Origin of the sequence: Paraburkholderia sp. MM5477-R1 (assembly GCF_050436385.1) — a bacterium.
Taxonomy (GTDB): Bacteria; Pseudomonadota; Gammaproteobacteria; order Burkholderiales; family Burkholderiaceae; genus Paraburkholderia; species Paraburkholderia tuberum.
This window is the reverse complement of sequence record NZ_JBNDMC010000007.1, coordinates 682,563-795,971: the sequence shown is the minus strand read 5'-3', so window position 1 is coordinate 795,971 and position 113,409 is coordinate 682,563. Positions and strand designations below refer to the sequence as shown.

At 65.0% G+C, this 113,409-nt stretch carries 106 protein-coding genes, 5 tRNA genes and 3 pseudogenes (1 of these 114 cut by a window edge); 51 read left to right on the top strand and 63 right to left on the bottom strand.

Translation table 11 applies throughout. From position 1 onward, the window contains the following. Positions 1 to 530: 530 nt before the first annotated feature. Positions 531 to 2,405, top strand: a complete 1,875-nt coding sequence (locus OKW35_RS32595; RefSeq protein WP_429554222.1) for an ABC transporter ATP-binding protein — start codon at positions 531 to 533, stop codon at positions 2,403 to 2,405. Positions 2,406 to 2,489: 84 nt separating this feature from the next. Here the strand turns inward: OKW35_RS32595 and OKW35_RS32590 are convergent, their stop codons facing one another. From OKW35_RS32590 to OKW35_RS32580, 3 genes are all read right to left on the bottom strand, one after another. After that, the gene (locus tag OKW35_RS32590; protein ID WP_184006244.1) at positions 2,490 to 2,954 is read right to left on the bottom strand and encodes a DUF2214 family protein; all 465 of its coding nucleotides are present in this window, start codon (positions 2,952 to 2,954) and stop codon (positions 2,490 to 2,492) included. Positions 2,955 to 3,093: 139 nt separating this feature from the next. Then, the gene (locus OKW35_RS32585) at positions 3,094 to 3,942 is read right to left on the bottom strand and encodes a hypothetical protein (protein WP_429554221.1); all 849 of its coding nucleotides are present in this window, start codon (positions 3,940 to 3,942) and stop codon (positions 3,094 to 3,096) included. Positions 3,943 to 4,202: 260 nt separating this feature from the next. Further along, a complete protein-coding gene (locus OKW35_RS32580) occupies positions 4,203 to 5,267 on the bottom strand; it encodes a glycosyltransferase family 4 protein (RefSeq protein WP_429554220.1) in 1,065 nt (354 codons plus the stop codon). A gap of 695 nt (positions 5,268 to 5,962) precedes the next feature. On the opposite strand from OKW35_RS32580, the gene OKW35_RS32575 reads away from it, so the two are divergent. Further along, positions 5,963 to 7,798: an ABC transporter ATP-binding protein gene (locus tag OKW35_RS32575; protein WP_429554219.1), complete on the top strand. Its 1,836-nt coding sequence runs from the start codon at positions 5,963 to 5,965 to the stop codon at positions 7,796 to 7,798. An 89-nt stretch (positions 7,799 to 7,887) separates the two neighbouring features. Here the strand turns inward: OKW35_RS32575 and otsA are convergent, their stop codons facing one another. After that, positions 7,888 to 9,366 carry an alpha,alpha-trehalose-phosphate synthase (UDP-forming) gene (gene otsA / locus OKW35_RS32570; protein WP_429554218.1) on the bottom strand — a complete coding sequence of 493 codons (1,479 nt, stop codon included), beginning with the start codon at positions 9,364 to 9,366 and terminating at the stop codon, positions 7,888 to 7,890. Positions 9,367 to 9,419: 53 nt separating this feature from the next. Continuing rightward, on the bottom strand, positions 9,420 to 10,169 hold the full coding sequence (otsB, locus tag OKW35_RS32565; protein ID WP_429554217.1) for a trehalose-phosphatase: 750 nt from the start codon (positions 10,167 to 10,169) through the stop codon (positions 9,420 to 9,422). Between the two features lie 485 nt (positions 10,170 to 10,654). Between otsB and OKW35_RS32560 the strand changes: the two genes are divergently transcribed. From OKW35_RS32560 to OKW35_RS32550, 3 genes are read left to right on the top strand one after another with little or no spacing between them, the layout of a single operon-like run. Then, positions 10,655 to 11,269: an SCO family protein gene (locus OKW35_RS32560; RefSeq protein WP_429404940.1), complete on the top strand. Its 615-nt coding sequence runs from the start codon at positions 10,655 to 10,657 to the stop codon at positions 11,267 to 11,269. A 28-nt stretch (positions 11,270 to 11,297) separates the two neighbouring features. Then, on the top strand, positions 11,298 to 11,759 hold the full coding sequence (locus OKW35_RS32555; RefSeq protein ID WP_184061427.1) for a copper chaperone PCu(A)C: 462 nt from the start codon (positions 11,298 to 11,300) through the stop codon (positions 11,757 to 11,759). A gap of 39 nt (positions 11,760 to 11,798) precedes the next feature. Further along, positions 11,799 to 12,683: a cytochrome c oxidase assembly protein gene (locus tag OKW35_RS32550; RefSeq protein ID WP_187610821.1), complete on the top strand. Its 885-nt coding sequence runs from the start codon at positions 11,799 to 11,801 to the stop codon at positions 12,681 to 12,683. 11 nt (positions 12,684 to 12,694) lie between these two features. On the opposite strand, the gene OKW35_RS32545 is transcribed toward OKW35_RS32550, so the two are convergent. Further along, positions 12,695 to 13,195, bottom strand: coding sequence for a GNAT family N-acetyltransferase (locus OKW35_RS32545; protein ID WP_429489683.1), 501 nt, complete (start codon positions 13,193 to 13,195; stop codon positions 12,695 to 12,697). Between the two features lie 139 nt (positions 13,196 to 13,334). Continuing rightward, positions 13,335 to 13,862, bottom strand: a pseudogene (locus OKW35_RS32540) (TraB/GumN family protein); the annotation flags it as partial. A 237-nt stretch (positions 13,863 to 14,099) separates the two neighbouring features. Between OKW35_RS32540 and OKW35_RS32535 the strand changes: the two are divergent. Beyond that, positions 14,100 to 14,300 (top strand): hypothetical protein, encoded by a 201-nt coding sequence (locus tag OKW35_RS32535; RefSeq protein WP_429355904.1) that lies wholly within the window; start codon positions 14,100 to 14,102, stop codon positions 14,298 to 14,300. 142 nt (positions 14,301 to 14,442) lie between these two features. Here the strand turns inward: OKW35_RS32535 and OKW35_RS32530 are convergent. The 5 genes from OKW35_RS32530 to uvrC all read right to left on the bottom strand — a co-directional run bounded on the left by OKW35_RS32530 (position 14,443) and on the right by uvrC (position 18,067). Then, a tRNA-Cys gene (locus tag OKW35_RS32530) sits at positions 14,443 to 14,516 on the bottom strand. Positions 14,517 to 14,644: 128 nt separating this feature from the next. Then, positions 14,645 to 14,720: transfer RNA gene (locus OKW35_RS32525), tRNA-Gly, on the bottom strand. A gap of 61 nt (positions 14,721 to 14,781) precedes the next feature. After that, a tRNA-Gly gene (locus tag OKW35_RS32520) sits at positions 14,782 to 14,857 on the bottom strand. 181 nt (positions 14,858 to 15,038) lie between these two features. Continuing rightward, a complete protein-coding gene (gene pgsA, locus OKW35_RS32515) occupies positions 15,039 to 15,632 on the bottom strand; it encodes a CDP-diacylglycerol--glycerol-3-phosphate 3-phosphatidyltransferase (protein WP_184061423.1) in 594 nt (197 codons plus the stop codon). A gap of 203 nt (positions 15,633 to 15,835) precedes the next feature. Continuing rightward, positions 15,836 to 18,067 (bottom strand): excinuclease ABC subunit UvrC, encoded by a 2,232-nt coding sequence (gene uvrC, locus OKW35_RS32510; protein WP_429554216.1) that lies wholly within the window; start codon positions 18,065 to 18,067, stop codon positions 15,836 to 15,838. Positions 18,068 to 18,337: 270 nt separating this feature from the next. Here uvrC and earP point away from each other — a divergent pair, with 270 nt between their 5' ends. From earP to OKW35_RS32490, 4 genes are all read left to right on the top strand, one after another. Beyond that, positions 18,338 to 19,531: an elongation factor P maturation arginine rhamnosyltransferase EarP gene (gene earP, locus OKW35_RS32505; RefSeq protein WP_429554215.1), complete on the top strand. Its 1,194-nt coding sequence runs from the start codon at positions 18,338 to 18,340 to the stop codon at positions 19,529 to 19,531. A 395-nt stretch (positions 19,532 to 19,926) separates the two neighbouring features. Continuing rightward, a complete protein-coding gene (gene efp, locus OKW35_RS32500; RefSeq protein ID WP_094783325.1) occupies positions 19,927 to 20,484 on the top strand; it encodes an elongation factor P in 558 nt (185 codons plus the stop codon). Positions 20,485 to 20,758: 274 nt separating this feature from the next. Further along, the gene (locus OKW35_RS32495; RefSeq protein WP_090801149.1) at positions 20,759 to 20,965 is read left to right on the top strand and encodes a CsbD family protein; all 207 of its coding nucleotides are present in this window, start codon (positions 20,759 to 20,761) and stop codon (positions 20,963 to 20,965) included. A gap of 188 nt (positions 20,966 to 21,153) precedes the next feature. Then, a complete protein-coding gene (locus OKW35_RS32490; RefSeq protein WP_429404926.1) occupies positions 21,154 to 22,536 on the top strand; it encodes a sigma-54-dependent transcriptional regulator in 1,383 nt (460 codons plus the stop codon). 110 nt (positions 22,537 to 22,646) lie between these two features. On the opposite strand, the gene nagZ is transcribed toward OKW35_RS32490, so the two are convergent. From nagZ to OKW35_RS32380, 22 genes are all read right to left on the bottom strand, one after another. Further along, positions 22,647 to 23,675 (bottom strand): beta-N-acetylhexosaminidase, encoded by a 1,029-nt coding sequence (nagZ, locus tag OKW35_RS32485; protein WP_429554214.1) that lies wholly within the window; start codon positions 23,673 to 23,675, stop codon positions 22,647 to 22,649. Between the two features lie 64 nt (positions 23,676 to 23,739). Further along, complete coding sequence (acpS, locus tag OKW35_RS32480) at positions 23,740 to 24,207, bottom strand: holo-ACP synthase (RefSeq protein WP_187612368.1); 468 nt, start codon at positions 24,205 to 24,207, stop codon at positions 23,740 to 23,742. Between the two features lie 24 nt (positions 24,208 to 24,231). Next, positions 24,232 to 24,996: a pyridoxine 5'-phosphate synthase gene (pdxJ, locus tag OKW35_RS32475; RefSeq protein WP_429335072.1), complete on the bottom strand. Its 765-nt coding sequence runs from the start codon at positions 24,994 to 24,996 to the stop codon at positions 24,232 to 24,234. After that, on the bottom strand, positions 24,993 to 25,907 hold the full coding sequence (gene recO, locus OKW35_RS32470) for a DNA repair protein RecO (RefSeq protein WP_429489694.1): 915 nt from the start codon (positions 25,905 to 25,907) through the stop codon (positions 24,993 to 24,995). Before recO ends, pdxJ begins: the two co-directional genes overlap by 4 nt. Continuing rightward, positions 25,894 to 26,793 (bottom strand): GTPase Era, encoded by a 900-nt coding sequence (gene era, locus OKW35_RS32465; protein ID WP_026225953.1) that lies wholly within the window; start codon positions 26,791 to 26,793, stop codon positions 25,894 to 25,896. The genes recO and era overlap by 14 nt, the downstream gene beginning before the upstream one ends. Positions 26,794 to 26,847: 54 nt before the next feature. Beyond that, a complete protein-coding gene (gene rnc, locus OKW35_RS32460) occupies positions 26,848 to 28,128 on the bottom strand; it encodes a ribonuclease III (protein WP_429554213.1) in 1,281 nt (426 codons plus the stop codon). Positions 28,129 to 28,313: 185 nt separating this feature from the next. Continuing rightward, the gene (gene lepB / locus OKW35_RS32455; protein WP_184061413.1) at positions 28,314 to 29,207 is read right to left on the bottom strand and encodes a signal peptidase I; all 894 of its coding nucleotides are present in this window, start codon (positions 29,205 to 29,207) and stop codon (positions 28,314 to 28,316) included. 18 nt (positions 29,208 to 29,225) lie between these two features. After that, complete coding sequence (gene lepA / locus OKW35_RS32450) at positions 29,226 to 31,019, bottom strand: translation elongation factor 4 (RefSeq protein ID WP_429355912.1); 1,794 nt, start codon at positions 31,017 to 31,019, stop codon at positions 29,226 to 29,228. A gap of 229 nt (positions 31,020 to 31,248) precedes the next feature. Continuing rightward, positions 31,249 to 31,521, bottom strand: coding sequence for a glutaredoxin family protein (locus tag OKW35_RS32445; RefSeq protein ID WP_184061411.1), 273 nt, complete (start codon positions 31,519 to 31,521; stop codon positions 31,249 to 31,251). After that, the gene (locus OKW35_RS32440; RefSeq protein WP_184061410.1) at positions 31,518 to 33,029 is read right to left on the bottom strand and encodes a DegQ family serine endoprotease; all 1,512 of its coding nucleotides are present in this window, start codon (positions 33,027 to 33,029) and stop codon (positions 31,518 to 31,520) included. Before OKW35_RS32440 ends, OKW35_RS32445 begins: the two co-directional genes overlap by 4 nt. A 37-nt stretch (positions 33,030 to 33,066) precedes the next feature. After that, positions 33,067 to 34,107 (bottom strand): MucB/RseB C-terminal domain-containing protein, encoded by a 1,041-nt coding sequence (locus OKW35_RS32435; RefSeq protein WP_429554212.1) that lies wholly within the window; start codon positions 34,105 to 34,107, stop codon positions 33,067 to 33,069. Positions 34,108 to 34,111: 4 nt separating this feature from the next. Beyond that, positions 34,112 to 34,726 (bottom strand): sigma-E factor negative regulatory protein, encoded by a 615-nt coding sequence (locus OKW35_RS32430; RefSeq protein WP_184061408.1) that lies wholly within the window; start codon positions 34,724 to 34,726, stop codon positions 34,112 to 34,114. Between the two features lie 93 nt (positions 34,727 to 34,819). Next, complete coding sequence (gene rpoE / locus OKW35_RS32425) at positions 34,820 to 35,419, bottom strand: RNA polymerase sigma factor RpoE (protein ID WP_006051939.1); 600 nt, start codon at positions 35,417 to 35,419, stop codon at positions 34,820 to 34,822. A gap of 106 nt (positions 35,420 to 35,525) precedes the next feature. Continuing rightward, positions 35,526 to 35,918, bottom strand: a complete 393-nt coding sequence (locus OKW35_RS32420; protein ID WP_409259406.1) for a hypothetical protein — start codon at positions 35,916 to 35,918, stop codon at positions 35,526 to 35,528. A gap of 122 nt (positions 35,919 to 36,040) precedes the next feature. After that, entirely contained in the window at positions 36,041 to 37,297 is a 1,257-nt protein-coding gene (fabF, locus tag OKW35_RS32415) for a beta-ketoacyl-ACP synthase II (protein ID WP_184061406.1), read from the bottom strand. 256 nt (positions 37,298 to 37,553) lie between these two features. Continuing rightward, positions 37,554 to 37,793, bottom strand: coding sequence for an acyl carrier protein (acpP, locus tag OKW35_RS32410; protein WP_004197638.1), 240 nt, complete (start codon positions 37,791 to 37,793; stop codon positions 37,554 to 37,556). 152 nt (positions 37,794 to 37,945) lie between these two features. Beyond that, the gene (gene fabG, locus OKW35_RS32405) at positions 37,946 to 38,695 is read right to left on the bottom strand and encodes a 3-oxoacyl-ACP reductase FabG (protein WP_090801174.1); all 750 of its coding nucleotides are present in this window, start codon (positions 38,693 to 38,695) and stop codon (positions 37,946 to 37,948) included. A gap of 114 nt (positions 38,696 to 38,809) precedes the next feature. Next, entirely contained in the window at positions 38,810 to 39,745 is a 936-nt protein-coding gene (gene fabD, locus OKW35_RS32400; RefSeq protein WP_429554211.1) for an ACP S-malonyltransferase, read from the bottom strand. A gap of 118 nt (positions 39,746 to 39,863) precedes the next feature. Continuing rightward, positions 39,864 to 40,853, bottom strand: a complete 990-nt coding sequence (locus OKW35_RS32395; protein ID WP_184028002.1) for a beta-ketoacyl-ACP synthase III — start codon at positions 40,851 to 40,853, stop codon at positions 39,864 to 39,866. After that, positions 40,853 to 41,959 carry a phosphate acyltransferase PlsX gene (gene plsX / locus OKW35_RS32390; protein WP_429554210.1) on the bottom strand — a complete coding sequence of 369 codons (1,107 nt, stop codon included), beginning with the start codon at positions 41,957 to 41,959 and terminating at the stop codon, positions 40,853 to 40,855. The genes OKW35_RS32395 and plsX overlap by 1 nt, the downstream gene beginning before the upstream one ends. 123 nt (positions 41,960 to 42,082) lie before the next feature. Beyond that, positions 42,083 to 42,262 carry a 50S ribosomal protein L32 gene (rpmF, locus tag OKW35_RS32385; protein ID WP_027198353.1) on the bottom strand — a complete coding sequence of 60 codons (180 nt, stop codon included), beginning with the start codon at positions 42,260 to 42,262 and terminating at the stop codon, positions 42,083 to 42,085. A 102-nt stretch (positions 42,263 to 42,364) separates the two neighbouring features. Continuing rightward, the gene (locus tag OKW35_RS32380) at positions 42,365 to 43,021 is read right to left on the bottom strand and encodes a DUF177 domain-containing protein (protein ID WP_187612377.1); all 657 of its coding nucleotides are present in this window, start codon (positions 43,019 to 43,021) and stop codon (positions 42,365 to 42,367) included. A gap of 308 nt (positions 43,022 to 43,329) precedes the next feature. Between OKW35_RS32380 and OKW35_RS32375 the strand changes: the two genes are divergently transcribed. Both OKW35_RS32375 and OKW35_RS32370 read left to right on the top strand, forming a co-directional pair. Beyond that, positions 43,330 to 43,947: a Maf-like protein gene (locus OKW35_RS32375; protein ID WP_184061403.1), complete on the top strand. Its 618-nt coding sequence runs from the start codon at positions 43,330 to 43,332 to the stop codon at positions 43,945 to 43,947. Beyond that, positions 43,944 to 44,663 carry an SAM-dependent methyltransferase gene (locus OKW35_RS32370; RefSeq protein WP_429554209.1) on the top strand — a complete coding sequence of 240 codons (720 nt, stop codon included), beginning with the start codon at positions 43,944 to 43,946 and terminating at the stop codon, positions 44,661 to 44,663. Before OKW35_RS32375 ends, OKW35_RS32370 begins: the two co-directional genes overlap by 4 nt. A 111-nt stretch (positions 44,664 to 44,774) precedes the next feature. Here OKW35_RS32370 and OKW35_RS32365 read toward each other — a convergent pair whose 3' ends face one another. From OKW35_RS32365 to OKW35_RS32350, 4 genes are read right to left on the bottom strand one after another with little or no spacing between them, the layout of a single operon-like run. Next, positions 44,775 to 45,776: a S49 family peptidase gene (locus tag OKW35_RS32365; RefSeq protein ID WP_429554208.1), complete on the bottom strand. Its 1,002-nt coding sequence runs from the start codon at positions 45,774 to 45,776 to the stop codon at positions 44,775 to 44,777. A 28-nt stretch (positions 45,777 to 45,804) separates the two neighbouring features. After that, positions 45,805 to 46,221 carry a Rieske (2Fe-2S) protein gene (locus tag OKW35_RS32360; protein WP_429554207.1) on the bottom strand — a complete coding sequence of 139 codons (417 nt, stop codon included), beginning with the start codon at positions 46,219 to 46,221 and terminating at the stop codon, positions 45,805 to 45,807. Then, positions 46,218 to 46,877, bottom strand: coding sequence for an HAD-IA family hydrolase (locus tag OKW35_RS32355; protein ID WP_184027976.1), 660 nt, complete (start codon positions 46,875 to 46,877; stop codon positions 46,218 to 46,220). The genes OKW35_RS32360 and OKW35_RS32355 overlap by 4 nt, the downstream gene beginning before the upstream one ends. After that, entirely contained in the window at positions 46,870 to 47,919 is a 1,050-nt protein-coding gene (locus tag OKW35_RS32350) for an RluA family pseudouridine synthase (protein WP_429489705.1), read from the bottom strand. Before OKW35_RS32350 ends, OKW35_RS32355 begins: the two co-directional genes overlap by 8 nt. A gap of 725 nt (positions 47,920 to 48,644) precedes the next feature. Here OKW35_RS32350 and OKW35_RS32345 point away from each other — a divergent pair. The 6 genes from OKW35_RS32345 (at position 48,645) to OKW35_RS32320 (ending at position 56,043) form a co-directional block, all read left to right on the top strand. Further along, positions 48,645 to 51,872, top strand: a complete 3,228-nt coding sequence (locus OKW35_RS32345) for an Rne/Rng family ribonuclease (protein WP_429554206.1) — start codon at positions 48,645 to 48,647, stop codon at positions 51,870 to 51,872. A gap of 187 nt (positions 51,873 to 52,059) precedes the next feature. Beyond that, positions 52,060 to 53,169 carry a GTP 3',8-cyclase MoaA gene (gene moaA / locus OKW35_RS32340; protein WP_429554205.1) on the top strand — a complete coding sequence of 370 codons (1,110 nt, stop codon included), beginning with the start codon at positions 52,060 to 52,062 and terminating at the stop codon, positions 53,167 to 53,169. 11 nt (positions 53,170 to 53,180) lie between these two features. Next, entirely contained in the window at positions 53,181 to 53,807 is a 627-nt protein-coding gene (gene mobA, locus OKW35_RS32335; protein ID WP_429554204.1) for a molybdenum cofactor guanylyltransferase MobA, read from the top strand. 61 nt (positions 53,808 to 53,868) lie between these two features. Beyond that, on the top strand, positions 53,869 to 55,185 hold the full coding sequence (moeA, locus tag OKW35_RS32330; protein WP_429554203.1) for a molybdopterin molybdotransferase MoeA: 1,317 nt from the start codon (positions 53,869 to 53,871) through the stop codon (positions 55,183 to 55,185). Between the two features lie 100 nt (positions 55,186 to 55,285). Further along, the gene (locus tag OKW35_RS32325) at positions 55,286 to 55,561 is read left to right on the top strand and encodes a hypothetical protein (RefSeq protein WP_008923126.1); all 276 of its coding nucleotides are present in this window, start codon (positions 55,286 to 55,288) and stop codon (positions 55,559 to 55,561) included. Then, on the top strand, positions 55,561 to 56,043 hold the full coding sequence (locus tag OKW35_RS32320; protein ID WP_429554202.1) for an N-acetyltransferase family protein: 483 nt from the start codon (positions 55,561 to 55,563) through the stop codon (positions 56,041 to 56,043). Before OKW35_RS32325 ends, OKW35_RS32320 begins: the two co-directional genes overlap by 1 nt. Positions 56,044 to 56,061: 18 nt before the next feature. On the opposite strand, the gene OKW35_RS32315 is transcribed toward OKW35_RS32320, so the two are convergent. The 5 genes from OKW35_RS32315 to pncB all read right to left on the bottom strand — a co-directional run bounded on the left by OKW35_RS32315 (position 56,062) and on the right by pncB (position 62,121). Then, a complete protein-coding gene (locus OKW35_RS32315) occupies positions 56,062 to 57,510 on the bottom strand; it encodes a DNA recombination protein RmuC (RefSeq protein WP_429554201.1) in 1,449 nt (482 codons plus the stop codon). Beyond that, positions 57,507 to 58,496: a 2-hydroxyacid dehydrogenase gene (locus OKW35_RS32310; RefSeq protein WP_090801203.1), complete on the bottom strand. Its 990-nt coding sequence runs from the start codon at positions 58,494 to 58,496 to the stop codon at positions 57,507 to 57,509. Before OKW35_RS32310 ends, OKW35_RS32315 begins: the two co-directional genes overlap by 4 nt. A gap of 48 nt (positions 58,497 to 58,544) precedes the next feature. Further along, complete coding sequence (locus tag OKW35_RS32305; protein ID WP_429554200.1) at positions 58,545 to 59,984, bottom strand: sodium:proton antiporter; 1,440 nt, start codon at positions 59,982 to 59,984, stop codon at positions 58,545 to 58,547. A 91-nt stretch (positions 59,985 to 60,075) separates the two neighbouring features. Next, positions 60,076 to 60,738 (bottom strand): LutC/YkgG family protein, encoded by a 663-nt coding sequence (locus tag OKW35_RS32300; protein ID WP_018421304.1) that lies wholly within the window; start codon positions 60,736 to 60,738, stop codon positions 60,076 to 60,078. Positions 60,739 to 60,924: 186 nt separating this feature from the next. Continuing rightward, positions 60,925 to 62,121, bottom strand: a complete 1,197-nt coding sequence (gene pncB, locus OKW35_RS32295; RefSeq protein WP_184061391.1) for a nicotinate phosphoribosyltransferase — start codon at positions 62,119 to 62,121, stop codon at positions 60,925 to 60,927. Between the two features lie 290 nt (positions 62,122 to 62,411). Here pncB and fdxA point away from each other — a divergent pair, with 290 nt between their 5' ends. The 8 genes from fdxA to OKW35_RS32255 all read left to right on the top strand — a co-directional run bounded on the left by fdxA (position 62,412) and on the right by OKW35_RS32255 (position 67,029). Continuing rightward, on the top strand, positions 62,412 to 62,735 hold the full coding sequence (fdxA, locus tag OKW35_RS32290) for a ferredoxin FdxA (protein ID WP_429554199.1): 324 nt from the start codon (positions 62,412 to 62,414) through the stop codon (positions 62,733 to 62,735). Between the two features lie 119 nt (positions 62,736 to 62,854). Continuing rightward, a tRNA-Asn gene (locus tag OKW35_RS32285) sits at positions 62,855 to 62,930 on the top strand. Positions 62,931 to 62,992: 62 nt separating this feature from the next. Next, positions 62,993 to 63,068 (top strand) — tRNA-Asn (locus tag OKW35_RS32280). Positions 63,069 to 63,227: 159 nt separating this feature from the next. Continuing rightward, on the top strand, positions 63,228 to 63,704 hold the full coding sequence (locus OKW35_RS32275) for a CreA family protein (protein ID WP_184061390.1): 477 nt from the start codon (positions 63,228 to 63,230) through the stop codon (positions 63,702 to 63,704). A gap of 120 nt (positions 63,705 to 63,824) precedes the next feature. Beyond that, positions 63,825 to 64,667, top strand: coding sequence for an AraC family transcriptional regulator (locus OKW35_RS32270; RefSeq protein ID WP_429554198.1), 843 nt, complete (start codon positions 63,825 to 63,827; stop codon positions 64,665 to 64,667). Between the two features lie 177 nt (positions 64,668 to 64,844). Next, entirely contained in the window at positions 64,845 to 65,606 is a 762-nt protein-coding gene (locus tag OKW35_RS32265; RefSeq protein WP_429554197.1) for an AzlC family ABC transporter permease, read from the top strand. Beyond that, the gene (locus tag OKW35_RS32260; RefSeq protein WP_184061387.1) at positions 65,603 to 65,926 is read left to right on the top strand and encodes an AzlD domain-containing protein; all 324 of its coding nucleotides are present in this window, start codon (positions 65,603 to 65,605) and stop codon (positions 65,924 to 65,926) included. Before OKW35_RS32265 ends, OKW35_RS32260 begins: the two co-directional genes overlap by 4 nt. Positions 65,927 to 66,261: 335 nt before the next feature. After that, positions 66,262 to 67,029, top strand: a complete 768-nt coding sequence (locus tag OKW35_RS32255) for a DUF4088 family protein (RefSeq protein ID WP_184061386.1) — start codon at positions 66,262 to 66,264, stop codon at positions 67,027 to 67,029. A gap of 89 nt (positions 67,030 to 67,118) precedes the next feature. On the opposite strand, the gene OKW35_RS32250 is transcribed toward OKW35_RS32255, so the two are convergent. Next, a complete protein-coding gene (locus OKW35_RS32250) occupies positions 67,119 to 69,314 on the bottom strand; it encodes an ATP-dependent helicase (RefSeq protein ID WP_429554196.1) in 2,196 nt (731 codons plus the stop codon). On the opposite strand from OKW35_RS32250, the gene OKW35_RS32245 reads away from it, so the two are divergent. Continuing rightward, entirely contained in the window at positions 69,278 to 69,502 is a 225-nt protein-coding gene (locus OKW35_RS32245; protein ID WP_167368583.1) for a hypothetical protein, read from the top strand. The genes OKW35_RS32250 and OKW35_RS32245 overlap by 37 nt on opposite strands. Positions 69,503 to 69,555: 53 nt before the next feature. On the opposite strand, the gene OKW35_RS32240 is transcribed toward OKW35_RS32245, so the two are convergent. After that, entirely contained in the window at positions 69,556 to 70,074 is a 519-nt protein-coding gene (locus OKW35_RS32240) for a hypothetical protein (RefSeq protein WP_429554195.1), read from the bottom strand. Positions 70,075 to 70,413: 339 nt separating this feature from the next. Between OKW35_RS32240 and OKW35_RS32235 the strand changes: the two genes are divergently transcribed. The 5 genes from OKW35_RS32235 to fumC all read left to right on the top strand — a co-directional run bounded on the left by OKW35_RS32235 (position 70,414) and on the right by fumC (position 76,922). Next, positions 70,414 to 70,632: an RNA-binding S4 domain-containing protein gene (locus OKW35_RS32235; RefSeq protein ID WP_187627958.1), complete on the top strand. Its 219-nt coding sequence runs from the start codon at positions 70,414 to 70,416 to the stop codon at positions 70,630 to 70,632. A gap of 306 nt (positions 70,633 to 70,938) precedes the next feature. Further along, positions 70,939 to 72,354, top strand: a complete 1,416-nt coding sequence (locus OKW35_RS32230) for an MATE family efflux transporter (protein ID WP_184061383.1) — start codon at positions 70,939 to 70,941, stop codon at positions 72,352 to 72,354. 342 nt (positions 72,355 to 72,696) lie between these two features. Then, a complete protein-coding gene (gene panS, locus OKW35_RS32225) occupies positions 72,697 to 73,656 on the top strand; it encodes a ketopantoate/pantoate/pantothenate transporter PanS (RefSeq protein WP_429554194.1) in 960 nt (319 codons plus the stop codon). Positions 73,657 to 73,784: 128 nt separating this feature from the next. Next, a complete protein-coding gene (locus tag OKW35_RS32220) occupies positions 73,785 to 75,509 on the top strand; it encodes a phospholipase D family protein (protein WP_429554193.1) in 1,725 nt (574 codons plus the stop codon). A gap of 15 nt (positions 75,510 to 75,524) precedes the next feature. Further along, positions 75,525 to 76,922, top strand: a complete 1,398-nt coding sequence (gene fumC / locus OKW35_RS32215; protein WP_429554192.1) for a class II fumarate hydratase — start codon at positions 75,525 to 75,527, stop codon at positions 76,920 to 76,922. Between the two features lie 10 nt (positions 76,923 to 76,932). Here the strand turns inward: fumC and OKW35_RS32210 are convergent, their stop codons facing one another. Together OKW35_RS32210 and OKW35_RS32205 are read right to left on the bottom strand one after the other, a co-directional pair. Beyond that, positions 76,933 to 77,439 (bottom strand): acyl-CoA thioesterase, encoded by a 507-nt coding sequence (locus OKW35_RS32210; protein ID WP_176105428.1) that lies wholly within the window; start codon positions 77,437 to 77,439, stop codon positions 76,933 to 76,935. Positions 77,440 to 77,565: 126 nt separating this feature from the next. Beyond that, on the bottom strand, positions 77,566 to 77,706 hold the full coding sequence (locus tag OKW35_RS32205) for a hypothetical protein (protein WP_167368602.1): 141 nt from the start codon (positions 77,704 to 77,706) through the stop codon (positions 77,566 to 77,568). A 210-nt stretch (positions 77,707 to 77,916) separates the two neighbouring features. Between OKW35_RS32205 and OKW35_RS32200 the strand changes: the two genes are divergently transcribed. Both OKW35_RS32200 and OKW35_RS32195 read left to right on the top strand, forming a co-directional pair. Further along, a complete protein-coding gene (locus OKW35_RS32200; RefSeq protein ID WP_184061380.1) occupies positions 77,917 to 78,630 on the top strand; it encodes an ArsR/SmtB family transcription factor in 714 nt (237 codons plus the stop codon). 149 nt (positions 78,631 to 78,779) lie between these two features. Further along, the gene (locus tag OKW35_RS32195; protein WP_429554191.1) at positions 78,780 to 81,320 is read left to right on the top strand and encodes a DUF6600 domain-containing protein; all 2,541 of its coding nucleotides are present in this window, start codon (positions 78,780 to 78,782) and stop codon (positions 81,318 to 81,320) included. A 112-nt stretch (positions 81,321 to 81,432) separates the two neighbouring features. Here OKW35_RS32195 and OKW35_RS32190 read toward each other — a convergent pair whose 3' ends face one another. Continuing rightward, entirely contained in the window at positions 81,433 to 82,404 is a 972-nt protein-coding gene (locus OKW35_RS32190; RefSeq protein WP_429335097.1) for a thymidylate synthase, read from the bottom strand. A 335-nt stretch (positions 82,405 to 82,739) separates the two neighbouring features. Continuing rightward, entirely contained in the window at positions 82,740 to 84,134 is a 1,395-nt protein-coding gene (locus OKW35_RS32185; protein WP_184061377.1) for a sigma-54 dependent transcriptional regulator, read from the bottom strand. 538 nt (positions 84,135 to 84,672) lie between these two features. On the opposite strand from OKW35_RS32185, the gene OKW35_RS32180 reads away from it, so the two are divergent. From OKW35_RS32180 to OKW35_RS32140, 9 genes are all read left to right on the top strand, one after another. Next, entirely contained in the window at positions 84,673 to 85,149 is a 477-nt protein-coding gene (locus OKW35_RS32180) for a hypothetical protein (RefSeq protein ID WP_429491956.1), read from the top strand. Between the two features lie 119 nt (positions 85,150 to 85,268). Beyond that, positions 85,269 to 85,820 carry a hypothetical protein gene (locus tag OKW35_RS32175; RefSeq protein WP_184061375.1) on the top strand — a complete coding sequence of 184 codons (552 nt, stop codon included), beginning with the start codon at positions 85,269 to 85,271 and terminating at the stop codon, positions 85,818 to 85,820. Next, complete coding sequence (locus OKW35_RS32170) at positions 85,817 to 86,485, top strand: hypothetical protein (RefSeq protein ID WP_429554190.1); 669 nt, start codon at positions 85,817 to 85,819, stop codon at positions 86,483 to 86,485. The genes OKW35_RS32175 and OKW35_RS32170 overlap by 4 nt, the downstream gene beginning before the upstream one ends. Positions 86,486 to 86,510: 25 nt before the next feature. Beyond that, on the top strand, positions 86,511 to 87,902 hold the full coding sequence (locus tag OKW35_RS32165; protein WP_184061373.1) for a hypothetical protein: 1,392 nt from the start codon (positions 86,511 to 86,513) through the stop codon (positions 87,900 to 87,902). Between the two features lie 105 nt (positions 87,903 to 88,007). Further along, entirely contained in the window at positions 88,008 to 88,721 is a 714-nt protein-coding gene (locus OKW35_RS32160; protein WP_429404872.1) for a C39 family peptidase, read from the top strand. Between the two features lie 7 nt (positions 88,722 to 88,728). Beyond that, positions 88,729 to 89,538, top strand: coding sequence for a peptidase C39 (locus tag OKW35_RS32155; RefSeq protein ID WP_429404870.1), 810 nt, complete (start codon positions 88,729 to 88,731; stop codon positions 89,536 to 89,538). 92 nt (positions 89,539 to 89,630) lie between these two features. Next, positions 89,631 to 91,082, top strand: coding sequence for a hypothetical protein (locus OKW35_RS32150; protein WP_429489729.1), 1,452 nt, complete (start codon positions 89,631 to 89,633; stop codon positions 91,080 to 91,082). Positions 91,083 to 91,106: 24 nt separating this feature from the next. Continuing rightward, the gene (locus tag OKW35_RS32145) at positions 91,107 to 92,666 is read left to right on the top strand and encodes a sigma 54-interacting transcriptional regulator (RefSeq protein WP_429554189.1); all 1,560 of its coding nucleotides are present in this window, start codon (positions 91,107 to 91,109) and stop codon (positions 92,664 to 92,666) included. A 71-nt stretch (positions 92,667 to 92,737) separates the two neighbouring features. Continuing rightward, positions 92,738 to 93,238 (top strand): dihydrofolate reductase, encoded by a 501-nt coding sequence (locus OKW35_RS32140; RefSeq protein WP_429363300.1) that lies wholly within the window; start codon positions 92,738 to 92,740, stop codon positions 93,236 to 93,238. Between the two features lie 97 nt (positions 93,239 to 93,335). Here OKW35_RS32140 and pmbA read toward each other — a convergent pair. After that, positions 93,336 to 94,707 (bottom strand): annotated as a pseudogene (gene pmbA / locus OKW35_RS32135) (metalloprotease PmbA). A 150-nt stretch (positions 94,708 to 94,857) separates the two neighbouring features. Here pmbA and yjgA point away from each other — a divergent pair. Both yjgA and mog read left to right on the top strand, forming a co-directional pair. After that, a complete protein-coding gene (yjgA, locus tag OKW35_RS32130; RefSeq protein WP_184061367.1) occupies positions 94,858 to 95,475 on the top strand; it encodes a ribosome biogenesis factor YjgA in 618 nt (205 codons plus the stop codon). Further along, entirely contained in the window at positions 95,456 to 96,097 is a 642-nt protein-coding gene (gene mog / locus OKW35_RS32125; RefSeq protein ID WP_090801264.1) for a molybdopterin adenylyltransferase, read from the top strand. Before yjgA ends, mog begins: the two co-directional genes overlap by 20 nt. Positions 96,098 to 96,135: 38 nt before the next feature. On the opposite strand, the gene orn is transcribed toward mog, so the two are convergent. Then, positions 96,136 to 96,747 carry an oligoribonuclease gene (gene orn, locus OKW35_RS32120; protein WP_090801266.1) on the bottom strand — a complete coding sequence of 204 codons (612 nt, stop codon included), beginning with the start codon at positions 96,745 to 96,747 and terminating at the stop codon, positions 96,136 to 96,138. A 227-nt stretch (positions 96,748 to 96,974) separates the two neighbouring features. Here orn and OKW35_RS32115 point away from each other — a divergent pair, with 227 nt between their 5' ends. From OKW35_RS32115 to OKW35_RS32105, 3 genes are read left to right on the top strand one after another with little or no spacing between them, the layout of a single operon-like run. Next, positions 96,975 to 98,234 carry a M48 family metallopeptidase gene (locus OKW35_RS32115; RefSeq protein ID WP_090801268.1) on the top strand — a complete coding sequence of 420 codons (1,260 nt, stop codon included), beginning with the start codon at positions 96,975 to 96,977 and terminating at the stop codon, positions 98,232 to 98,234. Continuing rightward, entirely contained in the window at positions 98,231 to 99,229 is a 999-nt protein-coding gene (rsgA, locus tag OKW35_RS32110; protein WP_184061365.1) for a ribosome small subunit-dependent GTPase A, read from the top strand. The genes OKW35_RS32115 and rsgA overlap by 4 nt, the downstream gene beginning before the upstream one ends. Before the next feature lies 1 nt (position 99,230). Next, positions 99,231 to 99,551 carry a DUF2007 domain-containing protein gene (locus OKW35_RS32105; RefSeq protein WP_184006321.1) on the top strand — a complete coding sequence of 107 codons (321 nt, stop codon included), beginning with the start codon at positions 99,231 to 99,233 and terminating at the stop codon, positions 99,549 to 99,551. Positions 99,552 to 99,623: 72 nt separating this feature from the next. Here OKW35_RS32105 and OKW35_RS32100 read toward each other — a convergent pair whose 3' ends face one another. The 6 genes from OKW35_RS32100 to rpsP form a co-directional block, all read right to left on the bottom strand. After that, positions 99,624 to 100,562 (bottom strand): CobD/CbiB family protein, encoded by a 939-nt coding sequence (locus OKW35_RS32100; protein WP_090801273.1) that lies wholly within the window; start codon positions 100,560 to 100,562, stop codon positions 99,624 to 99,626. Between the two features lie 151 nt (positions 100,563 to 100,713). Further along, complete coding sequence (locus tag OKW35_RS32095; protein ID WP_429554188.1) at positions 100,714 to 101,472, bottom strand: NUDIX hydrolase; 759 nt, start codon at positions 101,470 to 101,472, stop codon at positions 100,714 to 100,716. A gap of 87 nt (positions 101,473 to 101,559) precedes the next feature. Beyond that, the gene (gene rplS, locus OKW35_RS32090) at positions 101,560 to 101,946 is read right to left on the bottom strand and encodes a 50S ribosomal protein L19 (RefSeq protein ID WP_013090115.1); all 387 of its coding nucleotides are present in this window, start codon (positions 101,944 to 101,946) and stop codon (positions 101,560 to 101,562) included. A 149-nt stretch (positions 101,947 to 102,095) separates the two neighbouring features. After that, a complete protein-coding gene (trmD, locus tag OKW35_RS32085) occupies positions 102,096 to 102,863 on the bottom strand; it encodes a tRNA (guanosine(37)-N1)-methyltransferase TrmD (RefSeq protein ID WP_184027806.1) in 768 nt (255 codons plus the stop codon). Between the two features lie 25 nt (positions 102,864 to 102,888). Beyond that, positions 102,889 to 103,623: a ribosome maturation factor RimM gene (rimM, locus tag OKW35_RS32080; RefSeq protein ID WP_429554187.1), complete on the bottom strand. Its 735-nt coding sequence runs from the start codon at positions 103,621 to 103,623 to the stop codon at positions 102,889 to 102,891. A 134-nt stretch (positions 103,624 to 103,757) separates the two neighbouring features. Beyond that, positions 103,758 to 104,012, bottom strand: a complete 255-nt coding sequence (gene rpsP, locus OKW35_RS32075; protein ID WP_013090118.1) for a 30S ribosomal protein S16 — start codon at positions 104,010 to 104,012, stop codon at positions 103,758 to 103,760. 261 nt (positions 104,013 to 104,273) lie between these two features. On the opposite strand from rpsP, the gene OKW35_RS32070 reads away from it, so the two are divergent. Together OKW35_RS32070 and OKW35_RS32065 are read left to right on the top strand one after the other, a co-directional pair. Next, on the top strand, positions 104,274 to 105,368 hold the full coding sequence (locus OKW35_RS32070; protein ID WP_429357139.1) for a PQQ-dependent sugar dehydrogenase: 1,095 nt from the start codon (positions 104,274 to 104,276) through the stop codon (positions 105,366 to 105,368). A 190-nt stretch (positions 105,369 to 105,558) separates the two neighbouring features. Further along, positions 105,559 to 106,026 carry an NINE protein gene (locus OKW35_RS32065; protein WP_090801282.1) on the top strand — a complete coding sequence of 156 codons (468 nt, stop codon included), beginning with the start codon at positions 105,559 to 105,561 and terminating at the stop codon, positions 106,024 to 106,026. Between the two features lie 35 nt (positions 106,027 to 106,061). On the opposite strand, the gene OKW35_RS32060 is transcribed toward OKW35_RS32065, so the two are convergent. Both OKW35_RS32060 and OKW35_RS32055 read right to left on the bottom strand, forming a co-directional pair. After that, a complete protein-coding gene (locus OKW35_RS32060; RefSeq protein WP_429554186.1) occupies positions 106,062 to 107,213 on the bottom strand; it encodes a PA0069 family radical SAM protein in 1,152 nt (383 codons plus the stop codon). Positions 107,214 to 107,358: 145 nt separating this feature from the next. Beyond that, the gene (locus OKW35_RS32055) at positions 107,359 to 107,847 is read right to left on the bottom strand and encodes an Lrp/AsnC ligand binding domain-containing protein (RefSeq protein WP_090801287.1); all 489 of its coding nucleotides are present in this window, start codon (positions 107,845 to 107,847) and stop codon (positions 107,359 to 107,361) included. Between the two features lie 56 nt (positions 107,848 to 107,903). Here OKW35_RS32055 and OKW35_RS32050 point away from each other — a divergent pair. Then, positions 107,904 to 109,313: pseudogene (locus OKW35_RS32050) on the top strand (D-amino acid dehydrogenase); the annotation flags it as partial. Between the two features lie 139 nt (positions 109,314 to 109,452). Here the strand turns inward: OKW35_RS32050 and OKW35_RS32045 are convergent. From OKW35_RS32045 to OKW35_RS32030, 4 genes are all read right to left on the bottom strand, one after another. Continuing rightward, entirely contained in the window at positions 109,453 to 111,243 is a 1,791-nt protein-coding gene (locus OKW35_RS32045; protein ID WP_429554185.1) for an acyl-CoA dehydrogenase, read from the bottom strand. Between the two features lie 98 nt (positions 111,244 to 111,341). After that, complete coding sequence (locus OKW35_RS32040) at positions 111,342 to 112,289, bottom strand: electron transfer flavoprotein subunit alpha/FixB family protein (RefSeq protein ID WP_429554184.1); 948 nt, start codon at positions 112,287 to 112,289, stop codon at positions 111,342 to 111,344. A gap of 13 nt (positions 112,290 to 112,302) precedes the next feature. Continuing rightward, positions 112,303 to 113,052, bottom strand: coding sequence for an electron transfer flavoprotein subunit beta/FixA family protein (locus tag OKW35_RS32035; protein WP_429554183.1), 750 nt, complete (start codon positions 113,050 to 113,052; stop codon positions 112,303 to 112,305). 235 nt (positions 113,053 to 113,287) lie between these two features. After that, positions 113,288 to 113,409: the 3' end of a MetQ/NlpA family ABC transporter substrate-binding protein gene (locus OKW35_RS32030; RefSeq protein ID WP_429554182.1), read on the bottom strand. The gene runs 676 nt beyond the window's last position; the window shows 122 of its 798 coding nt (coding positions 677–798); its start codon lies beyond the right edge, outside the window; its stop codon occupies positions 113,288 to 113,290.

Here is a 113,409-nt window from a genome sequence, read left to right as displayed (position 1 = left end):
TACTACCCACCAGATTCTTGGTGTGTCGATCACCGAAGACAAAAGGGCTTACGCAGCAATGCGTAAGCCCTTTTTCTATTTGCCGGCAAATACGTCGCATGCGCCATACGAGATATCGTTGGCTATAGAACCACGTCGTTCCGTAGGTTGGCGAGCGCCCCGCACTATTGCTATATTCGGCAAACGGGCATTCGCCCGGTCCGGCTCCGTCCGGTTTCTCCATCTTGAACCATCTCAGGGAGGCGCCCCATGTTTGCAGTGCATCGCGCGCTCCCCCGCATGGTTCCACGACCGCCGGCCCGTCCGCCGCGACCGATACGACCTTGAAGCCGCAGCGTTGTCGCTGATGCGCCGCCGCCTCGGCAGGCGCACCGCGTTCATTCCAGACAGTCCGTTGTTCCGTTGCCGTTGTTTGCCGTCATATTTTTTCGCGCGTTCCCGCGCGGATTCCGGCATCCGCTGGCTGTCTACCCCTTTTTCGCTTCTGACTGGAATCTCGGCGCGCTCGTGCTTCCCCGGGCCCAAAGCAAATGGCTAACAGAAAACTCGACTTTCGCGGACAAGCCTTCAAGGATGTCCTCGGCTTCACCTTCCGTCACTGGGCGCAACAGCCGGGGCGCATCGTCGTGATCGCGGCGCTCGCGCTGTTCACGGCGGGCGCGGACATCCTGACGCCGGTCTTCGCCGGACGTCTCGTCGACGCGATCGCGGCCGGTCCGGCGTCGTCGGCGCCCGTCTGGCATCACGCGCTTGCGGCCTTCGGCGCGCTCGCCGCGCTCGGCCTCACCGCGACGCTGCTGCGCCAGGGCGTGTACTTCAACATCATCCGCTTCACGCTGAAGATGATGAGCGAGATCGCCGCGCGCGCGTTTCATCGCGTGCAGCGCTTTTCGACCGACTGGCACGCGAACAGCTTCGCCGGCTCGACCGTGCGCAAGATCACGCGCGGCATGTGGGCGCTCGACCTGCTGAATGACACGCTGCTGATCGCGCTGCTGCCATCGCTGGTGATGCTGATCGGCGCGACCCTGCTGCTCGGCTCGCGCTGGCCCATGATGGGCAACGTCGTCGGCATCGGCTCGCTGCTGTACATCGGCGTGACCGTGACGGTGTCGCTGGGCTTCGTCGCGCCGTCCGCGCGTCTCGCGAACGCGTGGGACACACGCATGGGCGGCGCGCTCGCCGATGCGGTCAGCTGCAACGGCGTCGTCAAGGCATTCGGCGCGGAAGCGCGCGAGGAAGCGCGCCTCGCGCACGTGATCGGCAAATGGCGGCAACGCACACGCCGCACGTGGGTGCGCGGCACGCTCAACGGCGGCCTCCAGGGCGGCATGCTGGCCGCGATCCAGGCGGCGATTCTCGGCGTGGCGCTACTGCTGTGGGCACGCGGCGAAGCGAGCGTCGGCGACATCACGTTCGCGCTGACGATGTTCTTCATGCTGCAAGGCTATCTGCGTGACATCGGCATGCACATCCGTAACCTGCAGCGCTCGGTCAACGACATGGAGGAACTGGTGTCGCTCGAGAGTCAGCCGCTCGGCGTCGAGGATCGTCCCGGCGCCGGCGCCATCGCGATCCGCGACGGCGAGATCCGCTTCGAGCAGGTGTCGTTTCACTATGGCGCGCACAGCCGGCCGCTCTACGACGACTTTTCCATCCGCATCGCGCCGGGCGAGCGCGTCGGGCTGGTCGGTCATTCCGGCTCGGGCAAGACGACCTTCATCAAGCTGATCCAGCGCCTTCACGACATTTCGGGCGGGCGGATCACGATCGACGGCCAGGACATCGCGCAGGTCCAGCAAGCGTCGCTGCGAAGCCAGATCGCGATCGTCCAGCAGGAGCCGGTACTGTTTCACCGCTCGCTTGCCGAGAACATCGCGTATGGACGGCCCGGCGCGACCCGCGCCGACATCGAGCGGGCCGCGCGGCTCGCGAGCGCGCACGACTTCATCGCCGCGCTGCCGAACGGCTACGACACGCTGGTCGGCGAACGCGGCATCAAGCTATCAGGCGGCGAGCGTCAACGCGTCGCGATCGCGCGGGCTTTTCTCGCCGACGCGCCGATCCTGATTCTCGACGAAGCCACGTCGAGCCTCGACAGCGAAAGCGAAGTGCTGATCCAGCGCGCGATGGAGCGGCTGATGCAGGGGCGCACGACGCTGGTGGTCGCGCATCGGCTGTCGACGGTGCGCGCGCTCGACCGGCTCCTCGTGCTCGACAAGGGCAAGGTGATCGAGGAAGGCAGCCACGACGCGCTGATCAAACGCGACAACGGCTTGTACCGTCGCTTGTTCGAGCGTCAGGCGCTGGAGCTGATCAAGGGTCTCGGCGAGCCGGAGCTCGTGCGCGAGTCGGCAAAGGTCAAAGCCGACCGGGTCGACGATTCTGGCTTGTTGGTCGGCTAGCGCGACGCAGGCATGCACCAGGCTTCGCGGCAAACGATGCCACGCCTGGCGCCACCAGCCCCTGGCAATAGAAGGCCCGCCGCGCTACACCGCGCCGGCGGGCAACCCGATGCCGCGCGCCATTCCGGTCGCGGCAAACACCATCAGAACCAGCAGCACGGTCTGGATCACGCTGAAATGCGCGTAAGATCGCGCCTTCTTCAGATTCGGCGCCGCGCCGCTGCGGATCGACGCGCGCCAGCGCATCAGGCCGAGCATCGTGGGCACTTCGAGGATCAGGATCAGCACCAGCAACGTCATCTTCACGTGAAAGAGCGGCTGGTGCAGGTAGTAGTCGGCGCCCTTCTCATAGCTACCGAACATGCGCATCAGGCCGGTCACGATCAGCACCAGCGCGGCGATGCCCCAGCGTGAATCGGCGCGGAACACCGAACGCAACGCGGCGGGCACCGACGCGCGACGCAGCGACCACGTGCGTCTGAGAATCGACGCGAGCGCAAAACCATAAGCGAGCAGATGAAGGGCGGCAAGCAACCAGCGAACCAGCATGGCGACTCCTGCGAAGATCGATGAGTGTCCCACTCGCCCGCCTGCAGGCCGGGCGCCTTGATTGCATTATCGACGAAGCGTCGCTTCGGGATGCGTGCATCGGCCACGCGATGTGACCGATAGCACAAAACATGCAGCGTCAGACCTGGCGCAGCGTGGTGTCGAGCGCGCGAGCGGCGACGCGATCGCCTTCGGTCGTCAGCGCGGCGCGGAAAACGGTCTGCCGGTTATGACCCGCGGCGGCCGGCGAATCCCACAGCAACTCGACCTTCGGACGTACGCCGAACGCGCTGCGCGCAAGCGAGGGCGCCGCGACCGACCCTATCGGCGCCGCTGACGCGCCGGCCTTGCCCGGCGCGCCGAACGCGACCGCGGGCGCCGGCGTCGCGCGCGCATTGGAACCGCTCGCCCAGCGCACCGACAATTCGCGCGCATCGTATTGCCCGACCTTGCGCCGCTCGGCCCACACGACGACGGTGCGGGTCAGCGGATCGAGCGACACCGCATAGCGGCCGATCGCAAAGCGCCGCGCCGCCACATTGGTGCGCCACAACGGCAGCGGCCGGCAGATCCACAAGACGACCGCATATAGCACCGGCGCCGCGACGAGCCAACCGTTGCTGGCCGCGACCGCCTGCATCGCGCGACGCCAGCCTGCGCTCGCGACGAACGCGCCGACCGACCACAGCGCAAACAGAAACCCGAGGAACGCGAACAGGCGCAGCGCCTGACGCAGCCATTGCGGCAACGGATGGAACGGACGCTCGGCGACGGCGCGCGCGCCCGGCAGGAAGATCAGCAGGAACAGAAAAACGAGGTTGATACATGCCCACGGTGAAGACGCCATCGCGGTCAGCGCGGTGGTCAGCTTCATCTCGGACATCGAGAAAAACCAGCGGGCGGCGAGCACGAGACCGATGGCGCGCAACGTAAAAATCGTTCCGGCGCCGGGCGCGGCGTTCGCGCGCGTCTCTTTCGTTCTCGCCAAGGCATCCTCCTGTCGTCGGCGGCACCGCAGCCCAATTTGCGGCACGGCAATTATAGGGATATTACCGAGACTGGCTCGTTCGCGCCGCGCGGAAACCCGTATTTTCAGTGGTGCACCGACGAAAAACGCAGCGCGCATGCAACAACGCCCCGCCGGCGACGTGCCGGTGGGGCGTTCAGAGCAACGAAGGAAGCGTGCAACGAGTTGCTGCCGACAGCGTTTTATCTACCGCGAAACAACTGCGGCGAAACAATCGCCAATCAGCCCGCGTTGACTTCGCGCAGCACCGTGCGATGTTTGCGGCGCAGCAGCTCTTCATAGGTGGCGACGTAGTTCTGCGCCATCACCTTCGACGAGAAGCGCGCCTCGAACGCCTTGCGCACGCCAGCGCGGGGCAGCGTGTGCAGACGTTTGACGGCGGCGACCGCGCTGATTTCGTCCTCGACGACGAAACCCGACACGCCGTTTTCGATCACTTCCGGCACCGAACCGCGATTGAACGCGATCACCGGCGTGCCGCAAGCCATCGCCTCGATCATCACGAGACCGAAGGGCTCCGGCCAGTCGATCGGGAACACCAGTGCGTGCGCATTGCCGAGAAACTCGCGCTTTTCAGCTTCGCCGATTTCGCCGATGTACTCGACGTGCGACAACGACATCAGCGGCTTGATGACTTCTTCGTAGTAGGCACGGTCGGCCTTGTCGATCTTGGCGGCGACCTTGAGCTTCATGCCTGCCTGCCCGGCGATGCGAATCGCCCTGTCAAGCCCCTTCTCCGGCGAGACGCGACCCAGGAATGCGAGGTAGCCGGGCTCGACGTTGGGAATCGGCTTGAGCACGTCTTCCGGCAAACCGTGATAGACGGTTTGCAGCCAGTGCGCCTGCGGCAGCGGAATGCGCTGGTTGTCCGAGATCGACACGACCGGCACGTCATTGAACGTGTTGAAGATCGGCTGCAGTTCAGGCAGATCGAGACGGCCGTGCAGCGTCGTGACGAACGGCACAGGCTGACGCGCGAACAGAGAGAACGGGTAGTAGTCGATGTGGAAATGCAGCACGTCGAATTCGTCCGCGCGGCGGCGCGCTTCTTCGAGCAGCAGCATGTGCGGCGCCATCACATCGCGGATCGTCGGGTCGAGGCGCAGGGCCTGCGGCCAGAAAGCTTCGAGCTTCGCCGAGGTTTGCGAATCACCGCTTGCAAACAGCGTGACGTCGTGGCCCTGCTCGACCAGCGCCTCGGTCAGATAGGACACCACGCGTTCCGTACCACCGTACAGCTTGGGAGGAACCGCCTCGTGCAGCGGAGCGATTTGAGCGATTCGCATATTGACGAACTCCTAGTAAAAAATCAGGCAAAAGTACTGCATTTGGAAAAAGCGACCCGCTTGCTCGCCAGGGCAGTCTGGCCGGAAATGCCGGCGCGGGCCTGATTCTTTTGAGAAATCCTGCGATGGATCGCTTGGTAACGAGCCCGGACAAGTGGATCAGCGACTGGGCATGTGCGAGTAAACGCGCCCGTTGCACCGACGTTGACAAACTGTCAGAAAAATTGCCGGGCTAACGAGCACGCATTATCGATGCCTGGATTATTGCAGCACCACAGCATTTCAAAGTCTTTACGTTGTTACAAACGCGAAACACTTTGCAAACCCTTGTTTTCAAAGACAGTTCTACAGTATGCACGAGGTTTCGGGAGGCGCGGCGGTACCGTGTCTGTTAGCTCTCGCCCATCAGCGTTGCCGGTAGGAATTGCAAAATTGCCGCAGCGCGGTCGAATGCAATCTGTAATCATATCTCGAAATTTTCCGCAATCTGCCTGAATGGCCCGTCGGCTGGTGTGTCGGGACGACGCAGATCGCGGAGGTCCATCGCGAAATCAATCGCGTCAAAGCCCGGATACACAGGGCGCAATCGCCTTTGCATGTTTACAATGCGAAGCATCGGCTTCACGCAGAGCCATGCTTGTCCGTGTGGTCCGCGCATTGCATGCACAACCCGCAACACATCGATCTCAGCTCAATTGGAACACTTGACCATCGCCCAGCGTAACGCCCAGAACGCCAAGCTCGCGAGCTATGCGCACCGGCCACTTGCGTTTCTCTTCCGCTTTATCCGCCGCCATCCGCTCGCGCATGCGATCGTGTTGTGCAGCGTGTTTGCGGCCGTGGGCTGTGCACTCGCTTCGCAGTACGCGATCAAACATCTGATCGACGTGCTCGGCGGCGGCAGGCATCATCCGGGACCGCTGTGGGGCGCGTTCGCGATCCTCGTCGGCCTGATCGCTGCCGACAACCTGTTGTGGCGGATCGGCGGCTGGTTCGCCGCGCACACGTTCGTCGCCGTGACGGGCGATTTGCGGCGCGACCTGTTTCAGTACCTGAGCGGCCACTCGCCGACCTACTACGCCGAAAAGCAGCCCGGCATGCTGGCAAGCCGGATCACCGCGACCTCGAACGCCGTCTACACCGCCGAAAACACCACCGCGTGGAACGTGCTGCCGCCGTGCATCGCGGTGCTCGGCGCGATCGTGATGATCATCGCGGTGAACCCGCTGATGGCCGCCGGCCTGATGCTGTGCTCGGCGATCCTGTCGGTCGTGCTGTACAAGCTCGCGGGCCGCGGTTCCGCGCGTCACCATAATTTCGCGACCAAGGCGGCATCGGTCGACGGCGAGCTTGTCGACGTGATCAGCAATATGGGGCTCGTGCGCGCGTTCGGCATGACGTTCCGCGAACAGCACCGCTTTGCTTCGACGGTCAAGTCGGAAATGGACGCGCGCCAGCAAAGCCTGCTGTACCTGGAAAAGCTGCGTCTGCTGCACGCCGTGGTCACCGCGCTGCTGTCGGCCGGCCTGCTAGGCTGGGCGCTATGGCTGTGGGACCAGGGCCGCGCGACCTCGGGCGACATCGTGCTCGTCAGCTCGCTCGGCTTCACGATCCTGCACGGCACGCGCGACCTCGCCGTCGCGCTCGTCGACGTCACGCAGCACGTCGCGCGACTCGCAGAGGCCGTCCGCACGCTGCTCGAACCGCACGGCATGCCCGATCGCGACGACGCGACCGAACTCGTGCCGCAGGGCGGCCGCGTCACGTTCGACGGCGTCACGTTCGCCTATCCGCGCCGCCGGCCGATTCTCGATCACTTCGACCTCGATATCGAACCGGGTCAGCGCGTCGGGCTGATCGGCAAGTCGGGCGCCGGCAAATCGACCGTGCTCGCGCTGTTGCAGCGCTTCTACGAGACCCAGGGTGGCGCGATCAAGATCGACGGCCAGGACATCGCGTCGATTACCCAGGACAGCCTGCGCCACGCGATCGCGCTGGTGCCCCAGGACATCTCGCTGTTCCATCGCACGGTGTACGAGAACATCGCGTACGGCCGCCCGGACGCGAGCCGCGAGGAAGTGCTCGCCGCCGCGCGCGAGGCGCGTTGCGTGGACTTTATCGAAGCGATGCCGGAAGGCTACGACACGATCGTGGGCGACCGCGGCGTGAAGCTGTCGGGCGGTCAGCGCCAGCGCATCGCAATCGCGCGCGCGATTCTGAAAAACGCGCCGATCCTGCTGCTCGACGAAGCCACGTCCGCGCTCGACAGCGCGTCCGAGGAAGCGATCCAGAAGGCGCTCGACCGCCTGATGGTCGGCCGCACCGTGATCGCGATCGCGCACCGTCTGTCGACGCTGAACAACTTCGACCGGATCATCGTGATGAGCACCGGCAAGGTCATCGACGACGGCACGCCGGAAGAACTGCGCCAGCGTCCGGGCCTCTATCGCGACCTGCTCTCGAAGCAGTATGGCAAGGGCCAGACGCTGCATATCGGCGGCAAGAAGGTCGACGAACAGCACGTAGCCTGACGCACGCCTGGTCCACGCGCTGCGCATCGCTTGAAAAAAGCCGCTCCCTGGAGCGGCTTTTTGCTGTCTGGCTCGCGGCCCGGCTTGGCTTAGCCGGTCACGCTCTCGCGCGCCGCCCTCTTGCGCGCGGCGCCCGCCGCACCCGTGGCCGCGTGCGCTTTCCCGCTTCTGGCGCGCTTCGCGCCCTCGACGCTCTGCAGATCGCGCATGAAGTTATCGCGCCACACCGACACGTTGTTCTCGCGCAGTTGCGCCATCATGTCGCGATAGCGCCCCTGGCGCTCGGCGAGCGGCATGTCGAGCGCCCGCGCGAGCGCTTCGGCCATGCCGTCGATATCGACCGGATTGACGATCAGCGCGCCGTCGAGCTCCTGCGCCGCGCCCGCGAAGCGCGACAGCACCAGCACGCCGGGATGCTCCGGATCCTGCGCCGACACGTATTCCTTCGCAACGAGGTTCATGCCGTCGCGCAACGGCGTCACATAGCCGACGTGCGCGGTACGGAACAGCGCCGCCAGCACCGAGCGCTCGTACTGCTTGTGGATGTATAGGATCGGCGTCCAGTCCAGCTCGGCGAAACGTCCGTTGATCCGTCCCGACTCGCCTTCGAGCTGTAGCCGGATGTCTTGATACGCGTGCAGGTCGGCGCGCGTCGGCGGGGCGATCTGCAGGAACGACACCTTGTTGCGCTGCGCGGCCGTATGCTCGAGCAGGCGCTCGAACGCGCGGAATCGCTCGACCAGCCCCTTCGAATAATCGAGCCGGTCGACACTCATGATCAGCTTGCGCGAATGCAGCGTCGCCTTCATCGTGCGCACCGGCTTGCCGCGTTCGCCCGCCTTCGCGAGCTCGGCGATCTCGTCCGGATAGACGCCGATCGGATACGCAGAGGCGCGCAACGTGCGGCCGAACGCATGCACACTCAGCGGTCCTTTCGCCGACGCGTCGATCGAGCCGCCCGCCTCGTTGATCACGTAGTCGCAGAACGCGCGCAGATCGGGACCGGTCTGGAAGCCGAGCAGGTCGAACGAACACAGCGCCTCGACGAGCTCGCGATGCGGCGGCACCGTCAGCAGCACCTGCGCGGCCGGAAACGGAATGTGCAGAAAAAAACCGATGCGGTTCTTCACGCCTGCCGAGCGCAGCGCCTGAGCGAACGGAATCAGGTGATAGTCGTGCACCCAGATCACGTCGTCCTCGCGCAGGAGCGGCACGAGTTGCTGCGCGAGCCACGCGTTGACGCGGCAGTAGCCTTCGAAGTCGTGCCGGTCGTAATGCAGCAGGTCGGATCGATAGTGGAACGCGGGCCACAGCGTCGCGTTCGAGAAACCACGGTAGTACTGGTCGTAATCGCGGCGCATCAGCGGGACGGTCGCGAAGGTCACCGGACCGCGCTCCTCGAGCTTGATCTGCGGCTGGCCGGAGCTCAGCACGTCGCCGCTCCAGCCGAACCACATGCCGCCGGTCTCCTTCAGCGCGTCGTACACGCCGACCGCCAGACCGCCTGCCGCCGGACCGCCCTCCGAAATAGGCGCCACCCGGTTCGAAACAATGATCAGTCGGCTCATGAAGCGCGATTCCCGATGCAGTATGTTGTTTTCGTTGAACGGGGCCGCCGGCGTCATGCGCCGCGCGCCGCCGCGACGATGATTTCGAGCCAGTCGAGCAGTGACGACACCGATTCGACGCGCGTGTGCGCCATCGTTTCGCCCGCGCCGACCTTGATCGACAGACCGCCGCGCTCGTTGACGACCGCGAAGCCCTTCTCGTCGGTCAGATCGTCGCCGGCGAATATCGGCGTGCGGCCGGTGAACGGCAGCTCGTCGAGGAACGCGCGCGTCGCGCGGCCCTTGTCGACGTCCTTCGGCTTGATCTCGTAGACCATCTTGCCGGGCTGCAGCACGTAAGAAGCGGGGTAATCGGCGACGAGCCGCTCGGTCGCCTCGCGCGCGACCGGCTCGCGGTCCGGCGCGTTGCGGTAGTGCAGCGCGAGCGCCGCGCCCTTGATCTCGAGCAGCATGCCCGGATGTTCGTTGACGACCTGCGCGAGCACCTGCTCCATGCGCAACAGGCGCTCGTCGTGAAAGCCGATGCGCTGCGTGTCGCCATTCGCATCGCGCCGCTCGGCGCCGTGCAGACCCGCGACCGGCAGATCGGGCATGCCGAGAAAACTGTCGATGCTGTCGATGCCGCGCCCCGACACCACCGCGACCGCGCCATTCGTCAGACTGCGCAGTTCGCGCAGCAGGTCGATCACGCGCGGCTGCACCAGCACGCCGTCCGGTGTGGGGGCGAGTTCGACGAGCGTGCCATCGAAGTCGAAGAAAAATGCCGTCTCGCTCGGAGACAGAACAGCCGGAAGTGCTTGCATCGCCTGGGTTCGCCTTTCAGCCATCTATGGCCGGAAAAGTGTGCGCATCTTACCGCGCATCCGTCAATTTTTCGAGAAAGTAAGCTGGGACTCAAGCCCGATGGGCGCTCTATCCATCCGCTTCTGTCGATTGCGTTCAAAAGCGCAACGATCGGGCTTCAACCGGCTTTCAGCAAGCTGCGTCAATTGACCCGCAAATCGTGCGCCCGGCGCGCCGCGCGACGCTGGCGCCAATTTTGCGCTACAGTCGCTGCCACGCGGACCGTCGGCGTGATGGACATCATTGCACGCTCTCGCTCAATCGCGTGCCGCGCGCGAATCTTGCGCGGCATGATCGGGCGACGGTGCGGCCCCCTGCTCCATCGATTCGTGTTGCCTGCTCTTCAATCGAGTCATTGAACCCTGCTTTGTTCCCGATCCTGCCACCCCAGCGCCCGCGGCCGAACCTGTCCCGCTCACGACCCAAGCGACTCACGCACCGCTTGATGCACGGGTTGGCACGCCGGTTTGCGGCGGCAACTGCGCTGGGCACGCTGGTCGCGCTCGCCGCGCTGACCGGTTGCACACAGCGCGCCGAGCCGTGGCAGTTGACCAACGTGACCGGCCACCTGCCGGATCTGGACTTCACCTTGACCGACGACACCGGCCGTCCCGTCAACGCCGCGTCGTTCAGGGGCCGCACGTCGCTGGTCTACTTCGGCTACACGCATTGCCCGGACGTCTGTCCCGAAACGATGGGTCGTCTGATGCAGGTGCTCGGCAAGCTCGGTCCCGATGCGCAGAAAGTGCGCATTCTGTTCATCACCGTCGATCCCGCGCGCGACACGCCGCGGGCCTTGCACGACTATGTCGGCGCGTTCGACGCACAGCACGCCGAAGGGCTGAGCGGCACCGACTGGCAGATCGAGTCGCTGGCCAAGCGCTATCGTGTCGCTTATCAGATGGAAAAGCGCGACTCGAACGGCAACTACGAGGTCACGCACAGCTCCGCCGTCTATGTGTTCGACAGCCGGGGCCGCGCGCGCCTGCTCGCCACCGATCACGACACGCCCGATGCGATCGCGCAGGACCTGCGCCGCATCATCGATGACCAATCCTGATTCTTCTTTGATCCCACTCCATTCCATCATGACGATCAAGCTCAAACCAATCGCTTCCCTCGCCTGCGCGCTCGCGCTGTCACTCGGCGCCGCGTCGGCCGCGCAAGCGGCCGATGCTCACGCGATCAGCATCAAGGACGCGTGGGTGCGCTGGCTGCCGAACAACCTGCCCGCGGCCGGCTATGCGACGCTCGTCAACGCGAGCGACAAGCCGATCGACCTCGTCGATGTATCGAGCGACGACTACGGCGATGCGATGCTGCATCAAACCGTATCGAACGGTTCGACGCAGAAGATGGTGATGGTCGACAAGCTGTCGGTGCCCGCGCATGGCCAGGTCGCGATCGCGCCGGGCGGCTATCACGTGATGCTCGAGGACGCGAAGCACAAGGTCGCGCCGGGCGACACCGTGCGTCTGACGCTGAAGTTCTCCGACGGCGAAACAGTGAGCGCGCCGTTCGCGGTCAAGTCGCCGGGCCAGACCAGGTAAGCGGCACGACGGGCCGCCGCCACCGCACGCGCCATCGCCATGAACCTGCTCTACTGGCTCGATCCCTGGGAGTTTTCGCCGACCGTCGTGATCGCGTTGCTGATCCCCGCGATCCTGTTCGTGCGCGGCGCACGCAAGGCGCGGCTGTCGTTCGCGCGGCGTCTGTCATTCTGGTTCGGGCTGGTCGCGCTGTATGTCGTGCTGCATACGCGGCTCGATTATTTCTTCGAGCATGAATTCTTCATGCATCGCTTGCAGCATCTGGTGCTGCATCATCTCGGGCCGTTCTTCATTGCGCTGTCGTATCCGGGCGCGGCGTTGCGCGCGGGAATTCCGTTGCGCTGGCGACAGCGCTTCGTGCGGCCCGCGCTGCAAACACCGCTCGTGCGCACGGCGCTCGACGTCGTCATGCACCCGGTCGTCGCGGTCACGCTATTCGTCGGGCTGATCTATTTCTGGCTGCTGTCGCCGATCCATTTCGTCGCGATGCTCGACTGGCGGCTCTATCGCGTCATGAACTGGAGCATGGCGATCGACGGCCTGCTGTTCTGGTGGCTCGTACTCGATCCGCGTCCGGCGCCGCCCGCGCGTCTGTCTCCGGGCAAACGCGTGCTCGTCGTGATCGCGGCGATTCCGCCGCAGATCGTTCTCGGCGCATTCATCTTTTTTACGACGCACGAGCTGTATCCGATCTACTCGATCTGTGGCCGCGCGTTCACGTGGCTGAGCCCGATGCGCGATCAGCAGATCGGCGGGCTCCTGCTATGGATTCCGGGTTCGATGATGAGCGTGGTCGGCGCGCTGATCGCGCTGCGTCACTGGATGCGGCTGTCGTCTCGCGGACGCCTGCGCGCCGAGCGGCATGCAAAAGCGGCGCGCGGGCTCACGCATGCGGCGTCGACGACCACGAACGTGCCCCGCTGACCCGTTCGCGTTCACAGCGCGCGCATCCACACATGCGGGATGCCGTCTTCGTCGTGAATTTCCGAGATCGGCATGAAGCCGAACGCACCGTAAAAACCTTGCAGATGCGCCTGCGCGTGCAGACGGATCGGCGTATCGGGCCACTGCGCACGGATTTGCGCGAGCGAGCGTTCGAGCATCGCATTGCCGAGACCGATGCCGCGAAACGGCGCGGTCGTCAACACCCGGCCGATGCGCACATCGGCATCCGCCGCATCGGGCAACAACACGCGCAGATAGCCGGCCAACGGCGGCAGCGCCGCACCGCCGCCGGTGCCATACGCAAGCAGATGCCAGGCTTCGACGTCGAGCCCATCGATATCGCCATACACGCAGTTCTGTTCGACGACGAACACCGCGCTGCGGGCGGCCAGCATCTCATAGACTTCGACGCTCGTGAGGTTCCCGAACGGCTTCCAGCGCCATTCGAGCTGGGCGAGCCGCGCGGCGGCGGTGTGTTGCGGTTCAGTCATCGGTAGCTTTCAGGGTCAATGCGCGACAGCGCGGGCAACGATCCGCAATTATGCCGCGCGCCTCGTCATCGAGCATGCGCAGGCCTGGCATCCGGGCGGTCGACACGGCTGTCTTCAGTCGCGAAAGCCGCGCACGCGTTCAGAACACCGCTTGCACGGGTCGCGCGAGACAGTCGAGGAGATTGCCGGGGCCGCATAGATGCAGCGCGCCGACGACCACCAGCGTGCGCTCGCGAACGTCCAGCAACTCGCTCAGCCGCGCGGCCCACGCGCGATTGCGCACGTCGAGAATCGCCAGACGGATGCCGGCCAGATTGAACATCGGCGCTTCGACGGCGATTTGCTGTATCGCGTGCAGATCGCCCTCCAGCCACGCCGCGTGCATCCGCTCGAGCGTGCGCTGCGGTTCGCCGCGGTCGGCCATCAGCATGTCGAGCGCCGCGGCAATGGCTTCGAGCGGAATCGATTCGAGCGCGACTGCGACGTCCCGCGCGGACTCGAGATAGCGATACGGCTTCGCCTGCGCGAGCGCCGAGCGCAACATGCGCGGCTCGACACCCTCGACGACCTGCTGCAGCAGCGTCGGCGCGACGATCAGCGCGGCCCACGGACGCAGTGTTTCAAGCGGCGCGAGCAGGCCATCGGTCGGCCACAGCGCCTGCAGTTGCCTCTAGGCGACGCCGTCCGAACTCTTCACGAATAGCGCGTTGGGCCTGATCACGAATACGATCAACGGGCAATCGCTGTATAGCCCGCAGGCAAACTGGCAAGCAGGCGCTGCCTACATCAAGGTGGTGCGGCAAATGGTCGGAGACGAGTTGTACACCTACGACTGCATCTCACCGGCTACGACAGGCAGTAGTCCGACGCCCTGCTCGTCACGTTGCAAGGCGTTCGCGCATGGGTGGCCAACAGCGTGCTCGGGGGTAGCACGACCGACTATCGCGTGTATTACCAGAACAACGGCGGCATCTACGCGGGTTACATGATCAGGAGCGGCACAACGATGCAAATAGCACCGCTCGGAGGCGGTACGCCGCAAGAGCACTACTGCTTCCTGAACACCGCTGCCGTGCAGTCAATCAAATCCGCGCTCAATTTCTGATCGATTCGGAGGAACGTCTGCGGCACGCAGTCGGATCGACCGCTCCGCTCACATTGATGACGACGATCGACAAGGCTGGCGAAGAGAGAAACAGAAAAAGAAAAGCCCCGACAAGTCGGGGCTTTCGCTTTACATCAAAGACTGGAGGCGCGAGCCGGAGTCGAACCGGCCTAAACGGCTTTGCAGGCCGCTGCATAACCGCTTTGCTATCGCGCCACAAGCGGACTGGAACCTGGACACGGGTTCGCAGATTTATCTGGTGATAACCAGAAGAACCGAAGCTCTGGAAGTTCAGAACGAGCGGCCTTCCAAACAAAAAGGGAAGCGCTGCTTCCCCTGATGTATGGAGCGGGAGACGAGGCTCGAACTCGCGACCTCAACCTTGGCAAGGTTGCGCTCTACCAACTGAGCTACTCCCGCATTGAACTGCTTCACCGCGCTGCCTTTTTTACTTCGCCAAACAACGCGATGCTTCGAATATTGGAGCGGGAAACGAGGCTCGAACTCGCGACCTCAACCTTGGCAAGGTTGCGCTCTACCAACTGAGCTATTCCCGCGTTGTGCTGCATTTACTGCGTCTCCGGTGTTTCGCGTTGCGTGCATCGGAGAAACGAAATTATGGAGAATCGACTGAAACGTGTCAACCCCTTTGCCCGTCTGTGTTAAAGAAAATATTTCTCTCGTAGTAGTGCGGGGTTCGAACACACTTTTGCGCCCCGTGCTCTTCTATTCACACCGTCACGCAATGCCGCCGCGCTCGCGAATCTGCGGCCACGCGAGCTTCATGTAGTACAGCATCGACCAGATCGTCAGGAACGCAGCCAGATAGATCAGCCACAGGCCCCACACGCGCGTGTCGACCGTCACGCCGCCACCGAGCGGCAGCGGGCCATAGAACAGCAGCATCGGAATCGCGACCATCTGGCAAGCGGTCTTGAACTTGCCGAGCGAGTTCACCGCGACGCTCTTCGACGCACCGATCTGCGCCATCCATTCGCGTAGCGCCGAGATCGCGATTTCACGTCCGACGATCACGAGCGCGATCGCGGAATCGATCCGCGTGAGTTGGACGAGCACGAGCAGCGCCGCGGTCACCATCAGCTTGTCGGCGACCGGATCGAGAAACGCGCCGAATGCCGAGGTCTGATTCCATTTGCGGGCCAGAAAGCCGTCGAACCAGTCGGTGAGCGCCGCCAGGATGAAGATCGTCGCGGCCGCGAGATTGCGGTGCGCGAGGCTCATCATCATGTCGGGCAAATAGAACACACCGACGACGAGCGGAATCAGCACGATCCGCAGCCAGGTCAGGAATATCGGGAAATTAAACGGCATGGGGCAGGCGCAGCGTCTGACGAGTGAGTTGCAATTGTGCCGTGTCACAGGGTCTGCCACAAGCAAGCGCGCCCAGGCATGGCCGCGCGGGGGCGGCAAGCGAGCCGCCCCCGGCGCGTCGTTCGCAGCCAGCGCATCCGCAGCGCGACGCCGCGGGTCCGATGAACCGTCGTTCCGATCACAGCCCGGCGTGGCCCGCCAATTCAATGCAGTTGCCGGTAGATCTGCTCGGCGAGCGCCTGCGAAATGCCTTCGACGCTCGCGAGATCCTCGACGCTCGCGGCCACCACGCCGCGCAAGCCGCCAAAGCGCGCCAGCAGGCGCTGACGCCGCTTCGCCCCTACGCCTTCGAGTTCTTCGAGCCGCGAGGTCTGGCGCGTCTTGCCGCGTTTGGCGCGCATGCCGGTGATCGCGAAACGATGCGCTTCGTCGCGGATCTGCGCGACCAGCATCAGCGCGGCGCTTTCCTTGCCGAGTTCGAGCGGCGTGCGGCCGTCCGCGAAAATCAGCGTCTCGAGACCGACCTTGCGCCCCTCGCCCTTCGCGACGCCGACGAGCATGCCAGTATCGAGCCCCAACTCCGTGAACACCTGCCGCGCGATCTCCACCTGCCCCTTGCCGCCGTCGATCAGCACGATGGTCGGCAGCACGCCGCCGGCCGCGGCCGGCTCGGCGGCATCGGCGGCGAGCGCGGGATCGGCGGCCGCGTCACTTTGCGATTCGGCGGCTTCGTCGCTCGCATTCGCGGCGGCCTGCGCGACCATCTTTTCGTAGCGGCGCGTGAGCACCTGGCGCATCGCCGCGTAATCGTCACCGGGCGTGATGCCGGCGATGTTGTAGCGGCGATACTCGGACGACTGCATCTTGTGGTGGTGATAGACGACGCAGGACGCCTGCGTCGCCTCGCCCATCGTGTGACTGATGTCGAAGCATTCGATGCGCAGATGCGCGAGGTCGTCGCACTCCATGCCGAGCGTGTCGGTCAACGCGCGCGTGCGCGCCTGCTGCGAGCCCTGCTCGGAGAGCAGGCGCGCGAGCGCGAGCCGCGCGTTCTGCTCGGCCATCGCGAGCCACGCGCGCCGCTGTCCTTGCGGTTGACGCAGTACGGTCACCTTGTGGCCCGCCTGCTCGATCAGCACGTCGACGAGTTCGCGCGCCGGCGCGTGGCTGACCACCAGCACCGGCGGCACGCGATTGCCGAGGTAATGCTGCGCGATGAACGCTTCGAGCACTTCGGATTCGATGCCGCCTGGCGCGCGGCTTTTGCGGCGCTTCGCCGCGCGGCCGGACTCTGCGTTCCCGTCGGTGCCTTCGTCCGCGCCTTCGTCGCTGACGGCGTCCGGGGTCGCTTCGGCAGCCTCGTCGATCGCGTCTTCTTCACTACCATCGGCGTCCTCGTCTTCCGACGGCATGTCCTGAGCGATCGCGAGCGCATCGGCCGAGGCGCTCGCCGCCGCGGCCGATGGCGCGACCGCTCGCGCATCCGCCGATGCATCGTCCTGATCGCCGTCTTCTTCGAGCCCGCCTTCCTCCGCCGTCAACGCGCTCTCCACGTGCGTGGGAAAGTACGCCTTGTCGCCGAGATGTCGTCCGCCGCGCACCATCGCGAGATTCACGCACACGCGGCCGCCCAGCGCGACTACCGCGAGAATGTCGACGTCGCTGTCGCTGCCGACTTCGATTGCCTGCTGATGCAGCACCGTCGACAGCGAACTCATCTGGTTGCGCACCGCCGCGGCCTGCTCGAACTTCAGCTCGCTCGCGAACGCATGCATCTTCTGCTCGAGCTCCTTCATCACCTCGCCCTGACGGCCGAGCAGAAAGCGCGACGCGTTGGCGACGTCGCGCGCGTAATCCTCCTCGCTGATGTTCGCGACGCACGGCGCCGTGCAACGGCCGATCTGATGCAGCAGACACGGCCGCGTGCGGTTGTTGAACACCGAGTCTTCGCAGGTGCGCAGCTGGAACACGCGCTGCAGGATCTGGATGCTCTCGCGCACCGCCCACGCGCTCGGGAACGGGCCGAAGTACTGGTTCTTGCGATCGACCGAGCCGCGGTAATAGGCCATGCGCGGAAACTTGTGGCCGGTCAGCTTCAGATAGGGATACGACTTGTCGTCGCGAAACAGGATGTTGTAACGCGGCGTGAGCGCCTTGATCAGGTTGTTTTCGAGCAGCAGCGCCTCGGCCTCGGAACGCGTGACCGTGGTCTCGATGCGCGCGATGCGCGTGACCATCATCGCGATACGCGGCGACAGCTGTGTCTTCGTAAAGTAGCTCGATACGCGCTTCTTCAGATCGCGCGCCTTGCCGACGTAGAGCACCGCGCCACTCGTGTCGTAATAGCGGTAGACGCCGGGCAGATGCGGCAGTTGGGCGAGCACTGTTTTCGGCTCGAAGGTGTCGGGGGCGTCGCTGGCTTCGGGTTCGGTCATGCGGGATCGATTGGGGTGGGACTGTCTCGCGCTGCCTCGCCGCTTGCACCGGTTGCACCGGTTGCACCGATTGCACTGATTGCGCCGATTGCGCCGCCGGGTGCCCGGCATCGTTCGCCGGGCGTCATGTCGCGCGTCGCCGATGCGGCCCGCATGGCGGACAAAGGGCGCGCGCGATCGCGAGCGAGGCTTTAGAATCGCCAGTTTAGAACATTCCGCATTCGTTCGAACCGCTCCGTTCGCCGGAGTCACCGAGCCAGCCGAGCCGCCATGTCCTCCGTCGCGCCCGATTCCGGATCACCCGCCGCCCCTGCCAACCCGATCGCCTGCGATATCTTCTGCGCGGTGATCGACAACTTCGGCGACATCGGCGTGTGCTGGCGCCTTGCGCGCCAACTCGCGCGCGAGCACGGCTGGCAGGTGCGCGTGTTCGTCGACGATCTGCATGCGTTCAGGAGGCTGTGCCCGTCGCTCGAGCTGGAGCGTGCCCGGCAGACGCTCGACGGCATCGTCGTCGAGCATTGGCACGAGCCGTCTCATGCTGGCGATACGCTCGAAGTCGCCGACGTCGTGATCGAGGCGTTCGCCTGCGAACTGCCGCCCGTCTATATCGCGGCGATGGCAGAGCGAGCGAGCGTGCCGCTCTGGTTCAACCTCGAATATCTGAGCGCCGAGGACTGGATCGCCGATTTTCATCTGCGGCCGTCGCCGCATCCGCGCTACGCACTCAGCAAGACCTTCTTTTTCCCCGGACTCGGCCCCGGCACCGGTGGCGTCCTGAAGGAGCGAGATCTCGACGCGGCGCGCGCCGCGTTCGAAGCATCGCCCGCCGCGCGCACCGACTGGTGGCGCAACGTCACGGGCCACGCGCCGCCGCCCGCCGACGCGACGGTCGTGTCGCTGTTCGCCTACGAAAACCCGGCCGTCGACAGCCTGCTCGAACAATGGCGCGACAACGCAAGCCCGATCGTGCTGCTGGTGCCCGAAGGACGCATTTCCGGCGCGCTGGCGCGTTTTTTCGGCCTACCTTCGTTTGCAGCGGGCACCCATGCGACGCTCGGCAACCTCAGCGCGCACGCGCTCGCGTTCACCGAACAGCCTGGCTACGACGCACTGCTCTGGGCGAGCGACGTCAATTTCGTCCGCGGCGAGGACTCGTTCGTGCGCGCGCAGTGGGCCGCCAAGCCGTTCGTCTGGCACATCTACCCGCAGGCCGACGACGCCCATCTGCCAAAGCTCGACGCCGCACTTGCGCACTACACCCGCACGCTCCCAGCTGACGCGCGCGCCGCGCTCGAGCGCTTCTGGCACGCGTGGAACGGCGCTGGTCAGCCGGACTGGGCGGAATTCCAGCGCCACTATCCGGCCCTGAAACGGCGCGCCGCCGGCTGGGCGGTCGAACTCGCGCAAGTCGGCGATCTCGCCGGAAATCTGACCTCGTTCGCAAAAACTCAGTTAAAATAAGCGGTTATCCAACGGCCGACGACGCAAGCGCGGCCCGATTAGACCAACTATCCCATGGTCAGCCCGTCTGACCGGTCCCCTCGAAAAACACAGCACGCGTCCCAATCTTCCGGTCGGGCACGCGAATGTCAAAAAAGGGACGTATGTTTGGGCGTGTTGCAGATCGGCGCCACTCGTGTACACGCCCGAACAGGGTAAAAATCAGGTAACGGACAGGTGGAACGCCGAGGCATCACGCCCCCGGGTTTTCACCGCGAGCCGATCCCGTTTCACGCATCCGGGCTGCGCGGCCGCTTCACGCGGCGCGCGGCAGGCGGTGGGCGAAACGCCGAAGCCGCTTGCGCCGTATGCCGTTGAGCAACAGTTAAGCTATCTATCTCGTACAGGACAGTTTTATGAAGACCGCACAGGAACTCCGCACCGGCAACGTCGTGATGATCGGCGCAGACGCAATGGTCGTGCAAAAGGCCGAATACAACAAATCGGGCCGTAACTCCGCCGTCGTCAAGATGAAGTTCAAGAACCTGCTGACCGGCGCAGGCATGGAATCCGTGTACAAGGCGGACGACAAGTTCGACGTCGTCGTGCTCGAGCGCAAGGAAGTGACGTACTCGTACTTCGCCGACCCGATGTACGTGTTCATGGACGCCGACTACAACCAGTACGAAGTCGAAGCCGAAATGATGGGCGACGCGATGCACTACCTCGAAGACGGCATGGCTTGCGAAGTCGTGTTCTACAACGAGAAGGCGATCTCGGTCGAACTGCCGACCACGCTGGTTCGCGAAATCATCTACACGGAACCGGCCGTCAAGGGCGATACGTCGTCGGGCAAGGTGCTGAAGAACGCCAAGCTGAACACCGGCTTCGAACTGCAAGTGCCGCTCTTCTGCAACATCGGCGACAAGATCGAAATCGACACGCGTACGCACGAATACCGCAGCCGCGCCTAAGCGCCCCGCCTGCGTCACCCGCCAGCGCCGGCGCCCTGCCGGCCTGCACAAAAAGCGCTCAATTTTTGGGCGCTTTTTCTTTTCTGTCGCGCCGTGTATGGTTTAGGAAAACTTTACCGGCAAATTTCTCAAAATTACCATCGCGACATCCGGATTTCGCGTTGGGCGCGCGGCAAGCCCTTGATCGATTTCATCCACGCTCTTTGGCACGATCTCTGCTAGGTGGAGAGAGTTACGCGAGTATCGCTCATTTTCCACTGCTGGGAGAGGCACCATGAACAACGACATCGCTGAAGGTAAATGGAGACAGATGATCGGCAAGGCGAAGACCGCATGGGGCGAACTGACGGACGACGAGTTGACCAAGGCCGAAGGCCGGGCCGACAAGCTCGCTGGTCTGATTCAGGAACGCTATGGCAAAACCCGTGAACAGGCGGAACTCGAAGTGCGCCGGTTTTTCGATAGCAACCGGGATTTCTGACAGGACCAGTGAAGGAACTACAGGCGCCGGCCCGCGTGACTCAAGGCGCAGTGCCGGCGGCTGTCGTTTTTTCATCGCCCAGGGACCGTTCGTTTAGCCCTGTCATCGAGCCCCCAGAGTCCGCGGTGCGCGCCATCAGCGTTGGCGGCGCACCGGGCATTCAACCCATTCATAAAATTGCGCTCGCCATGCCACACGCCCTGATTGTTGAAGACGATCCCAATAGCCTGTCCGGCCTGTCGGCAATCCTCGCCGCCGACGGCTTTTCAGTCGACACCGCGACCACGCTCGCCGAGGCCCGCGGCGCATTGACGCGCTTCATCCCCGACGTCGTGCTCGTCGACCTGAATCTGCCGGACGGCAGCGGCCTCGATCTGTTGCAGCATCTGCCCGCGCATCCGCCGGGCGGCGCGCTTCCGGTGATCGTGATGACCGGCAATGCGACCGTCGAGAGTGCGATCGAGGGCTTGCGGCACGGTATCTGGGACTATCTGCTGAAGCCGGTCAACATTCCGCGCCTGCGCAGCCTGCTCGCGCGCATTCCGCGGCCTTATGAGCTGACCGAGGAGGTCCAGGCGCTGCGCGCGGCGCTGCGTCAGCTTGGGCGCTTCGGCTCGATGCTCGGTCGCAGCGGCGCCATTCAGCACGTGTACGACACGATCGAGCGTCTCGCGCCGACAGAAGCCGCGGTGCTGATCTCCGGCGAGGCTGGCACCGGCAAGCAGATCGCCGCGCGCACGCTGCACGACATGAGCCGCCGCCGCAAGGGCCCGTTCGTCACGTTCGATTGCCGCGGCGCGACCGCGGGCGGGCTCAATCGCTCGCTCGACAGCATGCTGCTCGGTCACGAACGCGGAGCGTTCGGCGGCGCCGAGCAGCGCGAGCCGGGCCTCTTCGAACAGGCGAGCGGCGGCACGTTGTTCATCAACGAAATCACCGAGCTGCCGCGCACGCAGCAGGAAGCGCTGTTGCGCGCGCTCGATTCGCAGACCTTCATGCGCGTGGGCGGTACCAGCCAGATCGTGACCGACTTCCGGCTCATCGCGTCGACGCGCAAGTCGCCGCGCGCGGCGGTCGCGGACGGCTCGCTGCATCAGGACCTCTCGCTGCGCCTCGAAGCCGCCGCGGTCATGCTGCCACCGCTGCGCGAGCGTGGTGAAGATCCGCTGCTGATTGCGCAGGCAGCCGTCGACGAACTGAATGTGGAAGCGACCGCGCGCGGTACGGCCGAGGTCGCGAAGCAGGCGGCGCCGAATTTCCTGCGCGAATGCCTCGCGTACGACTGGCCGGGCAACGTGCGCGAACTGCAGGAGCGCGTGCGGCGCGCTTATCAGGCATCGGGCGACGTGATCGAGTCGTTGCGCGCCGACGAAGCCAGCACGGCGAACGGCCGCGATCTGAACGGCAGTCGCGTGCAGGTGACCGTCGGTACGCCCCTCGCGGACGTCGAAGAAATGCTGATCCGCGCGACGCTCGACGCGGTCGGCGGCACGCGGCATCGAGCGGCGTCGTTGCTGGGAATCAGCCCGAAGACGCTGTACAACAAGTTGCAGCGCATGCGCTTGAACTGAGCGATCGGATCGCGCGTGCTGCGGTTGTCAAGCAAAGCTTGACGGCGGCTCGCACCGTTCGAAGCTGATAAAAAATGGCGCCTTGAATTGCTTCAAGGCGCCATTTCCTTTTATGCAAACGTACTGCGCAGCAGCCTCTGCGCTTCGGCGTACCGTGGCTCGGCCATCAGCTTGCTCCACGTGAGCGCTTTACCGCGCGGCCGCATGCGCTTCAGCCGCCGCTGCGATTCCCTCGCCGGCGTGACGCGCAGCGCGTCGAGCACCTTCTCCGCTTCGTCCGGCCGATTGCAGATCAGCACCATGTCGCAGCCGGCCTCCAGGGCCGCTTGCGCACCTTCGGTCAGCGTGCCGCCCTGGCGCGCCGCTTCCATCGACAGATCGTCGCTGAAGATCGCGCCTTCGAAGCCAAGCTTGCCGCGCAGGATGTCCTGCAACCAGATGCGCGAGAAGCCGGCCGGCTTCGCATCGACGCGCGGATAGACGACGTGCGCGGGCAGCACCGCGCCAAGCGACAGACCGAGCCAGTCGTACGGCGCGACGTCGTTGCCGAGGATTTCGTCGATCGGGCGTTCGTCGACGGGCATCGCGACGTGCGAATCTGCCTGCGCGAATCCGTGCCCTGGAAAATGCTTGCCGCAATTGCTCATGCCGGCGAGCGCGAGGCCGTGGTTCAAACTCTTCGCGAGCAGCGCGACCACGCGCGCATCGCGATGGAACGCGCGATCGCCGATCACCTGCGAGTGTCCATAGTCGAGGTCGAGCACCGGCGTGAAGCTCATGTCGATACCGCACGCGCGCAGTTCCGCGGCGAGGATATAACCGACCGCGGTCGTCACCTTGGTCGCGTGCAGCACGTCCTGGTCCCACAGCGCGCCGAGCTTACCCATCGACGGCAGCACCGTGAAGCCGTCGGTGCGAAAGCGCTGCACGCGGCCGCCTTCGTGATCGACGGCGATCAGCAGATCCGGGCGAATCGCGCGGATGGCAGCGGTCAGCCCGACCAGTTGCGCGCGGCTCTCGTAGTGGCGCGCGAACAGGATCACGCCGCCGGTCATCGGGTGAGCGAGACGCCTTTTGTCATCGCGGTTCAGCGTTTTGCCGACCACGTCGAGCATCACCGGTCCGGGTGTGGTTTTCATCGAATTCCGCGGGAAAACTGTGAGACAACACAAACGCGACCGCCAGCGGCCGCTCTCAACCTTTTCATTCTGTGGCGGAACGGGCGGACGAAGCCCGCGACGCCGACGCCGCCAACGAGCCTTCCGTATCGCCCGGCCGCTGCGTCTCCGCGATCACGAAGGACACCGCGTAGTCGCGCTCGTCGCTGATCGTCACGCGCGCCGTGATGCCGCGCGCGTCGAGCCAGTCGGCCAGCTCGCCAGAGGCGACCACCATCGGCTCGCCGCTCGGCCGGTTCAGCGTTTGCAGCGCGCGCCAGCTCATCGGCCAGTGCATGCCGAGGCCGATCGCCTTCGAGAACGCCTCTTTCGCCGAGAAGCGCGTCGCGAGAAACGCGAGACCGCGCGCCGCCGAACGGGCGTGGCGCGCGTGGTACACGCGTAGTTCGTCGGGACCGAGCACCTTCTCCGCGAAACGGCCATTGGTGCGAGTCATCACCGCTGCTACGCGGCTGACCTGAACGATGTCGGTGCCGATTCCGTAGATTGCCATGCGTGCGTCCGTCGCCAGGTTGCGTTACGCGCGCGCGCCGAGACGTGCGGCGACCATGATCGCCTTCATCTCGCGCACCGCGTTGTCCCAGCCCGCGAAGATCGCATGCGCGACGATCGCATGGCCGATGTTGAGTTCGACGATGCCGTCGATCGCCGCGATCTGCTGCACGTTCGTGTAGTGCAGGCCGTGGCCCGCGTTCACTTTGAGGCCGAGCGTCGCGCCGAATTCGACTGCTCGCACGATGCGCTCGTATTCGCGCTGCTGTTCCGCGGGATCATGAGCTTCCGCGTAACGGCCTGTGTGCAGCTCGATCACCGGCGCGCCGGCTTCGTGCGCGGCGCGAATCTGCGTCTCCTCGGGGTCGATGAAGAGCGACACGCGCGAGTTCGCGTCCGCCAGTTGCTTGCATGCGGCGCGCACCGCCTCGAACTGTCCGGCGACGTCGAGACCGCCTTCGGTCGTCAGCTCCTCGCGCTTTTCCGGCACGAGGCAGACGTCGTGCGGTTGCACTTCGCACGCGATGTCGAGCATTTCCGGCGTGACCGCGCATTCGAGATTCATGCGCGTTTTCAGCAGCGGACGCAGCTTGTGTACGTCGGCGTCGACGATATGCCGGCGGTCTTCGCGTAGATGCAGCGTGATCGCGTCGGCGCCGGCTTCTTCGGCCATCAGCGCGGCGCGGATCGGATCGGGATAGGACGTGCCACGCGCGTTGCGCAGCGTGGCGACGTGGTCGATGTTCACGCCGAGGTCGATCGCGGTCGGCGAAGTCAGGAAGAAGCTCATAGGTTCTGCAGGTCGATCAGGATCTGGCGGGTGGCAAGCGGCGCGCCGCCGAGATAGGTGTTGAGCAGGAAGCGCATCAGCGTTTTGCTTTGCGCGACGGTCTGCGCTCGATGGTAATCGTCCTTTTCCATATCGAGCAAGGTTTGTCCCGACACTACCGGCCACTGCGCGGGCCATTCGTCCGATGCCTCGCGTACCCCGCGCTCGGGATCGAACACGTAGCGGCCGTCGGCGAGCACCGCTTTGCGTGCGACCGTGCGGTCGAGCGCCATCGCGTAACCGGTCTCGCGTAGCAGCACGCGTTCGAACGAGCGCAGCACCTGCACCGGCGGCTCATCGTGCGCGAGCCGCGTCAGCGTGACGACGTAGTGATGGAACAACTGAGGATGCGGGTCTTCGCGCGCGCAGAAGCGCACCAGCAGTTCGTTGACGTAGAAACCGCACAGCAGCGCGTCGCCGGTCAGCGGCAGCATGCCGCCGACCCATTCGGCGCCGGTCAGCGTGCGCATTTCGGACTTGCCCGACCACGCGAGCGACAGCGGCTGGAACGTTTGCAGCACGCCGCGCAGCGCGGAGTGCGGGCGCTTCGCGCCCTTTGCGACCAGCGCGAGACGGCCGTGATCGCGCGACAGCACGTCGATGATCAGGCTGGTCTCGCGATACGGATAGCTATGCAGCACGAACGCGGGCTGCTCGGTGATCCGATATTCGGATGTGGAGGTGCGCGGCGCGCGGCGTGCCGGCGTTTTGCGTGGCTCGCCATCGTCGGCGGGTGCGCTTTTCGCGCTTTTTGGGCTTTTTGCGTCGGCCGACGATTTCCTCGCGCTACGCGCGGGCTGAGACGGTTCGTGCTCCGGCTGATCCGAAGCCTCGTCTGAATTGAGCGTCATCCACGCGTCATTCGTACCCATACGCACGAAGCCCGGCTTCATTGTCGGCCCAGCCGCTCTTCACCTTGACGAAGGTTTCGAGGTACACCGGCCCGTCGAACAGCTTTGCCATGTCGAGGCGAGCCTCGGTGCTGATCTGCTTAAGCTTCGCGCCCTTCTGGCCGATGATCATCGCCTTGTGCATGTCGCGATCGACTAGGATCGTCGCGAAGATACGGCGCAGCCGCCCTTCGGTTTCGAACTTCTCGATCAGCACGGTGCTCGTGTACGGCAGCTCGTCGCCGGTCCAGCGGAAGACTTTCTCGCGCAGGATTTCGGCGGCAAGAAAGCGCTCGCTGCGATCGGTCAGGTCGTCCTCGCCGTAGATCGGCTCGCCTTCCGGCAGGAACGGCTTGACGGTGGCCATCAGACGTTTGATGTCGTCGGAATTTTTCGCCGACAGCGGCACGATCTCGTTGAACTCGCGCAGCGTGCTCATCTGCTGCATGAACGGGAACAGCGAGTCTTTATCCGACACGCGATCGAGCTTGTTCGCGATCAGCAGCGTCGGGACCTTCGCCGGGATCAGATCGAGTACCTTCTGGTCGTCAGGGCCGAAGCGGCCTGCTTCGATGACGAACAGGATCGCGTCGACCGAGGTCAGCGTCGACGTAACGGCGCGATTCAGCGAGCGGTTCAGGGCGCCGCTGTGTTTGGTCTGAAAACCGGGCGTGTCGACGAAGATGTACTGGGCGTCTTCGAGCGTATTGATGCCGGTAATGCGATGGCGCGTGGTCTGCGCCTTGCGCGACGTGATGCTGACTTTCTGGCCGACCAGCGCGTTCATCAGCGTGGACTTGCCGACATTCGGGCGGCCGACGATCGCGACCATGCCGCAGCGAAAACCAGTGGGAGTGGGAGCGTTCATATTCGGACTACGGCAGGTTCAGTTCGGCGCGCGCGACGCGCACGCCGATGGCAATCAATGGCCCGCATCGGCGACGCGCGTTTGCACCGCGTCGGCGACGCCGGGTTCGTGTTCGGCAGGTGCCGGGGACACCGAGACAACCGACGCGGGCGCGGCGCTCACGCTCGACGCAGCAGTCCCCGGCGCGGCTTCGCGGCTGCGCTGACGGTCTGCGCTGCGAGCGTGTGACGACGTGTCGGCTTTGAGGTCGGGGGTTTTGTCCGCTGCTGGTTTTTCGGCCGGCTTGTCGACAGGTTTCTCGCCCGCGTGGATCGAAACCTTGTCGGCCCTCTCCGTCTTTTCGGACTTTTCGGCGCGCTCCGGCTTGTCCTGTCCGCTGTACTCCACATGCGCGGCACGAATTACAGCCAACGGCGCACCGGCGGGACCCGGCGCGGCACGCTCGGCCGCCGGTCTTTCAGCGGCTGATTTTTCCACGAAAGGTTTGTCGGCGTGCGCCTCCAGCGCGACAGGCGCGCGCCCTTCACCGCGCGCGCTCTTGCGATCCGGTGCGCGCAAATCCAGTGCGGCCTGGACGCCGGTCACGCCCGGCACGATTTCCTGCTCGGCATTTTTCGCGGCACGCGCGCCCTTCGAGCGCTTCGGCTTCGCGACCACGGCAGGCGCCGCGGCCATCACTTCGTCGAGCGCCTTCTTTGCGGCCGCCTGCTCCGCCGCGCGACGGCTCGCGCCGGAGCCAGACACCTTGACGTCCAGCTTCGGCACCGTACATTCCACTTCGAACTGCTGATTGTGCGCCGCACCATGCGTGGCGACGACCGTATAAGTAGGCAACGCAATCTTGTGGCCCTGCAGATACTCCTGCAGCAGCGTCTTCGCGTCCTTGCCAAGCGTGCGCGGGTCGATATGGTCGAGAATCGGTACGTAAAGGCGCTTGATGACCGTCTGCGCAGCCTCGAATCCGCCGTCCAGAAATATCGCACCGAGCACCGCCTCGAGCGTATCCGCGAGGATCGATGGGCGGCGGAAGCCGCCGCTGCGCAACTCGCCCTCGCCGAGGCGCAGGCCCTCCGAAATATTGAGTGCCTGAGCAATCTCGTAGAGGGACTGCTGTTTGACCAGATTGGCGCGCACGCGAGACAGGTCGCCTTCGTCGAGTTTGCCGAAACGTTGGAACAAAAGCGCAGCCACCGCGCAGTTCAGAACGGAGTCGCCGAGAAATTCGAGCCGTTCGTTATGCGTGGAGCTATGACTGCGGTGTGTTAGAGCCTGGCGCAGCAACTCCGCATTGCGAAATTCGTAGCGCAAACGGCTTTCCAACGGAGATAGGGGCATGGGCAGAGTATAACGCGGGCGCCTGACCCGGCGGAAACACGGGGCGCCAGCGGAAAAAGCGTGGTGAAACGACGTTACCGCGAGTTCTTAAAGTAGCATGACAACACGCCGCGGCCGAGATAACCGGGCGCCGGTTATTCGCGCGGCGTGTGAGAAGCGCTCATGAAGCGATCGATGCACGCGACTCACTGGAAAGGGCCGATGCGCCGCAGATCGCTGAAGTTCATCCAGATGAAAAATGCGCGGCCGACGATATTGCGTTCAGGCGCAAAACCCCAGTACCGGCTATCCGCGCTGTTGTCGCGGTTATCGCCCATCATGAACAAATTGCCCGGCGGCACTTTGCAGATCACGCCACGCGCGTTGTACTGGCAGTTGTCGCGATACGGATAATCTTCCGCACCGACGATGAACGGCGGCACCGCCGGATTATTCAGAATCGCGTTCTTGCGGCCGTCGATATCTTCCTGGAACTGCTTCGCATAACCGAGACGCTCTTCGTCGAGATAATCGGGCAACGGCGTTTCAGGCACCGGCTTGCCGTTGATCGTGAGTTTCTTGTCCTGATACTCGATCACGTCGCCGGGCAGACCAATGACGCGCTTGATGTAGTCGACCGATTCGTCTTTAGGATAACGGAACACCACCACGTCGCCGCGATGGACCGGACTGCCCTGCGTGATCCTCGTGTTGGTAATCGGCAAACGTAGACCATATTCGAATTTATTGACGAGGATGAAGTCGCCCACCAGCAGCGTCGGCACCATGGAGCCCGATGGGATCTTGAACGGCTCGATCACGAACGAGCGCACGGCGAACACCACCAGAATCACCGGAAAAAAGCTCGCCGTATATTCGAGCCACCACGGCTGACGCAGCTTGTCGTCGCGCAGACGCGCGCGCGTTTGCGCGGCGTTTTCATCGGCGAAACGCTCGCCGATGCGTGCCTGCTGACGATCGAATTCGGCGACTGCGGCTTCCGCCTCGCGGCGCCGTTTCGGCAGGAAAACCAGTTTGTCCGCGACCCATGCGACACCCGTCAAAACGACGAGCACAAAAAGAATCAGCGCAAAATTCATAGGGTTCCGTTATTCAACTTATTTGTCTTCGACACGCAGAATAGCGAGGAAAGCCTCTTGCGGGATTTCAACCGAGCCCACCTGCTTCATTCGCTTCTTGCCTGCCTTCTGCTTTTCAAGCAGCTTCTTCTTACGCGTGATATCACCGCCGTAGCATTTTGCCAGCACGTTCTTACGCAACGCTTTAATGTTTTCGCGCGCAATAATGTTCGAACCGATCGTGGCTTGAACCGCTACGTCGTACATCTGACGCGGAATAAGCTCGCGCATTTTCGCCGCCACTTCGCGGCCGCGGTACTGGCTTTGCGAACGGTGCACGATAACCGACAGCGCATCGACCTTGTCGCCGTTGATCAGCATGTCGACCTTCACGACGTCCGACGCGCGGTATTCCTTGAACTCGTAATCCATCGACGCATAACCGCGCGAAATCGACTTCAGACGGTCGAAGAAATCGAGCACGACTTCACCCATCGGAATTTCGTACGTAAGCTGAACCTGACGACCGTGATACTGCATGTTGATCTGGTTGCCGCGCTTCTGCGTACACAACGTGATCACCGCGCCGACGTAGTCTTGCGGCATGTACAGGTTCACGGTGACGATCGGCTCGCGCACTTCCTCGATCTTCGACGGCTCCGGCATCTTGGCCGGATTCTCGACCATCAGGGTCGTGCCGTCGCGCTGCAGGACTTCGTAGACCACGGTCGGCGCCGTCGTGATCAGGTCCATGTCGAACTCACGTTCGAGACGTTCCTGCACGATTTCCATGTGCAACAAACCGAGGAAGCCGCAGCGGAAACCGAAACCGAGCGCCTGCGACACTTCCGGTTCGTACTGCAGCGACGCGTCGTTCAGCTTCAGCTTTTCGAGCGAATCGCGCAGCGCGTCGTACTGATTCGCTTCGACCGGATACAGACCTGCGAACACCTGCGGCTTCACTTCCTTGAAACCCGGCAGCGGCACGGCCGCCGGCTGGTTCACGAGCGTAACCGTGTCGCCGACCTTCGCCGCCGCGAGTTCCTTGATGCCGGCGATGATGAAGCCCACCTGCCCCGCCGACAGTGATTCGAGATCCTTCGACTTCGGCGTGAACACGCCGATATGTTCAACCGGATACTGCGCGCCGGTTACCATCAGCCGGATCTTGTCCTTCGGACGCAGCGTGCCGTTGACGATGCGCACCAGCATCACGACGCCGACGTAGTTGTCGAACCACGAGTCGATGATGAGAGCCTGCAGCGGCGCTTGCGGATCGCCCTTCGGCGGCGGCACTTTCGCGATCAGCGCTTCGAGCACGTCTTCGACGCCGAGGCCCGTTTTCGCGCTGCAATGCGTCGCGTCGGTCGCGTCGATGCCGATCACGTCCTCGATCTCGGCGATCGCGTTTTCGGGGTTCGCCGCCGGCAGATCGATCTTGTTCAACACCGGCACCACTTCGACGCCGAGTTCGATGGCCGTGTAGCAATTGGCGACGGTTTGCGCCTCCACACCCTGGCTCGCGTCGACGACGAGCAGCGCGCCTTCGCACGCGGACAGCGAGCGGCTGACTTCGTACGAGAAGTCGACGTGCCCCGGGGTGTCGATCATGTTCAGGTTGTAGAGCTGCCCATCGCGCGCGCGATACGACAACGCGGCGGTTTGCGCCTTGATGGTAATGCCGCGCTCGCGCTCGAGATCCATCGAGTCGAGAACCTGAGCTTCCATCTCGCGGTCGGACAAACCGCCACAAATCTGGATGATGCGATCGGCGAGCGTCGACTTGCCATGGTCGATGTGCGCGATGATCGAGAAGTTACGAATATGATCCATTCAGTGCCGATCAAGCGAAAAGGCGCGCCCCGGACAATAGCGGAGCACGCCTTGTAAGTAGGTGAAAATCCTATCTATTTTAGCCGAAAAGCCCATCGGCCGGCGCATCTTGCGAAGCGCGGGCCTCAAGACGGCGTAGAGGATGCGAGAAAAATGCCACGCGCATCGCAGTGAGCCGCGGCAAAAATGCGCATGGATCGCGCGAAACCAGATGCCGCGCGGGTGCGTATCAGGATGCCGCCGCGACACGCGACGCATGTGCAGCCAATGCTGCCCGCACGGGCGCTTCGTCGAGATGATAGTGGCACAGTTCGACGCCATCGCAAACCAGCACCGGCACCAACTCGTTGTAACGCGCTTCGAGCAACGGATCGCTGTCGACGTCGATCACCGCCAGCTGCGCTCCGAACTCGGCCAGCATTGGCTCGAGCGCAGCGCGCATGTCCTCGCACAGATGGCACCACGCGCGCCCATAGAGCGTGAGCGATGCCGTCTTCGTCATTTCTGCGCGCTGCGCGGACGAATCGGCACGAACTGCGTGTTGTCGCCGCGACGAACCAGCAACGCGACCATCTTCTGCGAATCGAGGTGTGAGGTCAGCTCGTCGAACTGTTTCGTGCTCGTCACATCCGTATCGCCAATCCGCAGGATGATGTCGCCCTTTTGGAGCCCGACACGCGCGGCCGGACCGTCGACCGCGTCGATCTGCACGCCGTTCTGAATCTTCAGCGCTTTCTGCTGATCGGCGGGAATGTCGCTGACCGCGATGCCGAGCGCGTTGGTCGCGCGCTGCTGCGGCGCTTGCGGCTTCTTCTGATCCGCCTTCGCGACCTTGTCCGGCTGCATTTCTGCGATCGTGACCGGCAGTTCGCGCGTTTGACCCTTGCGCCAGATCGTGATCGACGTCTTCGTGCCCGGCTTCGTATCGCCGACCATGCGCGGCAGGTCCGTCGCCGTGTCGACCGAATGACCGTTGAACTTCAGGATGATGTCGCCCGGCTGCACGCCGGCCTTATCGGCGGGTCCGCCCGGCTCCACGCTGCTCACAAGCGCGCCCTGCGCCTTCGGCAAACCGAGCGACTCGGCGACGTCCTTCGTCACTTCACCAATCGCCACCGCGATGCGGCCGCGCACCACCTTGCCCGAACTCTTCAGCTGATCGGCCACGCGCATCGCCTCGTCGATCGGAATCGCGAACGAAATGCCCATGAACCCGCCGGTGCGGCTATAGATCTGCGAATTGATGCCGATCACCTCGCCCTGCATGTTGATCAGCGGACCGCCCGAATTGCCCGGATTGACGGCCACATCAGTCTGGATGAACGGCAGGTAGTCGCCGGTGTCGCGTCCCTTCGCGCTGACGATACCGGCAGTCACCGTGTTTTCGAGACCGAACGGCGAACCGATCGCGACGACCCATTCGCCGACGCGCACCTTGTTCGAGTCGCCGATCGTGATGGTCGGCAGGTTCGACGCGTTGATCTTCACGACCGCGACGTCGGTACGGTCGTCGACGCCGATCAGCTTCGCCTTGAATTCGCGCTTGTCGGTCAGCGTCACGTAGATCGTGTCCGCGTCGTCGATGACGTGCGCGTTGGTCATCACGTAGCCGTCCGCCGACAGGATGAAGCCCGAGCCTACCCCGCTGTTCTGTTCGGCGTCCGAGTTGTCCGGTGAATCCGGGCTGCCGCCACTACCGCCGCCGCCGCCCCCGTTATCACCCCCGTGCGGCGATTGCGGTGACTGCGGCAACGGAATCCCGAAGAAGCGCCGGAAGAACTCCGACATGTCGCCGTCGTCCATACCCGGCGGCAGGCCGCCGCGGGAACTACCGTTCGACACGCGCGTTGTCGTGCGAATGTTGACGACCGCCGGGCCAACCTTGTCGACGAGGTCGGTGAAGTCGGGCAGGTTGGCAGCGGGAGCCGCCGATGCCATATGCGGCACAAGCGGCAAACACGCCGCCACCACTACGGCCGCGAGGAATTTGCGCACCGAGAAAGTCGTCATATCGTAGCAAGCCGAGGGATTTCAGGATTCGGAAGGGTTACTTCGGAGCTTTGTATTCTATGGCAGACGCGAACTGCTGCAATGTGGTTTGGGGCACTTCACCGAGCAGGGTAATCCAGAAGTCGCCCTGACGCTTGACCAGTACGTGCGTCGCGCCGCTATCGCCCGTGCCTTCCTTACGCGTATTTTTCTCGACGGGCTCGACGAACACCGAAATCGCTGCGAGGCCGTCGGAAAACACGGCCTGGTCGACCGGGATCGGAGGCTGCCCCGCCTCGCGCGACGCCATCGGACGACGCAACTGGCGGATCAGATGGAAGCCCGGTACCGACGGCGTGATTTGCCAACCCTGCGCGGCCATGTCGACCGGCTCGAGTGGCGGACGCACTACCGTCCAGCCCGTGAGATTGCGGATGCCGTTGACGATGCCCGTCTTGTCGACCGGCACGCCGATGCGGACCTGCGAAAACGACAACTGCTCGAGCACCTGACCGCTCGGGTCGAGCGTCTGCGCGCGCAACAGCAGACCGGTCTTTTTGTCGGCCCACAGCTTGTACGCGAACCGGTACGCGTCTTTCGGTTCGAGCTCCATCACGAGGCTGTCGACGCCCGCGACGCGGTCGTCGCCAAGCATCTTCGGCTCGTAGACGGACAGCACCTGCTCGCCGTTCACCGACAGCAGCGCAGGGAATGAGTCCTTGTTCTGCCGTTTTTCGAAGACCACGATACGCCGCTCCGGCAAGAACGTGTACATGTCGTCGTTGTGACGCAGCATTTTGCGCGGCTTGCCGTCGAGGCTTTCGAGCTGCTCGAACTCGCCGTCCGTACGCGTGGAGTAATGTGCGATGCGCGACGTCTGCACGAAACTGCCGCGCTGATAGACGAACGCGCCCTCGTAGTTCTGCTGCTGGGCGGCCTGATGGATGCGATCGAGCAGTTCCGCGGCCGCGCGACGGGCGACGGCAGGATCGTCTTGTGCGAAGACCCGCGGTGCAGCGGACAACAACACGGCTGCGCAGAACAGAAATGCTGGCAACCGCCCCCAGATAGTCGTTTTATTGAACCGCGGAGTCTGCATCAAACTATTGGCCCTGCGTGGAGACTGAGGCAGCGCGAATCACCGGCATCGAGCCTGCCATCGCCGGTTGTTGCGCGAATTGCTGATGAGCTTCGAGGTACTGATCGAGGCTCGCGTCGCGAATGATGTTGGAGTCTTGCGCGGGCACCGAGGCCATGGCGACACGCTGCACCGCGTCGCCGTGCGATTGGAGCGAAGCGAGCTGGGCACCCGGACCACCCGGCACGCCCTGCAGCTGCGGCACGACGATCCAGGTCAGCGTAGCGGCCGCGGCAGCGACGGCAAGAGCCGGCACGACTCTGCGGCGCAGCCCGAGCAGGCGGCGCGCGACCGATGCAGACGCGGCGGCGGGCGCCAGCACATGCGGCTCGCTTTCAAGACGCACGGCAAACCCGCTCAGAAAGGCACTGCTCCGTGCGGGGCTGACTGCCAGATCGTCGGAACGTAGCGCGTCGCCGATCAGGTGGTAGCTCGACCAGGCAGCGCGATCATCGCCGCCCAGCTCCGCAAGAAACTTGTCCAGATTCAGATGCTCTTCGCCGAACAACTCACCGTCGACGAAAGCGGACAGACGCTCGCCGTGCGAGCCTGCTTGCGATTGCATCGAGACCGACCCCATGATGCTCCCCATCTTCCAAATACCCCGTAGTGACACCACTAATCCAGATATTGCACCGCTGCCCCGCCAAGCCAGCTGGACGTTCGGAAACGTCTACCAACGCTTGCCTTCGGGTGTGTCAAGCAACGGTCGCAATTTTGCCGCAATGGCTTCGCGAGCGCGGAAAATTCGTGATCTGACTGTGCCAATCGGGCAACCCATCATCTCGGCGATTTCCTCGTAACTCAAACCCTCAATTTCTCGGAGAGTAATGGCGGTGCGCAATTCTTCCGGTAAAACCGCCATCGCAGCATTGACCGTCTCAGCGATCTGCTTGCTCATCAACATCGACTCAGGCGTGTTGATATCCCTTAGTTGGTCGGCATCGGAGAAAGTTTCAGCTTCTTCAGCATCCGCTTCGGTTGAGGTCGGCGCGCGCCGGCCCTGGGTGGCAAGGTAGTTCTTCGCGGTATTGACCGCAATCCGGTACAACCACGTATAAAACGCCGACTCGCCGCGAAACTGCGGCAACGCGCGATACGCCTTGATAAAAGCGTCTTGCGCGACGTCTTCGACTTCGGCGGGGTCCCGCACGAGACGCGAGATCAGGCGGAGAATCTTGCGGTGGTATTTGGAGACCAGAAGCTCGAACGCGGCCTTGTCGCCCTTCTGGACGCGCTCGACCAGCACCTGATCAATTTCTTTTTCGCTCACCTGATAAATCCGTTAACTTAACTATAGGGCGCATGGCGGGGGACCATTGTAGCGTCCCCCTCGTGAGGGCACGTTACTACGGTAACAGCGGTTACAGTCGTTACAGTCAGGCGCCGGCCGCACGCCGGCCCAGCACGGAAAGTTCGCGGAAAACAGTGGACGGCAGCGCGTCCGCGGCGAGCAGCAGGGAGCGCCTGCGACCCGTCGGTGCGCGGATGAGGCCGCGCCTTCGACCACCCTCGGGATCGAGCTCAAGCACCAGCAAACGGCCGCTCCACTGCGCGCAACCGACCATGCGGCCCCGCGCGAGCAACTCACCCGCGTGGTTCCAGGCGGAAATCTCGCCCATCGCGACATGCAGCGCGATGGCCTGCGCCGCGTCATGCCTCGCCGCGCAGAGCATGAGCAGTGCTGCGACGGCGAGCGTCAACGGAGCGGCCTGCCAAGCGCCCACTCGCGGCGCGAGACAGGTATAAACGGCTAACGTCGCAATCAGCACGAACGCTCCCACCGCGGCACGCATTGCGATGGAGCGACGCAGCGTGATCCGCTGCGCTGCCCTACCCAACGTTGCCGGTGCGGGGGAAAGCGCCGGCGAAGCCGGCGTCGTGAACCGACGCGTCACCCGAGATCAGGCGATCCGGCGCGCTTGAACACCAGCGTGCCGTTCGTGCCGCCGAACCCGAACGAGTTCTTCAGCGCGACGTCGATCTTCATTTCCCGCGCGGTGTTCGCGCAGTAATCGAGATCACAGGCCGGGTCCTGGTTGAAAATATTGATGGTCGGAGGCGACACCTGGTGATGCACGGCGAGCACCGTGAACACCGACTCCAGACCGCCAGCGCCGCCCAGCAGGTGACCCGTCATCGACTTGGTCGAGTTGACGACCATGTTCTTCGCGTGGTCGCCGAACGCCCGCTTGATGCCGGTCGTTTCCGCCAGATCGCCGAGTGGCGTGGACGTGCCGTGCGCGTTCAGGTAGCTCACCTGATCGCCGTTGATGCCCGCGTTCTTCAGCGCTGCGAGCATGCAGCGGCGTGCGCCGTCACCGTCTTCGAGCGGCGCGGTCATGTGATACGCATCGCCGCTCATGCCGTAGCCGCCGATTTCCGCGTAGATCTTCGCGCCACGCGCCTTCGCGTGCTCGTATTCTTCGAGCACCATTACGCCGGCGCCTTCGCCCAGCACGAAGCCGTCGCGGTCCATGTCCCACGGACGGCTCGCGGTGGCCGGATCGTCATTGCGTTGCGACAGCGCGCGCGCCGCCGCAAAGCCGCCGATACCGAGCGGCGACACGGTCGATTCCGCGCCGCCCGCGATCATCACGTCGGCGTCGCCATATTCGATCAGGCGCGAAGCCTCGCCGATGCAGTGCAGACCGGTCGTACACGCGGTAACGATCGACAGATTCGGACCCTTGATGCCGAACTTGATCGACAGGTGGCCAGAGATCATGTTGATGATCGAAGCCGGCACGAAGAATGGCGAAATGCGACGCGGGCCGCGATTGAGCAATTCGGTTTGGGTGATTTCGATCATCGGCAGACCGCCGATGCCCGAACCGACCACTACGCCAATGCGCTCCGAATTCTCGTCGGTGACTTCGAGGCCGCTGTCCCGCATCGCCTGGATGCCCGCAGCCACGCCGTAATGGATGAACGTATCCATGTGGCGCGCTTCCTTACCGGGGATGTAGTCCTCGATATTGAAGCCCTTCACCTCGCCGGCGAAACGAGTCGAGAAGTTCGACGCATCGAACTTCGTGATATTGGCAATCCCAGACTTGCCGGCGACCAGATTGGCCCAGCCATCGGCAACATTATTGCCAACAGGCGAAATCAGCCCCAGGCCTGTAACAACAACACGACGGCGGCTCACGGTAACCCCTTTTTCATAGATGACAAAAAGCAAAAGCCACAGCGGCCACAGGAATCGCCCTGTGTGCCCTGTGGCTGTTTAAGTCGGCAATCGCGCGGAAAGTTGCGCTGTCAACATCGCTGGCTCCTGCGTGGCAAGCGGCGCGACGTATGGTGTGCCAATGGACACGCCCGATAGCGTCGACCCTGCTGGCGCCGGCAAGCGGCACGGCAGGGCGTCATGCGCGGCCCGTGCAGAAACGCAGGCGCGAATGACCTTAGGCCTTGACGTTTGCGCGAGCGTAGTCGATCGCTTGCTGAACGGTGGTGATCTTCTCGGCTTCTTCATCTGGAATTTCCATGCCGAATTCGTCTTCGAGGGCCATCACGAGTTCAACGGTGTCGAGCGAGTCGGCGCCGAGATCGTTCACGAACGACGCTTCGTTCTTGATTTCCGCTTCCGCAACGCCCAGTTGTTCCGCGACGATCTTCTTGACGCGCTGTTCGATATTGTCCATTACCCCTCCAAGGGAAAAGAAGTTCAAAAATACAGGTGCGCGCATTTTATCAGGTTTGACCCGGCAAAAAAGCGGCGCATCGGGTTCCTGTCAACGCATGCGCCTCGTGCTTTCCGCAAACGCATCAAGGCGCGGATAGTAACCGAAATTGGTTACTGCATATACATGCCGCCGTTCACGTGCAGCGTCGTGCCGGTGATGTAGCCCGCTTGCGGCGACGCGAGGAACGCGACCGCGTGCGCGATGTCTTCCGGGCTGCCTAGACGGCCGAGCGGAATCTGCGTTTTCAGCGCGGTCTGCTGCTCTTCGGGCAGCGCCTTCGTCATGTCGGTATCGATGAAACCAGGTGCCACGCAATTGACCGTGATGCCGCGGCTGCCGATCTCGCGCGCGAGCGCGCGCGTCATGCCCGCGACGCCGGCCTTCGCGGCCGCGTAGTTGATCTGCCCCGGGTTGCCGGCCGAGCCGACCACCGACGTAATATTGATAATCCGACCGCCCTTCGCTTTCATCATCGGGCGCAGCACCGCACGCGACAGACGGAACACCGACTTCAGGTTGGTGTCGACCACGGCGTCCCAGTCGTCGTCCTTCATGCGCATCGCCAGTTGATCCTGCGTGATGCCGGCGTTGTTCACCAGCACGTTCAGCGCGCCGAATTCCTTGACGGTGCCGTCGATCAGCGCTTCGGCCGCGGCCGCGTCGTTGACGTCGAGCACCGCGCCGCGGCCGTTCACGCCCGCCGCCTTGAACGCTTCGGTGATCGCCGTCGCGCCGCTTTCGCTCGTCGCGGTGCCGATCACCGTCGCGCCCTGACGCGCGAGTTCCATCGCGATCGCACGGCCGATGCCGCGCGATGCGCCCGTCACGATTGCGATCTGCTTGTCGAGAGTCTTTTCCATCTGTCAGTCCGGATGCCCTTCAAATAGGGCTCATTGATTCTTGTTGATTCGTCTGTCGAGGGATGCCGCGCCAGCGCGGCATTGCTCTGTCGATACCCGTTCGCGAATGCGCGCTCAGTCTGCCGTCACGAGCTTCAGCGTTTCTTCGAGCGACGCCGGATCGAACACCGACGCGCCGACGAGATTGCCGTCGATGCGCCTCGTCAAACCCGCAAGGACCTTGCCCGGGCCGCATTCGATCACGTGCGTGACGCCCTGCGCTGCCATTGCCTGTACGCATTCGACCCAGCGCACCGCACCAGCCGCCTGGCGCACGAGCGCGTCCTTGATTTTGGCCGGCTCGTTGACCACGGCGACGTCGACGTTGTTGATGACGGGAATCGACGACACCTGCACGTCGATGCTCGCGAGGTATTCGCGCAATTGATCCGACGCCGGCTTGAGCAGCGACGAGTGGAACGGCGCCGACACCGGCAGCGGTAGCGCGCGCTTCGCGCCCTTCGCCTTCGCGACTTCGCAGGCTTTCTCGACCGCGGCTTTGTGGCCCGCGATCACGACTTGCGCCGGCGCATTGAAATTGACCGCTTCGACGACGCCCGCCGCCGACGCTTCCGCGCAGACCGCGCGCACCGTGTCGTCGTCGAGGCCGAGAATCGCGGCCATGCCGCCTTCGCCCACCGGTACCGCGGTTTGCATCGCCTGCGCACGGAAACGCACGAGCGGCACCGCGTCGCGGAACGCAAGCGCGCCGGCCGCGACGATCGCCGTGTATTCGCCAAGGCTATGGCCGGCGACAAGCGCCGGCGCCGGGCCGCCCGCCTGCTGCCACGCGCGATAGATAGCGTAGGCCGCGGTCAGCATGACCGGCTGGGTATTGGTGGTGAGATTGAGATCTTCGGCGGGGCCTTCGGCGATCAGCTTGCCGAGGTCCTGGTTGAGTGCGTCGGAGGCTTCCTGAACCGTCTCACGCACGATCGCGTAATCGGCGAATGCGTTGAGCATGCCGACCGCCTGCGAACCCTGCCCAGGAAAAACGAACGCGAATTTCATATCGTCCCCAAAATCTGTTTAATCGGATGTGGCGGCCGGCCGCGGCTGCCAGATGGCGCGCGGTGTTATTCCGGCCGCACGGGCGCCGCCAGCGACGCCCCGGAATGCGTCGTCCCGCTCAGTAGCGGATGACCGACGCGCCCCACGTGAAGCCGCCGCCGACGCCTTCGATCAGCACGTTATGGCCACGCTTGATGCGGCCGTCGCGCACCGCGACGTCGAGTGCAAGCGGAATGGACGCCGCCGACGTATTGCCGTGCTCGCCCACCGTGACGACCATGCGCTCCTGCGGCAGGCCGAGCTTGCGGCAGGTGCTTTGCATGATGCGGATGTTGGCCTGATGCGGAATCAGCCAGTCGATCTGCTCGGGCTTCAGATCGGCTTTTTCCAATGCTTCGATCGCGACCTTCTCGAGCACGTTGACGGCAAGCTTGAACACCGCCTGACCGTCCATGTGCAGGAAGGCGCTGCCGGCGACCACGCCGCCATTCACGTTGCCCGGCGTGCACAGAATGTTCGAATGGCTGCCGTCCGCGTGCAGCGCGCTCGAAAGCACGCCCGGTGCGTCGGACGCTTGCAGGATCACTGCGCCGGCGCCGTCGCCGAACAGCACGCAGGTGGTGCGGTCGTTGAAATCGAGAATGCGCGAGAAAGTTTCCGCGCCGACCACGAGCGCCGTGCGATGCTGGCCGCTGCGAATCAGGGCGTCCACCGTCGCCACCGCATAGGCGAAGCCGGAGCAGACCGCCTGTATGTCGAACGCGGCACCGTGATTCTTGATCCTGAGCTTGTTCTGCAGCAGGCAGGCGGTGCTCGGGAACACGAAGTCCGGCGTGGAGGTGGCGACGACGATCAGGTCGATGGACTGCGGATCGATGTCCGCCGCTTCGATCGCTCGCTGCGAGGCGATCAACGCGAGGTCGCTGGTCGTGACATCCGGCTCGGCGAAGTGACGCGCATGGATGCCCGTGCGCGCGACGATCCATTCGTCGCTCGTTTCAACGCCTTGCCTGGCGAGACGCTCAGCCAGATCCTGATTGGTGACGCGGTTGGGCGGCAGACAGCTGCCGGTGCCCAGCACGCGGGAGTAGATTGTGGATTGAGCCATTATGCCTTCGAGGATTGCGCAGCGTAGGGCTCGGCCGGCTGGCCTGCGATCGGGCTTGCGTGACCCGCACCGCTTGCGTCGCGCGCCGCCTGTTCGAGAGAACTCGCATTCTCTTCCATCGCTCGCGCAAGGCGCTCCAGCACGCCGTTTTTGACGGCATCATACCCGCGTTTGATAGCCCACTCAAACGCGTAGGCATCGGCTGAACCGTGGCTTTTGATCACGAGACCGCGCAAGCCGAGCAGCGCGGCGCCGTTATATTGCCGATGATCGACGCGTTTCTTGAAGCGCATCAATACCGGCAGCGCGAGCACCGCCATCACCTTGGTCAGCCACGAACGGCCGAACTCTTCCTTGATGATGTTGGACAGCATCTGCGCGAGACCTTCCGACGTCTTCAGCGCGACATTGCCGACAAAGCCATCGCAGACGATCACGTCGACGGTGCCCTTGTAGATGTCGTCGCCTTCGACATTGCCATGAAAGTTGAGTGTACTCGAACGCAGCAGTTCGCCGGCGCGCTTGATGATGTCGTTGCCCTTGATGACTTCTTCGCCGATGTTGAGCAGGCCGATGGTGGGCCGCTCTTTTCCTTCGAGCGCGGACACGAGCGCGTGCCCCATCTCGGCGAACTGCAGCAGATGCTGCGGCTCGCAGTCGACGTTGGCGCCCAGGTCGAGCATCATCGTATAGCCGGTGGGATTAGGCAGGGCAAACGCGATGGCCGGGCGTTCGATGCCCGACAGCGTTTTCAGCACATAGCGCGAGACCGCCATCAACGCGCCGGTATTGCCGGCGGAAATGCAGGCTTGCGCCTCGCATTCCTTGACGCGGTTCAGCGCCACGCGCATCGACGAATCTTTTTTCTTGCGCAGCGCGACCTCGACCGGGTCGTCCATCGCGACGACCTCGGTAGCAGGTACGACGGTCAGCGCCGGCAGATCCTGAGCCTTGAGCTTCTTCAGCTGCGCACGAATCGCACTTTCAATGCCGACGAGCAGCAACTGCGCGTCGGGATGCGAACGAACGAAGTTGACGGCAGCGGGAACGGTCACGGACGGGCCGTGGTCGCCTCCCATGCAATCTATCGTGAGCTTTACTGTCATGGAGTGCGACGAATTTCAGACACAAAAAAGCGGCAGTTGAATGCCGCCTTTTTGCCGAACCGGGAAAATGTCAAGCGAGCCGATCGCTACGCGAAACGCCACAGGGCGCATCGCAGTCAACGATTAGTCGTTCTTCGTCTTGACGACTTTCTTGCCGCGATAGTAGCCGTTCGGGCTAATGTGGTGACGTAGATGCACTTCGCCCGTGCTCGGCTCGACGGCCATCGGCGCTGCCGTCAGGAAATCGTGCGAACGGTGCATGCCGCGCTTCGACGGCGACTTCTTGTTTTGTTGAACTGCCATGACTAAAACTCCAAAAAATTTTCCGAATTCTAACACAGCCCGACACGGACTTAACCACTGGCCGAATGGCCAATGCGCCCGCATCGCGCCCCCTGCAACTGTTTAGCGCTTCTTGCCGCCCGGTTCGTCGCGTTTCAGACTTTCGAGCGCCGCGAACGGATTGCGCCGCTCGCTGGACTGGTCCGGCTTGCTGGCATCGCCAGCTTCTTCCTGCGCGGCCTCGTCGCCCTCGCCTTCGCTACCGTCCGTGCCCGAGACAAGGCTCTCGTGCACTTCGGGACAGACCTCGTGTTTGGGCACGAGCGGCAAGGAAAGCAGCAACTCTTCTTCGATCAAGTCGATGAGATCGAACTGGCGCGAGCCGACGACCACCTCGACTTCATCCTCGTCCAGCGGAAACTCTTCGGCTTCCGCCTCCGTATTGACGATCCGGTAAGTTGCATCGACGTTGAACGCCTGCGAATACGGCGTCAAGCACCGCTGGCATTCGAGCCACGCGGCACCGTGAATCGCCAGCCGCAGATAAGGCTGGGAACCTTCGGTGCCATCGTCCTGCAATTCCGGCTGCATCGTCCCTTCGGCCTGCCATGTGAACGCGGTGTCGCGATCTGGCGCTTCCGCCGGGACTTCGTTTAACATGCGCGGCAGTTGCGAGACGCGCACGACACCCGCGGCCTGACGCCCGCTCCGCGCAAATTCGAACAGATCGAGTTCATGCGGGTCGGACAGACCTGCAGGTTTGCCAGGATGTTGAGTCATGTGCGCTCCTGCGTCGGCAAACATGTTGCCGGGGTGATTCGCGAAGGATGATCAGATCCGCCGCGAAGATAATCCGGTGTGCGGGGCAGCCAGTGGGGCCCGCGGCCGTTGCGTTCACCCTGCCGGGCTTTCTTCAACCTTCCGACTGCCGAAAGCCGCTGAACGCGCCGAGACCCTTCAAGTGCAAGCATACCGTGAAAAGCCCAAAATCATATCCGTTTTGTCTTTTCGAGTCAAACACTTAAGCCCGTACGTACGGGAGCCTCGCGCGACCCCGTACGACCCGCCGCTCCCGTTGCCCGCAAACTATGCCTGAATCCTCCAAACGCCCGCCACGCCTGATTCTGGCGTCGAGTTCGCGGTATCGCCGCGAGTTGCTCGAACGCCTGCGCGTGCCGTTCGACGTCGTCGTGCCTGCGATCGACGAAACCCCGCTCGCCGCCGAAACGCCCGAAGCCACTGCGCTGCGCCTCGCCGAAGCCAAAGCGCGTGCGGTCGCCCAAGGCCTCGCCGCCGACGCACACGCGCTCGTGATCGGCTCCGATCAGGTCGCCACCTACGACGGCCTGCAGATCGGCAAACCCGGCACGCACGACAGGGCGCTCGCGCAATTGCAGGCGATGCGCGGCCGCGACGTGTTGTTCCACAGCGCGCTGTGTCTGTTCGACAGCGCGACGGACAGCGCGCAAACGATCGACGTGATCACCCGCGTGCGCTTTCGCGATCTGCCGGACGCGACGCTCGACGCCTACCTGCACGCTGAAACGCCGTACGACGTGGCCGGCAGCGCCAAATCCGAAGGGCTTGGCATCGCGCTGCTGGAGGCCATCCATTCCGACGACCCGACCGCGCTCGTCGGCCTGCCGCTTATCGCGCTGTCGCACATGCTGCTCGCGGCCAACTACCCGCTTTTGGGGGCCCGATGACCGGTACGCTCTATCTCATTCCCAACACGCTCGGCGAAGGCGACGCAAGCGCGCTCGATCTGGTACTGCCCGCGCCCGTACGCGCCCGCGCGGCGTTGCTGCACTATTACATTGGCGAAAACGCCAAAACCACGCGCGCGTTCCTGAAGAAAGTCGGCCCCGATCGGCCGATTCAAGAAATCGAGATTCGCGAACTGAACGTCAATACGCCGGCCGGCGAAATCGACAAGCTGCTCGCGCCGCTGCTGTCGGGCACCGATGCGGGCCTCGTCTCCGAGGCTGGCTGCCCGGCAGTCGCGGACCCGGGCGCGCTGCTGGTGCGACGCGCGCACGAGCGCGGCGTAAAGGTTGTGCCGCTGGTCGGGCCGAGTTCGATTCTGCTCGCGCTGATGGCATCGGGGCTGAACGGCCAAAGCTTCGCGTTTCACGGGTACCTGCCCGTCGACTTCACCGAGCGCGCCAAACGTCTGCGCGATCTCGAGCAGCAGTCGCGCAAGAGCAAGCAAACGCAGATCTTCATCGAAACGCCGTACCGGAATCGCGCACTGCTCGATACCTTGCTCGCAACCTGCGCGCCGTCGACGCTGGTCTGCGTGGCGGTCGATCTGACGCTGCCGAGCGAAGTGATAACAAGCCGGAGCGTCGCCGACTGGAAAAAGAAGGCGGAGATCGACCTGCATAAGCGGCCGGCGATTTTTCTGATTCTGGCGGCCTGAACGTAGACACCGGCCAGGCAACTGAGGGCGACCAGGGCCTGAAACTCAAAACGCAAAGTCCGCGCGATCGGCCAAAACCGACCGCGCGGGCGTCTTTTTAAAACTGTGGATTCAACGCAGATTCATTTTCGCGCCGAGCGCCATCGCCCGAACCGCGCCGGCGCCGATGGCCGCGCCGAACTTGCGGGCAACGCGATCCGTAATGCTCTCTTTCACCGTGTAATCGACGATATCCGGCGCCTTGAAGATCTCACGCGCGACGTAATCTGCATCGCCGAAACCGTCCGCGAGTCCAAGTTCGACGCTCTTCTGCCCCGTCCAGAATAGACCCGAGAACATGTCCGATGTCTCATGCAGACGCTTGCCGCGCCCCTCACGCACCGCGTCGATGAACTGCGCGTGGATCTGATCGAGCATAACCTGCGCATGTTCGTCCATCTTCGGCGTTTCGGGCGAAAACGGATCAAAAAAGCCTTTGTTCTCACCCGATGTGTGCAGTCGGCGCTGAATCCCCAACTTGTCCATCAGGCCGGTGAAACCAAAGCCGTCCATCAGCACGCCGATCGAACCGACGATACTCGCCTTGTCGACATAGATCTTCTCCGCCGCCGCGGCCGCGTAGTAGCCGCCGGACGCGCACATGTCGCCGACCACGACATACAGCGGAATAGACGGATATTTGCCACGCAATCGCCGAACTTCGCTGTTGATAATGCCCGCTTGCACTGGACTGCCGCCCGGGCTGTTGCAATAAAGAATCACGCCGGCTGTATCGGAATCCTCAAACGCGGAATCGAGTGCAGTGTTGATATCTTGGGCGTTCGCACTCGCATCCGTCGCGATCTCGCCATCAAGCGAAACCATTGCCGTATGACGCCCACTCGTGGCGACCCGCTCGCCCGAGAAGTTCAGCGCACCCCATACCGCCAATGCGAGCACTGCGAGGAACAGGAAGCGGAAGAAAATCCGCCAACGTCGCGAGGCGCGTTGCTCGTTGATCGCGGCCAGCGCGATGCGCTCGAGCGCGGCCCTTTCCCAGCCGGACTGGTCGGCGGGTGCACGGGAGCCGCCTCCCGAGGCAGGGTCTTTTTCGGGGGTCAAGTTGTCGGACATGCGGACAGTGGAAAATTGGAAGAGGAAATCAGCGCGTAACCGGCAGCAAATCGCCGTCAGGCAGCCAGAATACCGCACGGCCCTCGAGCGTATCGCGTTCCTCGACCTGCACGCGACGCAATCTGCCCCCGCGACACGGACCACCGACGCATTTGCCAGTATCCGGCGCGTAAATCGCGCCATGTGTCGCGCACATCAAGTATAAGCCGGACGATTCGAAGAACTGCCCTTCCTGCCAGTCGAGCTCCATCGGCACATGAGCGCAACGGTTCAAATAGCCGTAGGCGCAGCCATCATAGCGAACGAAAAACACCACGGCATCCTGCCCGCCGAGCCGCGCGTCGCGCCGGATGCCGTCGCCACCGTCGACCAGTTCGTCGGCCGCGCAAATGCGCACTGCCTGCGCAGCCGTGGCAGTAGCAGTATCCACGCCGTCGGCGCTCATGCGTTCTCCCGCAGCCAACCGGACAGATCGCTGATGCTCGACGCCACGAACTTCGGTGACATCGCATTTAGCGAATTCGCCGGATGCGCGCCATAAGTCACGCCAATGCCCGCCACGCCGGCGTTGAGCGCCATCTGCAGATCGTGTGTCGTATCGCCGATCATGACCGTGCGCGCCGTATCCTGCCCCAATTCGCGGGTGAGCTCGTGCAGCATGGCCGGATGCGGTTTCGAGAAGGTTTCGTCAGCGCAGCGCGTGCCGTCGAACAGGCTCGTCAGGCGCGCCTGGTCAAGCGCGCGATTGAGCCCGACGCGGCTCTTGCCGGTCGCGACCGCGAGCAGATAGCCGACGTCGCGCAACTCCTGGAGCATCTCGCGCACGCCGGGGAACAGCTCGGTAGTCTGGTCTTTTACAAGAAAATGAAAGCGGTAACGCTCAGAAAGCCGCGGGTAGTCGGCCGGATCGAGCGTCGGCGCGGCAATCTGCAGCGCGTCACGCAGGCCGAGGCCGATGACGTAGCTCGCGGCTTCGTCCGCGGGAACCGGCAGGCGGAGATCGCGGCACGCCGCCTGGATGCTGCGCGTGATATGCGCGGTGGAATCCATCAGCGTGCCATCCCAGTCAAACACGATCAGATCGAATTGCTCTCTAGCCATGCAAGGTCGTCTCCGGGTTGAACCCAGTGCGTAGTTCGTTGAGTTGTTCTATAAAGCCGCGGCAGTCGGCAGGCAGCGGTGCCTCCAGCTGCAGCGGCGCGCCCGTCGCAGGATGCGTGAGCTTGAGCCGGTAAGCGTGCAGAAACATCCGCTTGATGCCGGGCTTCGCGTTGGCGCGCGCAAGCGCCTTGTTCAGCGCGAAATCGCCATATTTGGCGTCACCGACGATCGGTAGTGCCAGATGCTGCAGATGCACGCGAATCTGGTGCGTACGCCCCGTCTTCAGTTCCGCCTCCAGCAGCGCATATTCAGGCCAGCGCTCGACCAGATTGAAGATCGTGTGCGAAGCGAGGCCATCGGCCTGCACGCGCACGCGGCGCTCGCCGTCGGCGGTCAGGTACTTGTGAAGTGGCTCCTTTACCGCGCGGCGGCGACCCCAGTCGCTCGCCCATTCGCCGTGCACGCACGCGTAGTAGCGCTTGTCCATCCGGTTATCGCGAATCTGCTCGTGCAGATTGACGAGCGCCGCGCGCTTCTTCGCGAGCATCAGGATGCCCGAGGTCTCTCGATCCAGTCGATGCACGAGTTCCAGGAATTTCGCCTGCGGCCGCGCCTCGCGCATCTGCTCGATCACACCGAACGCGACACCGCTGCCCCCGTGGACCGCAACGCCGGCCGGCTTGTCGATCACGAGCAGATGCTCGTCTTCGAACAGGATGTGAAAGCGCGGCGCGGGCACGGGCACGCGGGCTGCGGCCTGATTCGGCTGCGCGACGCGGATCGGCGGCACACGCACCCGATCGCCCAGTTCGAGCCGGTACTGCGCGTCGATCCGGCCCTTGTTCACGCGCACTTCACCGCTGCGCAGGATGCGATAAATATGGCTTTTCGGCACGCCCTTGCAGACGCGCAGCAGGAAATTGTCGATGCGCTGACCAGCCGAGCGGTCGTCGATTTCGATCAGCGAAACCTGGTCGCTTGAAACCGAGTCTTCGACCGCGCCTGCAACCGATCTCTGGGATGTTTTGCCTAACTCTTTCATTCTGAATATAATTTGCCCAGCAGTCCGCGACGGCCGGCGCAGTGTCCGGAATGCGGCGGATTGCGCGAGCGCAAGCGATAAACCGTTATTTTACTTGCGCCGGGGTCTGGTTGCTCGCCCTGAAAATGAGATGCAACAAGTTGCACGCACGAAGTCAGCACCCGGCAGGGACGGCGCCCGCAGGCGCGTTCGGTCAAGGTCGGCTTCGACGGTAACGGAATTTTGGTAAAAAAGAATTTAGCTTTCAGCTTCGTGATCCGGGTGGTATGACGCCCAGCTGGACGAAGCTGCAAGTCGCGAAAATACGGCGTGCGCCCAAGGCGTCTTGTAGAAAGTACAAGACATGGCGACGTCAAAAGAAGGCGAGACACCCCCAGCAGGAAAAGACGCGCCGCCTGCGCGAACTTCCCGTTGCGGCATGACCGCGGACTTCGGCCCTTCGCTCGCGCGCCCATTTGGCGCGCCGGCTTCAGAGGGCGAAGACTTATGAAGGTCTGCTGGCTAAACGCGGCGTGTCAGGCCATGATTTGAAGCCGTGTTCGCATGTGCCCTGCGGCACCGTGCCCGTTTTTTATCGGGCTGGGCCCTCTCAGGCAATTCTCCCGCCATCTTTCCCGCTCCAGCGTGTTTGTGAAAACACAATAAGACGCGGCACGCCTACTCCCCCCGCTCTCGCGACTGACAACCGCGCAGCTGGGCCGGCGAGGCCGCTCTGGAGCCGTTCAATGAAACGAATGTTGTTCAACGCGACGCAGCAGGAAGAGCTGCGCGTCGCCATCGTCGATGGGCAAAAACTCATCGATATCGATATCGAAACCGCCGGTCGCGAACAGCGCAAAGGCAATATTTACAAGGGCATCATCACGCGCATCGAGCCGTCGCTCGAGGCCTGCTTCGTCAACTACGGCGAAGACCGTCACGGCTTCCTGCCGTTCAAGGAAGTCGCCCGCCAGTACTTCCGCGATGGCGTCGACATGCGTTCCGCACGCATCCAGGACGCACTGAAGGAAGGTCAGGAACTGATCGTCCAGGTCGAAAAGGAAGAACGCGGCAACAAGGGCGCAGCCCTGACCACGTTCATCTCGCTCGCCGGCCGCTATCTGGTGCTGATGCCGAACAACCCGCGCGGCGGCGGCGTGTCGCGCCGGATCGAAGGCGACGACCGTCAGGAACTGCGCGAAACCATGGCGCAGCTGCAGCTGCCGGAAGGCATGAGCATCATCGCGCGCACGGCCGGCATCGGCCGCAGCGCCGAAGAGCTGCAGTGGGACCTGAACTACCTGATGCAGCTGTGGCGCGCAATCGAAGCCGCGTCGCAAAGTGGCACGGCCGGCCAGCCGATGCTGATCTATCTCGAATCGAGCCTCGTGATCCGCGCGATTCGCGACTACTTCCAGCCCGATATCGGCGAAATCCTGATCGACACGACCGAAATCCATGACCAGGCCCGCGCCTTCATGGACATCGTGATGCCGGACAACGTCGGCAAGGTAAAGCGCTACCACGACGATGTGCCGCTCTTCTCGCGCTTCCAGATCGAGCACCAGATCGAAACCGCGTACTCGCGCACCGTGCCGCTGCCGTCGGGCGGCGCGATCGTCATCGATCACACCGAAGCGCTCGTCGCGATCGACGTGAACTCGGCGCGCGCCACCAAGGGCGCGGACATCGAGGAAACGGCCGCGCGCACGAACCTCGAAGCCGCCGACGAAGTCGCTCGCCAGCTGCGTCTGCGCGACCTGGGCGGCCTGATCGTGATCGACTTCATCGACATGGAATCGGCCAAGAGCCAGCGCGAAGTCGAACAGCGCCTGAAAGACGCGCTCAAGCACGACCGCGCCCGCGTCCAGATGGGCAAGATCTCGCGCTTCGGCCTCATGGAGCTGTCGCGTCAGCGTCTGCGTCCGGCGCTGTCGGAAGGCAGCCACGTCACGTGTCCGCGTTGTAACGGCACGGGCCACATTCGCGATACCGAATCGTCCGCGCTGCAAGTGCTGCGGATCATTCAGGAAGAAGCGATGAAGGAAAACACCGCGGCGATCCACTGCCAGGTGCCGGTCGAAGTGACCGCCTTCCTGTTGAACGAGAAGCGCGCCGAAATCAACAAGATCGAGTCGCGTTTCAAGGTCAACGTCGTGCTGATCCCGAACAAGCACCTCGACACGCCGCACTACAAGCTCGAGCGTCTGCGTCACGACGACGCGCGCCTCGACGAGCCGCGCGCATCGTGGAAGATGGCCGAAGAAGCGGCCCGCGAACTCGAATCGGAAACCGGCTACAGCAAGCGCGCTGAGGAAGTGAAGCCGAAGCAGGAAGCGGCGGTCAAGGGCATCACGCCCGAGAAGCCGGCTCCGAGCGCGCCGGCCCGCCCGGCGGCTATCCCCGCTCCGGTCGCGGTGACGCCGGCCAGTGGCGGCTTCATCGGCTGGCTGAAGAATCTGTTCGGCATGCAGCCGGCTGCTCCGGCACCCGCGGCGCCGGCCACCACCGAGAAGCAGGCCCGTCCGCAACGCGGCGAGCGCACCGAGCGCGGTGAGCGCACCGGCGAGCGCGGCGGCGATCGCAACCGCAATCGCCGTGGCGGCGCAGGCGGTCGCGACGCGGCAGCGCGTGGCGAAGGCGTGACCGGCGGCCGTCAGGCGCAAGGTCAGCAGCCGTCGCCGCGTCGCGAGGAACGCGAAGGCCGCGAGGCACGCGAGGGCCGCGAACCGCGCGCGCCGCGTGAGCAACGCGAACCGCGTGAAGGCCGTGAACCGCGTGAGGCTCGCGAGCCGCGTGAAGCGCGTGAGCCGCGCGAGGCTCGCGAACGCGACACCCGCGGCGCCGAGCGCGCGGAAGCCGTCGAAGGCACAGCACGCGGTGAGCGTCGCGAGCGTGGCGAGCGCGCTGAACGCGTCGAGCGTGGCGAGCGTCGCAAGCCGCAGGCGGAAGCCGCCTCGGCGCTGACGCAAACCGACACGCAAGCTGCCGACGAACTGGCGCGCAACCGCGCCGCAGCGGGTGAAAACGGCGTGCCGGTCGATCAGGAAACAATCGCACGTGACGGCGAAGAGCGTCGTCGTCGTCGCCGCGGCCGTCGTGGTGGTCGTCGCGAGCGTGAAGAGGACGTGAATGGCAATCTCGCGGCGGATGTCGCGGAAGCAGAAGGCGACAACGTTGCCGCCAGCGACGAAGCGCCGGTGCGCACCCAGCAGCCGGTCGAGCACACGCCTGCAGCCAGCGAAGCGAAGGAAGTGACCCCGGTCGAAGTGGTGGTCGCCGCTGTCGCAACGGAAAGCGCCGTCGTGGCCAAACTGCATGCGGCAGCCGAAACGCCGCCTCTCGCCGCGGAAAATGCCGCGAAGACCGAAAAGGTCGTGCCGGTGGAAGAGGCCCCGGCGGCGTCGATCGAACCCGTGGCGGCGGAGCCGGCTATCGAAGCGCCAGCGCAGGCAGAGCAAGCCGCGTCGGCCGCGAGCGAACCGGTTACGCCGGCCGCTTCGGTCGAATCCGCCGCGCATGCCGAATCCCCGGCAGTCGAACCGGCCATGGAAGTGCAGCCGACCGTCCCGACCGAACCGCGAGCCGTCCCGGCTGCGCTCGACACCGCGGCTCCGGCCACGATCGTCGAGGCACCGGCAGCCGTGCCGGCACCGCAGGCCGAAATCGTCGAGCCGCAACCGGTCGTCGCAACGGAACCGGCCGTGGTCGAACCGGCGCCCGTCGCCGCGGCCCCGCAGCCGGCCCCCGTCCGCAGCGCAGCCCCCGCCGCCGCGTCGGCCGACGCCTTGCAGCCGATCCTCGAGCAGGCTGGCCTGATCTGGGTGAACACCGACGCCGACAAGCTGCGTGCCGCGCAGGAAGCGGCGGCGCAGACGGTCAAGCCGCCGCGCGTGATCCGTGAGCGCAAGGCGCTGCCGCCAGACGACCACGCGCCGATGCAACAGGTCGAAACGATCAAGCATCCGCAGTAAGCCGCGTCGTTGTTCGTGAAAAAGCCCGCCCTTTCCGGCGGGCTTTTTCTTTAGGCGATCATTTGTCGCCGCGAGCCGCGCCCGCTCCCCGTATACCCCGACAACGTCCGTCGCGCATCTGCCGCCACCGGCATTTCCGATAGAATCAAATCATCCCCGTCCGTTAAAGCACCTGACGAAGCATTTCATGTCACGACGCATCATCCCTGTTGCCGATCTCAGCGCGGCGCCGGTCATCACCGGCCCAGTGCAGACACCTAGCGGCGTGCTGCACGATGCGCTCGCGCGTCCGCTGCACGATCTGCGCATCTCGGTGACGGACCGCTGCAACTTCCGCTGCGTGTATTGCATGCCGCGCGCAGTGTTCGACAAGGACTACGCTTTCCTGCCGCACAGCGCGTTGTTGAGTTTCGAGGAGATCGAGCGGCTCGCGCAGTTGTTCGTCGCGCATGGCGTCGAGAAAATTCGCCTGACCGGCGGCGAGCCGCTACTGCGCAAAAACCTCGAATTCCTGGTCGACCGGCTCGCCCGGTTGACCACGCCTGCGGGCCGTCCGCTCGATCTCACGCTGACCACCAACGGCTCGCTGCTCGCGCGCAAGGCGCGCAGCCTGAAGGACGCCGGCCTCACGCGCGTGACCGTCAGCCTCGATGCGCTCGACGACGCGCTATTCCGCCGCATGAACGACGCCGACTTCGCGGTCGCCGACGTGCTCGATGGCATCGCCGCCGCGCACGCGGTCGGACTCGCGCCGGTCAAAGTAAACATGGTCGTCAAACGCGGTACCAACGACGGCGAAATCGTCCCCATGGCGCGTCATTTCAAAGGCACGGGCGCGGTGCTGCGCTTCATCGAGTACATGGACGTCGGCACCTCGAACGGCTGGAACATGACCGAAGTGCTGCCTTCCGCCGAGGTCGTCACGCGCATTGCCGAGCATTTCCCGCTGGTGCCGCTCGAAGCGCACAGCGCCGCCGAAACTGCGCAACGCTGGGGTTATGTCGACGGCGGCGGCGAGATCGGCGTCATTTCGAGCGTCACCCGCGCGTTCTGCGGCAATTGCACGCGCGCGCGTTTGTCGACCGAGGGCAAGCTATACCTGTGCCTGTTCGCATCGACCGGACATGACCTGCGCGCGCTGTTGCGCGGCGGTGCAAGCGATGCCGGGATCGCCACCGCCATCGCCGAAATCTGGCAGGGCCGCGGCGACCGCTACTCGCAGCTGCGCGGCAGCCAGCCGGCCGATCAGGGCGAGCCGGCCGAGCGTCGCGTGGAAATGTCCTACATCGGCGGCTGAGCGGCCGACGCATGTCCATCCCTCGCGAACAGATCACTGGCCTCGTGCTCGCGGGTGGGCGCGGCACGCGCATGGGCGGCGTCGACAAGGGGTTGCAGCCGCTGCACGGCGAACCGCTCGCCGCTCACGTGCTGCGGCGCCTCGCGCCGCAGACCGGCCCGCTGATGATCAGCGTGAACCGCCATCCCGACACCTATGCGGCGCTCGGCGCGCCATATCGCGCAACGCTCGTCGCCGACACCCTCCCCGACTTTCCCGGCCCGCTCGCCGGCATGCTCGCCGGACTGCGCGCCGCCGGCACGGCGTACCTGCTGAGCGCGCCCTGCGATTCGCCGTGGCTACCGGCCAACCTCGCCGCGCGCCTCGCGGATGCGCTCGACGCGAACCACGCCGACATCGCAACGGTCGCTACCGTCGACACCGGTGGAGAAACCTCCCTGCACCCGGTATTCGCGCTGATGCGCACCGCCGTCGCGGACGACCTGGCCGCATTTTTGGCCTCCGGCGAGCGCAAGGTCCGCGCGTGGTACGCGCGCCACAAGACGGTCGAAGTCGTCTTTGCCGACGAGCGCGCGTTCTACAATGCCAACTCGTTACAAGAACTCGCCGACCTCGAACGCAATCGGGGCCCCGGCTGACATCCGCTCCGGCCGCACGGCAACAGCCGCGCCCGTCACCGGTCGCGACGCCCAGCCATTCATGACCACGCTCAACGACTTTTCCCGCTGCGTCGCGCAGTACGATCCTCATGCGCTACCCGTCCCGGCCGCTCAGGCGATCGTCCGGCAGTGGGCGACGCCGGTCGCGGCCGTCGAGCGCCTGGCGTTGCGCGATGCACTCGACCGCGTGCTAGCCGCCGACATCGTGTCGCCGATCGACGTGCCCGCGCACGACAACTCCGCGATGGACGGCTACGCGTTCAATCACGCGGCGCTCGCGGCCGCTATGCGAGGCGGCGCGGACAGCGTCGAGCTGACGGTCGCCGGCAAGGCGCTCGCCGGTCATCCGTTCGCGGGCCGCGTCGCGGCGAACCAGTGCGTGCGCGTGATGACGGGCGCCTGCATGCCTGCCGGTTGCGACACCGTCGTGCCGCAGGAACAGGTGGAGCGCGACGGTGCGGATTCCACCTCGATCCGCTTCGCCGCCAGCGCGGCGGCGGCGGGCGCGAACCGCCGCCGCGCCGGCGAAGACCTCGCGCGCGGCCACGTCGCGCTGCATGCCGGCCGCATCGTGCGCGCGTCGGACCTCGGCCTGCTCGCGTCGCTCGGCATTGGCGAAGTCAGCGTGCGGCGGCGTTTGCGCGTCGCGTTCTTTTCGACCGGCGACGAACTGCGCTCGCTCGGCGAGCCGCTCGACGCGGGCTCGGTCTACGACAGCAACCGCTACACGCTGTTTGCGATGCTGCGGCACCTGAACATCGACGCGCTCGATCTCGGCGTCGTGCGTGACGAGCCGGCCGCGCTCGAAGCCGCGCTGCGCAGTGCCGCGGCCAACGCCGACGTGGTGCTGACTTCGGGCGGCGTGTCGGTGGGCGAAGCGGACTTCACGAAGCAGCTGCTACAGACCTTCGGCGACGTCGCCTTCTGGAGTCTCGCGATGCGTCCCGGCCGGCCGCTCGCGTTCGGCCGCCTGTGGTCCGGCGAAAAGCCCGGGCTCGGCAAACCTGCGCTATTCTTCGGCCTGCCCGGCAACCCGGTCGCCGTGATGGTGACGTTCTATCAGATCGTGCGCGAAGCGCTGCTGCTGATGGCCGGCGCGACGCCGCGGCCGCTGCCGGTGATTCACGCGACGAGCCGCGTGGCGGTGGGCAAGCGCGCGGGCCGCACCGAATTCCAGCGCGGCATCGCCGAACAGGACGCGCACGGACACTGGCACGTGAGCCCGACCGGGTCGCAAAGCTCAGGCGTGCTGAGCTCGATGAGCGAAGCGAACTGCTTCATCGTGCTCGGCCACGACGAGGGCGACATCGACGTCGGCGATCGCGTGTCGATCATGCTGTTCGACGGTCTCATCTGACGTTCCAGGCGGCGCATCGATCGCACGACATCGGCACCACAGCAGCACTTCATCGACACGCCACCCACTATCACTACTACGACACACGGGTTTGACTTACATGAAAAAACAGATCTCGTTCATCGCACCGGGACAGACGGCCAAAGCGCTGATCCTCGTGTATCTGACGTTCTCGGTGCCGATCGTGCTGCTCGGCGTGGTGGTCGCGTTCGTGCGATATGGCTCGGTCGAGCTGAGCACGGTGTTCAGCGCGCTGCTGCTGAACGCGATCCTCGGCTTCGTGCTGTTGTGGATCGCGTGCCACGCCTACAACTGGGTCGCGTCGCGCTTCGGTGGTATCGAAATCCATCTGGCCGACGCACCGGAAGAAGCGTAATGCCCGCGACGATCCGCGCCGCCAAACCCGCGGATACCGGCGCGATCTTCGCGCTCACCTACGAACTCGCGCAGTTCGAGAACCTCACGCACATCTTCGTCGCGACGAAACATAGCCTGCGCGACGCGCTGTTCGGCGCGCGGCCGTCGATCGAAGCGCTGGTTGCCGAAGACGCGGGGAGCATCGTGGGCTATGCACTGTTCTTCCACAATTTTTCGAGCTTCGCGGGCCGCCGCGGGCTCTATCTCGAAGACGTCTACGTGCAGCCCGCGCAGCGGGGCAGCGGGCTCGGCACCGCGCTTCTGCGACACGTCGCGGCGCTGGCGGTGGAGCGGCAATGCGTGCGCTTCGAGTGGACCGTGCTCGACTGGAATCAGCCGGCGATCAGTTTCTATCAGAAGATGGGGGCGACGGTGTTGCCGGACTGGCGCGTCGTGCGCGTGACGGGCGATGCGCTGGCGCGGCTGGCTGCAAGGGCGTGAATTCCAGCGCCTCGCCCCTCATTGCTCATCAGGCTCCACACCCGACAGCGCATCGCCGAGCAACCCGCTCGCCTCGTCGCCCGGTAACGCCTCGACGTCGCGCAGCTTGCGGTTCATCATGCGCGTGCGCGTTTCCGCGGCCTCGATCGAACGCGTGACGGTTTCGAGCTGCGCCTTGGTCTTCGCGAGCACGTCGCCGAATTTGCCGAACTCCGTCTTCACCGCGCCGAGTACCTGCCACACCTCGCTCGAACGCTTTTCGATCGCGAGCGTGCGGAAACCCATCTGCAGACTATTGAGCAACGCGGTCAGCGTGGTCGGCCCCGCAATCGTCACGCGATAGTCCCGCTGCAGCAGATCCGTGAGCCCCGGTCGGCGCAGCACTTCCGCGTACAGGCCTTCGGTCGGCAGGAACAGCAGCGCGAAGTCGGTCGTATGCGGCGGCGCCACGTACTTCTCCGCGATCGTGCGCGCCTCCGCGCGAATTCGCACTTCGAGCGCGCGCGATGCTTCCTCGACCGCGACCGGATCGGCGCGCTCCTGCGCTTCGATCAGCCGCTCGTAGTCCTCGCGCGGGAATTTGGCGTCGATCGGCAGCCATACCGGCGTATTCGCGCCGCCGGGCTCCTGCCGCCCCGGCAGACGAATCGCGAACTCCACGCGATCGGCGCTTTTCGGCACCGTCGCGACGTTCTTCGCGTATTGATCGGCGGTCAGCAATTGTTCGAGCAAGGCTTCGAGCTGCACTTCGCCCCACGTGCCGCGCGTCTTCACGTTGGTCAGCACGCGCTTCAGATCGCCGACGCCGGCCGCCAGCGTCTGCATTTCACCGAGACCGCGATGCACCTGTTCGAGCCGGTCGGACACGAGCTTGAACGACTCGCCGAGACGCTGCTCAAGCGTTGCGTGCAGTTTTTCGTCCACGGTGCGGCGCATTTCCTCGAGCCGCGTCGCGTTGTTCGCCTCGATGTCCTTCAGACGCTGCTCGATCGTCGCGCGCACTTCGGCGAAGCGCCGGTCGTTCGCCTCGGTTAGTTGCCCGAGTTGCAGGCTCAGCGTGTCGCCGAACTGCTTCAGCGAGCGGCCCTGCTCGTCGCGCGCCTGCTGCGCCTGTGCCTGCAGGCTGTGACGCACGGCGTCGAGCTGTTGCGCGAAGCCGTCGATCTTGCCGCCCTGCACCGTCGTCATGCTGCTGAACTGCGCGGCGAGCGTCTGCTGAAAATGCGCGAAGCCGCCGCTTTGCTCGGTGCGCGACACGCGCGCGGTCTCGGCGATGTCGTTGCGCAGTTGCCGCTCGAGCCGCTCGGCGGTATGCGCCTGCGCGTCGACGACGGCATCGACGCGTTCGTTCAGCATCTCGAACTGTTCGCGCTGCTCCGTGCGGTCGTGACCGCGTAGCAGCAAGGCCAGTGCGATCACGAGGGCAACCGCCAGCACCGCGACGGCCGCCACCAGAATCATTGTCATGAACGCGCCTTGCCGATCACGTCGGGGTTGATCGGATTCGGCGGCTGACCGGCGCGCGGTCCTGCGCCGAGGCCGGCGATCAGGTTGTCCGCGGCGAGATTCGCCATGGCGCGGCGCGTGGTTTCGGTCGCGCTCGCGATGTGCGGCGTCAGCACGACGTTCGGCACGTTCAGCAGCGCCGGGTGCAGTTGCGGCTCGCCTTCGAACACGTCCAGACCGGCCGCCGCGATGCGCCTGTCACGCAGCGCATCGGCCAACGCCGCATCGTCGACGATGCCGCCGCGCGCGATGTTGGTGAGCGTCGCGCTCGGCTTCATCAGCGCCAGTTCGGCCGCGCCGATCGTGTGGTGGTTGCCTTTGTTGTACGGCAGCACCAGCACGACGTGGTCGGCGCGCCGCAGCAGATCCTCTTTCGACACGTACTCCGCGTTCAGCTCGGCCTCGATTTGCGGCGCGACGCGCGAGCGATTGTGATAGATGACCCGCATGTTGAAACCCTGCGCGCGCCGCGCGAGCGCCTGGCCGATGCGGCCCATGCCGATCACGCCGAGCGTCGAACCGTATAGGTCGCTGCCGAGGAAGCCGTCGTAGCTCCACTTCTGCCAATGTCCGGCGCGCAGCCAGTGCTCCGATTCGGCGATGCGGCGCGCGGCGGCCATCATCAGCGCCCAGCCGAAATCGGCGGTCGATTCGTTCAGCACGTCCGGCGTGTTGGTGCCGAGTACGTTCGCCGCGTTGAACGCGGCCATGTCGAAGTTGTTGTAGCCGACCGCCATGTTCGACACGACGCGCAGACGCGGCGCCGCGGCGAGCACGCCCGCGTCGATCATCTCGCCGGCCGTCAGCGCGCCGTCCTTGTCCGCGAGACGGCGCTTCAGTTCGTCGGCGGGCAACACGTCGCCCTCGTTCCAGTCGACGTCGAAGTACTGCTTGAGCCGGTCGATCACGTCGGGAAAGATCGAACGGGCAACGAGGATTTTCTGCAATGCAAGTCTCCGTATCGCACGTCGAGGGATTGTCTCGGCGTTGCAGAGTCAGCGTTCAAAAAAGAGCCAGCCGGTCAGCGCGAACAACGGCAGCAGCACCGCGCCGGACCAGCCCAGATACGCAAAAAAGCTCGGCATGCGCACGCCGCGCGATTGCGCGATCGCCTTCACCATGAAGTTCGGCGCGTTGCCGATGTAGGTGTTCGCGCCCATGAACACGGCGCCGGCCGAAATCGCCGCGAGCGTGGTCGCGCCGGTGGTCATCAAGGTCTGCGCATCGCCGCCGGCCAGGTTGAAGAACACGAGGTAGGTCGGCGCGTTGTCGAGAAACGAAGATAGCAGGCCGGTCGCCCAGAAGTACATGATGTCGCGCGGCTCGCCTGACGGATCATTGACCAGATGGACGATGCCCGCGAACGCGCCGGCTTCTCCCGCGCGCAGGATCATGATGACCGGCACGATCGTCACGAAGATGCCGGCGAACAGTTTGGCGACTTCCTCGATCGGCGCCCAGTTGAAGTCGTTGCCCGCGCGGGCCGCGCGCGGTGTCCACGCGAGCGATAGCAGCGTGACCACGATCAGCGCGGCGTCGCGCACGATGTTTTGCAACGCGACGTGCGTGCCGAGCACGTCGAATGTGATTTGCGGGCGCCACAGTCCGCTCATCAGCACGAACGCGATCACCGCGGCGAGCAGCACGAAATTGATCTTGCCGTCGATGCCGAGCGGCGCGCCGTCGGGCGTCGGATCGAGGAAAGCCGAACGCACCTCCTCGCGCTTGTGAAAGTAGTACGAGTCGAGCGCATAGAACGCGGCGAGCAGCATGCCGCTCACGAACAGCATCGGCCGCGCGAGATGCGTGGTGGTCCAGAAAAAGCTCACGCCTTCGAGAAAACCGAGGAACAGCGGCGGGTCGCCGAGCGGCGACAGCGCGCCACCGACGTTCGCGACGAGGAAGATGAAGAACACGACCACGTGGGTCACGTGGCGGCGATTGTCGTTTGCGCGCAGCAACGGGCGGATCAGCAGCATCGCCGCGCCGGTCGTACCCATCACGCTCGCGAGCAAGGTGCCGAGCGCGAGAATCGCGGTGTTCAGACGCGGTGTGCCATGCAGGTTGCCGCGCACGCAGATGCCGCCCGCGACGGTATAGAGCGCGGTCAGCAGGATGATGAACGGGATGTACTCGTCGAGCATGGCATGCGCGAGCGCGCCGAGCGCCGCGCTCGCGCCGAAGCTCACGGCAAGCGGCACGATGAACGCGAGCGCCCACGCCGCGGCGATCTTGCCGAAGTGGTGATGCCAGAGGGCTGGCGCGATCAGCGGAAGGATCGCGATCGACAGCAGCACACCCGCGAAGGGCAAGCCCCACAACGCCGACAAGCGCGCGCCGTCGAGGAGCGTCTCAGCCTGCACGGACGGCGAGCACAGCGCAAGCATCGACGCAACGGCGAGCCACCGGCCCGCGCGGCCGGCCTGCGAATTCATGCCGACACAGGCCGCGCGACGGCTTGCAACCGCACGCACGACAGATAACGCGTGTGTCGCGTATGCGCTGGCACGCCGCCGCGCGACGCGTTCAAGCATCCTGCACGACGATCGCATGCACCCGGTAGGGGCCGTGCGCGCCCAGCACGATGGTCTGCTCGATGTCGCCGGTGCGCGATGGTCCCGACACGAAATTGACCGCGCGCGGCAGCTCGCCGCGTTCCTTGCGGATCAGGTCGAACGCCTCTTCATGACCCGCGACGATCCGCGAGCCCGGCACGATCGCGATGTGCGTCTCCGGCAGCAGCCCGGCCGACGCATACGTCTCGGGACCGGACAGCAACACGAGCGTGCCGGTCTCCGCGGTCGCGCAGAAACAGCCGGTGAGACCGACCACGTCATTGTCTTGCGGTTTGCGAAATTCGACGGCGAGGCCGGCTGCGGCCCACGGCAGATCGCGCAGCGTTTGCCACGCGATGGCCTGCAACGGCAAACCGTGTTGCGTCAGATAGCGATGCGCGGCGGCGGGTACATCGGCGAAGGTCTGAACGGTGTCGACAGTACTCGCCATTTTCTGCGCTTCCTCGATGAAGCGCGCGCGCAGATCGGTGGGCATGTCCGGACGCGGGCCGGCCGGATGACGCGCGAGATAGTCCGCCGCGGCTTCGCGCTCGGCGGCGCTCGGTTCGGGCTCGCGCCCTTGCGCGGCGCGGATGCGCGCCAGGATGTTGCGGCGGGCAATCGATGTGTCCATGGGCGAAATCCTCGTGTCGACGGCCGTGCGATATGGCGAGGATTATACCGGCCGCGCTCCGCGCGAACACCCTGGCCGAACGGCATATTGCCGCCAGTCGACAGCGCGGCGACACTGTTCGCCGTGCCCCCGAACGCGAGCAGATCATGGTCAGGCGATGAACCGAAAAGCAGTCCGCAAAGCGCGCTACCTGGCCGCCTCTTCTTCCGGCTGCGCGATGCCGAACACCTGGCGCAGATACGCGAGATACGCCTTGTCCTCGCACATGTTCTTGCCCGGCGAGTCCGACAATTTCGCGACCGGCTGACCGTTGCAACGAACCATCTTGATCACGATCTGCAGCGGGTTGTAGCCGAGGTCGTTGGTCAGATTGGTGCCCACGCCGAACGCGAGCTTGCAGCGGCCGCGGAAGCGCTCGTATAGCTGCAGCACCTTCGGGATGTCGAGCGCGTCGGAGAACACGAGGACCTTGGTGCGCGGGTCGCAACGATTCGCCTCGTAGTGTTTGAGCAGGCGCTCGCCCCAGTCGAATGGGTCGCCGGAATCGTGGCGAGCACCGTCGAACAGCTTGCAGAAGTACATGTCGAAGTCGCGCAGGAACGCCTGCATGCCGTACACGTCGGAGAGCGCGATCCCGAGGTCGCCGCGATATTCCTTCGCCCACATCTCGAAGCCGAAGATCTGCGAGTCGCGCAGCCGCGGACCGAGCGCCTGGCAAGCCTGCAGGTACTCGTGCGCCATCGTGCCGAGCGGTGTCAGGCTGTGCTTCATCGCGTAGAAGACGTTGCTCGTGCCGGCGAACTGCTCGCCGAGACCGTCCTTGAGCGTGAGGATCACTTCCTCGTGCCACTGCTTCGAGAAGCGGCGGCGCGTGCCATAATCGGCGATCTTGCAGTCGGCGAACTCCGGACGAGCGCCGAGCAGTTGAATCTTGTCGAGCAGACGGCCACGGCCTACGTGATAGTCGGGCGTTTGCTGGGTGTTGCGGAAATAGACTTCGTTGACGATCGCGAGCACCGGAATTTCGAAGAGGATCGTATGCAGCCACGGCCCCTTGATGTCGATGTCGATTTCGCCATTGCCCTTCGGCGACGGCGTGATCGAAATGTACTTCTCGTTCAGATGGAACAACGCGAGGAACTCGATGAAGTCGCCCTTGATGAAGCGCATGCGGCGCAGGTAGTCGAGTTCGTCGTCGGCGAAACGCAGTTCGCAGAGCTTGCGCACTTCGTCGCGAATCTCGTCGACGTACGGCACCAGATCGACGTTCGGCGTGCGGCAGCGGAAGCGGTACTCCACGTTGGCGGCGGGGAAGTGATGCAACACCACCTGCATCATCGTGAACTTGTACAGATCGGTATCGAGCAGCGAAGTAATAATCATGATGGTACGAACTGGACCGCTGAAAAACGAAAAGGGCTCACTGCACCCTTGCAACGGACGCGCTGAGCCGAGCGGCGCGCCAACCTGATGCATGTTACCCGAATGCGTCCGCATCCAGCGTGCCACCGGGCCTTCGCCGCCATTGCGCGGCCGCTCGCGGCACCCCATAAACTAATCACAAAAACATATAAGACGCACGGCCCGATGCTTTATGCGCCTGTTGACGTTACGTTACAATAGTGTTTTTGGCGTCCGCGCCCTCCCCGATTCCGCATGCAGGAGCTGCCTGAATGACTCACGTTGTGACCGAAAGCTGCATCAAGTGCCGCTATACCGACTGCGTCGATGTGTGCCCGGTGGACTGCTTTCGCGAAGGTCCCAACTTCCTCGCGATCGACCCCGATGAATGCATCGACTGCGCCGTGTGCGTGGCCGAGTGCCCGGTGAACGCCATCTATGCCGAAGAAGACGTGCCGGGAGACCAGCAGGACTTCATCGCGCTGAACGCCGACCTGGCGAAAGCGTGGCCGAGCATCACGAAGACCAAGGCACCGCTGCCGGAAGCCGAGGAATTCAAGGATGTGAAGGAAAAGCTCGCGCTGCTCTCGCGCTGAGCGCGAGCCGCCTGTCACCTGCCTTGGCCGTTCAGATTCAGTATCAGGATGAACGCCGAGGTATTGACAGACGTTTCAGCTGCCTCTAAAATTTCGTTTCTCTGCTGTTGTTGTTCTGTTCCTCGATAGCTCAGTCGGTAGAGCGCCGGACTGTTAATCCGTAGGTCCCTGGTTCGAGCCCAGGTCGAGGAGCCAAGAATTGCAAAAGCCCGTTAATCAGACGGGTTTTTTTTATGTAGATCAAGTTGTACTGCTGTTCCTCGATAGCTCAGTCGGTAGAGCGCCGGACTGTTAATCCGTAGGTCCCTGGTTCGAGCCCAGGTCGAGGAGCCAAAAATTTTGAAAGGCCCGCATCCATGCGGGCCTTTTTGTTTTTGTGCCACGACGGACAGCCTCACGCGCGCCGCGCGCCGTTATACGATGGCGCCTTCACGGCGCACGTTTCGCCCCGCTCTGGCGCCGGCCCACTCCAGACACTCAACCGGCACGCTCATGAAATCCACCTCGCTACGCATCGCGCTCGCGGCCGCCGGCGCCCTGCTGCTTTCTTCGGCGCGCGGCGAAGAAATCGCCAGCGTCAATACGAATTTTCACGTTACCGGCTCCGACCGCGTGGTCGTGGAGGCCTATGACGATCCCATCGTGCAAGGCGTCACCTGCTACGTGTCGCGGGCGCGGACGGGCGGCGTCAAAGGCACGCTCGGCATCGCCGAAGATCCGACCGAGGCGTCGATCGCGTGCCGCCAGATCGGGGAGTTGCATTTCACCGGCCCCGTCAAGCAGAAGGACGACGTGTTCTCGGTCAGCATGTCGCTGATCTTCAAGTCGCTGCACGTGGTGCGCGTGGTCGACACGAAGCGCAACGCCCTGGTCTATCTGACCTACAGCGACCGCGTCGTCAGCGGCAGCGCGAAAAACAGCGTGAGCGCCGTGCCGATGCCCACTGGCACGACGATTCCGGTCAAGTAAGGCAAGTCAGGACAAGTACCGGCAATTGACGGCACCCGCGGCACGCGGCGCGGCGCTGCACACCCGCCGCCGTCCCCGACAACGACGCGTTAAACTGACCGGTCCAGCCAGACTTTCGTCATGACCGCCACCCCTCGTTTCCGCGATTCCGCCCGCTACTGGCGCACGCCGCTACTGCCCGGCGCGGATCTGCTCACCGCCGAATATCACGATCACGAGTTCGCGCCGCATTGGCACGACGCCTACACGATCCCGGTGATCGTCGCGGGTGCGGAATGCTATCGGTATAGCGGCGAGCACCATGTCGCCGAAGCGGGCAGCGTGCCGGTCATCAATCCGGGCGAGTTGCATACGGGGTCGAAGGCGGTCGAGGCGGGCTGGCGGTATCGCGTGATGTATGCGCCGGTCGGGTTCCTCTGCGCGCTGGCCGACGAAGTCGCCGGCAAGCCGCAGGCCTTACCGTGGTTCGCGCCCGGCGTGATCCGCGATTCCGATCTCGCGACGCGGCTCGCGCACGCCCACCGTCTGCTCGAAGCCGGCGACGACGCGCTCGCCGCCGAAACCGCGATGCTCGACGCGCTGTCCACGTTGCTGGTCCGCTATGCGCGGACGCGCCCCGCCACCGCTCGCGTCGCCACCGACGACACTCGCGTCGCACTGATGCAGGAGCGTCTGACCGGCGACCTCGTCGAACCGGTGACGCTCGCCGAGGTCGCGAAGGCAGCGGGTCTGTCGCCGTTCCACGCGGCGCGGCTATTCACCCAATCGACCGGCCTGCCGCCCCACGCGTGGCGCAATCAGGTGCGCCTGCAGCGCGCGCTCGCGCCGTTGCGCGCCGGCGTCCCGGTGACCGACGTCGCCGCCGCGAGCGGCTTCACCGATCAGAGTCATTTCACGCGGCATTTCCGGCGCATGTTCGGCGTGCCGCCGGGCCAATGGCAAGGAACGCAGCGCGGTTCGTAACGCGATGTGGCACCGCCGGCGCCTGCACCGCGCGCCGCGAGCGTGCCGCCGCAATCCGTCAGCCCGACATCAGACATCCCCCGCTACACCGTAGCACCCCATCCGCAACCCGCCGCAAGAACGTACAAGTCCGAACGCCGGTCAGCCGCTATGCTTCCGACATCAAGGAGGCTTAGATTGACCGATTCCACCCAAGGCCAGCCCACCCGGGGCGGCCATCTCAAAGAATTCGCCGCCGGCGCGCGCGACATCATCCCGATGATGGTCGGCGCGGCGCCGTTCGGCGTCATTTTCGGCACGCTCGTGACCTCCAGCCCGCTGCATCTGTGGCACGGCCAGTTGATGTCGCTCGTCGTTTTCGCGGGCTCCGCGCAGTTCATCGCGCTCGGCCTGATCGCCGGGCATGCGAGCTTCGCCGTGATCTGGGCGACCACGCTCGTCGTCAATCTGCGTCACGTGCTGTATAGCGCGACGCTCGCACCGCACGTCGCGCATCTGCCGAAGCGCTGGCGTTGGGCGCTCGGCGCGCTGCTCACCGACGAAGTCTTCGCGGTCGCGTGGGAGCACTACCGGCATCGCGAGCCGGGCACGGTCGGCCCGTACTACTTCTTCGGCGCCGGCGTCGCGATGTATCTGAACTGGCAGCTATGGACCGTCGCCGGCCTGCTGTTCGGCGCGGCCTTCCCCGGCCTGCAGTCGCTCGGTCTCGACTTTGCGATGGTGGCGACGTTCATTGCGATCGTCGTGCCGCAACTGGTCGCGCTGCGCTATATCGCGGCGGCCGTCACCGCCGGCACGCTGGCGTTTTTCTGGGAGGCATGGCCGTATAAGCTCGGCCTGCTCGGCGCGGTGTTCCCGGGAGTCGCGGTCGGCGTGCTGCTGTCGATGTCGCGTCTGAACCTGCGTGGCGCGCGCCGTCCCGCGGAGGCCACGCGATGAACTACGTCGTTCTGATCGTCGGCATGGCCGCGATTACGTGGTTGATCCGCGCGGCCGTGTTCGTGCTCGGCGACCGGCTCGTGTTCCCGCCGCTTCTGCGCGCCGCGCTTAGCTTCGTGCCGGTCACCGTGCTGACCGCGATCATCGTCCCGATGGCCGTGTCACCGCACGGAAATAACGCCGAGCTGAGCTGGCGCAATCCGCAGCTGGTCGGCGCGCTCGCCGCGATCGTCGTTAGCGCGCTGACGCGCCGGCCGCTGCTGACGATCGCAGTCGGCTTAGGCGTGTTCTTCGTCTGGCAGTGCGTGGTGCTGAAGTAAGCGCGCCCTGTCTCTACGCTCATCGACTCATCAGCGGTCCCGTCGACACCTCGCCGCGTCGCGGGCCGCGCACTCCCGTTCAAGCGACTCCCAAGCGGGCCATTGCCCGAAGCTTCCCTCCGAAGCGCCCGCGCGTCGCCGGGCCGCCCTCAAGTTTCCCGCCACCCCGCCGATATGCAGTCGAGGTCCGCTCATCGGGAGTCGTCCCGCTGGTTACGCGGCAACAGGCTGGAATCAAGCGCGTCGGCGACCGGCGTCGCATCGCCTCGGTCCGCGCGCGGCCGGGCGATCTTGCGACGGCGCGCCGCGCGCGGCCGCATTAAACGGGATAACACATGGGTCAAATCACCCTGAAGCTCAAGGACGAGACCGTCGCGTCGCTGCGCAAGGACTTCGAGGCCTTTTTACGGGTCTCGCTGAAGCTCGATCCGCAGTTCGCGACGCCGTCGTTCGAGGATTTCTTACGCGCCAAGCTGCTCGACAACATGGTGCCGCTCACCGAGCACGCGGTACAGCGGATGCTGCAAGGCGGCCAGTACGCGTGGGCCAAACGCACGCTCGACAAGGAATTCCCGGACGTCGTGTCGATCCTGATGCGGCAGGCGGGCGAGTTCGGGTTCGGTTTCGCGGCGCGCTCGGAATGGACGCCCGAGGAACTCACCAAGCAATGCCGCGACTGGGCCGCCGCAATCGTCAAGGAAGCGGAAGGCGACGCGACGCTGGTCGACCCCCTCGCCTCGCAGATCAAGAGCACGGTGCAGGACATTCAGGCGCTCGAGGAAGTGATGCAGACGCCGGCATGGCGGCTCGTCGAATCGCTGCGCCAGCGCGTCTACGAGGCGAAGGTCGCGTGCGAGATGAGCGTGGGCAGCACCGCGCGCGAGAAGCTCGGCGAACTGCGTGGGCTGTTGCGGCTAGGCATTTCGCACGGCACGTTCCAGAAGCAGGAAGCGCAGCAGATCATGGAGTATCTGCGGCTCTTGAAGCCGGAGATTTTCGTCGAGGAGCCGTACGACGTGTTCTCGCGGCTCGCGGCATGGCTGCGCAATTTCTTCGTGCCGGCGCCTCCGGTCGCGCAGCAACAGCAGCGGCAGTCGCGCTGAGCTTCCACTGACCCGCGCGGCGCACGTCCCTTCGTCGGATAAATGCGCCCCCTGCCCGCGCGTCGATCCCAACGCGCGGTGCTAGCCGCTCAATCCCACATCTTCCTGAGCTTCGCCGCGATCTCGATCTTCGCCTGCGCGGCCGCGGCGAGCCCTGCCGCGCTCGGCGCGCTCGCCACCGCAATGCGCGGCCACGCATAGGCGTCGAACAGCGGCAGCATCGGCGTGGCGATGAAGCGCGTGCGCGACGCCCACACATGGCGGTCGCCCAGATGCGTCTGGTTGTGCACGTAAAAGCGCTGCGGCACGACGATGTGCAGGTCTTCCTTCGCGCGCGTCATCGCCACGTAAAGCAGGCGCCTCTCCTCGTCGATTTCCTCGTCGCTGCCGGTGCCGAGATCGGACGGAATACAGCCGTCGACGCCGTTCAGCACGAACACGTTGCGCCACTCCTGACCCTTCGCCGAATGGATCGTCGACAGGATCAGGTAGTCCTCGTCGATCAGCGGCACGCCGGATTCGTCGCTGGTCGCGTCGGGCGGATCGAGCGTCAATTCGGTCAGGAAGCGTTCACGCGACGGATACGTACCCGCGATGCTTTCCATTTGCAGCAGGTCCGCGTGACGGATCGCGGCGTCCTCGTGATTACGCTCCAGATGCGGCTCGTACCAGCGCCGCACCATCTCGAACTCGGCGGGCCACGGCGTTTGCCGGCCGTACACGCTCGACATCAGCTTGACGAACGGATGCCAGTCTTCCTGCGTGCGCGCGGGCGCCGCAAACGCGGCCAGCACGCCGCCCGCAGTCGCGACCGGATCGCCGCCGTCCGCGCGCGCGACGATGTCGTCGAGCACCTTCGCCGCAGTGGCCGGGCCGACGCCCGGCAGCAGCTGCACGACGCGAAAGCCGGCGACGCGATCGCGCGGATTCTCGGCCCAGCGCAGCACCGCGAGCACGTCCTTCACATGCACCGAGTCGAGAAATTTGAGCCCGCCGAACTTGACGAATGGAATGTTGCGGCGCGTGAGCTCGATCTCGAGCGCGGCGCTGTGATGCGCGGCGCGAAACAATACCGCCTGCGACTTCAGCTTCACGCCCTGCTCGCGCGCTTCGAGCACCTGCTCGACGACGTAGCGAGCTTGCGCGGCATCGTCGGCGACCGTGACGAGGCGCGGGCGCTGCGCCGACGCCTTGTCGGTCCACAGATTCTTGGTGTAGCGCTCGCTCGCGAGTTCGATCACCGCGTTCGACGCGGCGAGAATCGGCTCGGTCGAGCGATAGTTGCGCTCGAGCGTGACCTGCCTGGCGGGCGGCTCGAACTGCGTGGGAAAGTCGAGGATATTGCGCACCGTCGCGCCGCGAAACGAATAGATCGACTGCGCGTCGTCGCCGACCACGGTCAGGCCTCGGCCGTCCGGCTTCATCGCGAGCAGGATCGACGCCTGCAGGCGGTTGGTGTCCTGGTATTCGTCGACCAGAACATGATCGAAACGCGCCGACAGATCGGCCGCGATGCTGGGCTCGGCGGCCATGTGCGACCAGTAGAGCAGCAGATCGTCGTAGTCGAGCACGCTCTGCTTCTGTTTGGCGTCGACGTATGCGGCGAACAGCCGGCGCAGATCGTCCTCCCACTCGCGACACCACGGAAACGCGCGGTCCAATACCTGGCCGAGCGATGCGCCGGTGTTGACGACACGCGAGTAGATCGCGAAGCAGGTGCCCTTCGCCGGAAAGCGCCGCTCCTTCGCGGACAGTCCAAGCTCGTGGCGCACCAGGTTCATCAGGTCGGCGGAGTCTTCGCGGTCGTTGATCGTGAACGCGGGCGCGAGGCCGATCAGATCCGCGTATTCGCGCAACAGCCGCGCGCCGACACTATGGAAGGTACCCGCCCACGTGAGCCCTTGCGCGAGCGCGGCGCGTGGGCCGACGGTAGTGGCCGCAGCGCCCGCGATGCGGGTCACGCGGCGAATCATTTCGAGCGCCGCGCGGCGCGAGAAGGTCAACAGCAGGATGCGCTGCGGATCGGCGCCCTTCACCACCAGATTGGCGACGCGGTGCGCGAGCGTGTTGGTCTTGCCGGAGCCGGCGCCCGCGATCACGAGCAGCGCGCCGGGCAGCGCGTCTGGCGTGTCGGTCCCGTATTCGACGGCTTCGCGTTGGGCGTCGTTGAGCTTCGCTAGCCAGGCGGCGGTATCGAACGACGGAGCGGATTCGGCGACGGTGGACACTGATCGGTTTCGCGGGTTGGATGGATTTTCAGGATGCGACGCAGACTGTATATCCATACAACCTCATGCGACAAGCGCCCCTTTTTTCGGGCGCCTATCCGCCGGTCTACGCCGCGCACTACTGTTTCTTCGCGTCCTTCAGGTTGGCAGCAGCGCTGGCCTTGTCGGCGTCGGCCTGCGCGTCGACTGTGGTCTTGTCCGCTTTCGCCTGGGCGAGCGCGGCTTTCTTGTCGGCCTTCGCCTGACGCCCGCGGCGCGCGAGCCTCGCAGACCCGCGCGCCGCGGCATCCAGCAGGGCTTAGTGCTTGACGTCCGCGCCGTCGCCCTGCGCGGCAGCCTGCCCTTCCATGTTCATCTTCATTTCGTTATTGGCGGTCTGTTTGTCCGCCTTCTGGTTCAGCTTCGCGCCGCGTACCTGCTCCTTGTACTGGTCCTTCGCGGCCTTCTGCTCCGCCTTCAATTCCGCTTTCGAGGACTTCCTGGCCGCGCGATACTCGGCGTTGGCCTTCGCGTCGGCGTCGCGCTTCTGCACGAGCGGGTCGGTGGAGCCCGAAGCCGTCAACCGAGCCGGCGGCGGCGCCTCGACGCCTTGCGCGGCGGGTGCGCCCGGGACTTGCTGCATGCCCTGCGTCGAAGGCGGCACCTGCATGCGCTGGGCGCCAGCCGCGGACGGCGGCGCCATGCCGGCGGCGCCCTGGTTCTGGATCTGCGCCTGAGCGCCGATGCCTGCTGCCGGCTGCGTGGTCTGCGCAACGGCCGCCGTCGCGGCAAAAGCAGTGAGGGCGGTACCGATCAGGAGCGAACGAATCTGGGTCATGGCTATCCTCTCTGGATGGAGTTGTTGTGACACGGGCGGACTCTCTGGCGTCGTGATGACGGGACGTCGCGCGCGCCTCGTCCGGTCTGTGCGTCGCTGGATGGGCGGCCGGGGAGCGATCCCGGAAGCCAGCGGGCTTTGCTGCTGAACTGCACTCTATGAGTGAAATCCGTCCGGCGCGACCAGCGTTACGGAACGTTTCACTTTCCGACAACTGAATAACATCTACTTTCATTTGCTTGCGCGAAGGGCTCGCCGGATGGCCGCGCCGCCGCTCCGGGTGCGCTTGCCTTATGATGCGAACCCCAACGCGACCCCGTGCCCAAAGGTGCAAACGCCATGCCCAACCTCAATTTCACGCTGACCGGCGAATACGTCGAACTCCACAATCTGCTGAAGATCACGGGCCTCGCGGATAGTGGCGGCTCCGCGAAAATGATGGTTGCCGACGGCGCCGTGATGGTCGACGGCCGGGTCGAGACGCGTAAGACCTGCAAGATCCGCGCGGGCCAGGTCGTGCTGCTCGGCGATACGCGGATCGCGATCCACGAAGGCTGACGGCAGTCCGGAAAATCGCAGGACGGCACGCACCAGAATTGTGCGTCGTCCATCGACAGCGGCCGGGGGAGGCAATAAGCTGTCGGTTTCGACAGGTAAACGACGGACCGCGCGACGGACCGCGCCACGGGCGAGGAGTCGGCTGACCGGCTCGGCGCCGCGTCGCGGTTTTTTCCCGCCCGCTGCCCGGCCGCTCCAACGCCCGTCGGCGCGCGCGGCGAGATGCAATGCGGCGCCGCTTGCGCCCGCCTTTCGCTGTTGCCACCGCTGTTGCCACCGCTGCCACTTTTCGCCGTCAGGCATTCGATGACTCAACCCAGCTTCGCTCGCGTGGCCAGCCGGCCGCCGACCCTATCCCGCCACGCGGCCGACACCGCGCGGCTCGCCGCGCCGCTCGCGATCGCGCAACTGTCGCAAATGGCGATGAGCGTCACCGACACGATCCTGCTCGGCTCGCTCGGCCCCGATGCGCTCGCCGCCGGCGGCCTCGGCGCGAACCTCTTTTTCGTCGTCGTCACGCTGCTGCAGGGCGTGCTGACCTCGGTCAGCGTCAGCGTCGCGCACGCGCGCGGCGCGCGGGACGACGGCCGGGTACCGCATATTTACTGGACCGGTTTCGTGCTGTCGGTGCTGCTGTCGGTGCCGGCGTTCATCCTGCTGTCGTTCGCGTCGAGGATCCTGCTCGCGGTCGGCGAGCCGGGCCTGCTCGCGCACAACGTCGGCCGATACGCGGCGGTGTTGCGCTGGGGCGCACCCGCGAGCCTGATCGGCGTCGGCCTGATGCGCTCGTTTCTGCCGGCGATCGGCGCGGCACGGCGCCTGTTGTGGGTGTCGATCGCGAGCGTCGGCGTGAACGGCTTCCTGAACTACGGGCTCATCCACGGCGCGTACGGGCTGCCGCGGCTGGGTTTTCTCGGCTCGGCGGCCGCGACCACGATCACCGTGTGGCTGACCGCGCTCGTGCTGATGGCGCTGCTGCATCTGCGGCCGCGCTTCCGCCATTTCGTCGTCGCGACGCGGCCGAAGCTGCCGTTGATGGGCGAATTGTTCGGCATCGGCTGGCCGGTCGCGATCACCTACGGCGTCGAGTCGACGCTGTTCCTCGCCACTGGCCTGATGGTCGGCCTGCTCGGCGAATCGCAACTGGCCGCGCATCAGATCGCGCTGAACGTCGCGTCGGTCGCGTTCATGGTGCCGCTGTCGATCGGCCAGGCGGCCAACGTGCGGGTCGGCTACTGGGCCGGCGCCGGTCAGCCGCTCGCCGCGCGCCACGCGGGCTTCGTCGCGCTCGCACTCGGCGTCGGCTTCATGTCGATGTCGGGCCTCGTGCTGATCACCGCGCCGCACTGGATCGTCGGTCTGTATCTGCATCTGGACGACCCGGCCAACGCGCCGACCATCGCGCTCGCCAGTTCGCTGCTCGGCGTGGCGGCGATTTTCCAGATCGTCGACGGGATGCAGGCGGTGGGCTCCGGTTGTCTGCGCGGCCTGAAGGACACGCGCGTGCCGATGATCGCGGCCGCGTTCGGCTACTGGGTGATCGGTTTTCCGACCGGCTATCTGCTCGCGTTTCACGCCGGCCTCGGCGCGCGCGGCTTGTGGTGGGGGCTCGCCGCAGGTCTCGCGAGCGTCGCGCTGCTGATGACGCTGCGTTTTCACAGGCTGAGCCGGCGGCAGGCGCCGACGGCGGCATCGGCCACGCCGCCCGCGCGCTCGGTTTGAGCGAAGTAGCGGCAAGCCCCACTCCTGAAGCACTCCCTGTAAAAGGTAAAATGGCCGCCGCGGCACGCGAGCGCTAACCCGCGCTCACGCGCCACGAACCGCACGACGGCGCGCCTCACGAAGGCAGGCGCCGGACTGGCGCCGCTCGCGCGCTCACCATTGCCCGCTTCGCGTGCGGCTTCAATTGGCCGCCCGTTTTTGCCGCGCTTTCGACATGGCGCTTGCCGTAGCCGCTTCACCCGCTTTGGCGCGGCAAACGCCGCAACGCCAGCCGTCAGCCGACACCCGGCCGCGCCGCAGCCCCACTTTCCCGCGATACAACATAACCAAGGACCACCCGCCATGCTTGCCCGCGTCACCCGCCTGTTCCCGCTCTGGGCCGTGCTCGTCTCGGTCGCCGCGTACTTCTCGCCGGCCTCGTTTTCCGGCGTTGCGCCGCACGTCACCACGCTCCTCACGATCATCATGCTGGCGATGGGCGTCACGCTGTCGGCCGGCGATTTCCTGCGCGTGTTTTCGCGGCCCGCGCCGGTGATCGCCGGCATCGTGCTGCACTACCTCGTGATGCCGCTCGCCGCGTGGGTCATCGCCCGGGCGCTGCGCATGCCGCCCGAGCTGACCGCCGGCATGGTGCTGGTCGGCAGCGTCGCGAGCGGCACCGCGTCGAACGTGATGATTTATCTCGCGCGCGGCGACGTCGCGCTGTCGGTGACGATCAGCGCGCTGTCGACGCTCGTCGGCGTGTTCGCGACCCCGCTGCTCACGCGCCTTTACGTCGACGCGTCGATCGTCGTCGACGTGCACGGCATGCTGATGAGTATCCTGCAGATAGTCGCGCTGCCGATCGTCGTCGGTCTCGTCGTCAATCATCTGTTCGGCAAGATCGTGCGCAAGATCGAACCGATCCTGCCGCTCGTGTCGATGGTCGCGATCGTGCTGATCATCGGCGCGGTGGTGGGCGGCACGCAGAAGAGCATCGCGTCGGTGGGCCTCGTCGTGATGGTCGGCGTCATCCTGCACAACGGCATCGGCCTGCTCGGCGGCTACTGGGGCGGCCGTCTGCTCGGTTTCGACGAAGCCGTCTGCCGTACGCTCGCGATCGAAGTGGGCATGCAGAACTCCGGTCTCGCCGCGACGCTCGGCAAGCTCTACTTCACGCCGCTCGCCGCGCTGCCGGGCGCGCTGTTCTCGGTCTGGCACAACCTGTCGGGCTCGCTGCTCGCGGGAGTGTGGGCGGGTCGCCCGGCGAAAGGCTCGACCCATCCCGATGGCGAGCGCGCGCTGCGCGCCGGGCGCGTCTGATAGAGCGTCGGCGCGCCGCGGTTCGCATCAGGTGATGGATCACCGAACCGCGGCGCGCTCCCGACCGACGCGCGGCACGCTGCTGCGTTTGCGGACGAACGACGAACACGCGCCCCAATTCCCTTAGAATGGTTTTCTCGACAGCGTGCGCAGGCCTTCGCTGTCGCCACGCGAAAAGCTTGCAAAACAAGGGGGAAAACAGCGTGCAGGGCCAATTCGAACAACATCGGCGAGCCGCGCGCCGCCATTCGATAGTCAGCACGACGAGGCAATTTTTCCTGCTCTGCTGTGCGGCGGCATTTGTGACCGCCTGCGCGACGAAGCCGCCCGCCACCGCGTTCGACCGCCAGCTCACGCACGCACTCCCCGCCACCGCGGATACGCCGCTGCGCGAAGCGCTCGCGCCGTTCGAGGCGAAGCATCCGGAGCAGTCGGGCTTTCGCGTGCTGGCGAGCGGCACCGACGCGCTGCAGATGCGCATCGCGCTCGCGCGCGCGGCGACCAGAACCCTCGACATGCAGTACTACATTGCCAACGAGGACACCACCGGCAAGCTGCTGCTCGGCGCCGCGCTGTATGCGGCCGATCACGGCGTGCGCGTGCGCATGCTGGTCGACGATCTGAACTTCAAGGACATCGACCGCATCATGGCGGGGCTGAACTCGCACGACAACATCGAGATTCGCGTCTTCAATCCGTTCGGCAGCGCCCAGCAGGGCATGTTCGAGCGCACCACGAACGTATTCACGCAGATCGGCCACTTCACGCGCCGCATGCACAACAAGGCGATGATCGCGGACAACCAGGTCGCGATCGTCGGCGGGCGCAATCTTGGCGACGAGTACTTCAGCGCCAGCGAAACGCTGCAGTTCCGCGACATGGACGTGCTCGCGGCGGGCCCGATCGTCGCCGACGTCTCAGCGAGTTTCGACGACTACTGGAACAGCGACCTCGCCTATCCGCTGCGTGCGCTGAACAAGCAGAAATTCGACCAGAAAGAACTCGACCAGACGCGCGACGACCTGCGCCACCACTGGCGCACCCATGCCGATCCGTACAACGCGAAACCGCTGAACGCGACGCCGCTCGCCGCGCAGATTACGAGCGAGCAGCTCGGCCTCACGTGGGCGGGTGCGGAATTCAGGGCGGACCTGCCGGAGAAGATCGCGCATCCGTCGCCGGACTACGTGAGCCCGCCGCTCGCGCGGCTGCGCGAACTGATGCGCGACGCGCAGCACGACTTCCTGATCGTGTCGCCCTACTTCGTGCCGCACGCGTCGGGCGTGCAGGCGGCCGGCGAGCTCACGCGCCGCGGCATCCGCATCGCAGTGCTGACCAACTCGCTCGCGGCTACCGACGCGGTCGCCGTGCAGGCCGGCTACAGCCCGTTCCGGGTGCCGCTGCTAAAGGCAGGCGTCGAACTGTACGAATTCAGGTCATACCAGGACACGCCGAACGTGGGGCTGGTCGGCTCGCGTTCGCGCGCGAGTTTGCATGCGAAGACTTATGTGATCGACCACCAGATTCTCGTCATCGGCTCGATGAACCTCGACCCGCGCTCGGCCAATCTGAACACCGAGCTCGCACTCGTGATCCACAGCCCCGAGCTCGCGAATCAGGTCGCCGGCATCTTCGAGCGCGCCATCCAGCCCGATCACAGCTACCACGTGACGCTCGCCGACGCGGCCCAGCTCGCCTATCTGCGCTCGATCGGCGCGCCCCTGTCGCCGCTCGTCTGGACCGACGTCGAGAACGGCCAGACACGCACCTACATTTTCGATCCGCAGGCCGGTTTTTACCGGAATGCGCTAACGGGTCTATTCTCGTTATTGCCTGTCAACTCGGAACTTTGAGAAGCGGAGTCAACCATGACTGAAGACGTACGGATGGAGCGCGACACGTTCGGCGAAATCGCGGTGCCGAACGCCCGCCTGTGGGGTGCGCAGACGCAGCGCTCGCTGCAGAACTTCAAGATTTCGACGGAAAAGCAGTCGCCCGAGCTGATCACCGCGCTCGCGATGATCAAGCGCGCGGCCGCCGAGGTCAACCTCGGCCTCGGTGTGCTCGACGAGCAGAAGGCCCACGCGATCATGCAGGCGGCCGACGAGATCATCGACGGCAAGCATCCGGACGAATTTCCGCTGGCGGTCTGGCAGACCGGCTCGGGCACGCAGACCAACATGAACCTGAACGAGGTGATCGCGAACCGCGCGAGCGAGCTGCTCGGCGGCGAGCGCGGCGAAGCGCGCAAGGTGCATCCGAACGATGACGTGAATCGCGGGCAGTCGTCGAACGACGTGTTTCCGACCGCGATGCACGTGGCTGCCGCGGATGCCATCGTCAAGCATCTGCTGCCCGCGCTGAAGACGTTGCGCGACACGCTCGACGGCAAGGCGAAAGCGTTCACCGACGTCGTCAAGATCGGCCGCACGCACCTGCAGGACGCGACGCCGCTCACGCTCGGCCAGGAATTCTCGGGCTATGTCGCGCAGCTCGAGCACGGCATCCGGCACGTCGAGTCGGCGTTGCCGCATCTGTACGAGCTTGCGCAGGGCGGCACCGCGGTCGGCACGGGACTGAACGCGCACCCGAAGTTCGCCGACGGCGTCGCCGCCGCGATCGGCAAGCTGACCGGTCTGCCGTTCGTGTCGGCGCCGAACAAGTTCGAGGTGATGGCAGCCGCCGACGCGCTGGTATTCGCGCACGGCGCTCTCAAAACGGTGGCCGCGAGCCTGAACAAGATCGCCAACGACATCCGCTGGCTCGCGAGCGGCCCACGCTGCGGTCTCGGCGAGCTGTCGATCCCCGAAAACGAGCCGGGCAGCTCGATCATGCCGGGCAAGGTCAATCCGACCCAGTCCGAAGCGTTGACGATGCTGTGCGCGCAGGTGTTCGGCAACGACGTCGCCGTGAACATCGGCGGCGCGAGCGGCAACTTCGAGCTCAACGTGTTCCGTCCGATGATCGCGCACAACGTGCTGCAGTCGGTGCGCCTGCTCGCCGACGGCGCGCACAGCTTCAACGACAACTGCGCGGCCGGCATCGAGCCGAATCACGAGCGCATCGATACCTTGCTCAACGAATCGCTGATGCTGGTGACGGCGCTCAATCCGCACATCGGCTACGACAAGGCCGCGCAGATCGCGAAGAAGGCGCACAAGGAAGGCACGACGCTGAAGGCGTCGGCGCTGGCGCTCGGCTATGTCACCGAGCAGCAGTTCGACGAGTGGGTGCGACCGAAGGATATGGTCGGACGCACCGCATGATGATGCGCGCTTAGATCTTTCCCTGCGCGACTTCTTCCGGCTTCAGCTCGACGATCGCGTCGAGCGCTTCCTTCACGTCCATCGCGTACCTGGCGAGGCGTTTCTGCTCTTCGGTCTCTGGCAGGAAGGCGGGCACCGGCACCGGATGGCCGTTCTCGTTGACGGCGACCATGACGACGAGACAGTCGGTGGTCTGCAGCAGCTCGCCGCCCTTCGGGTCGCCCGCGTGCACCGACACGTGGATGTGCATGCTGGTGCGGCCCGTCGCGACGACGCGCGCGCGCAGCTCGACCAGATTGCCGACGAGGATCGGCCGACGGAAACGGATATTGCCGACGCTGACCGTCACGCAATAGCGCCCAGACCATACCGCCGCGCATGCGTAGGCGGTTTCGTCGATCCACTTCATCAGCGCGCCGCCATGCACCTTGCCGCCGAAGTTGACCGAGGTCGGCTCGGCGAGAAAGCGGAAGGTGGTTTCCGAACGGTCCAGCGGTGCGGTGGGAACAGTGCTCATCTTGACTCCGGTCAATCGGATGCATTGAAAGGAGGCGATTATACGAGCGCAATATTGCGCGCGGCGCGGCGTCGATTGGGGACGCTGCGCGAAGCGCGCCGATGGGCCGAGGGGCCGAGGGTGGGCCTAGTTGTGGACGCTGATCCCTGTGTCGACGGTGCCGTACATGTTGATGCTGCCGCTGCCGGCCGACCCCGAGCCGGCTCCGCCCCCCGCGCAGGCGCTGGACAGCAGAACCGCCGCGGCGACGGCGAGAAGAGTTTTCATCACATCGATTTCCTGCAAGGACAGGCTTCGATTCTAGCCTGGCGGCTCGCGACGACGCGCAAACGCGGACCGAGCCGGACACGTCCGTCGCATTCATTGTTCACGCGAAGCTGAAACATCGAATACCTGATGCGCGTAGAGTAGGAATCGTGGCGGCGGGCTTTGCGATTGGACCGCGCTGCCCTGTGCCGCCCATTCAGGAGACGTGCCATGACCGCCCCCCTCTTAGACGACCAGAACCACTTCCCCGGCCTGAGCCGCATCGGCGCGCTACTCGCCGATCCCGGCCGCGCCGCGATGCTGTGGGCGCTAATGGACGGCAGCGCCCGCCCAGCCGGCGAACTGACGATGATCGCGGGGCTGTCGCCATCGGCGGCGAGCGCCCATCTCGGACGGCTCACCGACGGCGGGCTGCTCGCGCTCGAAGTGCGCGGCCGGCATCGCTATTTCCGTATCGCGTCGGCGGACATCGCCGCATCGATCGAAGCACTCGCCAACGTCGCGCAGGTCAGCGCGCCACAGCGCTCCGTGCCGCGTCCGGCACGCACCGTGCCACTGGAAATGCGCTATGCGCGCACCTGTTACGACCACATGGCAGGCGAGCTGTCGGTGCGCATGTTCGAGCGCATGCTCGAGCGCGGACTGCTGACGCAAGACGGCGCATCGCTCGAAGCGACCGCGCAGGGCGTCGCCCGCTTCGCCGACTGGGGCATCGATATGGCCGCGCAGAAGACCCGACGGCGGCGCTTCGCTTGCACCTGCCTCGACTGGAGCATGCGCCGGCCGCATCTGGGCGGCGCGCTCGGCGCGGCGTTGCTCGATGCGTGGTCGGCGCATGGCTGGGTCGAGCGGACCGAGCGGCCGCGCGTGCTGCGCGTCACGCCGGCCGGCCATCAACAGTTCGATGCGTTTTTGGCCGGATAGACCGTTCACCTGCCGGCGGCCCGACGTGGCGAGACCTTTTGTTACACGCCAGCGAATCCACCTTACAAATGAGCGAGTCTTGAAACATAGGCGGCGGGTACAGTGAGTGAACGGACCCGGCCCATTGCCACGTCCGTCGGAGATCAGTCATGACACACGCCAAGCAACCCGTGCAGCATGCCGGGATCCGACGCCGGATGAGCGGCTATACGCTGATCGCGGCCGCCGTCGCGCTCGCGGCGCAGAGCGCCCTGGCGCAGCAAGCGACACCCACGCCACAAGCCGCGGCGGCCGTCGGGCCGGGCGGCGATCCGTCGGGCGGCGCTCCGTCGGGGGGCGATCCGCCGGGGCGCGTCGCGCGGCTGAACTACACGGCCGGCGCCGTGACCACCGAGCCGGCCGGCGCGACCGACTGGTCGTACGCGCAGATCAACCGGCCGCTGACGACCGGCGACCAGCTATGGAACGACCAGAACGCACGCTCCGAGCTGCACATCGGCTCGACCGCGGTGCGCCTCGGCCAGAACACGAGCCTCGACGTGCTCAATCTCGACGACACGACCGCGCAACTGAAAGTCGCGCAAGGCACGCTATCGACGCGCGTGCGCGAGCTCGCGCCGGGCTCGTCGTATGAAATCGACACGCCGAACCTTGCGCTCGGCGTAAATGGTCCCGGCGACTACCGCGTCGACGTCGCGCCGGACGGCAGCAGCACGACCGTCACCGTGCGCAGCGGCAGCGCGATCGCGTACGGCGACGGCGGCCAGGTGCCGGTCGCGGCGGGTCAGCAGATCCGCTTTGCCGGCACCAGCCTGCAGCAGCTCGCCGACAACCGCGCGCCCGCTGCCGACGAGCTCGACCAGTGGGCCGCCAGCCGCGACGCCACCGAAGACCGCTCGCTGTCGGCGCGCTACGTGTCGCGCGACATCCCCGGCTACGAGGACCTCGATGCCAACGGCACATGGCGCGAGACGCCGCAGTACGGCGAAGTGTGGGTGCCGAACGCGACGCCGGCCGGCTGGGCGCCGTATCACGACGGCCACTGGGTCTGGCAGGCGCCGTGGGGCTGGACCTGGGTCGACGACCAACCTTGGGGCTTCGCGCCGTACCACTACGGCCGCTGGGCCGAGGTCGACGGCACGTGGGCCTGGGTGCCAGGTCCGCTCGAAGCGGACGCGACGCCGGTCTATGCGCCGGCGCTGGTCGCATTCGTCGGCGACGACGACGGCGGCGTCGACTGGGGTGTGAACCTGGCGGTCGGCGGCGTCGTCGCGGCGGGCGTCGCGTGGTTTCCGCTCGGGCCGGGCGAGCGGTGGCATCCGCATTGGGGCGGTCACGACCGCTGGAGCGCTGGGTACTACGACCGCGTGAACCGCACGACGATCGTCAACGACTACCGCCACCGCCGCAACGTGAACATCCACAACACATACGTGAACTATCGCGTGCCGGGCGGTGTGACAGCCGTGCCGGCGACAGCGTTCGTGCACGGTCAGCCAGTCCGACGCTTTTCGCAGAAGGTCGATCCGGCGCAGTGGCGCAACGCGCGGATCAACCCGGGCGCACCGGGGATCGCGCCGGTGCGCGAAAGCTTCGGGTCGGATCTGCGGCGCGCGAACTACCGGCCACCGGCGAGCGTCGTCGGCCGGCCGGTCGTCGCGACTCGCAATCCCGTCATGCCGGCCGCTTATCACGACGAGCTCGCGCAGCGCTTCGCGCAAAGCGGCGGTCGGGTGCCCGGCGGCGGCCAGCCGGTCGTGCGCACCGCGGTGCCGGCGCATATGACCGGCGCACCGAGCGCGCTGCCGATGGCGAACGTGCGGGTCGTGCAATCGCATGTGCCGGGACGTCCGCCGGGGATGGCCGCGGGTGCGCCTGGCGCGCCTGGCGCAATGGGCGGTAACGGCCCGCATGGCGTCGAGCAGGCTGGCCAGCGGCCCGGCGAAGCCGGCGTCGTGGGGCCGCATGGCGAAGCGCCGCAAGCGCGTCCGGGCATGCCGCCGCAGATGGTCGGCAAGCCGCGTCCGCCGCAGTCTGGCGAGAGCGGGCTCGCGGGCAATATGGGCCATCCGTCGAATGGTGTGCCGCGGCCGCCGCAAGCAGCCGGTGGGAATTCAGCCAACACAGCGGCGTACGCACGGCAGCCCGGCGTGCCGCAGGAATGGGGCGCGGTCGGCAGGTCTCAGCCGGCATGGACGCAGCCGCATACCCCGATGGCGCAGCAGGCACCGCGCATGGCGCAACCGGGCGGCCCGCAACAGCCGAGCTTCGCGCGACAGTCCGGTGCGCCCCACCCGCCGGACAACCCGGCCGCGCAGCAACAGGCGCGTGTGCCAAACTGGCATCCGCCTGTGACGCAACAGGCGCCGCACGCCGTCCCGCCGCAGCAACGGCGTCCCGAACCACAAATGCAGCAGGCGCAACAGCGGCGTGTCGAACCGCGTCCGCAGCCGATGCCGCAAGCCCCTCGGCCCGAACCGCAGTTCCAGCAGGCGCAGCAGCCGCATTTCGAACCGCGTCCGCAGCCGATGCCGCAAGCCCGGCCCGAGCCGCGTCCGCAGATGCAGCAGCCACGCCCCGAACCGCGGCCCCAGCAGGTGCAGCAGCCACGTCCGCAACCCCAGCCGCAACCGCAACATGCCGAGCAGCACCAGGGCGGCGGCAATCGCGACGAGCATCACAAGAGCTAAGCAGGACGCCTGTCGTCCCGGCAACAATAAAGCCCCGCGATGCAAACCATCGCGGGGCTTCTGTTATTCGACGACGACGAGGGCGAGCGCTACCGCCCCGCTCCCACCGACATCAGATCGCCATCGGCGCCGTCAGCGGCTCGTGATGCCGATAGCCGACCAGAGAGAAATCCGCAGGCTCGATCGTCTCGAGCCATTCCGGTTCGTACACGCCGGTCTTCGCGTAGTCGGGCACGCGATCGGAAATCGCGAGCCGCGGACTCCCGTACGGCTCGCGCTCGAGCTGCTGGTGCAGCATATCGAGCTGATTCTCGTAGATGTGCGCATCGCCGATGAAATAGCTGAACCAGCGCGGCGTATAGCCCGTCAGCCGTCCGACCAGATGCAGCAGCGCCGCGCCCTCGGTCAGATTGAAGGGCGTGCCAAGCCCGACGTCGTTGCTGCGGATATACAGGCATAGCGAAATTTCGCGGCGCGTAACGTTCGGCAGAAACTGGTACAGCAGATGGCAAGCCGGTAGAGCGATCTGGTCGAGCACGGCCGGGTTCCAGGCATGGAACAGAATGCGTCGATCGGCGGGGTTCTGCATGATCGTGTCGAGACACTGGCGCAGCTGGTCGATCGCCTTGTAAAGCAGCACCTTCGAGCGGCCTTCTTCGTCGAACTGCGTGATCACGCGAAAACCACGCGCCTGCGCGTCAGCGAGTTGCGCACTTGCGCTGGCGTCGAGCACCTTGTAGGCCGGCCACTTGCGCCATTGCACGCCGTAGACATCACCGAGATCATCCGGGCCCTCGCGATACGGATTGGCGAGCCACTGCGCGTTCTGATTCGCGTTCCCGTCCCACACCTTGCAGCCGAGCTCGCGGAAATCCGCGGCGCTGCGCGAAGCACGCAGAAACCCGACCAGCTCGCCGATCGCCGACTTGAACGCGAGCTTCTTCGTCGTGACCGCTGGAAAGCCTTGTTGCAGATCGAAGCGCAGCATCGCGCCGGGCATGCTGATGGTGCGGATGCCGGTGCGGTTTTCCTGCCACGTGCCGGTGTCGAGAATCGTACGGACGAGGTCCAGGTATTGTTTCATGCAGTTTCCTTCGGCGCGGCGCGAACCCGATCAGGCGCGCACACGGAATTGAGCAAAACCCGATTCTAACAAGCGCGACCGCACGCCGCCGGGGCATGGCGCGCCGCATGGGGAATATCGAGGGAAATATCAGACGGAAAGGAAAACACCGCGGTACGCGATATACGGGCAGCAAATACGTGCATGCAAAAGTGCTTCGACGCGACGCTTGCCGGCGGCGTCGCTGCGCCCGGAAGGCACAGTCAATCCGTCCGAACCGGCACAGCCCGAGACCCCCGGCGACGCGCCAGACCTTCACATGCCACGTCGCCCGTCTCGCCGCTCGCCCGCGCCGCCTACAGATGCTGCACGGACGCCGGCAAATCGCCGTGCGGCGGCGCCATCGGCTCACCTTCCATATGACGCATGCCGTGCGAGCACAGCAGCCGGTACAGCGTTACGCGCGAGATGCCAAGTTCCTGCGCCGCGTCTCCGAGCCGCCCGCGATGCCGCAGCAACGCAAGCTCGATCGCCTGACGCTCGGCCGCTTCGCGCGCCTGCGCGAGCGACACCGGCACGATCTCGACGTATTCGGCAAGTTCGAGGTCGCGCGCGGTGATCGCGCGTCCCTCCGACATCACGATCGCGCGCCGCACCCGATTGATCAGTTCGCGCACGTTGCCGGGCCAGCCGTAGTTATGCAGCGCGGCGATCGCGTCGGGCGCGAAGCCACGCAGGCGGCGGCTCGCATCCTTCTTGAAACGTTCGAGCATGTGCCGCGCGAGCAGTTCGATGTCCTTGCCGCGCGCGCGCAGCGGCGGCTCGTCGATCTGCAGCACGCAGAGGCGGTGATAGAGGTCGGAACGGAAGCGCCCTTCGATCATCGCCGCGGTCATGTCCACGTGCGTGGCCGAAATGATGCGCACGTCGACGTCGATCGCGCTATGGCCGCCGAGCCGCTCGACCTTGCGCTCCTGCAGGAAGCGCAACAGGCTCGCCTGGCTTTCGAGCGGCAGATCACCGATTTCGTCGAGAAACAGCGTGCCGCCGTTGGCCGCCTCGACCCGGCCGATCTTGCGCTGGTTCGCGCCGGTGAACGCACCGCGCTCATAGCCGAACAGCTCCGATTGCAGAAGATGCGGCGGGATCGCACCGCAATTGATCGGCACGAACGGCGCGTTGCGCCGCGCCGAGCGTTCATGAATGGCGACTGCCGTCAGCTCCTTGCCGGTACCCGATTCGCCGGAGATGAACACCGGCGCGTCGGTCATCGCGACCTTGCGGATCGAGCGGAACAGCGCGAGCATCGCGTCGCACGAGCCGACCATCTCGCCCTCGGCGCCTTGCGAGCCGTCGTGCGACGCCGTTTCGCTCAGCGAGATCATGCCGTACGCATGACCGACCGAGTCGACAATACGGTCGCCAGAAGACGGCACAGTCACGTAATCGAAACAGTAGTCGCGCACGAGCCGGCGCAACGCGGCGTCCTGGAGTTGGCCAGGCGTAGTGGCAGCGACCCAGCCGACGTTCGGCATGGTCAAACAGGATTCAAAAGCGGCGATTTCGTGCGGCTGGAAATCACTGGACAGATCGAGCAGGCCGCCAGCAGCCGTGCCGGTGCGCACTGCCCGGCGCGCGTCGCGCGCCGATCCCACGACTTCGACATGCCAGCCACGCTGCATAAAACGCGTATTCAGTTCCGCGCTCGGGTCACGCGAAACGTAAATCAGTTGCCGCGTTGCGGGTTCCATTATTCAGATCCTCTCGCCAACGAACGTTAAGGACGACGCATGCACCTGAAATTGCGGTTCAGACACGCTGACTCGTCCAGGATTCGCGAATCGCAAAACCCGAACGGCCATTCCATTCCGTGCGGACAGCTGATCCCCAAGAAAGCGGCGTGTGTGTTCGAGACGGCCCGATATGGGCCTTTTTTAAATCTGAAGCTGTTTTCGAGAGCTTACTATACGCGCGCCGCTTCGAAAACAATTATGCGAATTTAATCGATTGATCCGTTGCCCATCAAGGCTTAGCGGCCGATCGCGATTTATTCAGCCGACAAATCAAACATTAGTGGAAGCGCTTTTCGTGGCGTTCTCGCGACAGTATTTCGTACCTCGCGGATTAACGAATTATAGGTATTTTCTGCTGATCCGTTTCAGGGTTGCAACGTTTTTTCCCGATTTGGAACGCATTAGTCATGTTTGCGCTGGTTGGCGCCAGACGTATCAATGGATTGCGAGCGATGGCACACGTTTCGCTAATTGGCGTGCACCAGGGAGACACATCATGCGACTCGCATTGCGCATCGATCTGATAAGCCGCCGCGCACCATATTTCGCGATCTGCGCAGCTCTCGCGTTCAGCGCCCTGCCGGCGAGTGCCGGCACGCCGACAGCGCAAGCCGCCCCGGCGCGATTCGCCACGCTGACGGATTCCAGCGATGCCGCCGACCCCGCCTCCGCCAGCCTGCAAGCCACCACGCCGGTTGCCGCGGAGGACGACAGCCAGGTTGCCGCCAATCCGTCGACCCCGGCTGCCGATGCTGCATCCATGAACGATATTTCGCTCGACGACCAGATGCTGTCGCGGCAACGCGGCGGCGCGGTCGGCATGTTGATGGTCGCCGCGACGCCCCGGTTGATGCAAAGCGGCGGCAACCAGGTGACGTTGTGGGACGAGATCGCGCCACCCTCGCCGCTGCCGGTGCCCGTCGATGCCGCGCGCGCCGCCCAGGGCAACGTCGCGACATACCAGCGCAAGTAAGCAGGACAAAGCCACGAACAGACGGCAAATAACCAGGCAATGCAGGACCGGTGGCCGCGCGAGCAGTGACGCGCCCCACGACGGCGGGACACAGGCAACAAGAGAGAAGGGACCGGGACATGAGTACGAACCAACAGACGCCGCACGCCCTCGGGCTGCCGGCGGCGTCGTTCAGCAACGCTCCCGTCTTGCCGCGCGCCGCCTCGGCCGGCACCGCCCTTCTCGCCAGCGTCCTCGTCACCGTCTGCTTCACGAGCCATGCCTATGCCGAGCAGGTTGCCAATCCGGGCGACCTCGTCGTCGAGCGCAGCGTCACGCCGCGCGACGCGTTCGTCCCCGTGCCGCGCGACCAGGACCCGGTCGCCGTGCGCGCCACCACGTTCCCAGCCAACTCGTTCGATCCGACGATCGCGACGCTCGTCGGCGACACCGATCTGACGAACGCGCACGGCTCGAACGGCGTCGCCGCCGGCGGCGTACTCGGCGGCACCGGCATGCAGGCCGTCACGCAGATCCTCTCCGGCAAGGCGACCGGCAACACGATCCCGCTGAACTCGGGCGGCATCGGCGGACCGGCGACGGGCGTCGGCGGCACGATCAGCTCGTCGGTGACGGGCGCGCTCGCGCCGCTATCCAACGTCCTCGGCGGCGCGCTCGGAGGTCTGAAATGAGCACACGCCTGCGCCCCTCGCTGCGCTCGCGGCAAATCGCTGCGGCACGCCCGGCCCTGCGCGTCTGCGCGTGCCTGTGCATGGGCGTCGCTGCGTTCGTCGCCGGCGCGGCTCACGCGCAGGCGCAAGCGGTGCCCATCGTCGGCGCCATCGCGACGATCGGCACCGGCGCGGGCATGGGCGCGACGGGCGCGCTCACGGTCAACGAAACGGCTGGCCTCGACAACGCGCAGGCCAACCAGATCACGGTGACGAACGGCGCCGCGGTCGGCAACGCGAACGCGAGCGTGCAAAGCGCGTCGGTGGCCGCGAACGTGCCGCGCGCGCAGGCGTCGATCGAAGCCAATGCGTTTTCGAACACATCCGGCGCGGTGCTGGTGAACCAGTCGGCCGGAGCAGGGAATCTGCAGCGCAACAGCACCCAGATCGGGACTGCGGCGCTCGGAGTCGAGACCGTCTCGGATGGGGAGCTATCCGCGACGGCCCCGAAAAACGGCAGTCCGGGGCAGTCGAACGCGATTCACGGCGTGCGCGAGGCAAGCATTTCCAGCGATGCCTTGCGCGACGCGAACGGAATCGTGCAAATCAACCAGGCAGCCGGCGCCGGTAATGCCACGGCAAACAGTTTTGTGCTCCGTCCCCCGGCGGGCACTTTTTTTAACTGACCACACTTAAGTATCGGAGCGAATCATGAAGCGCACTCTTATTGCCACGGCCGTTCTCGTTGCCGCGTCCGGCAGCGTGCTTGCCGCGCCGCAGAAGGCCTACCTGTTCAATACGACGGTCGTCGGCGAGATGGTCGGCGTCGAAGGTCTGGTCGGACTGTTTGGCTGCGTGCATGTCTCCAGCACGGCTAACGCGGTGATCAACAACAATCAGACCGTCAACGTGAATGCGACGCTCGATCCGCAGGCGCAGACCTACACCAGCGGCAACGTGACCACGACCCTGAACAACAGCAGAACGTCGGTCAGGGGCGGCGGCTCGGCATTCGCGTTCACGACGCAAAACCATACGTCGTCGAGCTCGGGCTCGCAGGGCTTCGAAGCCTCCGGCGGCTATGCGTACGGCAGCCAGAGCGCGAGCGTGACGAGCGGCGGCTATGAAACCAGCCAGCAGGCAGCCGGCATTGCGGGCAGCTTCTCGCACACAAGTCAGAACTCGGGCGGCCATCTGTCGGCCGGCGGCTCGATCGGCGGCAGCTACAGCTATCAGGACCACAACACGTTCTCGCACGGCAGCGGCTCGTTCAGCGCCCGCGGCGGCCTGCAGGCCGGTTATCGCGAATCGAGCTACGCGAACTCGTCGGGCGTCGCCGGCGGCTTCGAAGCGAGCGAAGCGTCCGGGCAAAGCCGTTCATGGGGCTTCAGGGCGAGCGAAGGCTCCGGCTATGCGATGGTCGGCGAGCAATCGTCGGGCTACTCGCGCAGCCGCTCGTCGTCGAGCGACTCGTATGGCGCCGCCTGGGGCATCGACGCAGGCATGTCGACGACCGACGTGACGACGCGCGGCTCGATCACGCAGCACATCAACAACGAAGCTGCCGCCACGCTGAATGCAACCACCGGCACCAACGCAGCCAGCAACGTGTCGGGCAACCTCGGCATCAACATCGCGGAAGGCATCGACAACGCGCAGAGCAACGACGTGTCGCTCGCCTCGGTCGACGTCGGCAACGTGTTCGGCAACGCGCAGGCCTTCAACGTGCAGTCCTCGGGCGGCAGCGCGACGATCCACAACTTCAATCTGAACGCGTCGGTCGGCAACGGGTCGCTGTCGGGTGTGACGGGCAACGTCGGCGTGAACATCGCTTCCGGTATCGGCAACGCGCAGGACAACGCGCTTGCCGGCGCCGTGACGACGACCTCGCCGGGCAAGGCGCTGACCACCGCGATGGATGCGACGGACGACAACTCGCAATCCGCGACGATGACCGTCCACGGGCAATTCCAGGGCACCGCGAGTCTGGGTGCCGATACGCTGAAAGGCGCCTCCGGAAACATCGGCGTGAACATCGCCGGCGGCGCGGGCAACTTGCAGCACAACGGCCTCGCCATCGCGGCGCTGAACAGCGGCAAGTAAGCCGACGACGCGGCGAGCGCGGGCAGGCAGAAGAAGCACAAAGCAGTCGGAGGGGCGCGCCGGCAGCCATCGAAGCTGCCGGCGCGGATCGGGCAGGAGACCAGCATGACCGGGTTCAAGGGGTTCCCGGCGCTACCGTTCGCCGTAGCGCTGGCAGGGTGCATGCTGTGCGCGGATCACGCCGCCGCACAGTCGAGCATCGACACGTCCACGTTCGTCGGCGTGCCGTTGACGAAGACGGTCCGTTCGATGAAGGACCTGCGCTACAACCACATCGTCAATCAGCAATTCGATTACAGCTGCGGCGCGGCGGCGCTCGCCACCCTCCTCAAGTACGGCTACGGCATCGATATTCCGGAAACCGAACTGATTCGCCGGATGATGGTCTTTTCAACCCCCGAAGTCGTCGTCAAGAACGGCTTCTCGATGCTCGACATGAAGCACTTCGTCGAGACCATCGGACTGCGCGGCCGCGGCTTTCGCGTCAACGTCGAAGCGCTCCACCATCTTCAGATCCCCGTGATGGTCCTGATGAACATCGACGGCTACGAGCATTTCGTGATCGTCAAGCATGCGCAGGACGGCCGCGTGTTCATCGCGGACCCGGCGCTCGGCAATCGCATCGTGCTCGAAGAGGACTTCGCGAAGACCTGGAACGGTCTCGTGTTCGCGGTCCTCGGCAAACCCTTCAGGGAGGATTCACCACTGTTGCAGGACAACGAGTCGCTCGCGCTGAAGCTGCGCGCCGCTGCGCTGGCAGCCGGCACCGCCGCGACTCCCTTTTTCGAGTACGGCTTGAACAAGGCAGACATGTTCTGATCCCGCCATGAAGTCACACTTCACACAGCTTGGGTTCGTGCTCTGCACCATCGCCTGCGGCGCAGGCGGCCTTGCCCACGCTTCGGAGGGCGCCGCCTCGCCACCGGCTCCCGAACTTTCGATACCGCCAGAGCCAGGCGCCGCGCCCCTGCGGGTGCAACTCGTCGGCGACGACGTGCTCGCGACCCAGACCGGCAAATACGCCGGCGCGACGATGATCTCCGGCTTCGTGCTGAACGTCATTTCGCAATGGCAGTTGCCCAACGGCGCGAGCGCGCTCGCCCAGGGATCGCTGAGCGCGGTGCAGAACGGCGGCGGCCAGCTCACGAGCTCCGTCAGCACGTTCGCCAGCGTGAGCGGCGGCGCGCACGGCCATCCAGGCGATTCGGGCGCCAACCCGAATGCCCAGGCGCGCGGCGGCCAGAGCGTCGGCGTCAATGGCGTGTCGCAGGTCACCCAGGTCGCGGGCGATCGAAACAGCGGCACCAACACCGCGCTAATCGACTTCAACAACAGCGCCGTGACGCTGACGGGCTCCGCCAACGCGCCGTCGGCATCGGCCAGCAATTCGACCGGCTCCGTGAAAGCCGGCATTTCGTTCGCCAGCAACGGCGTGAACGTGGCGCTGCAGACACCCGCTGGGCTCGCCACCCAGACCATCGCGCCGAGCAACGGGCAGATCGCCCAGTTGCTGCAGATTGCAGGCAATAACCAGCAAGTCGCCAACGCCCTGCAACTGCATCTGCAAACCCAGCAGATGTCGGCTTCGATGCTTCGTCAGTTGGGCGTGCTACAGGCACTGCAAAACAGGAGATGACGAGGCGGGCCGCCACCGCCAGTTGCAGCACAAGCAGTAAAGAAACGGCCGCGCAGTCAGCACCGCGCGGCCGGACCACCGGGGGAGCAAAAATGAAAAAAGTGTCATCGACCAGGGCACCGCGCATGGCTCTCGCGGCCATTCCGGCCGCCGTCATGCTGTGGGCTCTTTCTCAGTCGGCGAGCGCGCAGGCGCTCGCCGGTCAATCCGTGGAGGACCGTCTTAACACGCTGATGCGCGTCGTCGACGAGCAGCAGCGGCAGATCCATTCGCTCGAACGGCAGGTCACCGAACTCGAGATGGCGCAGCGCGGACGCGGCGTGCCGGGCGCCGGCGCCCCCGCGGGCAGCGACACGGTGGCCGAGCAGCCCGGCGCCGACGGCCTGCCGGTGCCGCTGCCGCCGCTCGCGCAGATCGCGCCCGGCGCGCCCGCGCCGGCGGGCACCACCGGCACCGCGACCGGCGTGCCGGTCAATCCGCCGACGCCGGACGGCAGCAATGCAGGCAACGCCAGCGCCGGCGGCCTGCCCGCCGCCACGGACGGCAGCGGCGCGGTCGGCCGGACCCAGCGCGCGAACGAACCGGTGCGCACGCAGGCCGAGCAGGCGGTCGTGCAACGCGAGCATGCGCCGCTCTTCGACCACAAGCTGACGATGGACTTCGGCATCAGCGACACCTACTACGACCGTCGCCAGTTGCAGTTGTCGGGCTTCCTCGCGCTCGACGCGATTTTCCTCGGCAACATCAACCTCGGCCAGACCAAGTCGCACCAGGTGATGGCGGACCTCGACACGCGCTACGGCGTGTCCGACCGCATCAATGTCGACGTCGACGTGCCGTACGTGTATCGGCGCAGCACCTTCATCGTCGGCGGCGCGGGCGGCGCGGCGAGCACGCTGTCGGACGCGACGGTGTCGAGTCACGACATCGGCGACGTGAACTTCGGCATCTACTACCAGTTCGTTAGGGAAACCAATGCCTTGCCGGACGTGGTCGGCAGTCTGCGCGTGAAGGCGCCGACCGGCAGCTCGCCGTTCGGCGAAAAAGTCGTGCAGGTCGACGCGGACAACACCAACCTCGTCGCGCCGACCAGACTGCCGACCGGCACCGGCTTCTGGAACATCACGGCGGGTCTGTCGGTGCTGAAGACCTACGACCCGGTCGTGCTGTTCGGCAGCGTTTCCTATACCTACAACCTTGCGCGTTCGTTCGCGGACATCTCGTCGGTGCAGGGACAAACCGAACCGGCGACGGTCAAGCTCGGCGACATCGTGCAGTTCGGCGGAGGCGTCGCGCTCGCGTTCTCCGACAAGGATTCGGCCAGCGTGTCGTTCACGATGGCGCTCGAACCCGCGTCGCAGACCAAGTCGCCGGGCGGCAGCTATCAGAAGGTGCCGGGCAGCGAAACCACGGCCGCGGCGATGAATTTTGGCCTGAACCACGTCGTGAACAAGCATCTGACCATCAACGGCTCGGTATCGATCGGACTCACACCCGACGCGCCGAACTTCGTGGTCGGCATGCGCTTTCCGTACACCTTCTGACTTGCCAACGATACGAGGTCGAACGTGCGTGAATCACCTCATCTGACCAGTGTGGCTTCCGTCGCGGCAGCGGGATCGCATCTGTCGCTCGCGGTGCCGAAGCAGCGCGCCGCGGTGTCGTCCGCTGGGTCCGCGGCGGCGCCGGGCGTCGCCCCCCCGGCAAGCAACCAGGCCGGCGCCCCGGCGAGTGCCGCGGTGCGCGGCGTCGCGCGACAGCTGCTGTACGTCGCGCGCACACCCGACGAAACGCTGATCGCGCATCTGAAAAGCCGCGGCTGGCAGGTCGCGGCGGCGCGCTCGGCGCACGAACTCGGGCGGCTCGTGAAACCTGACATCGCATGCGCGGGGATCGTCGATCTGGCGAGCTTCGCGCCGCGCGACATCGGCGGGCTCGAGGCGAGCCTGCGTCAGCAGCAGATCGGCTGGATCGCGCTGGCGACCAACGAGCGGCTCGACGATCCGCTCGTGCGACGCCTCGTGCGCCACTACTGCTTCGACTTCGTGAAGCTGCCCGTCGCGCACGCCACGATCGACTATCTGGCCGGCCACGCGTTCGGCATGGTCGCGCTGTGCGACCCGGAACTTCCGCCGCCCGTCAGCGAAGCGGGCGACGAGGAAATGGTCGGCACCTGCGAGGCGATGCAACAGCTTTTTCGCACGATCCGCAAGGTCGCGAACACCGACGCGAGCGTGTTCATTGCGGGCGAATCGGGCACTGGCAAGGAGCTGACCGCGCTCGCGATCCACGAGCGCTCGCCGCGCCGCAAGGCGCCTTTCACGCCGATCAACTGCGGCGCGATCCCGCCTCATCTTCTTCAATCCGAACTGTTCGGCTACGAGCGCGGCGCCTTTACCGGCGCGAATCAGCGCAAGATCGGCCGCGTCGAGGCGGCAGACGGCGGCACGCTGTTTCTCGACGAGATCGGCGATCTGCCGCTCGAAAGCCAGGCGAGCCTGCTGCGCTTTCTGCAGGAAGGCAAGATCGAGCGGCTCGGCGGACGCGAATCGATTCCGGTCGACGTGCGCATCATCTCGGCGACCCACGTCGATCTCGACGGCGCGATGCGCGAGGGCCAGTTCCGTGCGGATCTGTTTCATCGCCTGTGCGTGCTGCGCGTCGACGAGCCGCCGCTGCGCGCGCGGGGGCGGGACATCGAGATTCTCGCGTACCACATGCTGCACAAGTTCAAGACCGACAACGCGCGCAAGATTCGCGGCTTCACGCCGTCGGCGATCGAGGCGCTCTACAACTACAACTGGCCCGGCAACGTGCGCGAGCTGATCAACCGCGTGCGCCGCGCGATCGTGATGGCCGAGAACAAGCTGATCTCGGCCGACGACCTCGACCTCGCGGGCTACACGGAGCAGGAAAGCATGACGCTCACGCAGGCGCGCGAGGCTGCCGAGAAGCGCGCGATCGAAGCCGCGCTGCTGCGCCATCGGCACCGGTTGAACGAGGCGGCGGTGGATCTGAACATCTCCCGCGTGACGCTGTATCGGCTGATGGGCGTGCACGGCTTGCGCGAACCGGGCAGCGCCGACGACAAGGGAGCGCTCCCCGCGGACGGGCCGGCGCGGGCGTGAGCGGCGGGTACGCGTCGGTGTGGATCGACGGCTCGGGTAGAATCGCCCGGTTACCCTCCTCTTTCCATTCGATGACGACGCTCACCCTGATCGTCGCTCGCGCCAGCAACGGCGTGATCGGCCGAGACAACCAGTTGCCCTGGCGACTGCCCGAAGACCTCAAATTCTTCAAGCGCACGACGATGGGCGCGCCCATCATCATGGGCCGCAAAACGCATGAATCGATCGGCCGGCCACTGCCGGGACGCCGCAACATAGTCGTCACGCGCGATGCCTCGCGACGCTTTCAGGGCTGCGACACCGCGACCAATCTCGACGAAGCGCTCGTGCTCGCCGCGCAGGACCAGGCGCCGCAGGCGTTTCTGATCGGCGGCGCAGAGCTCTACGACGAAGGGCTGCGCCATGCGGACAAGCTGATCGTCACCGAAATCGCCGCCGACTTCGACGGCGACGCGACCTTCCCCGCGATCGACCCGCAGGTGTGGGAAGAAATCGCGCGCGAAGCGCATCACTCGAATGCGCCCAACGACTTCGATTACGCATTCGTCACGTATCAGCGCAAGGACGTCTGACGGCGCGCGCCGCGCAAGCGATAAAAAACGCCACGCAACGTTCAGTTGCGTGGCGTTTTCGTTTGATACGGGGCTGCGCTGGAACGCGCCGTGCGGCTTACTGCCCCGCGATGGTCATCCGCTCGATCAGCACCGAGCCGGTCTGCTTGGTGCCGCGCGTGATCGTATCCGCGCCGATCGCGACGATATGGCGGAACATCTCCTGCAGCGTGCTCGCGACCGTGATTTCCTCGACCGGATACTGGATCTTGCCGTTCTCGACCCAGAAACCCGACGCGCCGCGCGAGTAGTCGCCGGTCACGTAATTGACGCCCTGCCCCATCAGTTCGGTCAGCAGCAGACCCGTGCCGAGCTTCTTCAGCATCGCCTCGAAGTCGTCCTCGGGGCGCGTGTTCGAACTGAGCAGCGACAGGTTGTGCGAGCCGCCCGCGTTGCCGGTGGTCTTCATGCCGAGCTTGCGCGCCGAGTAGGTGGACAGGAAATAGCCCTCGACGACGCCGTCCTTCACGACCGAGCGCTGGCGCGTGCGCACGCCTTCCTCGTCGAACGGCGCGCTGCCCATCGCGCGCGCGACGTGCGGGTCTTCGACCACCTGCACGTGCGGCGCGAACACCGGCTTGCCGAGGCTGTCGACCAGAAACGAAGTCTTGCGATACAGCGCGCCGCCGCTCGTCGCCTGCACGAATGCGCCGAGCAGGCCCGCCGCGAGCGGCGCCTCGAACAGCACCGGCACCTTGCGCGTGTCGAGGCCGCGCGCGCCGATGCGCGCGAGCGCGCGCTGCGCCGCGTAACGACCGACCGCTTCGGGATCGGCGAGTTCGTCGGCGCTGCGCGTCGACGTGTACCAGTCGTCGCGCTGCATGTTGCGGCCGCTGCCGGCGATCGGCGCGCACGCGACGTAGTGGCGCGAATACGGATAGCCGGAGAGGAAGCCGCGCGAGGTCGCCAGCACGAACTGCGAGTGCTGTGCCGACACGCTCGCGCCTTCCGAGTTCTTGATCTGCGGATCGGTCGCGAACGCGGCGTCTTCGGCGCGGCGCGCGATTTCGACCGCTTCGTCGGCGGACAGATTCCACGGGTGGTACAGATCGAGGTCGCGCGGCGCGGTTTCGAGCAGCTCCGCTTCGGCGAGGCCCGCGCAATTGTCTTCGGCGGTGAAGCGCGCGATGTTGTAGGCGGCCGCGACAGTGTCCTTCAATGCCTGCGGCGAGAAGGTCCGAGGTGCTCGCGTTACCGCGTTTGTTGCCGATAAACACCGTCACGCCGACCATCTTGTCGCGGTTGTGCTCGATCGTCTCGACTTCGCCGCGCCGTACCGAGACGGACAGGCCGTCGCCTTCGGAGATTTCGGTCGCGGCGTCGGTGCCGCCGAGCGCCTTCGCGTGACGGAGGATGTCCGAGGCGATTTCCTTCAGCTCATCCTGGGTATGCGGAAAAAAGCGCTGCTTGACGTCCATGTCTGCTGCCATTGTGGTTGCCGTCCTGTTGGGGCCGCGCGGCCCTGGGTATGCACACCGTATTCGGGGCAGGCGCGCGGGTGCGGGATAGATGCATCCCGCGATCATAGCAAGGTACGCGCCGCCGCGGGTCGGGCCGGCGCGGCAAGTTACAATACCGGCATGACACGCAAAACCCGCATTCAACCGATCGAATCCGTCGTCACGGAAGTCGACGAAAACGGCTACGATCGTCCGAGCAAGTCCCAGGTCAAACGCGAAATGCAGGCGTTGCAGGATCTGGGCTTGGAACTCGTCGCGCTGCCGAAAGACGCGCTCAAGCGCATGCCGATGCCCGAAAAGCTCGACGAAGCCGTGCGCGAAGCGCGCCGCATCACCGACCACGAAGGCAAGCGCCGCCAGATCCAGTACGTCGGCCGCGTGATGCGCTCGCTGCTCGACACCGAAACCGCCGCGCTGCGCACCGCGCTCGACACCTACAAGGGCATCAACAAGTCGGAGACGGCGAAGCTCCATTGGATCGAGCGCACCCGCGAAAAGCTGCTGGCCGACGACGCCGCGCTGACCGAGTTCATCCGCCAGCACCCGAGCGCCGACCCGCAGCAGGGCCGCACGCTGATCCGCAACGCGCGCAAGGAAGCGGAGCAGAGCAAGCCGCCGCGCTACTTCCGCGAGTTGTTCCAGTGGATCAAGAGCGCGGCCGGCACCGACGACGAAGCGCAAGAAGCGCACGACCCCAACCTCGCCGCGGAAGACGACGATGACGACCGCGACGCCTGATCGACGTAAGCAACGTCAGCACCCCGACGAAATCGTGATCGGCCTCGTGTCGATCAGCGACCGCGCGTCGACGGGCGTGTACGAGGACAAGGGCATTCCGGCGCTGCAGGAGTGGCTCGGCGCGGCCTTGAGCTCGCCATGGCAGGTGGTCACGCGGCTGATCGCCGACGACGCGCCGACCATCTCGGCGACGCTGATCGAGCTGGTCGACGAAGTGGGCTGCGATCTGGTGCTGACGACCGGGGGCACCGGACCGTCGCGCCGCGACGTGACGCCCGAGGCGACGCTCGCTGTCGCGACCAGGGAGATGCCCGGCTTCGGCGAGCAGATGCGGCAGATCAGCCTGAATTTCGTGCCGACCGCGATCCTGTCGCGCCAGGTCGCGGTGATCCGCGAAACCGAACGACACGCCGCGCTGATCATCAACCTGCCCGGCCAGCCGAAATCGATCAGGGAAACGCTGGAAGGCCTGCGCGATGACGGCATGGTCAAGGTGCCAGGGATTTTCGCGGCGGTGCCGTACTGCATCGACCTGATCGGCGGCCCTTACGTAGAAACGAACGTCGACGTGGTCAAGGCGTTCCGGCCGAAAAGCGCGCAACGCGCGCCGCGGCAAGACTGAGGTTCGAGGTTCGGGGCCTGCCCGTGCAGGCCCGCGCTTTACTGAGCGCTCGCGGCGGCGTCCGGCGCCGACGGCACGAGGAAATGCTCGCGGTAGTACTTCAGCTCGTCGATCGACTCGTGGATATCGGCCAGCGCCGTGTGCATCGCGCGCTTCTGGAAGCCCTTGTAGATGACCGGCTGCCAGCGCCGGCACAGCTCCTTCAGCGTACTCACGTCGAGGTTGCGGTAGTGGAAGAAGCTCTCCAGATCCGGCATCCAGCGCGCCATGAAGCGGCGGTCCTGGCAGATCGAGTTGCCGCACATCGGCGACTTGCCCGGCGGCACGTACTGGCCGAGGAACTCGCGGATCTGTGCGGTCGCGTCGGCCTCGCTGACCGTCGACGCCTTCACGCGATCGATCAGCCCCGAGCGGCCATGCGTGTTCTGGTTCCACGCGTCCATCTTCGCGAGCGTTTCATCGCTCTGATGAATCGCGAGCACCGGACCTTCGACCATCCTGTCGAGCGTCGAGTTCGTCACCACCACCGCGATCTCGATGATGCGGTCGGTGTCGGGCTCGAGCCCGGTCATTTCCATGTCCAGCCAGACGAGATTCATGTCGCTGCGCACGAGCGGCGGTTGTTCGGTGGATGCGAGGATGTCAGTCATGAAGGCAACCCTGAGGGCCGCGCAGCGGGCTTCGCTGGAAACCCGCGCGGCGCGGCATGTGTTCGTTTGAAATCGATTCGCGCGGTTCGAGCCGGGCCGGCCGCGCCAAAGCGCCGCCCTGAACTGCTACCCGGAGCTCTTGCGTTGAACCGTCGCTTTAAACCGTATCTCCGCCGCGAGGCGGGAAGAAACATATAATTCTCGCATAGATACCACGGAATCCCCGGATGCCTACCCTGTACTTCACCGCCCTGTTCGTCGTCGCCGTCGTCGCGATGGTCGGCACCAAACTCTGGCTCGCGTCGCGGCAGATCCGCTTCGTCGTCGCGCATCGCGAACAGGTGCCGAGCCAGTTCGCGAACACCATCGCGCTCACCGCGCATCAGCGCGCGGCCGACTACACGGTCGAGCGCACGCGGCTCGCGATGGTCGAGATCGTCGTCGGCGCGGCCGTGCTGATCTGGCTCACGCTGCTCGGCGGCGTGCAGATGCTCGATCTCGCGATCTCCGACTGGCTCGGCCGCGGCTACGTCGGTCAGATCGCGCTGGTTGCCGCTGTGATCGCGATCACGAGCGCGATCGACCTGCCGTTCGATTACTACCGGCAGTTCGTCGTCGAGCAACGCTTCGGCTTCAATCGCATGAGCAAAAGCCTGTTCTTTTTCGACCGTCTGAAGGGCGCGCTGCTCGGCATCGCGTTCGGCCTGCCGTTGTTGTTCGTCGTGCTGTGGCTGATGAACCGCGCGGGCAACCTGTGGTGGCTGTGGGCATGGGTCGTGTGGGTCGCGTTCCAGATGTTCGGCCTGCTGATTTTCCCGACCTTCATCGCGCCGCTCTTCAACAAGTTCGAGCCGCTGAAGGATGAAGCGCTCGTGACCCGCATCGAGGCGCTGATGAAGCGCTGCGGCTTTGCCGCGAAGGGCCTGTTCGTGATGGACGGCAGCCGCCGTTCGGCACACGGCAACGCGTACTTCACCGGCTTCGGCGCGAGCAAGCGCATCGTGTTTTTCGACACGCTGCTCGCGCGCCTGTCGGGCCGCGAGATCGAAGCGGTGCTCGCGCACGAGCTCGGCCACTTCAAGCGTCGTCACGTGATGAAGCGCATGCTGGTGACGTTCGCGATCAGCCTCGCGATGCTCGCGCTGCTCGGCTGGCTGACGCAATGCGTGTGGTTCTACGAAGGGCTCGGCGTGCGGCCGTCGCTCGTCGGCGGCAATAGCGGACTCGCGCTCGTGCTGTTCTTCCTCGCGCTTCCCGTGTTCATGTTCTTCGTCACGCCGCTTGGCAGTCTCAGCTCGCGCAAGCACGAGTTCGAAGCCGACGCGTTCGCGGCGACGCAAACCGACGCGCACGATCTCGTCAACGCGCTCGTCAAGCTGTACGAGGACAACGCGTCGACGCTGACGCCCGATCCGATCTACACCGCGTTCTACTATTCGCATCCGCCGGCCTCGCAGCGGATCGACCGACTGCTGCAGCACGCATGAGCGGCCGCGCTCCGAAGAAGGCGTCGCGCGGCGCGTCGGCCACCGCATCCGGCATGTACGGCGTGCGCACGGGCGGCCTCGTGGTGGCCGCGCACGGCCGCCACTATCTGGTCGCTCCTGAAGACGGCGGCGCGTTGCTGCAATGTTTCCCACGCGGCAAGCGCAGCGAGGTCGCGGTCGGCGATCGCGTGATCTATGAGCCGACCTCGGCGGATCAAGGCGTGATCGTCGAGATCGGCGAGCGGCGCAATCTGCTGTATCGCTCGGATCAGTACAAGTCGAAGCTGTTCGCCGCGAACCTCGACCAGTTGCTGATCGTGCTCGCCACCGAGCCGCATTTCAGCGAGGATCTGCTCGGCCGCGCGCTCGTCGCCGCCGAGGCGAACGAATTGAAGCCGCTGATCGTGCTGAACAAGATCGACGTCACCGATGCTCTGGACGGCGCGCGCAAGCGGCTCGAGCCGTATCGCGCGCTCGGCTATCCGGTGCTCGAAGCGTCGATCCGCATGCAGCCCGAGGCGGCACGCGCCACGCTGACCGAACATCTGCAGGGTCACGCGACGCTGCTGCTCGGCCAGTCCGGCATGGGCAAATCGACACTCGTGAACCTGCTGATTCCCGATGCCGAAGTCGCGACGCGCGAGATCTCGACCGCGTTGAACAGCGGGCGCCATACCACGACGTTCACGCGTCTTTATCCGCTGCCGCAGTCGGAGGGCACGACCGGCGTGAATGGCGTCAACGGCGCGGCCGGCGCGCTGATCGACTCGCCGGGCTTTCAGGAATTCGGCCTGCATCACCTGACCGAAGGCCGGCTCGAACGCGCGTTCCCCGAGTTCCGGCCGCTGCTGCCAAACTGCCGTTTCTATAACTGCCATCATTTGCACGAGCCTGGCTGCGCGATCCTCGAAGCCGTCGCCGACGGGCGTATCCGCCGCGAACGGCATGCGCTTTATGCGCAGCTCGTGCACGAGGCGAGCCAGATTGTCCGCTGACATGAAACTGATGCGCGCGCCGAACCTGATCATCGGACAGCATTGGGTCAACGTGCTGGAGACCGCGGGCATCGCTTGCGAGCTGCACAACCGCTATCTGAACGGTGCGCTCGGCGAGATTCCGGCCGACCAGTGCGCGCCGGAGTTGTGGCTCGTCGATGAACGCGATGAGGCGATCGCGCGGCGGCTGATCGAAGCGGCCTCGCGAGGACCGGCACCGGGCGCGCCTCCATGGCAATGTCAGCAGTGCGGCGAGGTGCTCGAGGCGCAGTTCACCGTGTGCTGGCAATGCGGGACCGTGCGCGATCCGTTGAAGGGGTGAAGCGGAGTCGGGAATTGAAGAAGCCGGGCATTGCCCGGCTTCTTCTTGTGCTGCGCGCGTGGCCTCGCCGCTTCAGGCGAGCCACACCGCGATGGTCAGCATCAACAGCAGGATCATCCACAGTACGACTGCACGCCACACCAGCCCCACTGCCGATTGCAGCGTGCGCGGCGTGCAGTCGTCGCCGACCTGCATCGGACCGCCGTCGCCGGTGGCGAGCGCGTCGAGGCTCGACGGCTCCGCGAGTGGCCCGGCCAGGCGCGCGCCGAGCGCCCCGCTGCCCGCGGCGAGCAACACGCCGTCGTTCGTATCGGGCCACTGCCGCGCATGATTGCGCCACGCGTAAATCGCATCCTCGAAATTGCCGACGATCGCAAAGCCCAGCGACGTCAGCCGCGCCGGCACCCAGTCGATCACGAAGAACGCGCGCTGCGCGAAGCTCGAAAACGCGACGGTGCGGTCGTCGGCCGGCCGCGCCCATGCGCGCGCGAGATATTCCGCGCAACGGTACAGCACCGCGCCAGCGGGACCGACCGGAATCAGGAACCAGAAGAACACGCCGAACACATGACGATGCGACGCGACCACCGCGTGGATCAGCGTGTGACGCACGATCTCGCTGACCGGCATGTCGACGGTCTCGAGCCCGGTCCATTCGTTGAGAATTTCGCGCGCGCGTGGCACGTCGTCGTTGTTCAACGCGAGATGGATGTCGGTGAAGTAATGGCTGAACTGCCGGAAGCCGAGCGTGAAGTACAGCACCACGACGTTCCACAGGAACGCGAGCATGAAGTGAATGTGATACAGCACGTAGTAGACGAGCGCGACCGCGAGCGTCCAGGGCACCACCACGACGAGCCACGCGAGCAGACCGTGACGTTGCTTGCCAGCATCGAATCCGTGCGCCGCCGACTCCGCATGGTATTGAAGCAACGCGGACAACGGATTGTTCGGCGACAGCGCGCGTACCTGTTCAATGATCAGAGCCAGCAATACGGAGAAAAAAGTCATGCGATGCGCCGTGCTTTTTAAGTTTTTTACGATTGTTTTATAACGATAGCACAGGGTCGGATGAGTCTGAACGCGGATGCTGGCAAAGCGCCGACAAGTGCGTCGTTCGCGCAACTGTGCATCGTCGACGCGGCGATGCGAGTCACGTAATTTATGCGGCGAGGAACCGATACAGGTTGCGCAGCATCGCCGCCGTCGCGCCCCAGATGAAATGATGGCCGCCTGGCACGGCTGCTGGCGTGACCGTCTGCGCGTGGTGCGCGCCCCGCTGCTCGGCGGCCTCCGGAGCCGCCGTCAATTCGCCGCGCGGATACGGCATCGCGAAGAAGCGGCGCTCTCCGCCCTCGTAGCGGAACAGGCGCTCTTCGTGGTTGGACGGGTCCATCAGGAACGCGAGCGGCACTTCGAAGACCTCGGCCACTTCGAGCGTATCGATCTCCAGCGAGAACGGCGGGTGCACAAGAGCGACGACCGGCGACACGCGAAAGCCGGTGCCAGTGAGATAGTCGGGCAACGCGCCGAGAACTTCGACGCGCGACGCGTCGAGGCCCACCTCTTCGCGCGCTTCGCGCAGAGCCGTAGCAGTCGCATCAGCGTCGAACGGTTCCTGGCGGCCGCCGGGAAAACTCACCTGACCGGCGTGATCGTTCAGATGGTCCGCGCGCTGCGTGAGCAACACGGTAAGACCATGCGCGCGCACGACGAGCGGCACCAGCACCGCGGCCACGCGCGGATCGAGGTCGGTATTGCGCCACGGCGCATCGGCAATTTTCTCGGGTGTCCAGGCAAGCTGCCGATCAAAGCGCGCCCGCAGTGCATCGGGCGTCAGACGCTCGCGCGCGACCGGTGGCAGATCGGCGCCTGTCGCGATGACAGGCAGAGTTTCGGGCTCAAAGACGGGGCGGATCAACGGGTCTCTCTGATGAGCGTGGACATGCCGCTATTTTGACCTGGCCAACAAAAAAGCACCCGCGAGGGGTGCTTTTTCTTACAGCATTTACGCTTGGGAAGCAGCGCGGTCTTTCGAGACCAGCTTTTCCTTGATTCGAGCCGACTTGCCCGAACGCTCGCGCAGATAGTACAGCTTCGCACGACGCACATCGCCGCGACGCTTGACGACGATGCTAGCCAGCAGCGGCGAATACGTCTGGAACGTACGCTCGACGCCTTCGCCCGACGAAATCTTACGGACGATGAACGACGAATTCAGACCACGGTTACGCTTGGCGATCACGACGCCTTCGTAAGCCTGCACACGCTTACGCGTGCCTTCAACCACGTTCACGCTGACGATGACCGTATCGCCCGGACCAAAATCCGGAATGGTCTTTTCGCCGAGAACGCGCGCGATTTCTTCCTGCTCGAGTTTTGCAATCAGATTCATCACTGACTCCTAGATCCATCTTGTCGGCGTTCGTACCTGCCTCACGCGCTTACTGCGTTGGGCTACGGCCCCGATAGAGGATGGGTTCACATCTGGCACCGCACACGCATGCACGACACCGCCTTGTGTCCGCTCGAAAGACCGGGGCCTCAGGCCTTCGGCTCTTCCTTCGCGAGACTCGCGAGCCACGCCTCGTCGGCACGGCTCAGCATTCTGTTCTTTCTGGCCTTCACGATCAGATCGGGCCGCTTGTTCAACGTGTTGCGCAATGCTTCGCGCCGCCGCCACGCTTCGATTTCCGCATGATGGCCGCCGAGCAGCACATCAGGCACCCGCACGCCCTCGTATTCCTCGGGACGCGTGTAGTGCGGACAATCGAGCAGCACATCGACGAAGCTATCCTGCACCGCCGACTGCGAGTCGTTCAGCACGCCAGGCAGCTGACGCACGACCGCATCCATCAACGCCATCGCGGGCAACTCGCCGCCCGACAGCACGAAGTCGCCAAGGCTTACTTCTTCGTCGACTACACGGTCCAGCAGACGCTGGTCGATCGCTTCGTAGCGCCCGCACAACAGGATCAGACCGGGTTCGGCCGCGAACTTCATCACGCGCTCGTGATTCAGTGTGGCGCCTTGCGGCGACATCATCACGACGCGCGCCGCGCCGATGCCCTGCTCCGACTGCGCCGCCTTCGCGGCACTGATCGCGTCTTCGAGCGGCCGGGCCAGCATAACCATGCCGGGGCCGCCGCCGTATGGGCGATCGTCGATCGTGCGGTAGTTGTCGGTCGTGAAATCGCGCGGATTCCACGTACGCAACCCATAGCGCTGCTGCTTCGCGGCCCGGCTGGTGATACCCCAGTCAGTCAGCGCGCGGAACATTTCTGGAAAGAGCGTCACGACATCGAACTGCATCGCTCTCCCCGCTCAACGATAGATTTCAATAGTCAGCTTCCCAGTCGACGACGATATGCTTTGCCGCCTGGTCCACCGTTTTGACAAAGACGCCGACGAACGGGATCAAACGCTCGCCTGCGACCGGCTTGCCGTTTTTGTCGATAGCCGGATATTCGATGCGCAGCACCGACTGCGCGCCGTTGTCGATCATGCTGGCGACTTTGCCGAGGTTGAGCCCGGCGAGATTCACCACGTCCAGGCCGATCAGATCGACCCAGTAGAATTCGTCGGCTTCGAGCGCCGGAAATTCGCTACGGCCGATGTATACGCGGGAACCGCGCAAAGCCAACGCCGTATCGCGGTCAGCGACGCCACCCAGACGGGCGACCACGCTGTCGCTATGTGTTTTGGCCTGCAAGGACGGCGCCGATTTGCGCTCCTGGCCTTTCAGCAGCCACCAGCGTTTCGCGCTCAGCAAGACGTCGCCGCCTTGCCCGGCATCCGCATGCGCGGCTACCTTGACCCAGCCTTTGAGACCATAGGCGTCGACGATTGCGCCGACTTCGACCGCATCGGCCGGCCAGCTTGCCGCCGTTTCGATGCGCATTTCTGCAGCTTCGAAATCGGCGTTCGCGGCATTGGCTTGCGCCTCTTTCGCCTTGCCGTCGGTTCGTTCGACCGGCTTGCGGACGAATGCACCGAACGACGCCTGACCAGACGCCTTTGCGCGCGAAGCTGCCTTGACGCTACCAGAAGTGCCGGAATCACGCTCAGACATCGAATAACCTCGACAACAACTTCGCAGCCTGCTTTGGCGTCTGCTTCAGTAAAACAAATTGCGCATCGGACTGCTCACGCGAGTTGCGCGAGCCGCCGGCCGAACCGACGACGATACGCCTGCGGGCCGCCATATCAAGCAGCCGGCTGCGCCTTTTGCGCTTCCTTCACGAGACGTTCGACGGTCGGCGACAGTTGCGCGCCAACACCTTGCCAGTACGTCAGGCGATCCTGAGCGATACGCAGGGACTCGCCCTTCGTAGCGACCGGGTTGTAGAAACCGACGCGCTCGATGAAGCGGCCGTCACGACGGCTGCGCGAGTCGGTGGCGACGATGTTGTAGAACGGGCGCTTCTTGGAGCCGCCGCGAGCCAAGCGGATGATGACCATACTAGAATCCTTGAAAACCGGGGTTCGGAACGACTGAAACACGCGATTATAGCGGGAAACCGACGCCATAACAAACACTTACCGGGATAAACTGCGGAACCGGGCTGCACCCACCTTCTACAAGAGGTGCGAGAACCCGTTCAAACGCCCGAATTACCTGAAGGAGCGCCTGTGCAACGCCAGCCGAAACTCCCGTTTCCGTTCGCCTTTTGTGCCTTTTTCGTACGCTTTGCTGGACTTTCGCGCACCTCGTGCAGCCGGATTCTACGTGCGGTAGCGGCCGCGGTTATCGCCGCGCAGGCGTTGACGGCAATCGCCGCGCTGCCCATCGAGAAAATCAAGCTGCCGCCGGGCTTTCACATCGAAGTGTTGTCGGACGAGGTGCCGAGCGCGCGCGCGATGACGTTGTCGCCCAAGGGCATTCTCTACGTGGGCAGCGACGATGGCCATGTGTATGCGCTCGAGCTGCGGAACGGCCGCGTGACGGGTCACCACGTGATCGCGTCCGGGCTGCAGATGCCCGCCGGCGTCGCGTGGCGCGACGGCGCGCTGTATGTGTCGGCCGTGTCGAAAATCGTGCGCTTCGATGCGATCGACTCGCACCTGAACGATCCGCCGAAACCGGTCGTTGTCACCGACAAGCTGCCGACGGACACGCATCACGGCTGGAAATTCATCGCGTTCGGCCCGGATGGCAAGCTGTACGTGCCGCAAGGCGCGCCGTGCAACATTTGCCAGAGAGATCCGGACCGCTTTGCGATGATTGGCCGCATGAACCCGGACGGCAGCCACTACGAGGTCGTCGCGCGCGGCATCCGCAATTCGGTCGGCTTCGCGTGGCATCCGGTCACCCACGAACTGTGGTTCACCGACAACGGTCGCGACCTGCTCGGCGACGATATTCCGAGCGACAAGCTCAACCGCGCGCCGCATGTCGGCATGAACTTCGGCTTTCCGTACTGTCACGGCGGCGACACGCCCGACCCCGAGTTCGGCAAGGATCATCCGTGCAGCGAATTCACGCCGCCAGTGGTCAAGCTTGGCGCGCACGTGGCGGCGCTTGGCATGCGCTTCTACGACGGCCCGATGTTTCCAGCCGACTACCGCAACAATATCTTCATTGCCGAGCACGGCTCGTGGAACCGCAGCAAGAAGGTCGGCTACCGCGTCGTGCGCGTGATCACCGACCCTGACGGCAGCCACGCACGCCAGCAGGTCTTTGCCGAAGGCTGGCTGCAACCCGGCGAATCGGTCTGGGGCCGCCCCGCCGACGTGTTGCCGCTGCCAGACGGTTCGCTACTGATCAGCGACGATACCGCCGGCGCAATCTATCGCATCACGTATTCAGCGCCGTAACGCGCGGATGCACGCATGCCCGGCTGAACTCACCCTGAGCCAGGTCCGGCGCATCTCGCCGCCCCGCTTTCAGCCTGGGCGATCGTCCTCCACGTGACCACCCGCGCGCCGCAGGCGTAGAATGCGCGTCGGTCCGCGCCCCCGCGGCGCGCCGCTCCTTTCGACCGCCCGTCACTCTGCCCACGCGTTCATGCCCACCGCTGCCTCGACTTCCCCGCGCTTCAGATCCAAGACGCTCACCGCCGCGTTGGCGTTCCTGTTCGGCAGCCTCGGCGCCCACCGCTTCTATCTGTATGGCACCCGAGACATCTACGGCTGGGCGCATCTACTCGGCACGCTGATCGGCATTCCCGGCGTGATGCTGCTGGTCGCGACCGAGCGCGCGTCGATCCTGGGCTGGGTGCTCGCGCCGATCGGCGCGGTTTCGCTGTTTGCCGCGTTTCTGGCGGCGCTCGTCTACGGGCTGCGTCCTGATCAGAAATGGGATGCGCAATTCAATACCCACACGCAACGCAAAAGCCGCTCCGGCTGGACGGTCATTTTCGTCGTGATCTTTTCGCTGCTGATCGGTGCGTTTCTGCTGATGACCGGTCTCGCGCTCGCGTTCCAGACCTACTTCGAAAGTCAGGTCGAAGCGGCCAAAGCGATTTCGCAGTAATGCCCCGTGGCGGGACCCGCAGACGTTCCTGCGCGCTAGAAAAGCCTCAGTTGCGGATTGTCGCGCGCCGGTGCGCTCACCTGCTCGGCGCGCGGCGGCTCGATCCGGCGGAAATGCGACATGTCGAGAATGCCGCGGTCGCGCCCGTTCAACCCTAACCGGCGCACGGCCTTGTGAAAGCGCTGCCTGAGCAGATCCGCCCATAAGCCCTCTCCCTTCATGCGGGTCGAGAACGAAGAATCGTAATCCTTGCCGCCTCGCATGTCGCGCACACGGCTCATCACGCGCTCGGCCCGATCCGGGAAATGTGCGCCCAGCCAATCCTTGAACAGCGGCGCGACCTCCCACGGCAGCCGCAGCACGATATAGCTCGCATTGCTGGCGCCCGCTTCGGCGCATGCTTCGAGCACGCGCTCCATATCCGGTTCGGTGACGAACGGGATCACCGGCGCGATGCTGACGCCGACCGGAATGCCCGCCTCGCTGAGCGTCCGGATCGTGCGCAGCCGGCGCGACGGCGTGGCCGCGCGCGGTTCGAGCGTGCGCGCGATGTCGGCGTCCAGCGTGGTGATAGTGATCGCCGCCATGAATTGCCCGCGCCCGGCCATCGGCGCAAGCAGGTCGATGTCGCGCTCGATCAGCGATGATTTGGTGATCGCCGCGAACGGGTGGTTGCGCTCGCTGAGCACCTCGATCACGCGACGCGTAAGACGCAAGTCACGTTCGGCCGGCTGCCATGCATCGGTGGCGACGCCGAGCGCGATCGGCTCGGGTACATAGGACTTCTTCGACAGTTCCCGCTCGAGCAGTTCGGGCGCGTTGATCTTCGCGTAGATGCGGCTTTCGAAATCGAGCCCGGGCGACAAGCCCAGGTAGCTGTGCGTGGGCCGCGCGAAGCAATAGATGCAGCCGTGTTCGCAGCCCCGGTAAGGATTCAGCGACACATTGAACGGAATGTCCGGCGACGCATTGCGTGTGAGGATGGTTTTTGCGCGCTCCTCGAACACCTGCGTGCGCAGGACCTTCGGCTCCCCGTCTTCGTCGGCCGTCTGCCAGCCGTCGTGGACGGCTTCGCGCCGGTCGACTTCGTAGCGGCCTTGCAGGTTCGTGACCGCGCCGCGCCCCTTGCGAGGCGCCGGCGGCGCGATCGGAAATTCGGGAATGTCAGGGGTGTCGGGGTCATCCACGGCGGGCCACGCAAAGCAAACACAAACGGGAGGCGCCAAAGGAAAGCGGCGCAAAATACCTGTATAAATATACAGTGTTTACGCCGTTTGTCGAGCACTTCGTTGGTCGCTTGATGCGCGTCCAACCCCGTCAGTGAACCGGCACCTACTCGCCCACCGCGATCGTCAGCGTCTCCTTGATTTCCTCCATCACCACATAGCTCTTCGACTGCACCGCGCCCGGCAGCTGCAGCAGGATATCGCCGAGCAACTTGCGGTAATCGGCCATTTCGCCGATGCGCGCCTTGATCAGATAGTCGAAATCGCCCGACACGAGGTGGCACTCGAGCACCTCGGGGATCTTCTGCACCTCGCGCCGGAACAGATCGAACATGTTGCCACTCTTGTGATCGAGCGTGATCTCGACGAACACGAGCAGCGCCGCGCCCAGCTCGGCCGGGTTCACGCGGGCGTAGTAGCCGGTGATCACGCCGTCGCGCTCCATCCGCTTGACGCGCTCGATGCACGGCGTCACCGACAGACCGACCTGCTCCGCCAGGTCCTTCATCGCCATACGGCCGTCCTGCTGCAGGAGCCGCAGGATCTTGTGATCGAGCTTGTCGAGAGCCCGCACGGGCTGGCGCTGGGTACGCATGGTGTTTTTTCTAAAAATGATGAAAATACAATAACAAAACCTGTCTCACAGTTAATAGTATAGCGGTTAACACTGGGCAAACGGCATTTCACCTCACATTGCAGCTCGTCGAATCGAATCAGATCGAAGCTCCGACGAGCGCCTTGCCTTCACTCAATTTTTGGATATCTGGAGCAGCTATGCGAGTCGTCGTTTTGGGCAGTGGCGTCGTCGGCGTGACGAGTGCGTATTACCTCGCGCGCGCCGGTCACGAAGTGACCGTTATCGATCGCGAGGCCGGCCCGGCGCTCGAAACCAGTTTCGCCAACGCGGGCCAGATCTCGCCGGGCTACGCTTCGCCGTGGGCCGCCCCGGGCGTGCCGCTGAAGGCCGTCAAGTGGATGTTCCAGAAGCACGCGCCGCTAGCGATTCGCGTCGACGGCACCGCGTTCCAACTGCAATGGATGTGGCAGATGCTGCAGAACTGCACGGCGCCGCGCTATGCGGTGAACAAGGGCCGTATGGTGCGGCTGGCAGAATACAGCCGCGACTGCCTGCAGGCGTTGCGCGCCGACACCGGCATCGAGTACGAAGGCCGCACCGGCGGCACGCTGCAGGTATTTCGCACGCAACAGCAGTTCGACGGCGCCGCGAAAGACATCGCCGTGCTGCAGGAAGCCAACGTGCCATACGAACTGCTGACGGCCGACGAACTCGCCAAGGCCGAACCAGCCCTCGCCGCGGTGTCGCACAAGCTCACCGGCGGCCTGCGCCTGCCCGGCGACGAAACCGGCGACTGCCAGATGTTCACGACGCGCCTCGCGGCGCTCGCCGAGGAACTGGGCGTCAAGTTCCGCTACAACACGTCGATCGACGCGCTCGCGATGGCGGGCGGCCGCATCGCCGGCGTGCAGTGCGGCAGCGAACTCGTGCGCGCGGATTCGTTCGTGGTCGCGCTCGGCTCGTATTCGACGCGCTTCCTCGATGGCATAGTGAAGATTCCGGTCTATCCGCTGAAGGGCTATTCGATCACCGCGCCGATCGTCGACGCGGCTGCCGCGCCGGTGTCGACCGTGCTCGATGAGACCTACAAGATCGCGATCACGCGCTTCGACGACCGAATTCGCGTCGGCGGGATGGCCGAGATCGTCGGCTTCGACAAATCGCTGCGCCAGGCGCGCCGCGAGACGCTCGAGCTTTCTGTGAATGACCTGTTCCCGGGCGGCGGCGACACGTCGAAGGCGACGTTCTGGAGCGGTCTGCGGCCGATGACGCCGGACGGCACGCCGATCGTCGGCCGCACGCCGGTGCCGAACCTGTTCCTGAACACCGGCCACGGCACGCTTGGCTGGACGATGTCGTGCGGCTCGGGCCAACTGCTCGCCGACTTGATGTCGGGCAAGCAGCCCGCGATTCGCGCGGACGATCTGTCGGTGCATCGCTATCTCGGCGAGACCGCGGGCGAGCATCGGCCGGCGTATGCGTGAGTTTGAGTGCGTGCGCTGACGCGGCCCTGGCCGCGGCGCAGGCCGCAACAAACAGCAGCCGGACAAACAAACGGCGCCTCGCGGGGCGCCGTTTGCATTTCAATGTGCTGCCGCGATCGCGGCCGGCATCGAGGCATGCTCAGAACTGGTCTTCCGACAAAGCCAGCACGCCCTCGCCCCCCTTCGCGCTGACGATCGCCACTTCGAGCGCCGCCGCCTGCGGCAGCACGTGCTCGGCGTAGAACCGCGCGGTCGCGATCTTCGCGTCATGAAACGCTGGGTCCTCGTCGCGCTTCGTCGCCGCGGCAAGCTGCGCACGCGCCATCTGCCAGCCGCCCAGCACGATGCCCGCGAGCTTCAGATAGGGCACGCTGCCCGCGAACACCGCATTCGGATCGCCCTTCGCATTTGCGACGACGAAATCGACGACCGCGCCAAGCGCGCGCTGGCCCTGCGCGAGCTGTGTGCGCATCGATGCGAACGCCGCGCCCTGCTGCGCGCCAAGCGCTTCAACCGTTTCGGCGACGCCAGCGAGCAGTTCCTTCGCGACCTTGCCGCCGTCGCGCAGCGTCTTGCGACCGATCAGGTCGTTGGCCTGGATCGCGGTCGTGCCTTCGTAAATCGGTAGAATGCGCGCGTCGCGGTAGTACTGGGCAGCGCCGGTTTCCTCGATGAAGCCCATGCCGCCATGCACCTGCACGCCGAGGCTCGTCACGTCGATCGACAGCTCCGTGCTCCAGCCCTTCACGATCGGCACGAGGTATTCGTAGATCGCCTGATGCTTCGCGCGCGTCGCATCGTCCGGATGACGATGCGCGATATCGCAGTGCGAGGCCGCGACGTAGGCGAGCGCGCGCGACGCCTCGGTGAGGCTGCGCATCGTCGACAGCATGCGGCGCACATCCGGGTGCTGGATGATCGCGACCGACTGCTTCGCGGAGCCGTCCACGGGACGGCTCTGCACGCGCTCTTTCGCATACGCGACCGCCTTCTGATATGCGCGATCCGAGATCGCGACACCTTGCATGCCGACCGCGAAACGGGCGGCGTTCATCATGATGAACATGTATTCGAGGCCACGATTCTCTTCGCCGATCAGCTGACCGAGCGCGCCGCCGTGATCGCCGAACTGCAGCACCGCGGTCGGGCTCGCCTTGATGCCGAGCTTGTGTTCGATCGATACGCAGTGAACGTCGTTGCGCTCACCGAGCGAACCGTCTTCGTTGACGAGAAACTTCGGCACAAGAAACAGCGAAATGCCTTTCACGCCATCGGGCGCGTTCGGCGTACGTGCGAGCACCAGATGCACGATGTTCTTCGCCATGTCGTGCTCGCCCCACGTGATGAAAATCTTCGTGCCGAACAGCTTGAACGAACCGTCGGCCTGCGGCTCGGCGCGCGTGCGTACGAGCGCGAGATCGGAGCCGGCCTGCGGTTCGGTCAGGTTCATCGTACCGGTCCATTCGCCGGAAATCAGCTTGGGCACATAGGTCTGTTTTTGCGCTTCGCTGCCAGCGGTTAGCAGCGCTTCGATGGCGCCGTCGGTCAGCAACGGACACAGCGCAAAAGAGAGGTTCGACGCATTGAGCATTTCGATGCAAGGCGTCGCGATCAGCTTCGGCAGGCCCTGGCCTTCGTAGTCGAGCGGATGTTGCACGCCCTGCCAACCGCCTTCGGCAAACTGGCGGAAGGCTTCCCTGAAACCCGGCGTCGCAGTGACCACGCCATCCTTCCAGCTGCTCGGATTGCGATCGCCGTCGACGTTCAGCGGCGCGAGCACTTCACCGCATAGTTTCGCCGACTCGTCGAGCACGGCCCGCGCGGTGTCGAGGTTCGCGTCCTCGAAGCCGGGCAGCTTCGCGATGTCTTCGAGTCCGGCCAGTTCTTTCATCACGAACAGCATGTCCTTGATGGGCGCCGTATAGCTCATTTCGGTTCTCCTCCCTTGATATGAAAAAAGGGCGCGGGACTTGGTCGGTCCTGCGCCCTTCGCTTGCTTTCGGCGGCCTCTTTCAGGCGCCGCGGCGCTTAGCCGAGTTCGCTCACGAGTTCCGGCACGAGGGTGAACAGATCGCCAACCAAGCCGTAATCGGCCACGCTGAAAATCGGCGCTTCTTCGTCCTTGTTGATCGCGACGATGACTTTCGAGTCCTTCATGCCGGCGAGGTGCTGGATCGCCCCCGAGATGCCGACCGCGACGTACAGTTGCGGCGCGACGATCTTGCCGGTCTGACCGACCTGATAATCGTTCGGCACGAACCCCGCGTCGACCGCCGCACGCGATGCGCCCAGTGCCGCGCCGAGCTTGTCGGCCAGCGGTTCCAGCACCTTCATGTAGTTCTCGCCATTGCCCAGACCACGGCCACCCGACACGATGATCTTCGCGCTCGTCAGTTCCGGACGATCGAGCTTCGTCACTTCGCGGCTCACGAACTGCGCGAGGCCTGCGTCGGCTGCCGCTTCGATCTTCTCGACCGCTGCGCTGCCGCCTTCGGCCGCGACGGCATCAAAACCGGTCGAGCGCACGGTGATGACCTTGATCGGATCAGCCGATTGCACGATCGCGATCGCGTTGCCCGCGTAGATAGGACGCTCGAACGTGTCGGCGCTATCCACTGCCGTGATGTCGCTGATCTGCGCGACGTCGAGCTTCGCGGCGATACGCGGCGCGATGTTCTTGCCGTAGGCGGTAGCCGGCGCGAGGATGTGCGTGTAGTGCTTCGCCGCATCTTGCACAAGCGTCAGGACCGTCGCTTCGACGTTTTCCGCGAGGCCTGCGGCCAGTTGCGGCGCATCGGCGAGCAGCACCTTGCTGACACCAGCGATCTTCGCGGCCGCATCGGCCGCGCCCTGCGCGTTATGTCCCGCGACCAGCACGTGAATATCACCGCCGATCTTCTGTGCCGCTGCGATCGTGTTCAGCGTCGCGGCCTTGATCGACGCATTGTCGTGTTCTGCAATTACCAGGTTCGTCATTTCTCGGGTCTCCTCACAGCACCTTCGCTTCGGTCTTCAGCTTCTCGACCAGCGTCTTCACGTCCGGCACCTTCACACCGGCGGAACGCTTCGGCGGCTCGGCGACTTTCAGCGTCTTCAGACGCGGCGTGACATCGACGCCGAGGTCTTCGGGCTTGAGCGTTTCCAGCGGCTTTTTCTTCGCCTTCATGATGTTCGGCAGCGTTACGTAGCGCGGCTCGTTCAGGCGCAGATCGGTCGTGACCACGGCCGGCAGCGTCAGCGACAGCGTTTCCGCGCCGCCGTCCACTTCACGCGACACCGTCGCCTTGCCGTCCGCCACGACGACCTTCGACGCGAACGTCGCCTGCGGCAGATTCGCGAGCGCGGCGAGCATCTGGCCGGTCTGATTGGAGTCGTCGTCGATCGCCTGTTTGCCGAGGATCACCAGTTGCGGCTGCTCCTTGTCGACGAGCGCCTTGAGCAGCTTCGCGACGGCGAGCGGCTGCAGGTCTTCGTTCGATTCGATCAGGATCGCGCGATCCGCGCCGATGGCGAGCGCGGTGCGCAGCGTTTCCTGCGCCTGCGCAACACCGGCCGACACGGCGATCACTTCGGTCGCGACGCCCGCTTCCTTCAGACGCACCGCTTCTTCAACCGCGATTTCGTCGAACGGGTTCATCGACATTTTCACGTTCGCGATATCGACGCCCGTACCGTCCGATTTCACGCGGACCTTCACGTTGTAGTCGACCACTCTTTTCACTGGCACCAGAATTTTCATGCACACGCTCCAAAGTTACGAATACGTCAACCCGATGAACATTATAGCGACTGCCCTCATGACAGCCGTGTCGCGGGCGCTTTGCGGGAGGATATCGCTCCTCAGCGGCGTAACGGCAATATCGAACGATCGTTCTATTTTAATCTCCAAAAAACCCGGGAGACAACCCCGGGTTCCGACTCAGACCTCTAATTTCGCATTGCCGTCGTGTTCTGCGAGGTCCGCGGGCGTTGCATCACCAGGAGGTGATTACCGAGCCGCCGAATTTGCTGTCGACGAACTGCTTCACTTCCGGCGAGTGGTACGCCGCGACGAGCTTCGCGACCCACGGCTTGTTCTTGTCCGCTTCGCGAATCG

Bases quoted from the DNA above. Each gene is read 5' to 3' on its own strand.
- rsgA (WP_184061365.1), top strand. From the start codon at position 98,231: ATGAGCGGCCGCGCTCCGAAGAAGGCGTCGCGCGGCGCGTCGGCCACC.
- plsX (WP_429554210.1), bottom strand. From the start codon at position 41,959: ATGACAGTAAAGCTCACGATAGATTGCATGGGAGGCGACCACGGCCCG.
- OKW35_RS32355 (WP_184027976.1), bottom strand. From the start codon at position 46,877: ATGGCTAGAGAGCAATTCGATCTGATCGTGTTTGACTGGGATGGCACG.
- OKW35_RS32185 (WP_184061377.1), bottom strand. From the start codon at position 84,134: ATGGAACCCGCAACGCGGCAACTGATTTACGTTTCGCGTGACCCGAGC.
- OKW35_RS32550 (WP_187610821.1), top strand. From the start codon at position 11,799: ATGAACCTGCTCTACTGGCTCGATCCCTGGGAGTTTTCGCCGACCGTC.
- OKW35_RS32445 (WP_184061411.1), bottom strand. From the start codon at position 31,521: ATGACGAAGACGGCATCGCTCACGCTCTATGGGCGCGCGTGGTGCCAT.
- OKW35_RS32300 (WP_018421304.1), bottom strand. From the start codon at position 60,738: ATGGACACATCGATTGCCCGCCGCAACATCCTGGCGCGCATCCGCGCC.
- acpP (WP_004197638.1), bottom strand. From the start codon at position 37,793: ATGGACAATATCGAACAGCGCGTCAAGAAGATCGTCGCGGAACAACTG.
- earP (WP_429554215.1), top strand. From the start codon at position 18,338: ATGTCCTCCGTCGCGCCCGATTCCGGATCACCCGCCGCCCCTGCCAAC.
- OKW35_RS32370 (WP_429554209.1), top strand. From the start codon at position 43,944: ATGACCGGTACGCTCTATCTCATTCCCAACACGCTCGGCGAAGGCGAC.
- OKW35_RS32155 (WP_429404870.1), top strand. From the start codon at position 88,729: ATGAAGTCACACTTCACACAGCTTGGGTTCGTGCTCTGCACCATCGCC.
- OKW35_RS32240 (WP_429554195.1), bottom strand. From the start codon at position 70,074: ATGACCCAGATTCGTTCGCTCCTGATCGGTACCGCCCTCACTGCTTTT.
- OKW35_RS32435 (WP_429554212.1), bottom strand. From the start codon at position 34,107: ATGCAGACTCCGCGGTTCAATAAAACGACTATCTGGGGGCGGTTGCCA.
- OKW35_RS32255 (WP_184061386.1), top strand. From the start codon at position 66,262: ATGGGTCAAATCACCCTGAAGCTCAAGGACGAGACCGTCGCGTCGCTG.
- rpsP (WP_013090118.1), bottom strand. From the start codon at position 104,012: ATGGTCATCATCCGCTTGGCTCGCGGCGGCTCCAAGAAGCGCCCGTTC.
- OKW35_RS32590 (WP_184006244.1), bottom strand. From the start codon at position 2,954: ATGCTGGTTCGCTGGTTGCTTGCCGCCCTTCATCTGCTCGCTTATGGT.
- OKW35_RS32150 (WP_429489729.1), top strand. From the start codon at position 89,631: ATGAAAAAAGTGTCATCGACCAGGGCACCGCGCATGGCTCTCGCGGCC.
- OKW35_RS32320 (WP_429554202.1), top strand. From the start codon at position 55,561: ATGCCCGCGACGATCCGCGCCGCCAAACCCGCGGATACCGGCGCGATC.
- OKW35_RS32220 (WP_429554193.1), top strand. From the start codon at position 73,785: ATGGTTTTCTCGACAGCGTGCGCAGGCCTTCGCTGTCGCCACGCGAAA.
- OKW35_RS32160 (WP_429404872.1), top strand. From the start codon at position 88,008: ATGACCGGGTTCAAGGGGTTCCCGGCGCTACCGTTCGCCGTAGCGCTG.
- OKW35_RS32560 (WP_429404940.1), top strand. From the start codon at position 10,655: ATGCACGGGTTGGCACGCCGGTTTGCGGCGGCAACTGCGCTGGGCACG.
- OKW35_RS32165 (WP_184061373.1), top strand. From the start codon at position 86,511: ATGAAGCGCACTCTTATTGCCACGGCCGTTCTCGTTGCCGCGTCCGGC.
- efp (WP_094783325.1), top strand. From the start codon at position 19,927: ATGAAGACCGCACAGGAACTCCGCACCGGCAACGTCGTGATGATCGGC.
- OKW35_RS32260 (WP_184061387.1), top strand. From the start codon at position 65,603: ATGAACTACGTCGTTCTGATCGTCGGCATGGCCGCGATTACGTGGTTG.
- OKW35_RS32235 (WP_187627958.1), top strand. From the start codon at position 70,414: ATGCCCAACCTCAATTTCACGCTGACCGGCGAATACGTCGAACTCCAC.
- OKW35_RS32365 (WP_429554208.1), bottom strand. From the start codon at position 45,776: ATGTCCGACAACTTGACCCCCGAAAAAGACCCTGCCTCGGGAGGCGGC.
- OKW35_RS32230 (WP_184061383.1), top strand. From the start codon at position 70,939: ATGACTCAACCCAGCTTCGCTCGCGTGGCCAGCCGGCCGCCGACCCTA.
- OKW35_RS32190 (WP_429335097.1), bottom strand. From the start codon at position 82,404: ATGAAACAATACCTGGACCTCGTCCGTACGATTCTCGACACCGGCACG.
- orn (WP_090801266.1), bottom strand. From the start codon at position 96,747: ATGACTGACATCCTCGCATCCACCGAACAACCGCCGCTCGTGCGCAGC.
- OKW35_RS32115 (WP_090801268.1), top strand. From the start codon at position 96,975: ATGCCTACCCTGTACTTCACCGCCCTGTTCGTCGTCGCCGTCGTCGCG.
- moaA (WP_429554205.1), top strand. From the start codon at position 52,060: ATGTCACGACGCATCATCCCTGTTGCCGATCTCAGCGCGGCGCCGGTC.
- OKW35_RS32315 (WP_429554201.1), bottom strand. From the start codon at position 57,510: ATGACAATGATTCTGGTGGCGGCCGTCGCGGTGCTGGCGGTTGCCCTC.
- lepB (WP_184061413.1), bottom strand. From the start codon at position 29,207: ATGAATTTTGCGCTGATTCTTTTTGTGCTCGTCGTTTTGACGGGTGTC.
- OKW35_RS32040 (WP_429554184.1), bottom strand. From the start codon at position 112,289: ATGACGAACCTGGTAATTGCAGAACACGACAATGCGTCGATCAAGGCC.
- OKW35_RS32380 (WP_187612377.1), bottom strand. From the start codon at position 43,021: ATGACTCAACATCCTGGCAAACCTGCAGGTCTGTCCGACCCGCATGAA.
- pdxJ (WP_429335072.1), bottom strand. From the start codon at position 24,996: ATGAGCTTCTTCCTGACTTCGCCGACCGCGATCGACCTCGGCGTGAAC.
- rnc (WP_429554213.1), bottom strand. From the start codon at position 28,128: ATGCCCCTATCTCCGTTGGAAAGCCGTTTGCGCTACGAATTTCGCAAT.
- OKW35_RS32140 (WP_429363300.1), top strand. From the start codon at position 92,738: ATGACGACGCTCACCCTGATCGTCGCTCGCGCCAGCAACGGCGTGATC.
- trmD (WP_184027806.1), bottom strand. From the start codon at position 102,863: ATGCAGTTCGATGTCGTGACGCTCTTTCCAGAAATGTTCCGCGCGCTG.
- pgsA (WP_184061423.1), bottom strand. From the start codon at position 15,632: ATGCCGTTTAATTTCCCGATATTCCTGACCTGGCTGCGGATCGTGCTG.
- panS (WP_429554194.1), top strand. From the start codon at position 72,697: ATGCTTGCCCGCGTCACCCGCCTGTTCCCGCTCTGGGCCGTGCTCGTC.
- OKW35_RS32430 (WP_184061408.1), bottom strand. From the start codon at position 34,726: ATGGGGTCGGTCTCGATGCAATCGCAAGCAGGCTCGCACGGCGAGCGT.
- nagZ (WP_429554214.1), bottom strand. From the start codon at position 23,675: ATGAAAACCACACCCGGACCGGTGATGCTCGACGTGGTCGGCAAAACG.
- OKW35_RS32580 (WP_429554220.1), bottom strand. From the start codon at position 5,267: ATGCGAATCGCTCAAATCGCTCCGCTGCACGAGGCGGTTCCTCCCAAG.
- moeA (WP_429554203.1), top strand. From the start codon at position 53,869: ATGACCACGCTCAACGACTTTTCCCGCTGCGTCGCGCAGTACGATCCT.
- mobA (WP_429554204.1), top strand. From the start codon at position 53,181: ATGTCCATCCCTCGCGAACAGATCACTGGCCTCGTGCTCGCGGGTGGG.
- OKW35_RS32170 (WP_429554190.1), top strand. From the start codon at position 85,817: ATGAGCACACGCCTGCGCCCCTCGCTGCGCTCGCGGCAAATCGCTGCG.
- fabD (WP_429554211.1), bottom strand. From the start codon at position 39,745: ATGAAATTCGCGTTCGTTTTTCCTGGGCAGGGTTCGCAGGCGGTCGGC.
- recO (WP_429489694.1), bottom strand. From the start codon at position 25,907: ATGGGTACGAATGACGCGTGGATGACGCTCAATTCAGACGAGGCTTCG.
- OKW35_RS32375 (WP_184061403.1), top strand. From the start codon at position 43,330: ATGCCTGAATCCTCCAAACGCCCGCCACGCCTGATTCTGGCGTCGAGT.
- OKW35_RS32350 (WP_429489705.1), bottom strand. From the start codon at position 47,919: ATGAAAGAGTTAGGCAAAACATCCCAGAGATCGGTTGCAGGCGCGGTC.
- acpS (WP_187612368.1), bottom strand. From the start codon at position 24,207: ATGGCAATCTACGGAATCGGCACCGACATCGTTCAGGTCAGCCGCGTA.
- yjgA (WP_184061367.1), top strand. From the start codon at position 94,858: ATGACACGCAAAACCCGCATTCAACCGATCGAATCCGTCGTCACGGAA.
- OKW35_RS32205 (WP_167368602.1), bottom strand. From the start codon at position 77,706: ATGAAAACTCTTCTCGCCGTCGCCGCGGCGGTTCTGCTGTCCAGCGCC.
- rpmF (WP_027198353.1), bottom strand. From the start codon at position 42,262: ATGGCAGTTCAACAAAACAAGAAGTCGCCGTCGAAGCGCGGCATGCAC.
- uvrC (WP_429554216.1), bottom strand. From the start codon at position 18,067: ATGACCGAACCCGAAGCCAGCGACGCCCCCGACACCTTCGAGCCGAAA.
- OKW35_RS32545 (WP_429489683.1), bottom strand. From the start codon at position 13,195: ATGACTGAACCGCAACACACCGCCGCCGCGCGGCTCGCCCAGCTCGAA.
- OKW35_RS32045 (WP_429554185.1), bottom strand. From the start codon at position 111,243: ATGAGCTATACGGCGCCCATCAAGGACATGCTGTTCGTGATGAAAGAA.
- OKW35_RS32105 (WP_184006321.1), top strand. From the start codon at position 99,231: ATGAAACTGATGCGCGCGCCGAACCTGATCATCGGACAGCATTGGGTC.
- OKW35_RS32065 (WP_090801282.1), top strand. From the start codon at position 105,559: ATGCCCACCGCTGCCTCGACTTCCCCGCGCTTCAGATCCAAGACGCTC.
- OKW35_RS32345 (WP_429554206.1), top strand. From the start codon at position 48,645: ATGAAACGAATGTTGTTCAACGCGACGCAGCAGGAAGAGCTGCGCGTC.
- rplS (WP_013090115.1), bottom strand. From the start codon at position 101,946: ATGAATCTGATTGCAAAACTCGAGCAGGAAGAAATCGCGCGCGTTCTC.
- OKW35_RS32270 (WP_429554198.1), top strand. From the start codon at position 63,825: ATGACCGCCACCCCTCGTTTCCGCGATTCCGCCCGCTACTGGCGCACG.
- OKW35_RS32490 (WP_429404926.1), top strand. From the start codon at position 21,154: ATGCCACACGCCCTGATTGTTGAAGACGATCCCAATAGCCTGTCCGGC.
- OKW35_RS32180 (WP_429491956.1), top strand. From the start codon at position 84,673: ATGCGACTCGCATTGCGCATCGATCTGATAAGCCGCCGCGCACCATAT.
- OKW35_RS32395 (WP_184028002.1), bottom strand. From the start codon at position 40,853: ATGGCTCAATCCACAATCTACTCCCGCGTGCTGGGCACCGGCAGCTGT.
- fumC (WP_429554192.1), top strand. From the start codon at position 75,525: ATGACTGAAGACGTACGGATGGAGCGCGACACGTTCGGCGAAATCGCG.
- OKW35_RS32305 (WP_429554200.1), bottom strand. From the start codon at position 59,984: ATGAATTCGCAGGCCGGCCGCGCGGGCCGGTGGCTCGCCGTTGCGTCG.
- OKW35_RS32200 (WP_184061380.1), top strand. From the start codon at position 77,917: ATGACCGCCCCCCTCTTAGACGACCAGAACCACTTCCCCGGCCTGAGC.
- OKW35_RS32250 (WP_429554196.1), bottom strand. From the start codon at position 69,314: ATGGATATACAGTCTGCGTCGCATCCTGAAAATCCATCCAACCCGCGA.
- OKW35_RS32440 (WP_184061410.1), bottom strand. From the start codon at position 33,029: ATGACGACTTTCTCGGTGCGCAAATTCCTCGCGGCCGTAGTGGTGGCG.
- OKW35_RS32210 (WP_176105428.1), bottom strand. From the start codon at position 77,439: ATGAGCACTGTTCCCACCGCACCGCTGGACCGTTCGGAAACCACCTTC.
- OKW35_RS32195 (WP_429554191.1), top strand. From the start codon at position 78,780: ATGACACACGCCAAGCAACCCGTGCAGCATGCCGGGATCCGACGCCGG.
- otsB (WP_429554217.1), bottom strand. From the start codon at position 10,169: ATGCAAGCACTTCCGGCTGTTCTGTCTCCGAGCGAGACGGCATTTTTC.
- otsA (WP_429554218.1), bottom strand. From the start codon at position 9,366: ATGAGCCGACTGATCATTGTTTCGAACCGGGTGGCGCCTATTTCGGAG.
- lepA (WP_429355912.1), bottom strand. From the start codon at position 31,019: ATGGATCATATTCGTAACTTCTCGATCATCGCGCACATCGACCATGGC.
- mog (WP_090801264.1), top strand. From the start codon at position 95,456: ATGACGACCGCGACGCCTGATCGACGTAAGCAACGTCAGCACCCCGAC.
- OKW35_RS32495 (WP_090801149.1), top strand. From the start codon at position 20,759: ATGAACAACGACATCGCTGAAGGTAAATGGAGACAGATGATCGGCAAG.
- OKW35_RS32275 (WP_184061390.1), top strand. From the start codon at position 63,228: ATGAAATCCACCTCGCTACGCATCGCGCTCGCGGCCGCCGGCGCCCTG.
- OKW35_RS32360 (WP_429554207.1), bottom strand. From the start codon at position 46,221: ATGAGCGCCGACGGCGTGGATACTGCTACTGCCACGGCTGCGCAGGCA.
- fdxA (WP_429554199.1), top strand. From the start codon at position 62,412: ATGACTCACGTTGTGACCGAAAGCTGCATCAAGTGCCGCTATACCGAC.
- OKW35_RS32055 (WP_090801287.1), bottom strand. From the start codon at position 107,847: ATGCGTACCCAGCGCCAGCCCGTGCGGGCTCTCGACAAGCTCGATCAC.
- fabG (WP_090801174.1), bottom strand. From the start codon at position 38,695: ATGGAAAAGACTCTCGACAAGCAGATCGCAATCGTGACGGGCGCATCG.
- OKW35_RS32175 (WP_184061375.1), top strand. From the start codon at position 85,269: ATGAGTACGAACCAACAGACGCCGCACGCCCTCGGGCTGCCGGCGGCG.
- OKW35_RS32035 (WP_429554183.1), bottom strand. From the start codon at position 113,052: ATGAAAATTCTGGTGCCAGTGAAAAGAGTGGTCGACTACAACGTGAAG.
- era (WP_026225953.1), bottom strand. From the start codon at position 26,793: ATGAACGCTCCCACTCCCACTGGTTTTCGCTGCGGCATGGTCGCGATC.
- pncB (WP_184061391.1), bottom strand. From the start codon at position 62,121: ATGATTATTACTTCGCTGCTCGATACCGATCTGTACAAGTTCACGATG.
- rimM (WP_429554187.1), bottom strand. From the start codon at position 103,623: ATGTCTGAGCGTGATTCCGGCACTTCTGGTAGCGTCAAGGCAGCTTCG.
- OKW35_RS32595 (WP_429554222.1), top strand. From the start codon at position 531: ATGGCTAACAGAAAACTCGACTTTCGCGGACAAGCCTTCAAGGATGTC.
- OKW35_RS32555 (WP_184061427.1), top strand. From the start codon at position 11,298: ATGACGATCAAGCTCAAACCAATCGCTTCCCTCGCCTGCGCGCTCGCG.
- OKW35_RS32325 (WP_008923126.1), top strand. From the start codon at position 55,286: ATGAAAAAACAGATCTCGTTCATCGCACCGGGACAGACGGCCAAAGCG.
- OKW35_RS32245 (WP_167368583.1), top strand. From the start codon at position 69,278: ATGGATTTTCAGGATGCGACGCAGACTGTATATCCATACAACCTCATG.
- OKW35_RS32100 (WP_090801273.1), bottom strand. From the start codon at position 100,562: ATGACTTTTTTCTCCGTATTGCTGGCTCTGATCATTGAACAGGTACGC.